Origin of the sequence: Klebsiella sp. K-Nf6, assembly GCF_002806655.1 — a bacterium.
Classification (GTDB): Bacteria; Pseudomonadota; Gammaproteobacteria; order Enterobacterales; family Enterobacteriaceae; genus Klebsiella; species Klebsiella variicola.
Genome location: NZ_PIBN01000001.1, coordinates 341661 through 451638, shown reverse-complemented (window position 1 = coordinate 451638; position 109978 = coordinate 341661). Strand labels below are relative to the sequence as shown.

The following is a 109978-nucleotide window of genomic DNA, read 5'->3' as shown; positions in this document are numbered from 1 at the left end:
ACGAAGCGACATTTTCTACCTTTAGCATGCACGATCTGCGCGTCGGAATGGCCGGGTCGTGGTTACCGGATGCCTTCATCCTTTATCGCACAGTTCGATGAAACAAAAATGTCCCGCGCTCGTCGGGTACCGTGGCTATGCAACATACCCGCTTGCGGCGGCTTTCGCCAGAGGCGTACGAAAGTTCTGTAGCGGCGCAACCGCGACCTTGTCAGGGTCACGCCTCAGGAGGATCAACCTCCCCGGCTTTGACGATCTGCAGGGCGGCGGGGCTCGCCACGGTGCCGCTGGCAGTAATAAACCCCGGATGGACGGCCTCGCCACTGGCGCTGTCCACCAATGCAATATGCGGCGCGCTGTGCAGCACGTGCTGGTGGCCCCATTCCATCAGGGCGAACAGCACCAGCGCCAGGCTACGGCTTTTATCGGTCAGAACATATTCATACCGTTCGCGGGAGCCGGCTTCCCGGTAAGGCACTTTGCTGAGCAATCCCGTTTCGGTCATGGTTTTTAACCGGGTGGTGAGCGTCTGGCGGGTGATATGGGTGTGCGACAGCATCGTTTCAAAGCGCGTCACGCCGTAAAACGCTTCGCGGAGGATCAACAGCACCCAACGGTCGCCGAGGATTTTCGCCCCTTCCGCCAGGCCGCACAGCGCCGGGTCGAGGTAGGGCAGTGATTTATTTTTTGACATCGCGAGAATGACCTTCTACTCTGAGTTTGAATTTTAGACCTAGATGCTAAGGAGAATAGCGTGCCATTTGTTAACGTGCAAACCATTAAAGGGATCATGACCGCGGAACAGAAAAGTGAACTGCTGCGACGGATGACCGATCTGCTGGTGGAGATTGAGGGGCAGGGCGATCCGCAGTTCCGCCAGTCCGTCTGGATCCGCATTGACGAACATGACCCGGAGCAGTGGAGTCTGGGGGGCGTCCAGCCGACGGCCGCGATGATCGCGGCGAAATTTGCCGCCGCGCGGCGCGACGGATCCCCGGAATAAAACGGGCGGCGAAGCCCGGCCCGGCGATCTGACGCAGAAGAGGGGCCAGATCGCCGGGTGATATTGCGATTCGCTATGGTGCAAAAGCGCATTTTGCGGCTAAGGTAACGGTCAGGGAACCCAACAAGCAGGGCGCGATGCCAGACGGCCAGCCTGGCGCCACTCTCAAACCGGTGAAAACAACGGATGTCTACAGAACACATGCTGCCGCTGGCGGTGCAGAACAAAAATATCCTTCGCCTGGCTGCCGCTCAGGCGCTGGCCGGCGCCAACTCGGTGGTCTTCTACGCCACCGGCGCGATTGTGGGTAACGCGATTGCCCCCAGCCCGTCGCTGGCCACGCTGCCGATCACCCTGTTTGTGCTGGGGATGGCGGCCTCCATTCTGCCTTTCGGCGCGCTGGCGCGAACGCGGGGCCGCAAAGCGGCGTTCAGGCTCGGCACTGGCGCCGGGGTGGTGACCGGACTGACGGCCGCGCTGGCGGTAGTGCTGAATTCTTTTCTGCTGTTTTGTCTCGCCGCGATGCTTGGCGGCGCCTATGCCGCCGTGGCGCTCAGTTTTCGTTTTGCCGCCACCGACGGCGTCGCCCCGGCGCGTCGCGCTCGCGCGCTGTCGCTCGTGATGGGCGGCGGCGTGGCCGCCGGGATCATTGGCCCGATGCTGGTCACCGGCACCATGCACCTCTGGCCGGCACATACCTTCGCCGTCACCTTCCTCGCTCAGGCGCTGGTTGCAGTGCTGGCCGCCTTTCTGTTGAGAGGGGTGACGCCGGCGGAGCCCACCGCGGCCAGCGTGCGCGGTGGGCGGCCGCTGCGCGAGATTGTCCGCCAGCCGGGTTTTGCCACTACGGTATTCAGCGGTGCGGTGGCCTATATGGTGATGAATTTTCTGATGACCGCCGCGCCGCTCTCCATGCATATGCACGGCCTTTCCCAGCAGGCCGCTAACCTCGGGATCCAGTGGCATGTGATGGCGATGTACGGCCCGGGATTTTTCACCGGCCGGCTGATCCAGCGCTTCGGCGCAGTGCGAATGGCGGCTGCGGGATTGCTGATCACCGCCGCGTCGGTGGCGGTCGGCCTGAGCGGTCTCGGCGTGTATCATTACTGGCTGTCGCTGATTTTGCTCGGCATCGGCTGGAACTTTGGCTTCACCGGGGCTTCGGCGAAAATCATCGATTTCCACCGCCCGGAAGAGAAGACCCAGGTTCAGTCGCTCAACGATTTTCTGGTCTTCGGCGTAATGATCGTGGGGTCGTTTTCCTCCGGGGTTCTGCTCAACGCCTTCGGCTGGAACGCCGTGCTGTGGGGCTCCCTGGTCCCGGTTGCGGTGGCGTTGTTGACCCTGCTGCTGCTGCGCCCCTTATCCCCACCCCGCGCTTAGCGCCTGGCCTGCCGCTGCGCAGGCCGTCTTTTGCTTTTTTCAGCTATGCATTGCTGAAGTTCATCTAACCCCGTGCACGTAAAAACGTCACAGACGCTACATGCTGTAGTAATCTCTACAACATGACAATGCATCTCTTGATCCTTAACCTGACGACGTCTCAAGCCACGCTGCGCATGCGTGTCTGGCGAACCCTGAAGCAGAGCGGGGCGGCGGTCCTGCGCGATGGGGTCTATCTGCTACCCGACGTGCGCCAGGGCTATGACACTTTCCTCAGCACCTGCCAGGCGATCCGCGCGGAAGGGGGGGCCGGGTATGTTTTCACGATTGAGGCGGCGGAAGAAGAGGCGCTCAGGCCGCTATTCGATCGCCGCGAACAGTACGACGCGCTGTTGCAGGATCTGCAGGCGCTGCAGGGGACGTTATCCAACGACGAACTGGCGGCTCAGCTGAAACAGCTGCGTAAAATTCAGCGTGACTACCGACGGATCGAGGCCATTGATTTCTTTCCGGGGGCCGCCCGGGAGCAAGCCGCTGAGCGACTGGCCACTATCGAGCAGGTCATTAATCAGCGGCTATCGCCGGACGAGCCGCAGTCGGTGGCGGGCGAACTGAGCCTGCTGGACAGAGGCGCCTTTCGCGGCCGGCTGTGGGCCACCCGCCGACGCCCGTGGGTCGATCGTCTGGCCAGCGCCTGGCTTATCCGGCGCTTTATTGACGACGAGGCGCGGTTCCTGTGGCTGGCCGCGCCCGAGACCTGTCCGGCGACGGCGGTCGGTTTTGATTTTGACGGCGCGCCATTCAGCCATGTCGGCACGCTGGTGACCTTTGAAGTACTGGTCCGGCGTTTTGCGCTGGAGGCGGTGATCCCCGACAGTCTGGGGCGGTTGATCCACTTCCTGGACGTCGGTGGGGTACCGACCCCGGAGGCGGCGGGCGTGGAGAGTGTTCTTGCAGGGCTGCGGGAAACCATTACGGACGATGACCAACTGCTGGCGACAGCTTGCTCGCTGTTCGACGGCTTACTGAGGTCCTGTGAAATGAGGTCTGGCAATCATGAGCAAAACGGTCGTTCTTCCGCAGACTGACAGTCCTTCCGTCGTCGCTTCCGTCTCCTTCTGGCAGGCATTTCGCTTTTGGCTCAAGCTTGGCTTCATCAGCTTCGGCGGGCCTGCCGGGCAGATCGCCATGATGCACCAGGAGCTGGTGGATAACCGACGCTGGATATCGGAAGGGCGATTCCTGCATGCGCTCAATTTTTGTATGGTCCTGCCCGGCCCGGAGGCCCAGCAGCTGGCGACCTATATCGGCTGGCTGATGCATAAAACCTGGGGAGGCGTCATCGCCGGGGTGCTGTTTATTTTGCCCTCTCTGCTGTTGCTTATTGTCCTGGCGTGGATCTATCTCGTCTGGGGGGATGTCGCGGTGGTGGCGGGGATTTTTTATGGCATCAAACCCGCCGTGGCGGCGATAGTATTGCAGGCGGCGCACCGCATCGGCTCGCGGGCGCTGAAAAATGGCGCCTACTGGGCCATCGCTGCCGCTGCTTTTGTCGCTATTTTTGCGCTGAACGTTCCTTTTCCGCTGATCGTCCTCGCCGCGGCACTAGTGGGTTTTATCGGCGGACGGCTGGCGCCGGCGATATTCGGCAAAGCGGACGCCCACCGTGCGCAGAGTCACCCTGGCGGAGCCGCCATCATTGATGACACGACGCCGATCCCGGCCCATGCCATTTTCAGCTGGCGGCGTACCTCCCAGGTGCTGATCGCCGGGATGCTGCTGTGGCTGGTGCCGATGGCCGCTCTGACGCTAATGTTGGGCTGGGCGCATCCGCTGACCCAGATGAGCTGGTTCTTTACCAAAGCCGCGCTGATGACCTTTGGCGGGGCATATGCCGTCTTACCTTATGTTTACCAGGGGGCGGTGACCCACTATGGCTGGCTGACGGCAGGGCAGATGATGGACGGCCTCGCCCTTGGGGAATCGACCCCCGGACCGTTGATCATGGTGGTGACCTTTGTCGGGTTTGTCGGCGGCTACACCAAAGCGGTGTTGGGCGTCGATGATGTGCTGCTGGGGGGCATCGCGGCGGCGTGCCTGGTGACATGGTTTACCTTTTTGCCCTCGTTCATCTTTATTCTCGCCGGTGGGCCGTTTATTGAAACGACCCATAATAAGGTGGGATTTACCGCGCCGTTGACCGCCATCACCGCCGCGGTGGTGGGCGTTATCCTGAATCTGGCGCTGTTTTTTATCTGGCATAGCGTCTGGGGACCGTCCGGTTTCGACCCGTGGTCCGCAGCCATTGCCCTGGGCGCCGCCGGGCTGCTGTTTCGCTATAAGTGGAAGCTGACCTGGGTACTGGCCGCCGCCGCCGCAGTAGGGCTTATCGTCCATATGGCGGGACTGTCCGGCGCAGGATAAGGTCGGCGTTGGGCTGAGAGAAACGTGGCCAGATGGGGGATTGGGTAAGAGGCCAGTGCCTGAGCAGGCCCTGGCCGGATGGGTGGCAATTATTTATCTACGGGAGGCTCCTCCGCGAGATGCAGTTGACAATATTGCTCAACGCCCGCCTTCAGCATGTTAATAATCACCAGCAGCGTGGGTAAGTAAGGCACCAGTTTAACTAACAGCGAACTGATGGGTTCATCAATCAGCGCCAGCAGAGTATCCACTTTCTTTTTCCAGGTGGTGTTATATTCCACACAAAAATTTTTAATATCGGCCGGCTGCGCTGTACTGGCAATCTTTTCGAGTTCCTCGATGGCGTTGAGGGCCGCTTTTATTTTCTCAAGTTCAGTTTGTTGAGTCATGTTAGCCTCACGGTAATCGGAAAAATTAGCTCATTATTTAAATGGATTAAATAACAGCCACGGTAAGGTGTCATCGTACAGCGCTTTCACCGGCACCACGGATAAGTGGAAATGTTTATCGTGCGGGCTGACGCCATGGTAATCCCGCCATACCCAAGGCTGGACAGAAGCGCTAATGATCCGTTTGTTCCAGATAATATATTTAATTCGTTTGTCTTTGCTGGCGACCAACGCATCGACAATCACCTGAGCATCACATTTATGTTGAGGATCGTGGGTAATATCGATAGCCGTTACCACACCAATATTTCCATCTATCACCTGCGGATTATGATCCGAGTTGGTGTGGGCATGATGTTCATCACCAATGGTGCCATCGCTGTCCTTGTTGCGATGCGGAGCATATTGATTAATCTGATCTCTGAGTATCAGCAGACTCTTTGCGACACGCCATACCATGTTATTTACCCTCCGGATTGAAACAGGGGTTTGAGCTGACCGGCTCTGCGCCATGAACCACGTCCTGATGAACCGGAGAAGGGGGGGCAGGATCGGCGACTGGATCCGCTACTGGGTCTGCTTTTACGCTGCTGACTTGTTGCTTTTTCAGGTTTTTCACTTGCAACAGATAATTAAGAATGACGTTCCAGAACGCCGATCCGCCGCTTGCCATCAGGCCAATACATAATGTCATCAGGTCCGGATGTTTAATGGCCGAGAAACTGCCGGCGACGAAAGGTTGGGTCAAAAACGCCGTCAGAATACCGGCAACCACCGCTAATATCTGCAGGGCAGATTTGCGTCGTCCTTCGATGACCGGATCCTGATTTTCCAGATTAAGCCAGGGACAATACCCTTTGATTATCTCTACCAGTCTTTCCGAGGCGATACTGATGGCGATCAGCATCGTAATGATGTTTTCAAGTTGCGAAGAAATAGCATCGCTCATATTATCCTCACTATTGCTGTGTTGAATAAAAATAATTTACAACGTTTTTATCATGTGCTTAATTCATAGGGGCAAATTCATGTCGACTCATTTTACGGTCATTTTTTGTCGGACGCGTAATAAACAATCCACCAGAGCGTGTTCGGAATAACTATTTAATCCGGCACGAAAACTGAACCGCGGAATTAACCCGCGATAATAAATTTATCGTCGCTTTTTTGATGAGTATAACGGAGGAAACAGAGACGCCACTCATTCATATGAATGAGTGGCGTAAAAAAACTCGCCGCGCGGGCAGGAGGAAGAGAAGCGGGCCAGCGACCGGTTAGCGCGCCCCGCAATGGGGCGCTCAGGTCGTGGGGGTTTCGCGGGTGGCCAGTGCCAGCGGGTTGCTGTCCAGCTCCAGCTGGTCGCGCAGCGCCCAGCCGCGCAGCTTGCCGGGGTTAAGCAATCCCGCCGGGTCGAGAGACTGTTTCACCGCCACGACGTCGGGGCGAATCACGCCCTGTTTGCCGTCCTCAACCTGCAGTACGTGGGGGTTGTTAATCTTGACGTCGTTGTCGCGAAATATCTGCATGATGGCGTTGAGCCGCGCGGGCGTGGTATAGCGCACCAGTTGCAGACCGCTGGCGGTGACATTGCCCTCGATATCGCGCAGGAATTCAATATGGGAAATCACCTCCCCGGCGAAGTGCTGCTCCATCTGTAAAATTTGCTGCGGATAGCGCAGCGGATCAAACGCCGTCTGCAGATAAGTCAGCGTATTGTCCACCTTGAGCGCATGCAGGGTGGTGTGGTTCCAGCAGTATTCCATTAACGAGGCGTTTTGCGTCCGGGCCTCGTCGCTGGCCTGACGGATGGCGTTGCACCCGCGATGGCGCTGTAACAGGTTGGCGCAGAGTCCTTCGCTCTCCTCGGCGATCAGGCTGATAACCGCATGCTGCCCGGTGCGGTAACGATCGTTGAGGTGGCTAAAGTAGTCGGCGATCGGCGTGGCCAGTAGCGCGACCTGACGTTTCACCAGCCCCGGCGAGCGGACGCAGGCGTTGGCATAGTTCAGCGCATCGGCGAAATCGTCAAACACGTCCAGGCGTTCTATCCACTGGTGCACGGGCGCCAGCGCCAGCTCAACCTCCAGGATAATGCCGTTGGTGCCGTAGGCGTGATGCAGCAGCAGCGCTTCGGGAGCCGGGACGGTCAGTACGCGGGGGACCGGCTCGACGGTCATCACTTTGACGCTGAGCACATTGCCGGGCGCCGCCAGCGGCCCATAGTTGATGGAGCCGATGCCGCCGAACCCGCCGCCGTAGAGGCCGCCCAGGCTCGCCAGGCGGTAGGTCGACGGCATGCAGCGCAGCTCCCATCCCGTTGGGCGGGCGGCGGTTTCGATGTCTGCCAGACGAATGCCGGCCTGGGCGCGTACCGTGCCGTTGCCGAGGGCGACGATCTGGTTGAGTCCGGTCATATCGACCAGCAGCCCGCCTTCGAGGGGGACCAGTTGGCCATAGTTGCCGGTGGCGCTGCCGCGCAGGGTCAGCGGCAGCTGGTGCTGCGCGCAGGCGGCGACCAGCTGGCGCAGCTCCTCTTCGTCGCGTGGGCGAACCACCGCGTCCGCCTGTTTCCCCGCCAGTTGCTCAGTGAGTACCGGACTGAACCAGTGAAAATCGCGGGAAAGCCGTTTGATCTTCGCCGGCTGTAAGGTCCACTCCAGCGTCGGGAGTGCCTGCTGGATCGCCGCGACCGCGTGTTGACGCTGCTCATCAGTCATCATTTTTCTTCCTGTTCGTCAGCAAAACATTAATGAGATTGCACGGCTTCGCTTTCATGCCAGGCGCTGAGCGCCCGGCGCGAAACCCAGGACATCACGCCAAACAGAGCGATCCCGGCGAGAGAGATCAGCAGCAGCGCGGCAAACATCAGCGGAATATCCAGCTGGTAGCCAGCCTGCAGGATCTGATAGGCCAGACCGGTATTGGTCCCGCCGGTCCCGGCGACAAACTCCGCCACCACCGCGCCAATCAGCGACAGCCCACTGGAAATACGCAGCGCGCCGAAGAAATAGGGCAGCGCCGAGGGGATACGCAGCCGCACCAGCGTTTGCCAGCGGCTGGCGTGATTGAGGCGAAAATAGCTCAGCAGGCCGGGGGAGACGCTGCGCAGGCCCTGAGTGGTATTGGAGATGATGGGAAACACCGCCATCAGGGTGGCGCACGCCACCAGCGAGAGCGTGGCATCCTTCACCCAGATGATGATCAGTGGGGCGATGGCGACAATCGGCGTCACCTGCAAAAACACGATGTAGGGAAACAGGGCGGTTTCCACAAAGCGGTTCTGCACCAGGATAAACGCCACCGCGGCGCCAATGACAATCGACAGCAGAAACGAGATCAGGGTGATCTTGAGGGTGAACAGCAGCGCCAGCAGCAGCGGCGTGAGATGTGTCCACAGGCTTTCCAGCATCACCAGCGGCGACGGCACCAGAAAGGCCGGGATGCGAAAATAGCTCACCGCGCCCTGCCACAGGAGCACCACCGCCACCGCGACGAGGGTCGGATAGAGAATTTTGAGAAAACGCGGATGCTGGACCCACGGCGTTGAGGTTGTATTTTTCATATTATGACTCCATGCCGGACTGGCTGGCCTGCAACAGACTGTCCTGCAGCTGACGGGCATACAGGGAAAAGGCCGGACTGACGCGGAACGCCTCGCTGCGCGGGAACGGCTCGCGGATGGCGATATCTTCGACCACCCGTCCGGGACGGGCCGCCATCATGATCACCCGCTGTGAGAGAAACACCGCTTCGTGGATCGAGTGGGTGACGAACACCACCGTCAGGTTCTGCTCCTGCCAGAGACGCAACAGGTCGCTGTCGAGTTTGTTACGCGTAATTTCATCGAGCGCGCCGAAGGGCTCATCCATCAGCAGCAGCTTTGGCCGGGTGACCAGGCCGCGGGCGATGGAGACGCGCATTTGCATGCCGCCGGAGAGTTCGCGCGGCAGGACGTCGGCGAATTTGCCCAGCCCCACCAGCTCAAGGACTTCACTCACCCGGGTATTACCTTCCGCGCGCGGCACGCCGGCCAGATCCAGCGGCAACCTGACGTTATTGCGCACGCTGCTCCACGGCATCAGGGTGGCTTCCTGGAAGACGAACGAGAGCGGATGCTGGGCTTTCTCCCGGCTATCGCGCCGCCACAGCATCAGCTTGCCGTCGCTGGGCTCCACCAGGCCGGCGACCATTTTCAGCAGCGTACTCTTCCCGCAGCCGGACGGGCCGAGCAGGGTAATAAACTCCCCCTGATTGATGGTCAGGTTAACGGGCAGCAGCGCCCGGGTACCGTTGCTGTAGATCTTCTCCGCCGACAGCACCTCGATGGCCGGGGTGGCAGAGGCGGGCGTAAAGCGGGTGTCGCTCATCACGGTCAGTTTCGGGGCGGTATTCATGGCATCACTCCGGCGTCTTTGACCATCTCCAGGGTGTAAGTCTGCTCAAACGGCACCTTGCTGGCGTCGATCAGTTTGTTTTTCACCAGCATGTCCCAGGTTTTCTTCAGCCGCGGCTCGGTGATGATGCCGATGCCGCCGGTCTTGGCATCGCCGCCGGTTACCAGCTGGTACTGCTTCATCTGGGCAATACCAAAGGCGATCTGCTCGGCGCCCATTTGTGGATTTGCTTTACCGATCAGACTGTTGCCGGGGGTGGGATCCTGCAGGTAACTTTTCCAGCCCTCCATGGAGGCTTTGACGAAGGCCGCCACCGCCGCCGGACGTTTGCGGATGGTGTCCGCCATACAGATAATCGAGTTGCCGTAGGGCGGGTAGCCCCAGTCGCTGAGCGGATAGACATAGAACGGCTGCCCGCCTTTGGCGACGGAGAACGGCTCGGAGGTCACGTAGCCCTGCTGCACCAGATTTTTATCGGCGAGGAACGGCTGGACGTTAAAGGTATAGGGGCGCACTTTGCTGCCAGCCAGACCCAGCTCGCTCTTCGCCCACGGCCAGAAAGAGGTATAGGCCTCGGTGGCGAGCAGGAAGGTTTTGTCTTTAAGCTCCGCCGGGTTCTCCACTTTATCATGGGTGATAAACACCGTCGGCGAGTGCTGGAACACGGTGGCGACGGTCACCGCATGTACCCCGGCCTGCCAGGTCTCCAGCGCCTGACCGTTGTCGCCAAGGGTACAATCCGCCTGACCGGCCGCCATCAACTGCATGACGTTGATCTGCGGACCGCCCATTTTAATCTCGACATCGAGACCGGCGTGCTGATACAGCCCGGTGGCCTGGGCCTGGTAAAACCCGCCGTGCTCGGCCTGGGCATACCAGTTGGTGAGAAACGTAAACTTCTCCGCCGCGAAGCCGGAGGCTGAGGTGGCGAGGGCGGCCACGGTCAGCAGGGTAAAAACGGGCGTCGATCTGGTATTCATCAGGGCTCCTTGGATTCAGCAGCGAAAGAGGGGGGGAGGGACTGCACAAAGCCGTGCCAGTGCTGTTTGCCCCAGGTCGGTTCGTGACGTTCGACCCAGGCCATGCGGTGGATCTCGATGATCGCTTGCGCCCAGCTGGCGGCGAGGGAGTCGAGAAGCCCTTCGCCTTGCTCCCGCGTCGCCGGGGTCGGGTCGCCAATCACCCCGCTGGGGCCAAAGTCATAGGACGCCCACGCCGCCGCCGGATGGCCTTTCGACAGGGTTGGGCAGGGGAATTCCGGCGGGAAGTTGGCGACGGCCCGTTCCATATGAACGCACTCCGGGGCCAGCGCCAGCATCAGCGCCGTTTCGCTATGCCCGGCGTGCATCGCCATCCGTTGTTCATGCGGGCTGAGAAACTGTTTTTCGCAGTTGGGCACGTTGAACACGTCGTGGGAGATGGCGATGAAATCCCCGTGGCGCAGGCGCATTTCCCGGCTGGCTATCTGCAGGATCTGCGGCTGGCCGCCGTGGCCGTTGATCATCAGCAGCTTGCGAAAACCGGCCCGATAGAGGGATTCGGCGATCTCCAGCACGGTATGCAGCAGCGTATCGCCGCTGAGGGTCAGGGTGCCGGGAAAATGCAGATGCTCCTCTGACTTACCGTAGGTGATCGGCGGGATGGCGTAGGCCGGGATCGCTGCCGGTAGCCGGGCAAGGGCATGGCCCGCCACGCCGGAAGATATCACGCTGTCCACCGAGCAGGGCAGATGCGGACCGTGCTGTTCGATCGCCCCGGTGGGGAGGACGATAACCGTGTTGCTTTTATCCGGCAGGGCGGCCACGTCCGTCCAGCTCAGAAAAGGGAGAAAGCGCGCTGCAGGAATGTAACCGTTAATCATCGCGGAGCCTCGGAGTTAAATGACGGGGGTAACCAGACGGTTGCTTCAACTTCAATCAATACCGTGGCGTCGGGCAGCATTTCGCTGACCTGGACCACGGTGGAAACAGGCGGCTGGTCGGGATAAAACAGCTTCCTGACCCGGCTGTAATAGGGAAAATGGTCAAGGTTGCGAAAGTACTGCACCAGCTTGATAACGTCGCTCATCTGCCCTCCCGCGGACTCCACGGTGCGGCGGATGCTTTCCAGTACGTACCAGCTCTGGGCGAGGATCGGGCCCTGTTTCGCATCGGTCGAAAATTCGCCGGTCGCCCCCAGCAGCTCTCGCACCGGCTCAGGCACATCCTGAAAGCCGTTGACGATGGTGCCGGTCAGGGGATTGACCGGAATAATGCCGGAGAGAAAAATAAAATCACCGGCTCTGCGCCAGGCGGCATACCGCGCCAGCGGCGCCCCCGCGCCTGTTTCAAGACTCATGTGCCATCTCCTCTTGCCACACGCGCCGGTGGGTTAACCTGCCGTGGTTAACCACCAGACGGGCGGCGCTGTTTAAAGGCCAGGTAAAACGGTCGCTACCCGGGAAAATCACCACGCTGGCCGCCGCGCCGATGGCAAAGGGCGCCGCGTCTGCCGGCGAACCGGTTAACGCCGCGCGATCGCAGATCAGCCGCGATTGCCGATCGAACAGCTCGCTGAGCTGGGTGCTGAACAGGCCGCAGGCCAGGGTGTCCAGCGGGTCATAGCTCCCCGCCGGGCAGAAGGCATCCTGTACGTTGTCGCAGCCGAGCAGGGTGGCCACGCCGGCGGCCTGCGCCTCGTGCAGCAGGGTGATCCCCCGCTGGCGCGGCGTGCGACCGAACGTCGCATCCTGCAGCAGCAGGTTGGTCATCGGCAGAGCGATAAGGGTGACCCCGTGCGCCGCCAGCTGGCGCAGGATCGGCGCCGCCTGTTCGTCGCTGCCGGCGGCCAGCGCGCAGCCGTGGCTGCAGCAGATATGCCCGGGAAAAGGGTGGCGGGAGAGATGGTCCGCCAGCCAGGTCAGCCCCTGAGACACCTCGCTGAGCTCCTCATCAATATGCAAATCCAGATCCAGCTCCCAGCGGGCCGCGCTACGCAGCAGGTTTGCCATGGCGGCGGCGTCCCAGTTGGAGGAGTGGATGAAGCCGCCCAGCAGGCAGCGCTCCCCGCTGGTGGCGACCATTCGGGCAATGGCCCCGGCGTCCGCCGGATCGCGAAACAGGGTCAGCGGGACCAGCGCCACCCGCTCCAGGGTGATGCCGACGGTGTCGAGGCGGGCGATCTCCTGCCAGGCGTCCGGTGCGTCGGTGGTAAACCAGTCGATATGGCTACGCAAATGGGTCACGCCATTTTCTGCCGCCCGGGCCAGCGCGGCGGACGCCCGACGTTGAATATCCGCCCTGGTCCAGTGCTGGCGATCCTCGTGCATGGCGTGGATCGCCGCCAGCAGCCCGGCCTGCGCCGGACGGCAGCGTTCAATGGTAAAGGTCTTGTCCAGATGGGCATGAGGTTCCACCAGGCCGGGGAGCGTCAGGGCCCCCGCCAGGTCCCACAGGCCGGGAGTCGGCTGGTCGGTCGGGGTCAATGCGGCAATCCGGCCGTCGCGAAAGGTCAGGTCCGCCAGCAGCGGTTCACCGTTGGCCTGCGTCGGCCAGCCGTCGGGCAGCGCCCAGGCCGGGAGTCGGGCGCGGCTGATACCGGCGAGCGGCGCGGAAGAGGAGGGGAACGTCATCGTCAGTCTCCTCACAGATCCAAAACCAGAACCGGCGATTTCGCCCGCGAACAGCAGAGCGTGATCTGGTCGTTGCCCGCTTTCTCTTCCGCCGTCAGCACGCTGTCCCGGTGTTCGGGGATCCCGTCGAGGACCCCGGTAATACACGACCCGCACATTCCCTGTTCGCAGGAGAGCATCACCTCCACGCCGGCGTGCTGTAATACCTGAGCAATGGTTTGATCCGCGGCGACCTGCAGGCGCTGCCCGCTGGAGGCCAGCTCAATATAAAACGCATTTTTCGCCGCAGTATTATTTTCCGTCGCGGGAGTAAAACGCTCGAAGACGAATTGCGACGGCGACCAGCGATATTCCTCCATGACCGACTGCAGTCGCTGAATAAAACCCTCCGGGCCGCAGGCGACCACTGTGGTTTCAGGATCGGGCGTGGTTAAGCAGGCGGGGATCCGCTGGCGAAACGACGCGCCTTCCTCGCTACAGTGGATCGCCACCGTGCCGCCCGCAGCCAGCTGGGTCAGGCGCGGGGAGAAGGCCGTCTGGCGCGCGCTGGCGACATAATAATGCAGCTCCAGCGCCCCCTTTCTGGCGGCAATCGCTTCAGCCATCGCCAGCAAAGGCGTGATGCCGATACCGCCGGCAAACAGCAGGTAGCGCCCGGCCTGCGGCAGGGGAAAATGGTTGCGCGGAGGCGAAATGGAGAGCCGATCGCCGGCTTTGAGCTGCTGGTGCATATAGCGTGAGCCGCCGGTGGAGGTGTCAGCCAGCCTGACGCAAACTTCATAGTCTTTGCCGCGGTCAGGCATGCCGCACAGGGAATACTGCCGTGGGCCAACGCCGGGAATAATAATATCGATATGCGCCCCGGCAGAGTAGGCCGGTAATATTTCCCCGGCCGCCGCCTGCAATATTACGGATAGATTTCCCTGTCCGTTGGGGCGTATTTCCCCGACCGAGACCGAAATAAGATCGTGGCTGTGCATTAACGTTTACTCTCCCTCATTCCGCTGTCTGCAGGGCGGCCAGGGTCGGCGAAGAGATAACTCCCCCTTCGCGGTAAACTGTCCGGCGTGCAAGAAAATGGGTGAAACGATCGTTTCTCCGCTATGAATGCTACGGTATTGTGATAAAACTGTTGCGTCCAGAGCTTTGATTCGCACAACCCGTTGCAAAAAAGAGAGCACCCAAACCATGTTTGCCTTCTCCCGATTTCTGCTCTATTTCACCGAAGTGGCCCGTCAGGGATCGTTTCGTAAAGCGTCAGAGGCGTTGCATGTGTCGGCGTCTTCCATCGACCGTCAGATTTTGCGCGTGGAACAGGAGCTGGCGATGCCGCTCTTCGAGCGCCATCCCACCGGGCTGCGGCTGACCGCCGCCGGGGAGCTGCTCCTGCACGCGGCCAATAACTGGAAAAAGGACTTTACCCGGGTCTGCGAGCAGCTGGATGACCTGCGAGGGTTGCGGCGGGGGCATGTGCGTATCGCTACCATCGATGCCATTAACCGGCATTTTTTTTCGACGATGCTCAAAGAGGTGCATAAACATTATCCCAACATCTCTTTTACATTGACCACCATGAACAATATCCACATTCAGCAGGCGCTGATCTCCGGCGAGGCGGATTTCGGCATCATGCTCAATCCCCAGACCTCCCGCGAACTGCAGGTGCGGGCGTTTGCCGAGATGAATATGGGTATCGTAGTGCCGACCGGCCATCCGCTGGCCAGCCGCAGCGCCGTGCGCTTTAGTCAGTGCATCGACTACCCGTTTATCCTGCCGTCCGCCCCATTGATGATCAGCGAGCCGGTGGAGGCGCTGGTGAACATCAGCGGCAACGAGGTGAAGGAGGTGGCGGTGTCGAACAACATTCACATGATCCGCACCCTGATCAAAGAGCAGATGGGCATCGGCATCCTGTGTCGGCTGGATATTCTCGATGAGATCGAGTCCGGCCAGCTGGCGTTTGTACCGCTAACCGATCCGCAGCTTAAGCCTTTCACGCTGGCGCTGTGCGTCTCGCCCGCCCGCCAGCTTTCCCTCGCCGCCTCGATGATGTTGAACCAGCTGGAGATGCTCTTTAGTCAGCTGTGAGAGACCGGGCAGGCACTAAAATCATTCATTAACGCACCATGATGGTGCTTTTTTTGTGTGCATGAATCAAAGGTTGCATGCCCAGGGGCGGCGGCGCAGGCGATTTCTCGCGGCCGCTCGCGGGGCAATCAAATCTGGCATTGTTTTTGTATAACTGAGTGTGAGTAGAAGCGGTCAGTACGGGTTATCCATACGGGACATTGCTCAGTCACCATGTCGCGGTTCAATGTTGACCGGGATGGGAGGCTGAGCCGTGGTTTGCTCGCCCCTCTCCCGGCATGAAGAGGAGAGGGATAATGAAAAGTCGTGCACGCCTTCCCCGGGGCTTTCGCTGGCTGGGCCTGATGGCTCTCGGCGGTGTCTCGCTGGCCGTTCAGGCCGAGGAGAAAATCGTTCTGCTGACCTCCTGGTACGCTCAAGCGGAGCAGGGCGGTTATTATCAGGCTCAGGCCACTGGGCTGTACAAAAAATACGGTCTCGACGTCGAGATCCGCTCCGGCGGACCGCAGGTCAACGGCATGCAGTTGCTGTTGTCGAAGCGGGCCGATGTGATCATCGGCTACGATCTGCAACTGCTGGAAGGCATTCAGCGCGGCTTCCAGGCGAAAGCCATTGCCGCGCCCTTTCAGTACGATCCCCAGGGGCTGCTGACCCATGCCGATGTCACCTCCCTGCAGGGGCTGAAAGACAAAACGCTTCTGGTCTCCAGCTCTGGTCAGGCGACGTGGTGGCCGTGGCTGAAGGCGCAATATCAGCTGAGCGACGCGCAGGTTCGCCCCTATACCTTCAATATTCAACCCTTTGTCGTCGATGACGCTGTCGCCCAGCAGGCCTATGTCAGCTCCGAGGTGTTCCAGGTGCAGAAGGCTGGGGTGAAGGCGAACTTCTTCCTCTTTTCCGAACACGGCTATCCCCCCTACGGCGGCATTCTCATCGCCCGCCCGGATACCATCGCCGAGCGTAAAGCGGCGATGGCGAAGTTCGTCCGCGCCTCGATGGAGGGTTGGGTGAGCTACCTCAACAATCCGGCGCCGGGAAATGCGCTGATTAAGCAGGACAATCCGAAAATGACCGACGATCTGCTCGCCTGGGGCGTGACCCAGATCCGTGAGCATCACCTGATCGACGGCGGGGATGCCGCCAGCCAGGGCTGGGGCACGATGACCGACGCGCGCTGGCAGAAGACCCGCGATTTTATGGTCAGTACTGGTCTGCTGGCGGCGGCCACCGACTGGAAACAGGCCTACACCACCGAATTTGTCCAGGCCATGCAGGTTAAACCCTGAGGAGCAACGTCATGTCATTAATGATTAAAAATGCCCATGCCATCCTCAGCGGCTTGCCCGGAGAGGCGGCGCGGCTGGCCGGGCCGGATATTCGCATCCGCGACGGCAAGATTGCGGCCATCGGCAGCCTGACCCCGCTGCCGGAAGAGCGACTGATTGATGCCCGCGACTGCGTGATCTATCCGGCGTGGGTGAACACGCACCACCATCTTTTTCAGTCGCTGCTGAAGGGCGAGCCGCAGGGGCTGAACCAGAGCCTGACGGCCTGGCTGAGCGCCACGCCGTACCGCTTTCGCGCGGCCTTCGATGAACACACTTTTCGTCTGGCGGTGCGCATTGGTCTGGTGGAGCTTCTGCGCTCGGGCTGCGCCAGCGTGGCGGATCACAACTACCTGTACTGGCCGGATATGCCCTTCGATACCTCGGAGATTGTCTTCAGCGAAGGGGAAGCGCTGGGGATGCGTATCGTCCTGTGCCGGGGTGGGGCGACCCAGGGCCGGGCGGTGGAGCAGGATCTGCCGGTGGCGCTGCGTCCGGAAACCTTCGACGGCTATATGGCGGATGTCGAACGGCTGGTCAGCCGCTATCACGACCCCCGGCCCGATTCTCTGCGCCGGGTGGTGATGGCGCCCACTACCATACTGCACTCCGCGCCGGGCGCCCAGCTGCGGGAGATGGCGAAGCTGGCCCGCCAGCTGGGGATCCGGTTGCACAGCCATTTATCGGAAACCGTCGATTATCTCGACGCCGCGCGGCAGAAATTCGCCATGACGCCGGTGCAGTTCTGCGCGGAGCACGACTGGCTGGGAAATGACGTGTGGTTTGCCCATCTGGTGAAGCTGCTGCCGGAGGAGATTGCCCTGCTGGGCCGCACCGGAACCGGCATTGCTCACTGCCCGCAAAGCAACGGCCGGCTGGGCAGCGGCATCGCCGATCTGCTGGCGCTGGAGCAGGCCGGGGTTCCGGTCTCGCTGGGAGTGGACGGCGCCGCCTCGAATGAAGCGGCGGATATGCAAAGCGAAGCCCATGCCGCATGGCTGCTGCAGCGCGCGCGCAAGGGGATGCTGGCGCAGCCGCGCTACGCCGGGGGCACCTTTGAGGGCGGGGCCGATGCGGCCACGGTGGAGGATGTGGTGCGCTGGGGCAGCGCCGGCGGCGCGCAGATCCTTGGCTTAGCGCAGAGCGGCACCCTGCAGGTCGGCATGCAGGCGGACCTCGCCATTTACCGGCTGGACGATCCGCGCTACTTCGGCCTGCATGATATGGCTATTGGGCCGGTGGCCTGCGGTGGGCGCGCCGCGCTGAAGGCGCTGCTGCTGAATGGCCGGCCCATCGTGGAAGATGACGCCATTCCCGGTCTCGACCTTGACGCGATGCGCCACGACGCGCTGGCGGCCGTCCGTACCCTCCAACAGCGCGCCGCTGTTTAACTGATAACAGGATAATGACGATGACCTCAACCACCCAGAATCAACGCTACGCCTTACAGGAACTGGAAAAAGAGGCGCTGATGGGCGCCCAGGGCGAAGAGACCTTCGCCCGCGAAGTGCGCTGTATCGACCTGTCGAACTTTGCCGAAAGAAAAAATGACATTGCCGAACAACTGTGGGAGGCGGCGGTGGAGATTGGCTTCTTCCAGGTCAGCCACCATGGTATCCCGCTGGCGGATATCCGTCAGGCGTTCAGCATGACCGAGGCGTTTTTCGACCTGCCCGACGAGGTGAAGCGCCAGTATCCGCTGGCCGGCAACGCCGGCTGGGAAAGCAAAGCGCAGGTTCGGCCATCGACCCGCACGCCGGATCAAAAAGAGTCGTATCAGATCACCCGGCCGCTGATGGCCGGGCGCTGGCCCAGCGATCGGGAGTTGCCAGCATTCCAGCAGACGATGCTCGGGTTTGAATCGCAGTGCTGGCAGTTGGGGATGAAGATCCTCTCCTGCTTTGCTTTGAAGCTCGGTTTTCCGGAATCGTTTTTCACCACCGCGCACGATCCGCAGCGAGACACCTACCAGAGCACCTTGCGTATGCTGCATTACTATGCGACCGAGCAGTCGCAGCAGGGGATGTGGCGGGCCGGCGCGCACACCGATTTTGACTGCCTGACGCTGCTGTTCCAGCGCCCCGGTCAGGGCGGCCTGCAGGTTTGTCCCGGTAAAGACCGCGAAAGCCAGCAGTGGACCAGCATTGAACCGCGGGAGGAGGTGATCACCTGCAATATCGGCGATATGCTGATGCGCTGGAGCGACGACCAGCTGCCGTCTAACTTCCACCGGGTGAGAAACCCGCTGCCGCACGAATATCAGGGGCCGCGCTACAGCCTGGCGTTTTTCTGCCAGGCCAATAAAGATGTCGAGATCCTCGGGCCGCAGAGAAAGTACCCGCCCATCAGCGCCGAGGATTATCTGCAGCAGCGGATCCAGGCCAATTTCGCCAAAGGGTAAACTTACCGGCGCGGGTCACTGCTGTTCAGGAGCGGCATGACCACGCGCCACGACCACCTTTTCCCGGCCGAGTACGGTAGCGAGATGGTCGGGCAGGGGCTGGTCAGTAATTAAACGGCTGATGCCCGACCAGCCCGCGTAGTGGTAGGGGTAAGTGAGGTCGAACTTCGAGTGGTCGGCGACGACAATGCTCTTCGCGGCGCGCTGGATCATCGCCCGGTAAACCGTTCCGCTGTCGATTAACGCCTCGCTTGGCCCATCGGCGGCGATACCGCTGGCCCCCAGTAACGTATAGTCCGCCGTGAACTGATTGAGGAACTGAAGCGTCTGCGCACCGGTCATTGCCCCTTCGGTAGCGCAGTACTCCCCGGGAGCGACGATCACCCGGATGGTTGGATTCATCGACAGCACCGTTGCGACGCCGAAGGCGTGGGTGATGACCGTAATATCCCGCAGCTCGCTGGCCATCCGGCGGGCAACATGTACCGTGGTGGCGCCGGAGCCGATCATAAATATTTTGCCCTCGCGCATACAATGGACGGCGTCCCGGGCGATGCGCTCGCGCTCTTCGGTAAACAGCTGGTGGCGCTCCGTGACCGTCGGTTCACTGTTCATGGCCCGCACCGCGCCGCCGTAAGTTCGGTTCAGTACGCCCCGGCGGGTAAGTTCGTCGAGATCGCGACGGATGGTTTCGGTAGAGACACCGTGGGTGCGCGCCATATCCCCAATCCGCAGGGTCGGGGTCTCAGCCAGTTCGCGCAGGATCTGTTGCTGACGGTCTTCTTTTCTCTTCGACATGAACGCTGGTTACTCTCCCTGAAGTCGCTGATGCCGTTAATATACCTGCACGCCGAGGGCAAACAAACTGGATGTTTGCCCTGTCGGTTAGACTATCCGTTCAGGCGGCCCATTACTTTCGCCAGCCGTTCGAGGAAGAAATCTGCATCATCGCGACTGAAGCACAGCGGCGGACGGATCTTCAGGCTGTTGCCAAAGCGACCGGCCGCGCCAATCAGCACGCCCTCAAGCTTCAGGTGATAGATAACGCGACTCGTCAGCTGCGGATCCGGCTCTCCGCTGTCTGGCCGGGCAAACTCGATGGCGTTGAACAGCCCGGCGCCGCGAATGTCGGCGATGGCCGGGAAATCCTGGGCCAGCTGGAGTAGTCCGGCACGCAGATAGTCCCCGTTGCGCTGGGCGTTGGTCATCAGGGCCTCCTGCTCAATCACCTCCAGTACCGCGAGGCCCACGGCGGCAGCCACCGGGTTACCGCCAAAGGTGTTGAAGTACTCGGTCTTTTCGCTGAACGCCTGCAGAATAGCCGGGCGCGTGATGACCGCGGCCATGGGAAAACCGTTCCCCATTGGCTTGCCGAGCGTGACGATATCCGGTTGCACACTGTGACGCTGGAAGCCCCAGAAATGAGAGCCTGTCCGACCAAAGCCCGGCTGGACTTCATCGGCGATAAACAGTCCGCCCCGGGCCTGTACACGGGCTACCGCCTGGGCCAGAAATCCGGGCGGATCGGCGAAAACGCCGTCGCTGGAAAAAATGGTATCCACCAGTAGCGCCGCGCAGCCGTAGCCTCGCTCATCCAGCGCGTCCATGGCGCGCTCAACGTCGGCGGCGAAGAGGTCAGACAGCGTCTGGCCCGCTGACAGCCTGCGCAGGTCAGGGGCGGGAATGGTATGCACCCACGGGGGCAGGAGGGTCTCTTTGTGCCCGGAGGGAGAGACCTCCATCACCGCCGTTGTATTGCCGTGATAGGCACTCTCGGTGACGATGATCCCCTGCCGACCACTGATAAAGCGGGCCATCCGCAGGGCGATGTCGTTGCTCTCGCTGCCGGTGCAGGTAAATATCACATTCGACAGCCCGGCGGGGAACGTCGCCAGCAGGCCGTCCGCGTACTGCTCCAGTACCGGGAACAGATAGCGGGTGTTGGTGTTCAGTAACCCGGCCTGGCGCACCATCGCCTGGGTGATATGCGGATGACAATGCCCCACGCCCGGCACGTTGTTATACATATCCAGATAACGGTTGCCGGCGGAGTCCTCCATCCAGGCTCCGGAGGCCGACGCCATGACGATCGGTTGTGGATAAAACAGCACCGAACCGGTCCCCTGGGTGGCGTGGCGACGGGCAATCTGTCGGCTCAGGTTTTCGTCGGCCACGCCGGTCAGCGCGTCAAAACGGTTCAGTTGAAGAATGGGGGTTTTATTGTTCATCAGCAGGTTCCTTGCAGTTAACGGTAGCGCTAAGCGGTGACGCCTGGAGGAGAAACGCCTGGGCCAGGCGTACGGTGATGGCGCCCCATTGCGGGCTGTAGCGACGGGCGGTGGCTGTCTCACTATGGCTGGCCAGCCAGGCCGTCAGCTGTAAGCGGCGCAGCATCACTAGCACCGGAAGCATCACTTCGTCCTGCTGGCTGAAGGGACGGACGCTACGGTAGCCCGCAAGCCACGCAGCGCGGTAGTCCACAAGGGCCGGGTCGTCTTCAATAAAACTGACGGCGGAGGCAAAATCCCAGCCAAACCAGCAGATGCCGCAGTCGTCAAAATCAATCACCGTCAGCGAATTCTCATTCACCAGCAGGTTGGCCAGCCGCATGTCGCAGTGCACCAGCCCATAGCGGTCGGCGTCCTGTCCGTACGCTTCCAGTCTGGCGACCACTGTGGCCTCCACCGCCTCCAGCAGCGTAATATCGTCGGCGCTCAGTTGCGTCATCTTCCGCCAGTCCCCCCACCAGGCATGACGTCCGATAATCGTCTCGGTGTTCCACACCTTGCGATGAAAACCCTCGGGTTTTACCCAGCCTTCGCTGTGCCTGTGCAGTTCTCCCGCAACCCGTCCCAGGGCATGGTACCAGCCGGTGAGATGGCTACCGGTATCAGGTTCGCTGCCCGCAACAAAGGTGAATCCCACGACGTGGGTGACCGTTTCGCCGTCGATGAGGCTGGCGATACAGGTCCCATCATCCAGTACAAGCGGTACGGCGATGTTGATATCTCCCCGGGCATGCAGGGCGTTTAGCCACATCAGCTCAGAATGGATCTCCACCGCTGAGCTGTAGTTTGGGCGATGCACTCGCAGCACGATCTTTCTCTGCGTCATCTTATCGCTGACCAGAAACGTGGCATTTTCTGAAACCGTCAGCAGGCCAATCTCTGCGCCTTCGCTGAGGCCCCAGCGGGGCAGGAGCGGCCGCAGCTTCAGGGTAAGTGTTGTTAAATACTCGTCGTTAAACATGCTGTCCTCAATTTTAAATGACACACTTGACACATATTTATGTTGTAGTTTCGGGATTTGCAAGATGTGTGAGGGTTTTTTTGTTTCCTGTTGTGCTTCAATCATGCTTTTTGTTTATTTATTGCTTTAATAATAGTAAGTTAGTTTGATTTCGTTGGCTGGGGTCAGCCGGTTGCACCATAACAGAACGTATAATGTGTGTTTTTCTCATTCAGGCGTAATAAAAGCGTGAAATTAATTATTAATTTATTAATATATATTGATAAATTAATCTTCTCCCTGCACCAGTTTTGTGCCCAATCATAGCGCATTATTTTTATGCTGAAATATCACATTAAAATGTTGAATGTTCAACATTTACGTGATTATTCTTTTCCTGCCAGCGACGGAGATCGCTGCACGGCCAGGCCAAACGGATGGGATCGCAGAACTTTCACAGACGGGGATAAATGATGTCAGATTTTATGAACAAACATGTGCTGGTGACCGGCGGGAGTAGTGGGATCGGTCTTGGCATTGCACTCGGCTTTGCCCGCGCCGGGGCGAAGGTGACTATTACCGCCCGCACACCATCGCGTATCGATAGCGCGATCGGCCAGGCGGCGGAGCAGGGACTAACGCTACGCGGCCTGACCTGCAACGTCAGTCATGCCGAAGAGGTAAAAGCCTGTGTGGCAGAAGCCGCACAGCAGTGGGGGGGGCTGGATATTGTCTGCTGCAACGCGGGAATTTTTCCTTCGGCGCCGCTGGCAGACATGAGCGAACAGCAGTGGGATGAGGTGCAGGCGATCAACAGCAAAGGGACTTTTTTAACTGTCCAGGCGGCGCTGCCATGGCTTAAACGGGCAGAGTATGGCCGCATCATCCTCACCTCTTCGATCACCGGCCCCGTAACGGGCTATCCGGGCTGGGCTCACTATGCCGCCAGCAAAGCGGCCCAGCTGGGTTTTATGCGTAGCGCGGCGCTGGAACTGGCCGGCGACAACATTACCGTCAATGCCGTCCTGCCGGGGAATATCGTCACGGAAGGACTGAGGGATATGGGCGAGGACTATATCGCCGGGATGGCCAGCGCCGTGCCGCTCAAACGCCTCGGAACGGTGGAAGATATTGCCGCGGCAGCGCTGTTCTTCGCCTCCCGTCAGGCTGGCTACATCACCGGCCAGTCGCTAATTGTTGACGGTGGGCAGATCCTGCCTGAATCCGCCGCGTGCCTGAACTGAACGGAGCGTTCATCATGAGCAATGAAATTCTTGCCAATCCCGCGCCAGCGGCGGAAAAACATGTTGTGCAGCGGCTGCGGCCAAATGCGGTAGGCCTTGGCGGGGTGCTGTTTATGACTATCGCCACGGCGGCACCGATCACTGCGATGCTGGGCAATGTGCCGATCGCGGTGGGCAGTGGTAATGGTCAGTTTGCGCCCGCGGGGTTTATGGTCGCCACCCTTATCCTTGCCCTGTTTGCCATCGGCTATGCGCAGATGGCCAAGTATATTACCGCTACTGGCGCATTTTATGGCTTCATTTCGCACGGCCTGGGGCGGATCGTTGGCATGGCGTCAGGAGTGACGGTGACCATGACCTACATTGTCTTTGAGGCCGCGCTGGTCGGCATCTTCGCCTTTTTCTGCGAGGATTTAATCAATACGGTCTTCAGCGTACATATCCCCTGGCTCATCTTCGCCTTCGCCATGCTAATGACCACCGGAGTGCTGAGCTATTTCGATATTTCGCTCACTTCCCGGGTGCTCGGCCTGTGCCTGGTACTGGAAATTTTGATCCTCACCGCCGTCGCGATGGCGGTGCTGATCCATGGCGGAGGGCCACAGGGTTTTGTCCCCGAGTCGATCAACCCACTGAACGCCTTTACCCCGGCGAAAGGGGTGGTCGGCGCCAGTGCCGGAATTGGATTATTCTTCGCCTTCTGGTCATGGGTGGGCTTTGAGTCATCGGCAATGTACGGTGAAGAGTCGAAGAACCCGAAAAAAATCATTCCCCTGGCCACCCTGCTGGGCGTGATTGGTATCGGCGTGTTCTACGTGTTCATTTCGTGGATGGCGATTGCCGGAACGGGACCTGAGCGGGCTATTGCCCTTGCGCAGGATCCTAACCGCGCAGGAGAGATTTTCTACGGTCCGGCACGCCAGTATCTGGGGGAGTGGGCGGTCGGGGTGTTTAAGCTGCTGGTGATCACTGGCTCTTTTGCCTGCGGGATGGCGTTTCATAACTGCGCGGCGCGCTATCTCTATGCGCTCGGGCGGGAAAATCTGTTTCCGTTTGCCGGGCGCACGTTGGGTCGTTCACACTCGCGCCACGGCTCACCCCATGTTGCCTCTACGGTGCAGACCGTTATCGCCACGCTGATTGTGTTGCTGTTCTTTATCACCGGTAAAGATCCTTACGCGGATATTTACACCCTGCTGGCGCTGTTGGGTACGATGGGCATTATGATTGTCCAGGCGCTCTGCGCCTTTGCGGTGATCGTTTACTTCCATGGCAATAAAGAAAATATTGGTAAAGGACACTGGTTTAAAACAGGCGTTGCGCCGTTGCTTGGGGGGATGGGGATGATCTATATCGTCTACCTGTTATTCAAAAATATGGCGTTTGCCGCGGGTGCTGCCGCCAGCTCCTCCTTTTATCATGCCATTCCGTGGATCGTGTTGGCCTGCTTCTGCTTTGGCGCCGCCATCGCGGTTTGGTTTTACCTCTTTGATGCGCAAAAGTACCGAGTCATTGGGCGCATTGTACTGACGGATGATTGATGATGCGCACCTGCCGCCGGCTTTCGCTGGCCGCGCGGCAGGATATCCGGCGCTGGGCTTTTCAAGGAGTAGGGGTTGCCGATGCGGGTGACAAAGGTATCTCTGCCGCAGCCATAAAATCGATAAAACAGCGTATTCTCGGTGACAGGTAGCGGCTGGCTGGCCACAGGACGGAGAAATGCCCATCCTTGACGCAACAGCCGGGCAACACCTCCTGCAGTTGTCCCTCATTGATGGCCTCGCGCACGACAAAATCAGGCACATAAGCGATGCCCATTCCCGCCGCGCTTAAGCGAATGGCGGCCTCAATGTTATTGACCGTCATAACGGCAGCTGCCCTGAAATCTCCCGTCAGCCGCATACCGCGCAGTTCCCAGGGCTGGATCAGCCCCGTCGCGGGGAAGCGGAAAAAAATGCACTTGTGCGCCGCCAATTCCGCTGGCGAGCCGGGGACGCCGTATTCCGTCAGATAGGCCGGACTGGCGCAGAGCACAAAACGAAAGCCTCCCAGCTTTCTGGCGATCAAGCGGGAGTCCGCTAATTCACCGCTGCGGATAGCGACATCAAATCCTTCATCGATCAGATTGACCAGCCGGTCACTAAAGTCGAGATCCAGTTCAACCTGCGGATAAAGACGGGTAAAGGCGGTGAGGGCGGGGAGCAGCAGGCGGTAGCCGATGACGGGCAGTGAAATCCTCAGTTTGCCGGTGGGCTGTGAGAGACTGCTCGTCAGCTCTGACTCGGCCTCCTGGATCTGCTCAAGGATACTCTGGCAGCGGGACAGAAACGCGGCCCCCTCCGCCGTCAGGCTGACATTTCTGGTGTTGCGGTTGAACAGCCGGACCCCCAGTTTATGCTCAAGCCGGGCGACATTCTTACCCACCGCCGAGGCTGAAATGCCCAGCAACCTGGCGGCCTGAACAAAGCTTAGCGTTTCGGCGGTGCGGACAAAGGACGTCAGCGAGGTGAGGCTGTCCATCGATTATAAACCTTATGTCTCTTAAGAAGATATTTTCAGTCTATTTATCGGCAATAACATCCGCAATAGGATGGCGGCAGTTTATTTATTCCTTCCTTGTCACCTTATGAGGGCCGCCAGATGTCACGTACCGCCAGAACACCTTCCCGATACGCCAGCGCCCTGGCCGCGCTTTCTGTCTTTATGGCGGCCATGCTGCTGCCGTTAAGTTTTACCGGCGGCGTCATGACCACCCCCGCGATACAGCAGTCGCTGGGCGGCTCTCCCGCTGCGCTGTCGTGGCTGACCAATGGCTTTATGTTGACCTTCGGCAGCTTTTTGCTGGCCGCAGGCGTGACGGCGGATGCCATCGACAGAAAACGCATTTTCATTGCCGGCGCCGCGCTGTTTTGCCTGAGCAGCCTGCTGTTTTGCCTGACACACGATCTCTTGCTGTCAGGCATGCTGAGGTCACTGCAAGGCCTGGCCGCGGCGATGATTTTAGCCAGCGGCAGTGCGGCGCTGGCCCAGCTGTATGACGGCGCTCAGCGGACCCGGGCATTCAGCATCCTGGGCACGGTGTTCGGCGCCGGCCTGGCGTTTGGCCCGCTGCTGATCGGCTTCATGACCGACGCGGTGGGCTGGCGCGGCGTATACGCCCTGTTTGCGCTGCTTTCGGCAGGGGTGCTGCTTATCGGACTGGCGTATCTGCCCGCGGCAGAAAAAAGCGAGCCGCGGACACCCGACAACCTCGGCTTAACCCTGTTTACGCTGGCCCTGATGTTGTTTACCTCATCGCTCATGGTCATTCCTGCCTGTGGTTTTTTATCGCTGCCGACGTTGACCTTGTTCATCGCGTCGGCGGGACTGTTCGTGGCGTTTGTCGTGCGCTGCCAGAGGGTGAACAACCCGGTGCTGGACATCTCCCTGCTACGCCATCCGCGTTTTGTCGGCGTACTGTTGCTGCCTGTCGCCACCTGCTGTTGCTACGTTGTCCTGCTGATTATTGTTCCACTGCATTTTATGGGCGGAGAAGGGATGAGTGAGTCGCAGAGCGCGCTGTATCTGATGGCGTTAACCACGCCGATGCTGGTTTTTCCTTCCGTTGCAGCCCTGCTCACCCGCTGGTTTTCGCCCGGGATGGTGTCCACGGGAGGACTGATGATGGCCTCCGTCGGGTTGCTGTTGCTGGGAGAGGCTTTTCACAGCCAGCACCTCCCGCGGCTGGTGCTGTCGCTGATCCTCTGTGGGACGGGGGCAGCGCTTCCCTGGGGGCTGATGGACGGCCTGGCGATTTCCGCTGTGCCGGTGGCGAAAGCCGGTATGGCGGCAGGCCTGTTCAACACCGTTCGTGTTGCCGGAGAGGGAATCGCCCTGGCGATAGTCTCCGCGGTATTAACGGCAAGCAATACCCTGACGCTGCAGAGTCGCGTTCACGGGTATGCGCCTGAGGTGATTGACCGCGCCGCAGGCTGGCTGGGGGCCGGCAATATGCCGCAGGCGGCTGCGCTTTTGCCTGACTTTTCCCTCCGGGCACTGCGCGAGAGCTATGACTCTGCTTATACGCTACTGTTTAGCGTGCTGGCGGTCGTCACCCTGCTGTGCGCCCTGATGGTCTGGCGGACGCTATGCCGGAACGGGAGCGCTTTCCAAACCCGCAACAGCGAATCCTGAACCCCCTTGATAGCGCATTGGCGTCATGCTTCCCGGTTTGCTTAGCGAACCGGGACTGTCATTGTTTCGCTGGCGGAACTATGCTGATTAGGGCGGCCACATGCGCCGCTCCGGCCGCGGAAACAGTGACTCACAGGTGTCGTTATGGCGATTGATCCGGAACTGATTTACATCGAGATCCTGGAAACGGTGCTGATGGCCACCCTGGATCCTGATTTGTGGAAATCGGCGTTGCAGAAACTGGCGTTACTGACCGGCCATCAGTACGCGGCATTTCTGTTTTACGACAAAGGCAATGCGCATCTGTTGACCGATTCATTCCTGCTTGAGGAGAAGGTCTTTACCGCCTATCGCGATGTATTTCTGGCTATCGATCCCGCCGAAAAAATATTGACCGCGTTACCGGTCGGGCAAATATATCGGGACCGCGAGTATTTGGGCGATAAGTTTATTGCCGGCAGCGTCTATTACAATGAATTTCATCACCCCAACGACCTGAATAATCTCACCAGCGTCAAGCTGTGCACCATCAATGGCTATGCCACCTATCTGTCACTGATGACGGCCAATACGGCGGCTTATCCGCAGCCGGTGCAGTTTGAACTGTTCAGGCGCCTGATCCCGGCGTTAAAAACCGCCTGCCAGCTTCACGCCCGGTTTGAACAGCTGCGGGACACCATAAAATACCAGAGCGCGGTGATGGACAACGGGATCTACCCGGTATGGCTGGTGGATCATGGCGGTAAAATTCTCTACGCCAGCGCGCATGCCGAACGCTACCTGCGCGCCAACGCCCGCCTCTCCTGGTATAGCGGGGGCGATACGCTGTGCCTCAATACCGACAGTAAAAAACTCAAACGCGCCATCGAGCAGGCCACCCGGACGGCAGAGCCGCCGAAGGCAGGGCTGTGCTATACCGCCGGGCGTCAGCCGAAACCGATCCTCGTGATCCCGGCGGCCCGTCTTGCCGGGGTCGCCTGCGTGATTATTCCCGAGCCGTTTCTCACCGGCAGCGCCTTGATGGAGCTGTTTAACGTTAAGCCCGCCGAGAATGCGGTGGCGGAGCTGCTGGTGCGGGGCATGACGCCGGATGAATGCGCCTTACATCTGGGCGTATCCATCGCCACGATCAGAACCCACCTCAGCGCCCTGTACCGGAAAACCCATACTCGTCATCAGGCTGAACTTCTGCTGATCCTCCGCGCGATTCACGGCTGATTTATTTCATCCACTCATTCATATGAATGAGTGAGTCTGTTATTGCCGCCATTATAATCCTCATAAAACGAATGAAGGATTTAATCGCTCCCTGAGCGGTCAGTCCGTATATCTAATTCCTGCTGGATGGGAGTGGTTAATATGTTTTTCTTTCGTGTGATAGCCATCGTGACTTTATTCCCCGCGTTAATATCCTGCACAACGCAAAAAGCACTAAACGAAACCGGAAAGGAGATTGATAAAGGCCATTATGGTGTCGCGACATGGTATGTCGCGACCTTGCCGATTGCCATGCTTTATGACGTATTTACTCTCGGCGGTACCAGCGATCCGCAAACGGGATATAATACGGTCGCCAGCGTCGCGAATAAACAACCGGTGACTCAATTATCCCACAGTTCATCAGGTTCGCGATCTCAAACCACAACTCAAAGCGCGGCTGGCGGTTCAGTCTCGACCGTCGCCACACCCCAAAACGCCGCCCTGAGAACGGCGTCTTCGCAGGGGCAGTCATCGGTTTCTTCGTCAGTTAAATCCTATCCTCCGGCCGATAATTGCCTTACCCGTGACTCGACGTCGAATTCATTGGCTGACTTCTGGATTAATCATTGTGGCTTTGCCGTTACCGTGATGTGGTTTGATGCGAATGATTGCCGTACAGGGTGTATGGATGGCGTAGGGGCGAATTCACGCCAGACAATAACAAAAGGAAGGGCGGGAAGCGCTTATACTTCAGTGGCTTGTCCTAAACCTTCTACACCAAAAGGACCCGATGGCATTCATCAATGGGCCAATGAAGGGTACCATCAATGTACTTCCTGAGCCGTGGATAACGCCAGGCCAGAGGCATCCTGGCCTGGCTATCCAGGTCTGCCGAGCGGGCGCCAACGTTAGCAGGAGCAGCGCCAGCTCACGTCGCTCACTATCAACAGCATGACTCAGCCAGCAGAGCATCGCGCCGTCTGGATCGCCATCAGCGCGGCCACGACCAGCATCCCGGCGCTCAGGCAAAAGGTGCTCTCATAGCCCAGATGATCAAATAAAATACCGCCGACCGTTGAGCCAATGGCAATGGAAAACTGCACTGTCGCGACCATCAGTCCCCCGCCTGATTCGGTATCCGCTTTGGTGGCATGGGCGACCCAACTCCACCAACCCACCGGCGCTGCCGTGGAGAGTACGCCCCACAGGGCCAGCAGAATCGATACCGCGACAATGTTTGTCGCCAGCGGGATCAGCAGCAACGCAATCAGGGCCATCAGTAGCGGAATAATCATTAACGTTTTATAGAGCTGGTTTTTAATCACCAGCCCAATAGCCGTGGTTCCCGCCAGTCCGGAAATACCGATTGCTAATAATATTAGCGAGATGGTCCTGGCATCGACCTGAGCGATCAGTTCGAGGTACGGCCGAATATAGGTGAATAAGGTAAACTGCCCCATGAAAAAAATACCGGCCGCGCCCATGCCGATCGCCACGGAACGATCGCCCAGCAGTCTTCCCAGACCTGAACCGCTGGCGGCCTGATGCGATCCCGCTTTCATTGAGGGAAGGCTTATCCACTGCCAGATAAAGGTCACCACCGCGATGGGCACCAGGCTCAGAAAGGCACCGCGCCAGCTGGTGACTGACGCCAGATAGCTGCCAAGCGGTGCAGCCACGACGGTGGCAAGCGCATTGCCGCCATTAAAAACGGCCAGAGCGCGCGGAACCTGACTAATATGGACCAGCCTGACCGCCGTGGCGACAGACATTGACCAGAAGCCGCCAATGACCACCCCAATCAGTGCGCGCCCCAGCATGTAGATACTAAAATTCGGCGCCATTGCCACGATTAAAGCAGAAATCCCCATCAACGCGGTCAGCAGTAACAGCAGATATTTGCGGTTCATTTTTCCAGCCAGCTTGCGAATAAGCAGGCTGGTTAAGACCGCAAATATTCCCGAGATCGTCATTCCCTGACCCGCGGTGCCTTCGGTGATCCCCAAATCCAGAGCGATGGGGGAGAGCAGACTCACCGGCATAAATTCTGAAGCGATTAGCGTAAATACGCAGAGTGTGATAGCAAATACTCCCGTCCAGTTGGAGGAAGGGCGTTTTTCATCAGCATAAGCTGAATGATTTCTGAGATTCATAATGGGGTTTATTACACCTTAACGTTTACGACAGGCGTCGCTACCTTCTTTATCGGCAGCGAATTCAATACGGGTTGGATTATAAAAACCAAAATTAGGCATATTGACTCCTGTGCGCCGGGTTAGTCCCGGCGCAGAGATTAAAATGGAGGTCAATTTAAAATTATTTCATGCTGGCTTTAAAGAAGCGGTCCAGTTTATCAAACGGAATTTTCCCGCTTTGATTGTCATATAAGTCCACGTGGTTCGCACCCGGAACAATGACCAGCTCTTTGGGTTGAGCCGCTTCCTGGTAGGCGGTTTCCGCAAAGTAACGCGAATGCGCTTTCTCACCGGTAATAATCAGCACTGGCCGTGGCGAGATTTCCTTAATATGATCCAGCTGCGCGAAATTCATAAACGGCATCGGGGTTGTCACTGACCATGCTCCGGCGGAGTTAACCGACCGCGGGTTATACCCACGCTGGGTGCGATAATAATCGAAGAACTCACGAGTAATGGGATCGGCATCTGCTTTCAGCGTTGCTGGCAGGATAGTTTTATCCCGGACTACGTTACCCGCTTTATCAAAGCTGACATTGTGGCTCTCATAAGCAGGCACGCCATTCTCGGCGTCTTTCCAGCGCTGCAGGCTCATGTTTTCCAGTACTTTGCTACGCTGTTCCGGGGTATAGCTATCCTGGAAGCCTTTACCCCACAGGCGCGACATATCATACATCACCGAGGTGGCGACGGCCTTGATACGTTTATCCATGGCTGCCGCGCTGAGGTTCAGCCCGCCGTAGCCGCAGACGCCCAGCAGGCCAATGCGATGCCGATCAACGATATCCAGCAGACCCAGATAGTCGACGGCTGCCATGATATCTTCCGTGTTGATATCGGGAGAGGCGATATTACGCGGCTCGCCGCTGCTCTCGCCGGTATAGGAAGGGTCAAAAGCCAGGGTGACAAAACCACGCTGGGCCATTTCCTGAGCATAGAGACCGGATGACTGCTCCTTAACGGCACCGAATGCCCCACTGACCGCCAGGGCAGGAAGCTTACCGGCCGGGCGCTTTTTCGGCACATAGACGTCGGCGACAAGGGTAATGCCGTAGCGGTTTTTAAACGTGACTTTTTGATGGTCGACGGCGCGGCTCAGCGGGAAGGTTTTATCCCAGGTCTGAATGAGCTTAACATCTGCGTCGCCTTTCATGGGCAGCGTCAGGTCTGCAAAGGCGGCATTTGAGCCAAACAGCATCGCCATCCCAAGGATCAATCCCGTATGTCGCGTTCGATGAGAAAAAGCAGCCATAAATACTCCTGAAGGGTGTGAAGTGCAGACCAGGATGTCCCGCTCTGTGTGAGTGTTGAAGGCGCTTATAGTAGAGAACTAAAGCTGTTCTGATTAGCGGGTAAAACCGCACTTCATTAATGCATCCATGTTATAAATAAAACCATTGAGACCGACCAGACACAGGAGCCAGGGTGGATATTTTTCGTCGTGAGGATCTACACCATCTCTATCTTTTTTATCATGTGGCGAAAGAGGGGGGATTTACCCGCGCCGCGGCCAGACTGGGCCTCGCCCAGTCGAGCATCAGCCGCAGCATTACCATGCTGGAGAAAAGTATTAATCTGCAGTTACTGGTAAGAAGTACCCGCAAGGTCGCGCTCACCCCGGCCGGGGAAAAACTGTTGCGTTCGCTCGATCAGGGTTTCGGTCAGCTGGAGAATGGCTGGATACTACTGAATCAGCTCAGGGAGAAACCTGCCGGAACCGTGCGCATTAACGGTAGCAGGCAGGCTATCGAACAACTGTTGCTACCGCGATTGCAGTCGTTACGCGATGCTTACCCGGATATTGCACTGGAACTCATTGAAAATAATACCTTTGTGGACATTGTGAAGGAGCGATACGATGCCGGGGTCCGCTATGGCAGTATGGTCAACGAGGATATGGTCTCCGTGCGTATTGGCGCCGATGTGCCGATGCGGGTTGTCGGTAGCCCCGATTTCCTCCGCCAGCATGGGACCCCCACGCATCCCCGCGAACTCGAAAAGTATCCCTGCATTGGCTATCGCATGTCGGATGGTTCACCGTGGGGATGGGAGCTGCATGATGGCGATCGGTTGTACCGACATAATCCCGCCGGAGGGTGGGTATTCAGCGATGCCGGCACCGTCATTAAAGCCGCGACGCTGGGCGTGGGGCTGGCCTATGAAGCGGCGGATCTGATGCAGGACGAACTGGCAAGCGGTCGGCTGATACCGGTTCTGGAGAATTACAGTCATACCTTCCCGGGGTTTCATATCTATTATCCGCACCGCAATGTGTCCAGTGCGCTGCGAGTGATTATCGACATCCTGAGGGACTATCCCGGGGCGGACAGCCGCGCTAACGGACCCGGCTGATCCCTCGCTGGCCATTTTCTATCAGGCTCATGGTTACGTTGACGGGCTCATTCCTCTGGGGAGACTGGACGAGCCTGACGCATTACCTCTGCAGCCTTTATCATACCCGGCACGATTCGAATTAGCCGCGGAAGCATCCTCCGGGAGTGATTAGCAAGACGTCATGGCGACGGGCAGGACTGCGTCATTCGCCATGAAGCCGTTCCCCTACGCCACTTGCGCAGAGGGACATCACATGACGAGACTCAGGAATGATGGTCGCGTAGGAAAACCGTCAGCACCTCTTTCGGCGGCACGCCGCCGCATTCGCCAATCATCCAGCCCACCGCCCCGCGGTGATAGGCGCCGTGAAAGAGCATGTGGTTCAGCATCTCCATCGCGGTCATATTGCCGTCACCGCCGTCGACAAATTTGAAGGCGATACGTTCGTGGAAATCAGCGGGGGTCATGGCGCTGACATACTGAATGTATTCGTCCGTACAGGCGGTCATGGCCGTTTCCAGCTCATCAACGGTTGGCGTCTCGGGGGTATTCAGCGCGGTGTAACCGTGCGGCCTGCCGCGCAGGTTCGCCCGGAAAATCATGTCAACGACATGGATATGGTTCATCAGCCTGATGGTCAGGTGACGTTTCTCGCCATATACCGTACCGTCAATCGCGCGGATCGCCTGTAAGGTGGCAAGGTCAATCCAGCGCTTATATTTCAACAGCGTCACTACTGTGTCTTTGTCCATAGTCTGTCCCGGGTTGGTTGAACCGTTATCATACTGGTTATGCCGGTGAGTCGTCACGCTCCAGCGCCAGGCACAAAAAAGCCTCGCCGGGGCGAGGCTTTTCAATAAGCAGGTGATTTAGTCAAACACACCGTTAATCACGGCGGTGACGATGGCGGTGCTCAGGGCGACCAGCACCAGGTCATCGCCGACCGCGCGCCATTCATAGCCAGGATAATAGGGCAGGTCGTTAATCATGGAAGCCGGCAGGGTCTTTTTCGCGATCCCCGGAGGCAGCGGTTTGCCGCGGGCGACGTTTTTGGCGATACCCGGCGGCAGTGCCTGATAGCCGACCAGACCGTAGTTCACGGCAAGGGAGCGCGCTCGTGAAAAGCTGATATCGCTGTCGACATGGTCGGGTTTACCGTAGTTTTTACGGTTGCCATGATCGTCAGTGGACTGACCTTTATTCTGGCCTTTATTACCATGGTCGCCATTATTGCCGTCATTGCCATGGTTACCACTATTCCCGTGATTACCACCGCCGTTGCCGTTACCCGGGTTGGCATAGACTGGCGCGGCCAGCACGGCAAGAGAGATAACCGCCGCCAGTGCTGTTTTGAGAGTGCGACGCTTAAGCATGATGCTGTTTCCTGAATGGGGAGTACACGCTTAAAAAATAAGAGAAAGCTATGCCCCTGGCAATCTCATCATTTCTTATTTTTTGCCGGTTTTTAATCACCGGCGGGAAAGATAAAGGGAAAGGGATAGCGGGACGCGGACAAGCAATTCCATTGCTGCGTTTTGACAGACGGGCGACCGCGCCCCGCTAAATGTGTTGCCGACAGGATCGCTCCCGGGCGTAGAGAAAAAAATGCCCGAAGCCATCGGGCAAAAATGAACAAAAATATTACGCTTCATTCATAACGCGTCTCACAAGACGGGGCGGATAGTAAATCCTGGCGCTGCCGCGCACAATCGGACGGTTGTTTAGAAATAAATAACCCCATCGACTGTGCTCAGGACGCGACCCAATGGCAGGCGACCCGATGACCCGGGGCCACCTCGCGCAGCGCCGGAGCCTCTCTCCGGCAATGTTCGCTGACCTGCGGGCAGCGGGATGAAAAGCGGCAGCCGGCGGGCGGATTGGCCGGATCCGGGATCTCGCCTTGCACCAGCGCCTGCGGTTCGCTGTGCGGATCGAGGGTTGGCACCGCGGCCAGCAGGGCACGGGTATAGGGGTGGAGGGGGCGGCTGAACAGCGCATCGCGGCTGGCGCTTTCCACCAGCTGTCCCAGATACATTACCGCCACATCGTCACATAAATGCTCCACCACCCCGAGGTCGTGGGAGATAAACAAGAACGTGACACCGCGGTCGTCGCGCAGGTCGGAAAACAAATTGATGATCTGCGCCTGAATCGACACATCAAGGGCCGAGATGGGCTCATCGGCGACGATAAAATCCGGGTTGAGGATCAGCGCCCGGGCAATACCGATCCGCTGTCGCTGGCCGCCGGAGAACTGATGCGGAAAGCGGGCATAGTGCTCCGGCGCCAGGCCGCAGATCTTCATCACGGCTATCACCCGGTCATACAGCTCATCGCGGGTGCACAGCTTGTGCTGCAGCATGGCTTCGCCAATCGCGTCGCCAATACGCAACCGCGGGTTCAGCGAGCTGTAGGGGTCCTGAAACACCAGCTGCATTCTGGGCCGGATGGCGCGCAGGGCAGGCGCGGTCAGGTCGGCCAGCTCCTGACCGTGAAATTTTACGCTGCCGGCACTCTTCTCATACAGGCCAAGCAGCGTCCGGCCGACGGTGGTTTTACCACTGCCGGACTCGCCCACCAGGCCAAAAATGGTGCCCGGACGGATGTTAAAGCTGACGCCGTCCACCGCGCGAAGCTCGCCGGTCTGCTGGCCAAACAGGCCGTCGCGCAGCGGAAAATATTTTTTCAATCCATCCACTTCAATAACATAGCGTTCGCTCATGCTGTCGCCTCCGCAAACTCGCTGTAAAAGCAGGCGGCCCGCTGGCGCTCACCGAGCAGCGGCGGAATCGCCTCCCGGCAGCGCGCCGTCGCCCGCTCGCAGCGCCCGGCAAAGGCGCAACCCGCCGGCAGAGCGGCCAGATCCGGCACCTGGCCGGGAATAGAGTACAGCCGCCGACGCCGCTCACCCGGCACCGGGCGGGAGGCGATCAGCCCACGCGTGTAAGGATGTTGCGGATGCCGTAGCACCTCTGCGGTGGCACCTTGTTCCACGATCCGTCCGGCATACATCACCACTACCTGCTCGGCCATCTGCGCGATCACTCCCAGATCGTGGGTAATCAGCATCATCGCCATCTGGCTGGCCCGCGCCCGGTCACGCAGCAGGCGCAGGATTTGCGCCTGCACGGTGACGTCCAGCGCGGTGGTCGGTTCGTCGGCAATCAGCAGTTTGGGCTGACAGCTCAGCGCCATGGCGATCATCACCCGCTGCAGCATGCCGCCGGAAAGCTGGTGAGGATAGCGGGTCATCAGGCTGTCGCCGCGCGCCAGGCCGACCTCGCTTAACAGCTGGATGGCCTGCTGCCAGGCGGCTTTCGGCGTGGCGCCGAGGTGGCGGATCAGCGGTTCGCACAGCTGTTCACCGATGGTCAACACCGGGTTCAGGGCCGACATCGGTTCCTGAAAGATCATGGCCAGCTGGTGGCCGCGCAGGTCGGCCATCTGTCTGGCTTTCAGCCGCAGCAGATCGCGGTCCGCGAAGCGGATCTCGCCGCCATCGATGCGCGCCGCCTGCAGTGGCAGGAGACCCATCAGCGCCATGGCGGTGACGCTTTTGCCGCAGCCGGATTCGCCCACCACGCCAACGGTTTGCCCGGCCTGAATGGTGAAAGAGACCTCCTGCACCGCGCGCACGCGAGTGCGTTCGCCGGCGAAAGAGACGGAGAGATGATGAAAGGCGACTAACGGCGTGGTCATTTCAGCCTCGGTTTCATATTGGGATCCATGGCATCGCGCAGGCCATCGCCCAGCACGTTGATGGCGATCACGGTGATAAAGATGGCGATGCCCGGCGGCATCCATAGCCAGGGGCGGCGCTGGAAATCGATCAGGCTATTGGCAGCATCCATCATATTGCCCCACGACGGCGTCGGCGGTACCACGCCGAGGCCGAGATAGCTCAGCGCGGATTCACTGAGAATGGCGTTGGCGACGGCCATGGTCGCCATCACCACCAGAATCGGAATGGTATTCGGCAGCAGGTGGCCAAACAGCCGGCGACGCGCCGACAGGCCCAGCACCTGGGTGGCCAGCATAAAATCGCGTTCGCGCAGGGAGAGACATTGTCCGCGCACCAGCCGCGCCAGTCGGGGCCACTCCAGCAGGCTGAGCATCACCACCACCATATAAATGCGCGAGTCCGGCGAAAAATCGAGCTCAGAAAGCATCGCCCCGGCGACGATCAACAGCGGTAACCCGGGGATAGTCATCACCAGGTCGGCCACCCGCATGATCAGTTTGTCGGTTAACCCGCCGACATAACCCGAGAGGGCGCCGAGCAGGTAGCCGAGGCACACCGACATCACCATGGTCAGCAGGCCGATAATCAGCGAGATGCGCCCGGCCAGCAGCAGGCGGGTGTAGACATCGCGACCGAGGAAATCGGTCCCCAGCCAGTGTTCCGCCCCGGGCGGTTGGTTGATGCTCAGGGCGTCGGTGGCATCATCTCTCCATGGCGACCAGACGGGCCCCAGCACGCACCACACCGCCATTACCGCCAGCAGGATCAGGCAGAACATGGCCAGCCGGTTACGGCGCAGCTGTCGCCACCCCTGTCGCCAGGGAGAGGGGGTCATGTGCGCCAGCGCCGGGATAGCCGCCTGCCGTTGGCGGCGACGGGAAGCAAAGTAAGACAGGATCATCATGACCTCACCCGAATACGCGGATCGGCCCAGGCGTACAGCACGTCGGCGAGCAAATTACCAACGATCGTCAGCACCGCCAGAAACAGGGTAAATCCCATCAGCACCGGATAGTCGCGGGCGGCCAGCGAGTCGATATGGATGTGGCCTGCCCCCGGCCAGTTGAACACCTTCTCGGTAATGATCGCCCCGGAGAACAACCCCGGCAGCTCGAAGCCCAGCAGGGTGATAATCGGCAGCAGGGCGTTGCGCAGGGCATGTTTGAGGATCACCGTGCGCTCCTGCAATCCCTTGGCGCGGGCGGTACGGATAAAATCCATTTTCACCACGTCGAGCATACTGGCGCGCACATAGCGCGTCAGGCTGCCCGCCTGCAGCATCACCAGCGCCAGCACTGGCAGCGCCAGGTGGGCGGCCACTTGCAGCACATACTGCCAGCCGCTCTCGTCGCTGCCGGTATTGGTCATCCCGCCTACCGGTAGCCAGTGGAGATCGACGGCAAACCATTTAATCAGCAGCAGGCAGAGGAAAAAGGTGGGGAACGACATGGCGGCAAACACCGCGACGCTCACCAGATGATCAAACCAGGAGCCGGGTCGCAGGGCAGAAACCACGCCGACCGCCAGGCCAATGCCCCAGTAAAAGACCAGCGCGACGCTGGCCAGCAGAAAAGAGTTCCAGATGTACTGGTTGAGCAACTGGCTGACCGGGATCTGATACTGCAGTGAAAAGCCTAAATCACCGCGCAGCAGCTGTCCCAGCCAGTGGAGGTAGCGGGTGAACAGCGGCTGGTCGAGGCCGTAGATCGCCTTCAGCTCCGCGGCGCGGGCGGCGGTCAGGGTGATATTGCCATCGATAAAGTCGCCGGGGGTTTTGGCAAACAGCATAAAAATAATGAAGGAGGCCAGCAGCAGCATCGGCAGCGTTTGCAGCAAGCGCCTCAGGATGAAATTTTTCATGACGGTCTCACATCAGCCGCCGGTTAACCCGGCGGCCAGGGGATTTACTTGACGATTTTTACATCCGGCAGGCTGCCGGTCAGGCCGTTGTAGATATCCGGCTTAAAGCCGCTGACGCGGGCGCTGCTGGCGGAAAGGATGTCGCGATAGCCGAGCAGGATCACCGGCGGATCGTCGGCCAGCACTTTATACAGCTGGTGGTAGATCGGCTTGCGTTGTTCAATGTCGAGCACCGCGTTGCCGGCGTTAATCAGCTTATCGACTTCCGCGTTATGGTAGCCGGACTCTTTAGCTTCGCTGCTGTAGAAATCCCATACCCCGTCGTGCGGGTCGTTGAGGGTGCTGGTGCTAAAGGAGGCCAGATCGTAATTTCCGGCTTTGCGCTGCGCCATCAGGGCGTTGAAATCCACCACCTGCGGCTTCAGCAGCACGCCAATCTGCCGCCAGTTCTCCTTGGCGATGGGGATCAAAGCGTCGTTGATCACCTTCTTGCTCACCAGCAGGGTCAGCTCCAGGCGCTCGCCGTCTTTGGCGCGGATACCGTCGGCGCCAGGTTTCCAGCCGGCCTCATCCAGCAGCTTTTTGGCCTGTGCCGGATCGTAAGGGTAAGGGTTGACGCCTTCAGCGTTAAAGGCCCAGGAGATCGGGGCGATCGGCTCGATGGCGACTTTGCCGTACCCCTGATAGACCACGTCGATCAGCTTCTGCCGATCCAGGCCGTAAATCAGCGCCTGGCGCACGCGCTTATCCTGGAGCGCCGGGCGATGCACGTTGAACTCCACCTGGCTGTAGTCGCTGGAGCCGTAAAGATTAATGTTGGCGAAGCCGAGCATTTTCAGCTGCTCAATATCGTCGGGGCGTGAGGTAAAGGCGTCATAGTCGGTCTCTCCGGTCTGGAACAGCTGGAAGTTGGTCGACGGATTGGTCACGCGGTAGATAAAGCGCGGTGTTGGCGGCGTTCCGCGGTAAAAATGGCTATTGGCATGGAAGCGTATTTCCTGACCGGGAATGTATTTGTCGTACACGTAAGGGCCGTTGCCCAGCGGCTTGCCGTGCAGTGAACGCAGATAGTCGAGATTTCCCCGCTGATATCCTTTGCCGTACCAGGCTTTCGACAGCACCGGCCCGCCAATTTTGGCCAGCGTGGTGGCGCCTGGCTGGGTGGTGGTCACCTGCAGGGTGAGTGGGTCGATGACTTTCAGGCCGCTGACGCTGTCAGCTTTGCCGGCTTTGTAGTCCGCGCCGCCGGCGATATTGGCCAGGGTGATGTCGGTATCGCCATCATATTTGGGGTCGAGCAGGACCTTCAGGGTAAAGGCGACATCTTCCGCCGTCAGCGGTGAACCGTCGCTGAAGGTCAGGCCAGGGCGCAATTTGATGGTGTAGACTTTGTTATCCGGGCTGACCGTCCAGCTCTCCGCCAGTCCCGGGACCAGCTTACCCTGACTGTCCCAGTCGATCAGGCGTGAAAAAATCACGTTAGTCACGTTCTCATCCCAGCCGTTGACGAAAAAGTAGGGGTTAAAGATCCCCTGCGGCTCGGAGATCCCGGCCACCACCGTGTCTTTCCGCAGTTTGGCGCTGGCCGGGATCTGGCTGGCGTCGGTGGCCGGGGTGATACCTTCTTTCAGGATCCCTTCCGCATGGGCAACAGAAGAAAATGCTACCACGCCGCCGAGCAGGGCCACTTTTAGCGCCAGGGCGAAGCGGGTTTTTCGGGTTTTTAATCCTTGTTGTAATCTGGACAAAAGTGCTACCTCATCAAATAATTGCGTGGTTATTTACAATTCATGACGAAAGATAAGAGGCGCACTTCGCCCTGTCTAACACTGAAACGCTATGATTTATAACTAATTATCCTTAGCAAAGGATCGGGAATATAATCCCATTCGATGGCTAAGAAGCAGTGGTTTCCGCTGTCTGATGATGGTGGGTCAGAATGCTGTCTGCGACCCAGCCATCCTGCGCCAACGCGCTGGCGGCCAGCGGCCCGCTCAGCCGGACCTGCAGCTGGCCGATCACCCGGCCCTGAATGCGCTCGCAGTTGCTGTACAGCAGTCGGGCGTCGCCTCCCAGCAGGCTGGCGATATGCTGCAGATTGGGTTCACGACCGCTGCTGCCGTCAAAACGTAAGGTCACGATCTGCTCGCCGTCGCGCAGCGCTGGCCCGGCCTCCGGGCGATCGGGGTGCTGCAGGCCGAGCATGGCGCGCGTCACCGGGTGCTGCGGGTTGCCAAACACGCGCCAGACATCGCCCTGTTCGACAATGCGCCCGCCCTCGAGCACGCTGACCCGATCGCAGAGGGTGCGAATGACCTCCATTTCGTGGGTGATCAGCACGATAGTCAGGCCCAGGCGCTGGTTAATCTCCTTGAGCAGGGTTAGCACCGACAGGGTGTTTTCCGGATCCAGCGCCGAGGTTGCCTCATCGCACAGCAGAATTTCCGGCTGAGTGACCAGCGCCCGGGCGATGCCGGTCCGTTGTTTCTGGCCGCCGGAGAGGCGGGCCGGGTAGCTGTCGCGCAGCGCGCTGAGGCCCACCAGCTCAAGCATCTCGCTGACCCGACGCTGGCGTTCGCCGGCCGGGACGCCAGCCATCTTCAGCGGCAAGGCGATGTTCTGCGCCACGGTTTTGGTGGCCATCAGGTTAAAGTGCTGAAAAATCATCGCCACCCGTCGACGCAGGTCGCGCAGCTGGCGCGTGGAGTAGCGCACGGTTGACTCGCCGTGGATGAACATCTCGCCGCTGTCGGCATTTTCCAGGCGATTAAACAGGCGCAGCAGGGTGGATTTTCCGGCTCCGCTGCGGCCGATGATGCCGAAAATTTCGCCCTGACGGATGGTCAGGTCAATGTCCTGTAGCGCCTGCACGCCGTTAGGATAGGCTTTGCTGATACCAGCAAACTCAATATGGGTCGGTGGGGCAGGGATATGCGTCACGATGATGCGCTCCGTTAGCCCGGGCAGCGGCTGACGCCGCTGCCCGCGGTGATTAGAATCCAGGTAAAATTTTGCCCTGATAACGCGTCAGAATGAACTGACGAACCGCGTCCGAATGCAGCGCTTGCGCCAGCTTCTGAATGCCCGGGTCCTGAATGTTGTCCGGGCGCGCCACCAGATATTCGACGTACAGATCGCTGCCTTTTTCCACCAGCAACGCTTTATCGGTGTCGATACCAGCCTCCAGCGCATAGTTGGCAAAGATAAAGGCCAGGTCGACCTGCTTCACCGCGCGCGCCAGCATGGCGCCCTCCAGTTCGCGGATCTTAAAGTGATGCGGGTTGCTGGTAATGTCCTTCGTTGCCGATTGCGGATTGTGCGGATCCTTGAGGGTAATCAGCCCGGCGTTGCTTAACATCACCAGCGCGCGGCCGGTGTTCACCGGATCGTTAGGGATGGCGATCGTGGCGCCGTCAGGCACCGCGGCGAGGGTCTTGTATTTGCTGGAGTAGGCGCCGAAGGGCTCGATATGCACTCCCACCACCGGTACAAGGTTGGTGTGGCGGGTCTGGTTGTAGTTATCGAGGAACGGCCGGTACTGGTAGTAGTTGGCGTCGAGGTGTTTCTCCGCCAGCTGCTGGTTAGGCTGAATAAAATCGTTAAACACTTTGACCTGTAAATCGACGCCCTCCTTCGCCAGCACCGGCTTCACAAATTCAAGGATTTCCGCATGCGGCACCGGCGTGGCGCCGACGATCAGCGTCTCGTTAGCCAGCGCTGCGGTGGAGAAGAGGGCCAGCAGTCCGGCGGCAATAATGGATTTTTTCATGATAAGGGTTTCCTGAGCAGAGAAGGGTAAGTTATTTGCGGCTGACGTAGCGCACCAGGCGGTCGCCGCTCATTTGCAGAAGCTGTACCAGCGCGATCAGCATCAGGACGGTGACCACCATCACGTCAGTCTGAAAGCGCTGATAACCAAAACGAATGGCCAGATCGCCCAGCCCGCCGCCGCCGATCACCCCTGCCATCGAGGTGTAGTCGACCAGCAAAATGGCCGTCACGGTCACGGCGGCGATCAGCCCGGCCCGCGACTCCGGCAGCAGCGTGTGCCAGATAAGCTGCCAGGTGCTGCCGCCCATCGACCAGCTGGCCTCCACCAGGCCGTGCTCCACTTCGCGCAGGGCGGTTTCCACCAGCCGGGCGAAGAACGGGGCGCAGCCGGCGACCAGTGGCGGAATGGTTCCTTCCACCCCCAGCGAGGTGCCGGTCAGCAACGTGGTCACCGGGATCATCACGATGAGTAAAATGATGAACGGCAGGGATCGCAGCACGTTGACGCACAATGACAGCAGGCGGTAAAGGCGCGGGGCGTACAGCAAACGCGGCTCGCCGGTGAGATAGAGCACGATCCCCAGCGGAAGCCCCAGCAGTACTGTCCATCCCAGCGACCAGGCCAGCATGGTAAGGGTATCGAGGGCGGCCTGGGCCACATCGTTCCAGTCGATTTCCGCGAAAAACGCCAGCAGACTCGTCATATCAGTTCCAGTCATGTCGTTGCGGGCGAATGCCGTTCAGCACCCAGTTGCCAAGCAGCTGATACTTCCAGCGAACCGGGTCGTGCAGGGTGTGCACCCGGGCATTGCGCCAGTGGCGGTCGAGGTTGAGCGACTCACCGGTGGCGCGAGTCCCCCCCAGCTCGAACAGGCGGCTGGCGGCCTCCAGCGCCACTTCGGTGGTCCAGATTTTGGCGCGGGCGACAGCCAGCGACGCCTCGGCGACATGCTCTTCGCTGAGGTCATTTTTATAGCGGTCGAGCACCCGTCCCGCCCGCTCCAGCAGCGCGTCGGCTGCGGCAAGGCGGCTGTCCAGTTGACCGATATGGTAGATAGTCAGCGGATCGTCGCTCGCCCGCGCCACACCGGCGTCGATCCACGGCCGGGCGCTGTGGCGCACGAACGCCACGGTATCGTCCAGCGCCGCACGGGCGATACCGGCGTCTATCGCCGCGGTGGTCAGCTGGGCGAAGGGGCCGGCGAGGGTCGGGCTGGCGTAAGACTTCCAGGTTGGAAAAAGGTGGAAAGGATTAACCGGCAGATTGTCGGCCAGCACGGTACCGCTGGCGGTGGTGCGCTGACCGAGGCACGCCCAGTCATTGACCACCGTCAGTCCCGGGCTGTCGTGCGGCACGAAAGCGAGCTGGGCGCGTTCGTCGGCGTCCAGCGCCAGAATGCCAATCCAGTGGGCGTACAGCGAGCCGGTGCAGTAGCCTTTACGGCCATTGATCCGCAGGTCCCCGGCGCCTTCCTCGATACGGGTACGAATATCGAGCACCGTTTTCCCTCCGGTTTCCGACAGGGCATTGGCGAAGCGATAGCCCTGCAATACCTGGGCGAAAAAAAACGCCTGCTGCTCGTCGCTGCCCTGCAGACGAATGTCCTCCAGCAGGCAGTAGTGATTCTGGGGGATCTGGCCTAACGACGGATCGGCCGCGGAGAGAATGGCGATAACCTGCGCCAGAGTCGCGGCCGAAACCTCGGCGCCGCCAAAGCGGCGTGGCACCGTGATGCCCCACAGTCCGCTGTTGGAATAGGTGTTGACGATCTCCGCCGGAACGATACCCGTGCGGTCGCGCTCGGCGGCGCCGGGTTTAAGCACGGCGGCGATCTCATGGGCGATGGCAAGGGCTTCCGCATCGCTGGCAATAATATGCGCCTGCGGCGTGGACTGGGTGTAAGGCAGAGCGGGTGAACTGGCTGACATCATCTTCTCTCTTATTCAGTAGATAGCTTATGCATAAATTAGATAAATAAATAATTCATAATGCCTGGGGGTTATATGCATGAATAAGCAAAACCTGTGCCAGCGAGAGAGGAAGGCGCGATGGCGGTATTTAGCGGGTTGCAGAGGTCTGCTGGTGGTGCGGACTGCTGCAAATGCAGCGTACTTTTGCGCCGGCTGTTGCAAAGGCAACAGGAGGGGGAACGACCGCCGGGCGTGAAGGAAGGAACAAGGCGGTCAGTTCAGAGCGGACGTCAGCGGTGCGTCGTCGCAAGGGCGGTCTGCCGATCAGGCGACGATTTCAATCAGGTTGCCATCGGGATCGGCGATCACTGCCTCATAATAGCCGTCGCCGGTGGTGCGCGGCGGCGAAACCAGTATCCCCGCAGCCTCGGCGCGTTGGGCGAGGGCATCGACCTGTTCCGCCCCGCCCACCGAGAGGGCCAGATGTACCCAGCCGGTATGGTTGTTATCCGCGCTGGCCGGCTGCAGGCCAGGCTTGGTCATCAGCTCGATCACTACCTCATCGTCAATGGTGACAAAATAGGAGGCAAAGCCGGGGTTGGTCTGGCTTAGGTATTTTTCATTGATGCTGGCGGCAAAGAACTCGACCCAGAAGCGGGCCTGGACGTCGAGCTGTTGGGTCCACAGGGCGAAATGGGCAATTTTCATGGTAAACCTCCGGGCAGGAACATTGACAATCAAAGCAGCGCAGACGATCATGCTTGCTGTTGCTCGTTTTTGATAATTTAAGGAGTTATCGTGCTCGATTATGCTGCTTTTCCCCAACAGCGACAAGCGTTGATTTGCCAGATCCTGCAGGAAAACGGCAGAGTGGTGTGCGCGGAGCTGGCGGCGCGGCTTCAGGTGTCGGAGCACACCATCCGCCGCGATCTGCATGAGCTCAGTCGTGAGGGGTTCTGTAAAAAGGTGTATGGCGGGGCGGTGCTGAGCCTGCCGGAGGCCGGGGACTACAGTGAACGGAAAGATAAAAATCGAGCAATAAAGCTCAGGATCGCGCAACAGTGTGCCAGGCTGGTGAAGCCCGGCGGTACCCTTTTCATTGATACCGGGACCACCAATCTGGCGATGGCCGAGGCGCTACCCGCCGAGCTGGCGCTGACGGTGGTAACGAACTCACCGGAGATCGCCGCGGTACTGGTGAAAAAACCGTTGTATGACGTGGTGATCCTCGGGGGGCAGGTGCAGCGGGCGAGCGGCGGCTGCGTCGGCGCCGCGGCGGTGGCTCAGGTGCAGGGCATGTTATTCGACCAGGGGTTTATCGGCGGCTGCGCGATGGCGCCAGAGTCGGGCCTGACCGGTTTTGACTATGCCGACTGCGAGTTCAAGAAAGCGGTGATTAAGCAGTGCAGCGAAATAATCATCGGCCTGACCTCGGATAAAATTCCGGCGGTGGCGCGGTTTGTGGTCGCCGCGAGCAGCGATATCGATGTGCTGGTGGTAGAAGAGAATATCAGTCGCGAATATCGCGTTGCCTTTCAGCAGCACGATATTCGCATCCATACCGTGTAGCCCGTTAGCGGGTGAGGGAGGTGGCGATAAGCCGCAGGCCCAGCGCCCCCAGCACCGTCGCGGTGGCGATGTCGATCCGCCGCTTCAGCCGCAGGTAGACGCGCCGCGGGCGATCGGCAGATAGCACCAGCGCCACCAGCGAATACCAGCTGACGTCAATCAGAAAGCTCATCAGCGGCACGATGTAGTAAAAGGCGGTGGGGATCTGCGCTGGCAGCAGGGCGGTAAAAATTGAGGCGAACACCAGCGCGGTTTTGGGATTGCTCAGCTGGGTATACAGCCCATCGCGGAAGGTCTTCAGCAGCGAATGGTTGCCAGCCATGCCGCTGGCGGAAAAGTCCATCGGCTGCGCCGACCCGCGGAAAATTTTATAACCAAGCCACAGCAGATAGATCCCGCCCGCCACCTTCAGCCCAATAAACAGCTCCGGCACCGCGGTGAGCACCTTCTGCAGGCCCAGCATTGCCATAATGGAAAAAATGGCGGCGCCGGCGCCAGTACCGAGGGCTGTCACCAGACCGTGCACGCGCGAGCGAGCGACGGCATTGCGCGCGACAAAGATAAAGCTTGGGCCGGGACTGATCACGCCCATGATCAGCACCGCGGCAATGGCCATCAGGCTGGATAAGAACATAGCGACTCCTGTGATGTCCGCCGCCGGCAGGCGGTCGGTACCGTGTGGACGGTTGAGCTAAACAGAGTAGCAAACTGGTTCAGGAAAGCACGTCAAAAAGGTGTGGACAAGGCAGGGCGGAGCGGGCGTTGGCGGCGCGCGTTTTCTGCGCAACTGTTTGAATAACGATTCCCATTCTTGTCATCAATGGTAAACTGAATAACTGTGATCTTTGTCATACCGTAATAACTACAGAGAAGAGACACTGCTATGCAACATATCATTGAGGGCTTCCTCAACTTCCAGAAAGAGATCTTCCCCCAGCGTAAAGAGCTCTTCCGTAGCCTGGCCTCCAGCCAGAATCCCAAAGCGCTTTTCATCTCCTGTTCAGACAGCCGTCTGGTGCCTGAACTGGTAACCCAGCAGGAGCCGGGACAGCTCTTTGTCATTCGTAACGCCGGGAATATCGTGCCGTCTTTCGGGCCGGAGCCAGGTGGCGTTTCTGCTACCATCGAATATGCCGTCGTTGCGCTGGGCGTGACGGATATCGTGATCTGCGGCCACTCCAACTGCGGCGCGATGAAAGCGATCGCCACCTGCCAGTGCCTTGAGCCGATGCCGGCGGTGTCCCACTGGCTGCGCTATGCTGATGCCGCGAAAGCGGTGGTGGAAAAGAAAACCTGGGCCAGCGAAACCGATAAGGTCAACGGCATGGTGCAGGAAAACGTCATCGCTCAGTTGAACAACATCAAAACCCATCCGTCGGTGGCGGTCGGTCTGCGCGACCATACCCTGCGCCTGCACGGCTGGTTCTACGACATTGAAAGCGGCGACATTCAGGCGCTGGATAAAAACACGAAATCCTTTGTTTCCCTGTCGGAAAATCCGGACGTCTTTTTCGAATAAAGCCGTTCCCAGGGCACGGAGGCCCTGTTCATCTCCTCACCACTCCACGCAAATTTTGCCGAAATGGGCGCCGCTTTGCAGATAGCGGAAGGCATCCGGTAAGGCTGTAAAATCAAACACTTTATCGATAACCGGCCGCGACGCCTGCAGGTTCAGGGCGTTGACGTAGTCCTGTTGTTGCCGTCTATTACCTACCACCAGCCCCTGCAGTCGGGCCTGTTTACTCATCAGCAGATGGGTGGGGACATGCCCCTCGAAGCCGGTCAGGACGCCGATCAGGGCGATGTGTCCGCCAACACTGACCGCCTCGAACGACTGCCCCAGGGTGCCCGGCCCCCCCAGCTCCAGAATGAGATCGGCCCCGCGATGGCCGGTGATATCCTGCACCGCGGCGCCCCATTCCGGGGTGGTTCGGTAATTGATGAGATGATCGGCCCCCAGCGTGCGAGCACGAGCGAGCTTTTCATTTGACGACGAGGTGACGATCACCTGCGCGCCCATACTTTTCGCCAGCTGCAGGGCGGTTATCGACACGCCGCCGGTGCCGAGCGTCAGTACCGTATCGCCTGCTTTTAACCGTCCTTCGACAACCAGCGCGCGCCAGGCGGTAAGACCGGAAGTGGTTATGGTTGCCGCTTCCCTGAAACTCCACCCCTCAGGTGCATGGGTAAAATGGCTGGCCGGCCTGACGACATACTGGCAGGCGAACCCCTCCGCGCCATCGCCCGGGGTCTGACTGAAGTCGCTCACCTGTGGACCGGGGCGGCCATCCAGCCACTGCGGGAAAAAGCCCGCGACCACCCGGTCACCCGGCTGAAATTCGTTCACCCCGGCGCCAACCGCTTCCACCACGCCGGCGCCATCCGCCATCAGGATCCGCCGATCGGCGGTGGGAATAACGCCCGTTGCGACCAGCAAATCATGGTAGTTCAGCGAGGTGGCGTGCAGCGCCACCCGGATCTCGCCTGCGGCGGGCGCGCCGGGGTCAGCAAGATCGACAAGCTGCAGGTTCTCAAGCGAACCGGGTTTTTTGACTGTCCAGGCTTTCATCATCAGGCTCTCTTTTCTGGAGGATACAGTCAGTATTGGTCGGGAACGGGGAGAGCGCCACAGCCTGTCTGTCGGGACATCACTGAAAGGGAAAAGGGGAAAAAATAAAGCGCCGTTAAAAACGGCGCTTTATTTATTGCTAACGGCTAAAAGGATTATTTGCTCAGCTCAGCCGTCATATGGACACGATTGTTAAACTGGGCGCTGGTGATTTTATAGGATGCACCCTGTTCCGCGGCCTGGGCGGCGATTTTTGCTTCAGCACGGTCCAGTGTGGAAGCGGTAGCGCTGACGCTCTGGGCGAAGCTGACAGAAGAGAACAGAGACAGTGCAGCAACAGCAACGAAAGTTTTGATGGATTTCATGGTCGTATTCCTTAATCTGGTGTCTGATAAAGGGCTTGTTGCCCTGATGTGATAAAGAATACGCTTGACTCTTGCAGGTTAAAATCAAAACAATTTGCGAATCTTGTTCAAATAATATGAATGATTTTCCGCTGCGTGCAACGCGGCCTGTTGCTGCCGGGCAAGTCTTGCCCCTGGCGTATAACTGGCAAGGTCGGATGAGAGCGGGTTAAATGTTGGCCCGGTGGTCATAAAATGGTGAAAATGGGTATGGCTGACCAGATGAAAATTCACCTTAATCCGTTCCAGTCCGTTATAGACTCGCTTGCGATTGATCCCCAGCGTGGTCGCCAGTTGATTCACCGACTGTCCCTTCATGGTGGCGGCGATCATGCGCATTTCCAGGCGGTTGAGGGGGGCTCGTTGACGGGAAGAGGTACTCTGACGCTGATGACGCGGCACCAGAGGCCAGCGACGATCGGCCAGCCTGCGCAAAAGGCGGCCAACCTCCAGAACGCTTTCCCGCTGGCTAACCCACAGGAGGGTATCCGCGAAAAAGGCGCGTCCGCGCCTCACGTTGCCGGCCGAGGTAAAGCCGATCACCAGACTCTGATAACGCAGGGCTAATTCAGCGGCGGCCTGATAATCGTGAAAGTTTTCCAGCGATAAAATAATCACATCCAGCCCAGCCGGATCGGGAAAATGGCTAAGTGGCAGCGAATGAATAATGTTCAGCCCGGGCAGGGTCTCCTGAATATCTCTGAAACACTGGGCGAGGCCGATATTAAAAAAAACATTATTGCTGTGAATTAAAATATTCAACGGATAAACCCTGTTACAAGCGATGTAAACGGCGCGGAGAGGGGATTAGCTGCGTACCAGGAGTTTATTCATATCAGCAGGCGAGGTATTAATGTAATTCATCATGCCCGGTGGTTTGAATGAGTAAATTTCGGCTACGACCGCATTGTTAATATAATACCCGGCGCACTTGACCCGAATAATTAATGCGCTTTCAACGCCAGCCTGGCTAAGACGAGCTTTTAACGTCTGAATAACCTGCCATAATCGCTGCGCAGACGGGCGAAGGTTATTTTTTTCCCAGACGTTAATCATCAACTCTTCATCGCTGACCACCCGTTCTCTGCCATGCGCCAACAGATATTCCAGTAAACAGGCCATGGTACTGCGTAGCTGAACTTGCGTTCGCGTCCCTCGCAGCGCGATAATTTCCCGATGATGCAGGCAGTAGAAAATATTATCTGCTAACTTATAGCCAAGCAGTTTATAGCCCTTAGTCATCTACCACTCCCTGACAAATCCAGTTATTGCCGGTGCAGAGTACCTGCCTGCTGCTGACTGACCAAGTGAATTTTATCTGTTAGAATAATCAAAACAAATAACCATATTCGTATACATAACTAGAATAAAAATCTGAAAAATGATTATTTCTCTGCAGGATTGTATGGTATAGGAAAAGTCTTAAACAAACGTCAGGCACTGGTAAGCGGTTGAATATATAGGTGTCAGGAAAAACTAAATACATTTATATTGATCTAGATCAATTTTGCTCATTTCAGGAGGCTTTCACCATTTACATAGTAAAACAAAGATTGAAATAACTTCCGTTACGCGATGATAAGCTGATTCTGAACTTATGGAACTACCCAGGGAATTGTTCATTACTTTTCAGGAGCGTTTTTATGGTCATTGCAACTCGTAAGCCTCTGTGTACCAAACGCTGGTCGGCCAGCCCGGCCTCCCAGGATCTTCAGTTGACTCAGCTACGCCACCCGTGGGTCGCCACCAAAGCCAGCTGCAAAAGCAAAAAAGCCTGGAAAAGCCGCAGTTAGCGGCCTGCCCAACCCCCTGACATAAAGCCCTGCTTGTTCCTGCGGACAAGCAGGGCTTACCTCTGCGACTTTTACACCGACTGCAACAGATAACCAGAAGGGTTCTCCACTACCCTGGCAAAGCCGGGCAGACCAAGATGCATGCCGGCGATCAGCCATTGTTCGCTGGCGGCCTGGCGCAGCAGGCTTTCCCGGGTTCGCCGGGCCTGTTCAGGATCGACGTCGAAGGCGACCGACACCGATGGCCGGGTGGTCTGAATGGTCGGGAAATGGACAATATCCCCCCAGATGAGCAGCGAGGTATCGCCCGCCGCGAGACGATACCCGGTATGGCCGGGCGTATGGCCGGGCAGAGGGCTCGGGTGGATCCCGGCGATCGTCTCCTCACCATCAACTTCGCGAATTTGCGCTGCGCAGATCGCCAGTACGCGGCGGACGAGCAGCACGTTGCGTCGACCGCGATCGCTGGCGTTGTCGAGCGTGGATGCCGCCAGCCAGTAAGCGCGTTCCCGCGAAGGCAGGAACACCGTGGCGTTGGGATACGCCGGGGCGTCGGTTGCCGTCAGCAACCCGCCGATGTGGTCCGGGTGCGCGTGGGTGAGGAGGATGGTGTCAATCTCCTCAGGGCGTACGCCGAGCAGCGCCAGATTGGCGATAAGCGCACCGCCGACGCCATTGACTCCACCGGTGCCGGTATCCACCAGTACGGTGTGCCCGCGTCCGCGGATAAGATAGGCGCCAATCGCAATGACCTCCGGTGAGGCTAACCCGGCGTTCCGCTGCAGGTGCTCCGCCTCCTCAGGCGTGATACCTGAGAGTAAGGACAGTGGCGCCGACATCTGACCATCACTGACGGCGGTCACCGTCAGGTCGCCTGCGGTCAACGTATAAAAGGGGACTGGTGTCATGGTGACCTCACGCGCGTTGCGCCGGGTTACGTAACCGGGCGGTGATGGGCTGATAGATAAAGACGGCGGCAGCCGTGGCCAGGTGATGCAGGTCGTTATGCGGGACGATGGCGGCATACCGGGTTTGTTGTGTCGCCAGGCCGCCAGGCAGCAGGACGATTGCCGGAGAGATGGGTAGCGTCTGAGGCGTATCGCTCAGCAGTAGCACCTCATCAGACCGGACCTCCCGCACGCCGCTATCTGCAACATAGAGGTGGCGGTGCCAGTCGGTGATCGCCGATTGCCAGCGGGCAAAATGGCCGCCACCGTTGCGGCGGTAGGCGTCGCTGTCGATGACGGTAGCATCGCGGATATCGTGCAGCGCCAGGTAGCGGGGGCAGCCCTCGCTGAGGGCGCGGAAGCGCTGAGAGGCATAAAAACCGGGCACAGAGACCAGCGCCGGCAGTTTTTCCTGATTGTAAAAGGTATTCCACGCCGCTTCGCTTTGGGGATCGGTGTAGGCGCATTCGACGACATAGAGCATAGTGACCTCGAGGGACAGATGATTGAGCGCGCAAAGCGCTTTAGTGAGTTTTCATCATTCTATCGGCTAAAAATGGCGCTGAAAAACGATGTTAATTCAATAGTCAGTGATATTCTGTCACTAACTATCGCTGAGTCCGTTCAAGGAGCATTGGCTATGCGTCGTAAAATCCCCAGCAGCGCTGCGCTACTGGCTTTTGAGGCCGCTGCCCGTCACGGCAACTTTGCCCGCGCGGCGGCGGAGCTCGCGTTAACGGAAGGGGCCATCAGCCGGCAGATTGCCCGTCTGGAAGCGCTCCTCGACAGTAAACTCTTCGACAGGACGGGGAGCCGGGTGCGGCTCAATCCGGCAGGCGCCCGCTATGCCCGCCAGGTTCGCGAGATCCTTGCCCGTCTGGAGCGGGACACCCACGACGTCAGCGGGATGCCCTCCGATGGACATAGCCTGGAGATCGCCGTGCTTCCCACCTTTGCCAGCCGCTGGTTAATCCCCCGGCTTGGACGCTTTGCAGCGCAGCATCCGCATATTGTGGTCAATATTGCCGCCCGCAGCGAGCCTTTCATCCTGCCGGGCAGCGGTTTTGATGCGGCCATCCATTTTGATCACCCGGCGTGGACTGGCATGGATGTGACGTTTTTGTTCGAGGAGTATCTGCTGCCGGTCTGTCATGCGGCGCTGCTGACCAATGACGATCTCCCCGGGCAACTGAACCGATTACCGCGCATTCACCGGCGGCAAAACCCTGACGCCTGGCTGCATTATGCCCGAGAGTGCGGGCTGGCGCTGGATAATCCGGCGCAGGGGCCGCGCTACGATCTGCATGAGATGGCCATCGCCGCAGTACTGAGCCAGCAGGGGGTGGCGCTGGTGCCGAAGATGTATGTGGAAAGCGAGCTGCGCGCCGGGACGCTGGTCGCCCCGTGGCCGGGCTCTCCGACGCTGGCCAAGCGCTTCTGTCTGATCAAACCCGGTGGCGGGGAGGGGGAGCCGGCGCTGCAGGTGTTTGAGCGCTGGCTGCAGACGGAGATTGCAGCCGGTTAAGTCAGGGCGGGCCCGGAGACATTTAGCGTCGCCCGCTGGCGGGCATATTTCCCCGGCGATATCCCGGTATAGCGGGTAAAGGCTACGCTGAACGCGCTGGCCGAGCCATAGCCTATGCGCTCGGCGATATCCGCAATGCTGATGCCCGTCTCGCCCAGCCACTGCATGGCCAGGGTCATTCGCCAGCCTAACAGATAGCCCATCGGGGTCATCCCGGTCAGGTCGGTAAAGCGTTCAAATAACGTCGAGCGAGACAGCGCGCAGTCGGCGGCCAGGGCGTTGACCGTCCAGCGTCTGGCGGGGGCCTGATGCAGCAGGCGGATTGCCTGGGCGACCCGCGGGTCGCCCAGCCCGCGCATCAGACCGGGAGTCGCGAGCGTGCCGGAGGAACGGATAGCCTCGATAAAAAGCAGCTCAACCATCCGCGCCAGAACGAAAGATTTGCCCGCGCGATCCGCCTGCGCTTCCTCTTTCAGCAGCCCGACAAAGGTGGCCAGCCGCGGTTGATTGCGGACCACCACAAAGGCTGGCAACAGCGAGGCCAGCAGGCTGGCGTTCGTCGAACAGGAAGCGCAGTGGCCAATCAGCGCCTGCATCTGCGCAGGCTTGTCGAGGGCTCCCAGCCGAAAGTGTCCCTCCGCCAGTTGCACCGGGATGGTCTCCAGCGTCGGTGAAGGGAGCGGGGTCAGGCTGGTTAGCGCGAAGCGGTACGCCGCCGGGATCAGAATAAAATCCCCGGCGCGCAGGATCTGCGGCTCATGCTGGCCAATTTCCAGCCGACAGCCTCCTTCCAGCACGACGCCATAAAATGACAACCCCTGGTCCGAGCGTATCACTCGCCAGTCTCCCGCCCCCTCAACGGTTTTGGTCAGCACCGCTCTGAGGTTTAGCATGGCAATGACCTCCGCCAGCGGATCGCTCATTTCCGGACTCCTGCTAAAGAATGATGGATTATTGACCCTATATCGTCCGGCATGGTCTGTCTATGATCAAAAGGAAGAAGCCATTCGGAGACAGAGATATGCAAACCATAATGATCACCGGCTGTTCATCGGGTTTTGGCCTGGAGACGGCGCGTTATTTTCTCGAGCAAGGCTGGAAGGTTATCGCCACGATGCGCGCTCCGCAGGAAGGTGTGTTACCCGCCAGCGACCGCCTGCGGCTGGTACGTCTTGACGTCACTTCGGCGCAGAGTATCGCAGAGGCCATTGCCGAAGCCGGAGAGATTGATGTGCTGGTTAACAACGCCGGGGTGGGGATGCTTAATGCCCTGGAGGGCGCGTCACGCGAGGCGATAGCAGACCTGTTTGCCACCAATACCCTGGGAACGATTGCCATGACCCAGGCGGTGATCCCCCGGTTCAGAGCGCGCCGAAGCGGGACGATCGTTAATATTACCTCGGCGGTCACCCTGCAACCGATGCCCCTGCTGGCGGTCTACACCGCGAGTAAGGCGGCGGTGAATGCCTTCACGGAGTCGCTGGCGCTGGAGCTTCGGCCCTTCAGTATCCGTGTCGGGCTGATCCTGCCGGGACGCGCTCCCCAGACCCGCTTCGGGGAAAACGCTCGTCGAACGATGGGCCAGCTCCCGGAGAGCTATACGGCGCTCGGCCAGCAGATCTTCGACAGCATGCAGGATAACGCCAGCGTGACGCAGGCGACCGATGTCGCTCAGGCCGTCTGGCGAATGGTGCACGATCCTGATGCCCCTTCGCGGCTGCCGGCAGGGGAAGATGCCCTGGCGATGGCGATGGCGCAGGCCAGTCTTCGCCGCGGATAAATGGGATTAGATTTGTCGCTTGCTGGGGCTGATGACGGTCAGGCTGAGGCGTAAAAGGAGTGCACTGTTTCAGTCAAAAAAAGCAGGGTAATCATCAAATGGAATTAATGAAGGAAAATTTGAGATTGGTGCGTCTGAATGGACTCGAACCATCGACCCCCACCATGTCAAGGTGGTGCTCTAACCAACTGAGCTACAGACGCATTATGGTGCGTTTAATTGGACTCGAACCAACGACCCCCACCATGTCAAGGTGGTGCTCTAACCAACTGAGCTATAAACGCATTATGGTGCGTTCGATTGGACTCGAACCAACGACCCCCACCATGTCAAGGTGGTGCTCTAACCAACTGAGCTATAAACGCATTATGGTGCGTTCGATTGGACTCGAACCAACGACCCCCACCATGTCAAGGTGGTGCTCTAACCAACTGAGCTACGAACGCAATGTTGTGGTGACAACGGGGACGCATATTAGCGGCAGGGAGAGGATGTGGCAAGAGGTAAACGTCACTTTTCTTGCACATTGCATGCGATTGCGGAACTTTTACCCATTCCGGATATATTTTACTGAACCACAAGGATATTTCTTCGCCAGCGAGCGTCACTGCTCTCTTTTTTTAGCCAGTCTAACCCTGCGCGGGAGGGTTGCCGTTGTGTTAAATTATCGGCCACCAGAAGAGAGGGAGTAATAACGAAGATGAAATCGATTGGTATTTTTTGCGGTTCTTCAGCTGGCGAACATCCGCTGTATCTCGACACCGCCCGTCTGGTCGGACGTACGCTGGCGCAGCAGGGGCTGGCGCTTGTCTATGGCGGCGGCAAAGTCGGTCTGATGGGGACGGTCGCCGATGCGGCGCTGGAGGCCGGTGGCGTGGTGATCGGCGTGATGCCGCGCGGCCTGGTGGAGCGGGAAATTGCCCACCGCGGCTTGACGGAGCTGCATGTGGTCGAGGATATGCACGAGCGGAAAACCAAAATGGCGGCGCTGGCGGATGGCTTTATTGCCCTGCCGGGCGGGGCGGGGACGCTCGAAGAGATTTTCGAACAGTGGACCTGGGCGCAGCTGGGGATACATGAAAAACCGTGCGCGTTCCTGAATATCAAGGGTTATTACGATCCGCTTCAGGCGATGGTCGACAACATGGTGAGGGAAGGGTTTATGCACCCGCGCTACGCGGAGATGCTGCCGTTTGCTACCTCGGCAGACGAGATTATCGCCGGTTTTCGCGACTATACGCCGCCGGCCCGTAAATGGGTTCAGCAGCCCGCTATTTAAACATCAAGCGAAGGGTAAACAGCGCGCAGACGATGAGCAGTAACAACAGCAATTCGAAGCGATAGCGTTGCAGCATGATGTCCTCCTGAAAAAAAACCGGCGCTGTTCAGCGCCGGTTTATCACCTTAACGCTCTGACCATTATGCCGCTGGTTTAACCGCCGGTTTAGCAGCGTGGTGCGCCGCTTTATGGTGTTTCTTCGCAGCCTGCGCTTTCTGCGCGACTGCCGGTTTCGCAGCGGCTTTATGGTGTTTCTTCGCAGCCTGTGCTTTCTGCGCTACTGCCGGTTTCGCAGCGGCTTTGTGGTGTTTCTTCGCCGCCTGGGCTTTTTGCTCAGCAGCCGGTTTTGCAGCGGCTTTATGGTGCTTCTTTGCCGCCTGCGCTTTTTGCTCAGCAGCCGGTTTTGCAGCGGCTTTGTGGTGTTTCTTAGCGGCCTGCGCTTTCTGCTCGGCTGCCGGTTTTGCAGCGGCTTTGTGATGTTTCTTATGGTGTACGGTGGTGTGGCTGGCAGCTGCAGCCGGGGTGGTGCTGGCGGCGTCGGCAGCGAAAGCAACTGATGACAGACCCATAGCAGCGGCAACGACCAGAGCTAATACTTTTTTCATTCTGAAATCCTCGAATTGGTTTCTTGAGTAACCCCACTGCGGGGCTGTTGGCAACACTATATGCGTCTCGGGGAGTGCCATCAGTGAGTCTTTGGTGTCGGGGAGTAACGGAATGTACAACGCGGTCGCAATGCCGGAGAACGAAAAAGCCCGCCGGAGGGGCGGGCTTTGAAGGGATTAGCGCGCGGCGCGCTGTAAGATGATGCTGGAAGACTGGCGCTGGAGAAAACGCATCCGCAGCATCATCATGATGGCGGCGGAGGTCAGGCCGATGATAAATCCACACCAGAAACCGGCGGGCCCCATGCGTGGCACAACCATATCGGTCAACGCCAACAGATAGCCGCTCGGCAAACCCAGCACCCAGTACGCGGTAAAGGTAATAAAAAAGATAGACCGCGTATCTTTATAGCCGCGGAGAATGCCGCTACCGATCACCTGGATGGAGTCGGAGATCTGATAGATAGCCGCCAGCAGCATCAGGTGCGAGGCCAGCAGCACCACCTCGGGATTATCGTTATACAGCAGGGCAATCTGTTCACGCATCAGCACGGTAAAGATAGCGGTAAATACCGCCAGGCAGACGCCTACGCCCACGCCGGTGCGGGCCGAAACCTGGGCATCGATCGTTGAACCTTGTCCGAGACGGAAGCCGACGCGAATGGTGACCGCCGCCGCCAGCGATAGCGGCAGAACGAACATCAATGAGCTGAAGTTAAGCGCGATCTGGTGACCGGCGACGTCAATGATCCCCAGCGGGGAAACCAGCAGCGCGACGACGGCAAACAGCGTGACTTCAAAGAACAGCGCCAGAGCAATGGGCAGCCCCAGCTGCACCAGCCGTAACAGGACGGCGAAATCGGGGCGGCTGAAGCGCTCGGCGCAGCGGATATCCCGCATCGAACGCGCCCGACGCACCCACCACAGCATGCTGGCGAACATCACCCAGTAAACCGAAGCCGTCGCTACGCCGCAGCCGACACCGCCCAGCTCGGGCATGCCGAAATGACCATAGATAAAGATATAGTTCACCGGAATGTTGACCAGTAAGCCGATAAAGCCCATGACCATCCCGGGTTTGGTTTTCGCCAGCCCTTCACACTGATTACGGGCAACCTGGAAGAACAGATAGCCCGGCGCGCCCCACAGCAGCGCGCGCAGATAGCCAACCGCCTTCTCAGCCAACAGCGGGTCGATATTATGCATGGAGCTGATGATATAGCCGGCGTTCCACAGCACGACCATGATCAGCACCGAGACAAAGCCGGCCAGCCAGAAGCCCTGACGTACCTGCTGTGCGATGCGATCCCGCCGTCCGGAGCCGTTAAGCTGCGCCACCACCGGGGTCAGCGCCAGCAGCAGCCCGTGGCCAAAGAGGATCGCCGGCAGCCAGATGGAGGTCCCGATGGCCACGGCGGCCATATCCGTGGCGCTGTAGCCACCCGCCATCACGGTATCGACAAAACCCATCGCCGTCTGCGCCACCTGCGCAAGGATGACGGGTATAGCCAGAGCTAATAACTGACGCGCTTCAACGAAATACTTCTGCACGTGAACACCTTTGTTTTGTTGTTATTTTGAGACTAAAAAAGCCGCCGTAACTGGCAGCAAGGGGATAAAAATGAGGAATTTCCAGTCTATTGTAGCGAGGATTAGCCATTAAGCCAGTGAAAAAAGAGTCGAGGCACGAAGCGCGCTGGCAACCGCTTTGCCCTCCTGTTATTGTTCCCGATAGCGAAAACGGTAATGATACCGTCATGATTTTCAACAGGAGCCTAACATGTTTACTGGTATTGTTCAGGGAACCGCGAAAGTGGTCTCCATTGATGATAAACCCAATTTTCGCACCCACGTGGTGGAACTACCGGCGCATATGCTGGAGGGGCTGGAAACCGGCGCCTCGGTAGCCAATAACGGCTGTTGCCTGACGGTGACCGAAATAAACGGTGCGCACATTAGCTTCGATTTGATGAAAGAGACGTTGCGTATTACCAACCTCGGCGATATTCAGATCGGGGATGAAGTGAACGTCGAGCGGGCGGCGAAATTCAGTGATGAAATCGGCGGGCATCTGATGTCCGGCCATATTATGACCACCGCGGAAATCGTGAAGATCCTCACTTCCGAAAATAACCGTCAGATCTGGTTTAAAGTGCAGGATCCGACGCTGATGAAATATATCCTCTATAAAGGATTCATCGGTATTGATGGTATCAGCCTGACGGTGGGTGAGGTGACGGCAACCCGTTTCTGCGTGCATCTTATCCCGGAAACGCTGCAGCGGACCACGCTGGGCGCGAAAAAGCTGGGCGACCGCGTCAATATTGAGATTGACCCGCAGACTCAGGCGGTTGTCGATACGGTTGAACGCGTGCTGGCCGCGAAAGACGCTGCATCTAAGGTGAATGAAGCCTGAAAAAAATCCCCCGCCGGTGAGCGGGGGAGATTTTGTTAGCGGGCGATGCGCAGTCCATGTTCAATACCGCGCGAGAACACCACCTGCCAGAGCTGAATGTCACGGGCGCGGAAGGCGCCGGCGCAGGCGTTCAGGTAATAGCTGAACATCCGTTTGAAACGTTCAGAATAGTTATCGGCAATTTCTGGCCAGCTGGCGAGAAAACGCTCATGCCAGGCCATCAGGGTGGTGTCATAATCGGCGCCGAAGTTATGCCAGTCTTCCATCACAAAGTGCTTCTCGCTGGCATCGGCGATCTGCCGAACCGACGGCAGACAGCCGTTGGGGAAGATATATTTATTGATCCACGGGTCGACGTTATGGTCGGTGACTTTGGAACCGATGGTGTGCAGTAAGAAACGACCATTAGGTTTCAAATTACGATCCGCGACCTCGAAGTAGGTAGCGTAATTTTTCGGTCCCACGTGCTCGAACATACCGACGGAGACGATGCGGTCAAAGCTGTCGTGCAGATCGCGATAGTCCTGGAGCCGAATCTCCACGTCAAGGTCAGCGCAGCGCGCCTGGGCCATCTTTTGCTGCTCGGCGGAGATGGTCACGCCGACAACGCTGACCTGGTAATGTCGCGCCATATACTCGGCGAGCCCGCCCCATCCGCAGCCGATATCCAGTACCCGCATCCCCGGCTCAAGCTCCAGCTTGCGGCAGATGAGATCCAGTTTATCCTGCTGCGCCGCTTCGAGGGTTTGCGCCTCTTTCCAGTAACCGCAGGAATATTGCATGTAGGGGTCAAGCATCCGACTGAAGAGATCGTTGCCGAGGTCATAATGCTCTTTGCCAACAATCCAGGCGCGTTTTTTACTTTGCAGATTGAACAGGCGAGCACCTGCGATGCGGAGTGTGTCTTTGAAATGGTGAGGGAGCTGTTTTTCCAGCCCGGCGCGAAGCACTTTATGGAAGAAAATATCCAGACGCTCGCAGTCCCACCAGCCGTCCATATAGCTTTCGCCTAACCCCAGCGAACCCTCCTGCAAGACACGTTTAAAGAAAAGAGGATTTTTAATTCGCAGGTCTGACGGCGCGGAACCATTGATGTTAATTCCCGCACGGCCCAATAATTCAGCTGCAATCCGGTACCAGTCATCATTTGGTACACTTACTTCTTCTATACACGATGAACTCATAGCTTCTCCATCACGCCCAAGTGATCAGAACCTTAAAACAGCGTAGACGCTTTTTTGGCTTTGTGAGAAATCTCACGGATAATCCGTGAAGTCGCTATCCGACGTAGAACAGAGGAAGGGAGATAACCCTTGCCGAAAGGCCTTCCATGGTGAAACGGAGGCATCCTGCATCCGTTAATCTGTAACTATTTTCTATTTATGTGAACCCGGATCCAGTATAGGACGCTAAGTACTGGCTTTCAATAAAATTTTCTTAGCATGCTAATGACTGGCCCGGGCTCTGGCGATAAGCGTTACGCGTGGGAAGAGTGGGGAGTCAGCTCAGGCGTTTGCTGCAGGCGATAACCTATTGCGGCTAAGCCAATAGAGACCAGCATCACGCTGGTGGTGGTCAGCAGCGGCGTAGCGATCAGCGCCGATACCAGCAAACTGGTCAGAAAGCACAATCCCAGCTGCAGTGTATTCTGCAGCGCCGCCGCGCGGCCCGTTGCCTGCGGGAAGGGCTTCAGCGCCTGGGCGACCACGATGGGGTAGATCCCGCCGTTGACCACCGCCATCATGCAGAACGGGATCATTAACGCCACCAGTGAGGCATGTGTCTGCAGGCCGACCAGCCAGGTGGCGGCAACGCTGACGGCAAAGACCACCAGCAGCCACGGCAGCATCTGTTGTCCGGACCATTTTTGCAGCAGCGCGCGACAACCATAGCCGCCCACCAGAAAGGCGATAGTCTGCGGGATATAGCTCAGGCCGATAGCGGTTGGGCCATAGCCCATTTCGTGCAGGATAAAAGGTGAACCGGTGAGCCAGGCGAAGAAGCTGGCGGAGCAGGCGGCGTAGATCAGGACGTTACCGCTGTATTCCCGTGAACGCAGCAGCGAGAGAAAGGTGATCTTCTGCTGTGCCACGGCCACCGGCTTCCCGGCTGCCTTCAGGCGCAGGGCAGGCAGCATCAGCAGCAGAGTAATGGCAAACAGGGTGGCGAAGATGGCTTGCCACTCGAAGTGTACCAGCAGCCAACTGCCCAGCAGCGGGGCCAGCGCCGGCGATAATCCCACCAGCGGCATAATGGTGGCGAAGATGCGGTTTGTGCGCTGGGCGGGATAGTAATCGGTGACCATCGCCTGCCAGGTAACGGCCGCGGCACAGACGCCAATCGCCTGCAAAAAGCGCAGCGCCAGCATCAGGGTGGCATTGTGCACCCACAGCATCCCCAGACAGCCGGCCGCGAAAATCGCCAGGCCACTCAACAGCACCGGTTTGCGCCCATAGCGGTCCGACAGCGGCCCCCAGAACAGCTGCCCCAGTGCGAAGCCGGCGAGGAACAGGCTCAGGCTGGCGCTGATGGAGGCGGCGGAGGTGTTAAGATCCTGCTGCATGGCGGCAAACGCCGGCAGGTACATATCGGTGGCCAGAAAGCCCAGCACGCTCAGGCCGGCCAGCCAGACTAAAAATCCTTTCCCAGGTTGTGACATAACGTTCTCATTTTTGGAGTACAGGTACGATGCCGCAGAGTGTAGGGAGTGCATTGTGGCTTGTGAAACGCTAATATTTGTCACATGCATTCAAAAATTTTGCAGGCAGAAAATGTGGTCTGAATACTCTCTGGAAGTGGTTGATGCCGTGGCCCGCAACGGCAGCTTCAGCGCGGCCGCGCAGGAGCTGCACCGGGTGCCCTCCGCCGTCAGCTATACCGTGCGTCAGCTTGAAGAGTGGCTGGCCGTTCCCTTGTTTGAGCGTCGCCATCGTGATGTGGAGCTGACGCCCGCCGGGGTCTGGTTCTTACAGGAAGGGCGCTCTGTTATCAAAAAAATGCAGATCACCCGCCAGCAGTGCCAGCAAATCGCCAACGGCTGGCGCGGGCAGCTGTCGATCGCGGTGGATGATATTGTGAAACCGGCGCGCATGCGCCAGATGATCGTGGATTTCTATCGCCATTTTCCCGACGTCGAGCTCATCGTTTTCCAGGAAGTGTTCAACGGTGTATGGGATGCGCTGGCCGACGGCCGCGTAGAGCTGGCGATTGGCGCAACGCGCTCTATTCCGGTCGGTGGCCGCTATGCGTTCCGCGATATGGGGATGCTGAGTTGGGACTGCGTGGTGGCGAGCGATCACCCGCTGGCGAAGATGGAGGGTCCCCTGAGTGACGATGTCCTGCGTAACTGGCCGTCGCTGGTGCGGGAGGATACGTCGCGTTCACTGCCCAAACGGACAACCTGGCTGCTGGATAACCAGAAGAGGGTGGTGGTCCCAGACTGGGAATCATCGGCCACCTGTCTGTCGGCGGGCCTCTGCGTCGGCATGGTGCCGAGCCATTTTGCCCGGCCATGGCTAGATAGCGGCGAGTGGACCGCGCTGGCGCTGGAGAATCCGTTCCCGGATGCCGCCTGCTGTCTGACGTGGCAGCAGAGTGATGCCTCACCGGCGCTGAACTGGATGCTGGACTATCTGGGGGACAGCGAGACGCTGAATCGGGAATGGCTGCGGGCGCCGGAATAATCTGCGCCCGCAAACGTCTTAGCGGCGATAATCGACAAACGGGCCATCCGCGACGGAGCGGCGTTCGACCAGACGAGGATGCACTTCGATAGACTGCGACTCTTCGCGCTTATTAACGATACGATCCAACAGCATGTTAAATGCGGCTTCACCCAGGGAATCTTTCGGCTGATGAATGGTGGTTAATGCCGGGCTGAAATAGCGGGCGTTGCGCACATTATCATAACCGATCAGCGAAATGTCCTGCGGCACCCGCAGCCCCATTTCATCTGCCGCGCAGATAGCGCCCATCGCCATGATATCGCCGCCGCAGAAGACCGCGGTTGGACGGTGCTGCTGGCTTAAGATCTGCTGCATAGCGCGGTAGCCGGACTCAGGCTCGAAGTCGCCCTGCACAATCCAGTTTTCCGGAATGGCGATATGCGCCTCTTTCATCGCCTGCATAAAGCCGGCCAGGCGGCCTGCGCCGGTGTTACGCTCCAGCGGACCCGGGATCACGCCGATTTCGCGGTGGCCGCGTTCAATCAGGTAGCGTCCGGCGATATAGCCGCCCTGGAAGGCGTTATCGATCACCGCATCGGTAAAGTCGGCTTTTGCTTCGCCCCAGTCCATTACCACCATCGGGATATGGCGATACTCTTCCAGCATGCTCAATACCGAATCCGGATACTCGGAACACATCACCAGCAGTCCATCGACGCGTTTTTGCGCCATCATCGACAGATAGGCGCGCTGTTTTTCCGGATCATTCCATGCGTTGCCGAGGATCAGAGTGTAGCCCTTCTGGAAGCAGCTCTTTTCAACGGACTCAATGATTTCAGCGAAATAGGCGGCTTCGCTACTGGTCGCCAGCAGACCAATCGATTTTGTATGATTGACTTTCAGGCTGCGGGCCACGGCGCTCGGCGAGTAGTGCAGCTCTTTGATCGCCGCCCACACCGCATTGCGCGTCTCTTCGGCAACGAAACGGGTTTTGTTAATTACATGTGATACAGTTGTAGTGGAAACGTTTGCGCGCTTCGCTACATCTTTAATAGTTGCCATTACATCTCACTCCATGCCTTGACCTGATCGCCTGATCATCGATACGTAAACGTTTGCCTACACACACCCTGAATACAATTTTCAACATTGCATCACGTCGGGAAAACGACACAGAACGACAGGAAGGGGTCAATGGCCGATACGCTTTTAAATTAGCGTGGGATTTTGTCCGATCTTGGGGCAAAGTGGAAGAGCAAAAATGTGCATCGCCCTAAATCCCGGAAGATTTTTGCGATTTTTTGTGCAAAAATGAGCAGGCTCACTTTTGGTGTGGGGATAACAAGAGGGAAAAATGATGGATACCAATTTAAAGTTTTCGCTGATCACCACGGTTATTGCCCTCGGCGTGATCGTTACTTTCAGCCTGACCGCCATACTGCACTAATGTTCCAGTGAGGGAGGAGCGCGGCCTCCTCCCCGTATCCCGCCATTATTATCAATTCTGCAAAAATCTTTTGTCATTTCGTTCACTTTTGTTTTTTTGTGATTGATGTCATGCTTTTGGCTTCTGATGTTACGCCGTCATTCCTGACGGTCTGATGGAGTCATTGAATGAAAATCAACTTTCCTTTACTTGCGCTGGCGATCGGCGCCTTTGGCATCGGGACCACGGAGTTTTCCCCGATGGGATTGCTGCCGGTGATTGCGAGAGGTGTGGACGTCTCAATCCCAGTGGCGGGAATGCTGATCAGTGCGTATGCCATCGGCGTCATGGTCGGCGCGCCGTTGATGACCCTGCTGTTGTCACATCGCGCGCGGCGCAATGCGCTGATTTTTCTGATGGGGATCTTCACCGTCGGCAACCTGTTGTCATCCATTGCGCCGGATTACACCACGCTGCTGCTGTCGCGCATTATTACCAGCCTCAACCACGGTGCTTTCTTTGGCCTGGGGTCGGTGGTCGCGGCCAGCGTCGTGCCAAAGCATAAGCAGGCCAGCGCGGTAGCCACGATGTTTATGGGGCTCACCATCGCCAACATCGGCGGTGTACCGGCGGCCACCTGGCTTGGCGAAACCATCGGCTGGCGGATGTCCTTCCTGGCCACCGCGGGGTTAGGCCTGCTGGCGATGGTCAGCCTGTGGTTCTCTCTGCCGAAGGGCAGCGCGGGCGAGCGCCCTGATGTCAAAAAAGAGCTTTCAGTCCTGCTACGCCCGCAGGTACTCTCCGCCTTGCTGACTACCGTGCTGGGTGCTGGGGCAATGTTTACGCTGTATACCTATATTTCGCCAGTGCTCAATACGCTGACCCACGCTTCATCGCTGTTTATTACCGCGATGCTGGTGCTGATTGGCGTTGGCTTTTCGCTGGGCAACTATCTGGGCGGCAAATTCGCAGACCGGTCGGTCTCTGGCACGCTGAAAGGCTTTCTGTTACTGCTGATGGTAATCATGCTGGCGATCCCGCTGCTGGCGCAATCTCAGGCCGGGGCGGCCATCAGCATGATTGTCTGGGGCGCAGCAACCTTTGCGGTGGTTCCGCCGCTGCAGATGCGGGTCATGCGCGTGGCGCATGAAGCGCCGGGGCTCTCTTCTTCGGTGAATATCGGGGCGTTCAACCTGGGCAACGCGCTGGGCGCCGCCGCCGGCGGGGCGGTGATCTCTGGCGGACTGGGCTATGCGTTTGTGCCGGTGATGGGGGCGATTATCGCCGGTCTGGCGCTGCTGCTGGTCTGGTTTAGCGGACGAGCACAGCCGGAAGAGGCCTTTGCCAGCCAGTAACGCGAGTGTAGGGAAGGGCTAAAAAAACCGCAGCCGGGGAGACCCTGCTGCGGTTTATCGTTTATGCCGCCAGGTTAGCCGCAACAAACTTCCAGTTAACCAGCGCCCAGAAGTGGTCCAGATAGCTTGGACGGGCGTTGCGGTAGTCGATGTAGTAGGCATGTTCCCAGACGTCAACGGTCAGCAGCGGCTTCGCGTCGGTGGTCAGCGGGGTGCCGGCGTTGCTGGTGGAGACGATAGCCAGGCTGCCGTCGGCATTTTTGACCAGCCAGGTCCAGCCCGCGCCGAAGTTTTTCGCTGCGGCATCGGTAAATTTGGCTTTAAAATCCGCAAAGCTGCCGAAGGATTTGGCAATCGCGGCCGCTAACTCGCCTTCCGGTTCGCCGCCGGCGTTAGGCGCCAGGCAGTTCCAGTAGAAGGTGTGGTTCCAGACCTGCGCTGCGTTGTTGAATACGCCGCCTTCAGAAGTGCGGACGATCTCTTCGAGGGATTTGCCTTCGAACGCAGTGCCTTTGATCAGGTTGTTGAGGTTAGTGACATACGCCTGGTGGTGTTTACCGTAGTGATATTCCAGGGTTTCTGCGGAAATGTGCGGCGCCAGGGCGTCTTTTGCATATGGTAATGCAGGTAATTCAAACGACATTGCTACTCTCCTTATAACTTTTTGTTTTAGCTCACATTGACAAGATGAGGCTTTCGCCTGAATCGTGTTCTGGCCACCCGACGCTGTCGCGTCACGGGCTGTTATTGTATTGAGAATGTTAACATTTGCCGCAAGCAGTGAAAAGCCTTACAACGATAAAGGCTATTACTGCAGGCGCAACTGATGAAGGCTTAACCGTTTTCTGCGGGACGAGGCGTCAAACCGCTCGCTGATGTTGCAAAAATGTATAAGGAGACGCTGTCCGCGCTTTTCTGAATCTCGCGGGGAAGGTTTAACTGCGTCTGCTTTTCCTCTGACGATCGCTGCCATGCATCCTCGTTGAGGATAAATATTTCATTAAAATCAGATTATTAATAAAAATATGCACCCAGGCAATCGCCGCTATGCCAATAATTCATTGTCTATTTTGCTATTTGTATGACAAATGTGGCCACCGACATGAATTTCCCACAGGATGGTTACGATGGCAAAAACAGGTGAGGTGGTGAGTCCGAAGATGATCCCGGTTGTGCAGGGGATCGTTGACTGGATCGAAGCACATATTTTAGACACCCTGCCGGTAAGTACGATTGCGAAAAAGTCCGGTTATTCGCACTGGTATTTCCAGCGGCAGTTCGCCATGGTGACCGGCTGCACGTTGGCGAGCTACGTCAGTCGGCGAAAAATGACCATTGCGGCAATCTATTTAACGCAGACGCAAGCATCGATGCAGAGTATTTCTCAGTGTCTGGGATACGACGGACAGGCCGCTTTCTGCCGGACCTTTCACCGCCACTTTGGCATGTCGCCCACCCGCTATCGTCGGGAAGCGCCGGGCGAGGAGATGAATATGCAGTATCCCCTGACGGTAGGGGGGAAAGACGCGCAGGTGAGGCGGTCTGCCGCCGTAGCGGCAGACCAGGATCAGCGAATGGTTTTCGGCGTCATGACGCGACGGGCGCCAACATAATGGCGAACCCAGTAATCTTCGCTCAGGGAGGTGATTTGAATATCACGACCTGTGCGCGGTGACTGAATAAATTTCCCGTTGCCGACGTAGACGCCAACGTGGTCGGCGGTGCCGCGTCCACGGGTGCGGAAGAAGACCAAATCGCCGCTCTGCAGTTCATCACGATCCACCGGACGCGCATCGCGCAGGTGGTACATTTCGTTAGCCGTTCGCGGGATGTGGATCTTGACCAAGTCCTTATAGGCGTAATAAACCAGTCCGCTGCAGTCAAAGCCAGTACGCGGCGAGGTGCCGCCCCAGCGATAGGGTTTACCCAACTGGCCCATCAATTTGTTCATGGCGGTACTTTGCGCTTTCTGCACCCGGACTTTATGGGCGTCGGCGATCGTTAAATTGGCATCGCTGGCCTCAGGTTTACAGCGTTTTTTATAGCCCTTGCGCACCACGCATTTGCTTTTGACGCTGTTCAGCGCCAGGGTCGGCTCGGCACTGGCGGCGACCGTTTTCGCGCACTGTTTTTTATAACCTTTACGCAGCACGCATTTTTTCGTCGCGCCGGCGGCCTGACGATGAAGTGCGGTTTGGCTTGCTGCGGTAGTGCGGGAAGGGAGCCGGGTGCTCGAGGACTTTTTACTGGTGGTTTTAGCGGTGGTTTTACTTTTTTGACTGGTTGCTTTTTTCTTGCGCTCTGAGCCACTTTTCGCGGGCAACGCCTTTGGCGAAGCGGAGGCGTGCGTATGCCCTGACGCCTGAGCCAGTGGCGTGAATGAGATAGACGTGAACAGTAATGCACAGAGCGATATCGCGATTTTGTTTAGCCGCGCCACTGAGCAATCCCCTGATTAATTACAGACATGTACAAATGCCTGACGATGAATGACAAACCGGAATGATTCTAAAGCATAAAAACCCGGAAAGTTAATATTCTTTTGTATCAAAAATGTCGATTGGTTAACGATTGCAAGAAAACGCGTCAGACATTGACCGCCTCGCACAGAAAATGCGCAATGAGCGCCCGCCTGCGACGGCAAAATGATATTTTTAAGGCAACTTCGCGCAACAGAAGATAAAATATGAATAGTGAAAAAAATGTTATTATCCGTCCTGCCTACAGGACGCTACAATGACAAGTTACTGCCGTAGAAAGAAGTTTAAGGAAGCACGACAATGAGCTCGACTTTAGAAAAGATCCAACACCAAATCGCTGAAAACCCGATCCTGTTGTACATGAAAGGGTCGCCGAAGCTGCCAAGCTGCGGTTTCTCTGCCCAGGCCGTTCAGGCGCTGTCCGCCTGCGGCGAACGTTTTGCTTACGTTGATATCTTGCAGAACCCGGATATCCGCGCCGAGTTGCCTAAATACGCCAACTGGCCGACTTTCCCGCAGCTGTGGGTAGACGGTGAACTGGTGGGCGGCTGCGATATCGTTATCGAAATGTACCAGCGCGGTGAACTGCAGCAGCTGATCAAAGAGACGGCGGCGAAGTACCACACCGACGAGCCGAAAGCGGAGTAATTCCCGCCATCAGTAAAAAAGCGACTTCCTGGAAGTCGCTTTTTTTTATCACTCCGGTGTGGCCACGGGCAGCGGCCAGCCGCCCAGACGCTTCCAGCGGTTCACAATCTCACAAAACAGCTGCGCCGTCTGCTCGGTATCGTACAGAGCGGAGTGGGCCTGCGCGCCGTCGAACGCCATGCCGGCGGCGATACAGGCTTTGGACAGCACCGTCTGGCCCAGCGCCAGCCCGCTCAGCGCGGCGGTGTCGAAGGTAACAAACGGATGGAACGGGTTGCGTTTTAGCCCCGCGCGTTCGGCGGCGGTCATGGTGAAGCTGTGGTCAAAGGTGGCATTGTGCGCCACCATGATGGCCCGGCTGCAGTCGCTCTCTTTCATCCCTTTGCGTACCATTTTGAAGATGGCATGCAGGGCATCGTATTCGCTGACGGCGCCGCGTTCCGGGTCGTGCGGGTTAATTCCGTTAAAGGCCAGCGCTTCGGGCTGCAGATTGGCGCCCTCGAAAGGTTCAACATGGAAATGCAGCGTTTCATCGGGCATCAGCCAGCCTTGCTCATCCATCTTCAACGTAATGGCAGCGATCTCCAGCAGGGCGTCGGTTTTGGCATTAAATCCTGCGGTTTCAACATCAATCACCACCGGATAAAAACCGCGGAAACGGTCGCACAGACCATTCAGTTGAGCATTCTCAGACATCAGATTCTCTTAGCTGGAAAAAAGTAGCGCGCATTATGGCAAATTTTGCCGCGGCTTGCAGCAGGCAGGGGTGAAAACAACGGGCGCCTCAGCGCCCGGGCGAGCCATGGCATTAAAGATGCCAGGGTCGTGAAGCGTTAGTTGCCCAGACCTTTGCCGGCATCTTTCTCTTCAATCAGCTCGATTTTGTAACCGTCCGGATCTTCCACGAAGGCGATGACGGTGGTGCCGCCTTTTACCGGGCCGGCTTCACGGGTGACGTTGCCCCCGTTCTGGCGGATCCGCTCGCAGGCTTCGGCGGCGTTGTCGACACTCAGCGCGATATGACCGTAGGCCGTACCCAGCTCATAGCTGTCCACGCCCCAGTTGTAGGTCAGTTCGATCACCGCGGTTTCGCTTTCTTCGCCGTAGCCGACAAAGGCGAGGGAGTACTTATACTCCGGGTTTTCGCTGGTGCGCAGCAGCTTCATGCCCAACACGTTGGTATAGAAGTCGATAGAACGTTGCAGGTCGCCAACGCGCAGCATGGTGTGGAGTAAGCGCATAATGTCCCCTATGCAGTTTATTTGATAGATCAGAACCTTGAGTATAGCGGCGATATGTCGCCGCTATCAATGGAGGGATTACAGCGTAGGGTAATCGGTATAACCTTCCGCGCCGCCGCCGTAATAGGTTTCCGGGCGCTGCGGGTTGAGTGCTGCTTTTTTCTGCAGGCGGGCCACCAGATCCGGGTTGGCGATATAATCGCGGCCAAAGGCCACGGCATCAATCAGCCCTTTATTGATAAGATCGTTGGCTTTTTCTACCGTGTAGGCGCCAGCGCCAATGATCACGCCCGGGAAGCGGTCACGAACTTTCTGACGGAAGGCTTCGCTGTACGGCTTGCCGCCCGCCCAGTCCGGCTCGGACATGTGCAGATAGGCGATACCGCGTTTTGCCAGCTCGCTAATCAGATACAGCGCGTCTTCTTCTTCGTTCGGGCCGTTATCCACATTCTGGAAGCTGCCAATCGGCGACACGCGGATGCCGATCCGGTCAGCGCTCCACTCTTTGCTCACGGCATCGACCACTTCCAGTACCAGACGGGCGCGGTTCTCCACGCTGCCGCCGTACTGGTCGGTACGCTGGTTCGCCGACGGCGAGAGGAACTGGTGCAGCAGATAGCCGTGGGCCGAGTGCAGCTCGACCAGATCGAAGCCGGCGTCACGGGCATTGCCGACCGCCTGACGGAAATCGTCGACGATCCCCGGGATCTCTTCGGTTTCCAGGGCACGCGGCATCGAGGTGTCGGCGCGAATAGCGTGGCCGTTTTCATCGCGCAGGGAGGTGCGAGTACCGGCGCTCAGCGCAGACGGTGCTACCGGCGCGGCGCCGCCAGGTTGCAGGCTGCTATGGGAAATACGCCCGGTGTGCCACAGCTGGACGGCGATACGGCCATTTTCCGCATGAACACCGGCGGTGATTTTCTGCCAGGCGGCAATCTGCTCCGGGCTGTGCAGGCCTGGCGCGCCGGCATAGCCTTTGGCCTGGGCGGAAATCTGCGTCGCTTCGGTGATGATCAGGCCTGAGCTGGCGCGCTGGCGGTAGTATTCGCCCATCAGCGGGGTAGGGATATCGCCCGGCTCGATGCTGCGCAGACGCGTCAACGGTGCCATAAAAACGCGATTGGGGACGGTGACCGCACCGACCTTCAACGGACTGAATAATTTTGCTTCCGACATAATGACTCCTGAGTAGACCGGTCGTCTAGGAACTGTTGAAATAAAAACGCCTGTTATACCGCAGGCGCCGCAATAATCTGTTTGGCGTGGGCAAGGGCGCTTTCCAGCGGCCTTGCGCTACGCGTAATTTTGGCCTGCAGGTTGGCCCCGAGCCACAGGGAATACAGCACCTGCGACAGGGTCATGGCCTCGCCGTCAAACGCCAGACTGCCTTCCTGACGTCCTTTCTCCAGCGCGTCGCCCAGCAGGGCGATAATCTGACTGGCACCATGGTCCATGGCGGTACGCATATCTTCCGACAGGTCGCAGACCTCTGCTGACAACTTGACGGTAAGACATCCGCTAATAATCCCCTGCTGGCAGAACTGATTCAGCGTGTGCTGATAATAAGCCAGCAAGCGGTCGCGATAGTTGCCGTCGCCATGATCGAAGTGGTCGACCAGGCGCTGCAGATATCCGGTGTAGTGATGTTCAAGCAGCGCGACGCCGAAGGCTTCTTTAGAGCGGAAGTAATGGTAGAAAGAGCCCTTAGGTACTTCCGCCGTCTTCAGAAGTTCGCTCAAGCCCATTCCGGTAAAACCGCGATGCATGCAGAGCTGCTCGCCGGTGACCAGGATATGTTCTCGGGTATCGCATTCGCTGTGTCTGTTCATGCAGCACACTGTAATAGACCGATTGGTCTATTGCAAGTCTCAGCGGAAAAATGTTAGCTGGCGCAGCACACCGTGAACAATATTTGCGTCCGTGCGGGGAAACGTCTTCAATGAAAGGAGACGAGGGGACAGGAGGCGTGTGGTGGCAGAGCAGTTAGAGTTTTTCCCGGTGCAGAGCCCGTGCCGGGGAATATGTCAGACCGACGAGCGCGGCTATTGTCGCGGCTGTTTCCGCAGCCGTGAGGAACGCTTCGACTGGCAAAAAATGAGCGATGCGCAGAAACAAGAGGTTTTGCGTCTTTGCCGCCAACGCCTGCTGCGCAAATTACGCGCGAACAGGCCAGATCCGGCGGAAGAACCGCAGCAACCCTCACTGTTTTAAACCAAAAAGTACGTATACTCAGTACACTTTTTTATTGAGGAAGCGGTTATGGTTCAGCGTATTGCTATGGCTCCCCAGGGGCCGGAATTTTCGCGTTTTGTGATGGGCTACTGGCGTTTGATGGACTGGAGAATGTCGCCAGGCGAGCTGGTCAGCTTTATTGAACAGCATCTCGATTTAGGCGTAACCACTGTCGACCACGCCGATATCTATGGCGATTATCAGTGTGAGGCTGCCTTTGGCGAAGCGCTGAAGCTGGCGCCACATCTGCGTAGTCGGATGGAAATTGTCAGCAAATGCGGCATCGCCACCCGGGCGCGGGCTGAAAACACCATCGGCCACTATATCACCGACCGCGACCACATCGTGCTGAGCGCTGAGCAATCGCTGCGTAATCTGGCGACGGACCATCTCGATCTGCTGCTGATCCATCGGCCGGATCCGCTAATGAATGCCGATGAAGTGGCTGAGGCGTTCCTCGCGCTGCATCACAGCGGAAAAGTGCGCCACTTTGGCGTATCGAACTTTACCCCAGCCCAGTTCACTCTTCTGCAGTCGCGCCTGCCGTTTACCCTGGCCACCAATCAGGTCGAAATCTCGCCGGTGCATCAGCCGCTGTTGCTCGACGGCACGCTCGATCAGCTGCAGCAGCTGCGTATTCGTCCGATGGCGTGGTCCTGCCTTGGTGGCGGGCGCCTGTTCAATGAAGAGGGCTTCCAGCCGCTGCGCGATGAGCTGGCGCAGGTCGCGCATGAGCTCAATGCCGACAGCATCGAGCAGGTGGTCTATGCCTGGATACTGCGTCTGCCGTCGCAGCCGCTGCCGATTATCGGCTCGGGCAAAATCGAGCGCGTGCGTTCCGCGATTGTGGCCGAAAAACTCAGCATGACTCGTCAGCAGTGGTTCCGTATCCGCAAAGCCGCGCTCGGTTACGACGTGCCGTAACGGGCATTTCGCCTCCGGAAAGGCGTTCCTGGTTTACACTTAACAGGGAGACAGCCATCCGGAGGTGTTATGCAACGATGTATTCTCGCGATCTTATCCCTCGCATTTTGCGCTGGCGCACAGGCCGTCAGTGAAGATGTTCAACTTAATCTCGTGACCGCCCAGGGCGTCGGTCAGTCCATCGGCAGTGTAAAAATCACCGAAACCGATCGCGGCCTCGAGTTCGCCCCCGATCTGCGGGCATTACCGCCGGGTAAGCACGGTTTTCATATCCATGCCGAAGGCAGCTGCCAGCCCGCAATGAAAGAGGGCAAAGCCGTGGCCGCCGGGGCGGCGGGCGGACATTACGATCCGCAACATACCGGCAAACACGAAGGGCCGCTGGGCACCGGGCATCTTGGCGATCTGCCTCTGCTGGTGGTCAACGACGCGGGTGTGGCCAACCAGCCAATTATTGCCCCACGTCTGAAAACGCTGGCGGAGGTGAAGGGGAAAGCGCTGATGGTCCACGTGGGCGGTGATAATATGGCCGACAACCCGCAGCCGCTGGGCGGCGGCGGCGAGCGGTTTGCCTGCGGGGTGATTAAGTAGTCTTTTCGCCAATCGTGCCGGCGATCGGGGCCTGTTCCAGCTGTGACAGGGCGCAATACAGTCGCCAGATTGCGGCGGCCAGCTCCCGGGCCGCCGGCTGATGATGATGGTTCAGGACGTCGCAGATCCGCAGTAGCTCCTGCAGGGTGGAGGCCAGCGGGCGCTGCTGAACGCCGCGTTCGCTCATCACATCGCGCAGCAAATTGATGCACAGGTCACGCACCTGAGCGAGGGGATCGGAGCGGGTTTCCCATTCGCGAAGCTGCCAGACAACGTGCGAGCAGTTGAGCAACACCACCCCCCAACGTAGTAGCCAGCGCCGTGCAAGGGCATCTTTACTCTGACTGAGCTGGCTGACATGGTGGTACACCAGCGATTCAAATTCATGTTCGCTGTGCTGGGGATGACGGCTGAGCTGATCGACAAAGTGACGCCGTAACGCTCTGATATGGCGCCGTCCTTTACGGGCATCCGAGCCCGGACTGAGCACCGCAAAAGCCAGCCAGGCAAAGCCCACGCCGACAATCTTGCTTAAGTTATCGTTGAAAAAGGCCGCATAGTCGTACACCGGCGGATTGGTGACGGAGATAAACGAGCCCATAAACACGATAAGCTGCCCCCACAGGCCGGCATATTTGGGCCACTGTAGTTTCAGCAACTGCATGGTGGTCAGGAGCGGGAACAGAAATAGCAGAAATTGCCACAGGTCAGTTATCTGCACCATCAGGCCAAACTTCACCACAAAGCTGAACAGCGACAGCAGCACCAGGGTCTGCATCAGCAGCGTCAGCGATCGAAACGGCGAAGCCGAGACCGAATAGAGCACGCAGCAGATGGAGGCGAGGGTTAGGGCAGCCGCGCAGCTGGTCCACTGGGTGCTGATCCCCCATGCGCCAATCGCCACCAGCGCGCAAAAGGTACGGATGCCGTTGAGCAGCGCCTCCGTCTGGTCGGTGTGGCGGGCCAGGGCTGGCGCCGAAGGTACGTTGAACTCGGCGATCGCCGACGCATTCTCCACGCGGCGGATCCAGCGACTGCTTTCCAGATAAATGCGACAGAAATAGCGCAGCCGCGCCCAGAAGGCGATATGGCGATAATCGGCATCCGGCGGCGGCGCCAGAGGTGCCAGAATGCGGGCGACGTGATAGCTGTCGGCATGGGGAGTGGCGAGTTCAGCGAGCAACGATTCCAGCACCTGACGAGTGTTTGCTGGCGCGTCCGGCCAGTTCAGCAGCATGCGTCGCAGACTGGAAATGACGCTGGTCATTCGGAGCTGCTGATGCAGCAGGTAATTCAGCAGGGGGTTCTGCCGGCGGAAGCGGTAGTGGCTCCAGAAGGCCTGGATCCGCAGCAGGTTCATGGTGAGGATCTGGCCAATCACACTTTCGTGGGCGGTGCGAATGGCATCCGTCGTCTCCGGCACCCACAGCAGGCTGGCGTGTTCCAGCAACCGGGCGTGCATGGTTTTCAGGGCCGTCAACAGGTTGCTGCCGTCAGAGGTGCTTGGCAGGATCATCATCATCAGCCCGCCGCAGAGGATCCCGACGATGACTTCGCAGACGCGCGACTGGGCGATCACCCAAAGTTCGTAGCTGTCGCTGATGTTAATGACCGGAAACGCGATGATGGCGCAGGTATAGCCCGCAAGCTGAAAGGCGTAGGCCACGTTGTTGGTGAACAGGGCGCAGGCCCAGGTGCACAGCGCCAGCCAGCCGGAGATGCTGAACAGGAACAGCCAGGGATCGTTCAGCGTATGGCCCGCCAGCAGCAGGGCGGCGCAGGCGCCGAGCAGGCTGCCGGCGATGCGGCCAAAGCTTTTACTGATCACGCCGCCGACGGTGGGAAAGCTGACCACTGCCGCGGAGGTCATCGCCCAGTACGGCTCATCGAGATCCAGCGCGTAGGCGATGCTTAACGCGAGACACATAGCGATGCCGTTACGCAACGCGTATCGCCACTGCGGGCGGGTGGCTTTAACCCATGGCAGTGTGCGCCACGACAGGGCTTGCAGATTCATTATTGTCTGCCGACCGAGACAGTGCAGGTGGTGCCGGAGACCAGTGTGACGTCCGCTGGCAGCTCGTCAAAGGCAATCCGCACTGGAACGCGCTGGGCGAGACGTACCCAGGGGATATTCGGTTTGATATTGGCCACCAGTCCATTCCCCTGCTCAACGCTTTGATCGACAATCGCCCGGCCGATGCTGGCGACATGCCCGTGCAGCGTCTGCTGGTTACTATAGAGAATAATCTGCGCCGGATCGCCGATACGGATATGGCGCAGTTTGGTTTCTTCAAAGTAGCCCAGCACGTAAAACGAGTGGCTGTCTACCAGGGCAAAGACCGGATGGCCGGTAGTGGCGTAATCGCCGACGCGAGTGGAGAGGTTGGTCACCCAGCCGTCCACTGGCGCTTTGACCGTCGTTTGGCTTAACTGCCATTGCGCATGTTTCAGCATTGCCTCGGTGACGCCCAGTCCCGCTCTGGCGGCCGCCAGGTTGGTGGTGGCCGTGTTCAGCGCGGTATTAACGTTTTCAAGATCTTCAGCCGAGATCGCATTCTGCGACAGGTTGCGGCGACGGCGCGCATCGCTGGCGGCCTTCGTTTGCTCAGCCTGCGCTTTCGCCACTTCGGCTTGCGCTTTCGCCAGCTGCGCCTGGGCGTTCAGCACGGCGATACGGTAAGGCGTGTCGTCGATAGTGAACAGAACATCTCCGGCGTTGACCCGTTGGTTATCCGTCACGTTCAACTGCAGAATGCTACCGGAGACCTGAGGAGTGATCCCAACCTGTTCTGCACGCACTTTGCCGTCGCGGGTCCAGGGTGACTGGGTGTAGAAATTCCATAACAGCCATGCGGCAATCAGGGCGATGGCCACAACCAATAGCGTCGACAGATATTTTAGTTTTTTCATAGCAGGGAGATCACCAGGCAATCAGTAACACCAGGGCCAGACAGACCGAGAGCGCGAACAGGGAGAGATCCATCAGCAGGGGATGCCAGATGTCGCCGGCATACATCCAGTCACGCAGCTGACGATGTAAAAATAACCAGATAAAAAAACCTAATAAAACGGCTTTGAACAGCGGGGGGAAATAGACAGACGCGCCGAACACCAGGTCCTGCAGCGGCAATCCGGATGTGTTAAGACTCAGTTTCACAAGCAAAAATCCTTTGCCATTACAGGGGTAACCTCAGGGCGTGCTACGCTATAACAGTGTAAATCATTGTTTTGGTTTTTGTTGAATCAAGTAATTCATTTGTTTTGATAATTCAAATGCTGCACACTATTCTAAAATCAGTATAATAACTTAGCAAGCTAATTATAAGGAGATGAAATTGGAATCGCCACTTGGTTCTGATCTGGCACGTTTAGTCCGCGTTTGGCGCGCGCTAATCGACCATCGCCTGAAACCTCTGGAGTTAACGCAGACTCACTGGGTCACGCTGCATAACATCCACCAGCTGCCGCCTGAGCAGTCGCAGATCCAGCTGGCGAAAGCCATCGGTATTGAACAGCCGTCGCTGGTGCGCACGCTCGATCAGCTGGAGGAGAAAGGGCTTATTTCTCGCCAGACCTGTTCAAGCGACCGGCGGGCCAAGCGCATCAAGCTGACTGAAAAAGCTGAACCGCTGATCAATGAGATGGAAGAGGTGATAGGCAAGACCCGCGATGAAATCCTGTCGGGGGTGTCAAAGCAGGAAGTGGAAACGTTGCTCCACTTAATTCGTAAACTTGAACAAAATATCCTCGATCTCCAGGCAAAAGATTAATTTTTTAGCGGCCCGGGTTGCCCCGGGCCGTTTTTTTTAGTCGCCAGGGTGACGCCAGACCACCACCCGATTACGCCCGCTGTTTTTCGCTTCATACATGGCCGCATCCGCACGCTCCACGCAGGCTTCTGCACTCACATTTCCATCGTGCGTCGTATACAACCCCATACTGATGGTCATTCGCTCCGGCAGATGGTGTTGCTCAACGTTGACGGCCAGGCGGATACGCTCGGCGATCGCCAGAGCGTCTTTCTCGGCGGTGTTGACCAGCAGCAGGGCAAACTCCTCACCGCCAATGCGGGCGGCAGCGTCATCCGCGCGCGAATGGTTCTCCAGCACCGAGGCGGCAAACTGGATCACTTTGTCGCCGGCGACGTGACCGTAGTTATCATTGATGCGTTTGAAATGGTCGAGGTCGCTGATGATCACCGACAGCGGATGCTGGGCGCTTACCTTCGCCAGCTGCTGGTTCAGGGTATCGTAGAAGAAGCTGCGGTTGTATAGCCGGGTCAACGGGTCGCGAATCGAGTTCTGGTACGAGTTGACATACTTATGGTTAGACTCACGGTAGAGCATAAAGACGTCGACCAGCAGCACCAGAATCAGGAACAAGGTGCAAAGTGTCTCGAAAAAACGTGCCTCGTACCAGGTCTGATCGAGTTCTCCGACGGTGGAGATCAGCTGGAAGAGGGTGAAGAGATAAGCGCTGCAAAAAAAAGCGCCGCTAAACCAGAAAATATTGCGTAATTTACTCAGGCTAATTAATAAAATAAGCGTGATAAACCAGATAGCCATCAGCAGCCAGCCGATAATACTTTGCCACAGCGGCGTGAAGGTATGGCTAAGATCGTCGATAAAATTGACGCTCAGCCACGGCGAGTGGCTGGAGTACATCCACGATAAAAAAATAATTGTTAATGTAAAAACGATACACGCCGCGAATGTAATTACGTGTGCTTTCAGCGAGTGCATGATGCGCTGGCGGAAGTAATATAAAACAATAGATGACGTGAATAATACAGCCATCATTATATTGCGGAAGAAATAATAGATAACGGCGTCATTTTGATTAATGACCGGGGTCGGATTGCAGGTAAGCCAGTCCGGATAGCTGCTGAGGGTGCCCAGCATCAGCAGCGCTGAACAGGCAAAGCCGAAAGCAACAGGTGTAAGGTACAGGCGGCGCTTACTGCTCCAGTATTTCATGCCCATAAAGCAGGCAATAGTGATATGAAAGACCATCAGAAAACTGGTCAGCAGAGGAAATAATATTGATGAGGTAGTGCTGAAACTGGTGTGAAAGAAACCGGTCAGTCCGGCTATGCCGAATCCGGCCAGCAAGCAAATAAAAATATAAATGATAAGACGTTTAGCAACATGATTGACATGTTTGAGCATAGGCAAGATCCCAGAGAGAAAAGCAACCGCAACCTTCAGTCGACAGAATATTATGACAGTCTGAGAGTAGTGGGGGCGGTAAGATAAGATATTGCGCAGGCGCAATGATTGATGAAGTACTTAAATTAATATATCTGATTGCTAATGCGAATCTATTACGGTGGAATAACCGTGGCTGAAAAATACGATGCGGCGCAACGGGCCGCATCGTAAGGGGGTTATCGAGGAGAGACGGTGACCTGGCTGCCGCTGCCGGCAATGGCGACGCGCTGACCCACAGAGAACGGCGTGCTGCCCTGTTTCTGCACCACCAGAATGGTGTTGCCATCATCCTTACGGATTTCCAGCTCTACGCCCTGGGTTTTATTCATTGCACCCTGAACGCCCTGGCCCGCGACGCCGCCCGCGACAGCGCCAGCCGCGGTGGCAAGAGAGCGTCCGGTACCGCCGCCGATGGTGTTGCCAAGGAACCCGCCGAGCACCGCACCGCCAATGGCGCCGATGGCATTGCTGTCGTCGCCGCTCTGGATCTGCACGGCGCGCGTATGCACAATCGTACCGTAAGTTACGCTCTGCACCTGTTTGGCTTCAGATGCGGAATAAACGTCGCCGGACAGGCCGCTGCTGCTCACGCAGCCTGCGAGCGTAAAACCAATCATCGATACAGCCAAAACACGTAAAATCATTTATGAATCTCCTGTTCACCGAAGGTGTTCAATTGAACGTCCATACGGTTAATTATATGGCATTTAGTCGCCGGCGGGCATAGCTTCCGCCCTGACTATACAAAAAATAATAATTAATGATGCTTCAACCTAAACTAAACGCCGGTTCTTTACGGTGTTCTCTGAAATGTCGCTCTATTGTTAAAAAGTATTATAACAACATAGCATTAGCGGGCGCTTTATGGTGGAGTGAGGCCTATACGAGGGTCATGGAATGAAGGAAAAACGTATGAGATCGGGTCGCTTTATTGGCGTTATGTCCGGTACCAGCCTTGATGGTATCGATGTCGTGTTGGCCGCCATCGACGAAAATATCGTGGCGCAGCAGGCCAGTCTCACCTGGCCCATCCCACACGCAATAAAAGAAGAGATCCTCGCGATTTGTCAGGGCCAGTCGTTGACCCTCTCACAACTGGGGCGTCTGGATACTCGTCTGGGGCGGCTGTTTGCCGATGCCGTACTGGCGCTGATGCGCCAGGAAAATCTCAAGCCCACCGACGTCATCGCTATCGGCTGCCATGGACAGACCGTATGGCATGAACCGCAGGGCGACGCGCCACACACACTGCAAATTGGCGACAACAACCAGATCGCCGCGCATACCGGAGTCACGGTGGTGGGGGATTTTCGCCGGCGTGATATGGCGCTTGGCGGGCAGGGGGCGCCGCTGGTTCCGGCATTTCATCACGCGCTGCTGGCGCACCCCGTTGAGCGGCGGATGGTGCTGAATATCGGCGGGATCGCCAACGTATCGCTGCTGGTGCCAGGGCAGCCGGTGCGCGGTTATGATACCGGGCCGGGAAATATGTTGCTGGATGCCTGGATCTGGCGTCAGCAGGGTAAACCGTATGATAAGGACGCCCAGTGGGCCAGCGAAGGCAGAGTGCTGCTGCCGCTGCTGCAGGATATGCTAAGCGATCCGTGGTTTGCTTTACCGGCGCCGAAAAGCACCGGTCGTGAATATTTCAATTACGGTTGGCTGGAAAAACATCTGGCCCGTTATCCGGGGCTGCGTGGGCAGGATGTGCAGGCCACGCTGGCGGAATTAACCGCGGTGACCATCAGTGAGCAGGTATTGTTAAGCGGCGGCTGCGAGCGTTTGTTAGTGTGCGGCGGCGGCGCGCGTAACCCCTTGTTAATGGCGCGCCTGGCGGCACTGCTGCCGGGAACCGAAGTCTCCACCACCGATGAGGCGGGGATCAGTGGCGATGATATGGAAGCGCTGGCCTTTGCCTGGCTGGCCTGGCGCACGCTCGCGGGCCTGCCGGGTAATCTGCCCTCAGTGACCGGCGCCAGCGAAGCCACGGTGCTGGGCGCCATTTTCCCGGCTAACCCGCCGCAGAATCGGAGTTAACTGAAATCTTAAACACGGCGCGACCGGTAAACTGAATAAGTTAAGCGGAGGGCGGAGTGCCCTCCGTGACCGGGAAAGTCGAAGGCAAACGAATGAAAAAAATTCTTATCGCAGTTGTACCTTTTATGCTGGCGGGCTGTAGCTACTACAACCAGTTTGTCGAGCGGATGCAGACGGACACGCTGGAGTATCAATGCGACCAGAAACCGTTAACGGTCCATCGCAACAACACCCGCCAGCAGGTGAGTTTTATCTATGATAATCAGCAGTTGAACCTGACTGAGGGGCTGTCGGCTTCGGGGGCGCGCTACACCGACGGCGTCTATGTCTTCTGGTCGAAGGGCGATACCGCCACCGTTTATAAACGCGATCGCATCATCCTCGATAACTGTCAGCTGCAGACGGCCAAACGTTGAGATTTCTGTCGGGGGGGCGCACAATAACGCCACCTTATGACTACATCCTCAATGGCCATGTCTGATAACGACGAACTCCAGCAAATCGCGCACTTGCGCCGTGAATACACCCGTGGCGGTTTGCGTCGCCACGATCTTCCTGCTGAACCCCTGCCGCTGTTTGAACGCTGGCTGCGTCAGGCCTGTGACGCGAAACTCGCAGACCCGACGGCGATGGTGGTTGCTACCGTTGATGAGCGCGGCCAACCTTACCAGCGTATTGTGCTGCTGAAGCATTACGATGAAAAAGGGCTGGTGTTTTATACCAATCTTGGCAGCCGCAAAGCCCATCAGATTGAAAAAAATCCCCAGGTGAGCCTGCTGTTTCCGTGGCATATGCTGGAGCGCCAGGTGATGGTGATCGGCAAAGCGGAGCGCCTGTCGACGCTGGAAGTGGTCAAATATTTCCACAGCCGCCCGCGCGATAGCCAAATCGGCGCCTGGGTTTCCCAGCAGTCCAGTCGTATTTCCGCCCGCGGGATTCTGGAGAGCAAATTCCTCGAGCTGAAGCAGAAATTCCAGCAGGGTGAAGTGCCGCTGCCGAGTTTCTGGGGCGGATTCCGCGTCAGCGTCGAGCAGATGGAGTTCTGGCAGGGGGGCGAACATCGGCTGCATGACCGCTTTTTATACCAGCGTGATAATGGCGCCTGGAAAATAGACCGCCTGGCACCGTAAACGCCGAAATTAGTTATCGAAGCGCTGGCGCTGAAAGGGCCGGCGCTTTATTCTATGTACTTTTCGCATCTGGCGAAAAGTCGTGTACCGGCAGAGGTGCAGTCGTTTATACATGGAGAATTTGATGGCAAGCAGTAACTTGATTAAACAATTGCAAGAGCGGGGGCTGGTAGCCCAGGTGACGGACGAGGAAGCGTTAGCAGAGCGACTGGCGCAAGGCCCGATCGCGCTCTATTGCGGCTTCGATCCTACCGCTGACAGCTTGCATTTGGGGCATCTTGTTCCATTGTTATGCCTGAAACGCTTCCAGCAGGCAGGTCATAAACCTGTGGCGCTGGTGGGCGGCGCAACCGGTCTGATTGGCGACCCAAGCTTTAAAGCCGCTGAGCGTAAGCTAAATACCGAGGATACCGTGCAGGAGTGGGTGGATAAAATCCGCAAACAGGTGGCCCCGTTCCTTGATTTTGATTGCGGCGACAATTCGGCGATTGCGGCGAACAACTATGACTGGTTTGGCAGCATGAACGTGCTGACCTTCCTGCGCGATATCGGCAAACACTTCTCTGTTAACCAGATGATTAACAAAGAAGCAGTGAAGCAGCGCCTGAATCGTGACGATCAGGGTATCTCCTTTACCGAGTTCTCCTACAACCTGCTGCAAGGGTACGACTTCGCCTGCCTGAACAAGCTGCACGGCGTGGCGCTGCAGATCGGCGGTTCCGACCAGTGGGGCAACATCACCTCCGGTATCGATTTGACCCGTCGCCTGCACCAGAACCAGGTGTTTGGCCTGACGGTTCCGCTGATCACCAAGGCAGACGGCACCAAATTCGGTAAAACCGAAGGCGGCGCCGTGTGGCTGGATCCGAAGAAAACCAGTCCGTACAAATTCTACCAGTTCTGGATCAACACCGCGGACGCTGATGTCTATCGCTTCCTCAAGTTCTTCACCTTTATGGACTTGGCTGAGATCAATGCCCTGGAAGAAGAAGACAAAAACAGCGGTAAAGCGCCGCGCGCCCAGTACGTGCTGGCAGAGCAGGTGACGCGCCTGGTCCACGGCGAAGAAGGCCTGGAAGCGGCGAAGCGCATTACCGAAAGCCTGTTTAACGGTAATCTGAGCGACCTGAGCGAAGCAGATTTCGAACAGCTGGCGCAGGATGGCGTGCCGATGATCGAAATGGAAAAAGGCGCCGATCTCCTGCAGGCGCTGGTGGATTCCGAGCTGCAGCCGTCCCGCGGTCAGGCGCGTAAAACCGTTGCCTCGAACGCGGTGACCATCAACGGTGAAAAACAGGCCGACCCGGAATATGTATTCAGCGACAGCGACCGTCTGTTCGGCCGCTACACCTTACTGCGTCGCGGTAAAAAGAATTACTGCCTGGTCTGCTGGAAATAAAAAATAAAACCAGGGCGTGGGAAACCACGCCCTTTTTCTTTTTAGGGTTGTGGTAAGAAAATGAAGAACATCCTCGCCATTCAGTCTCACGTTGTGTTTGGCCACGCCGGCAACAGTGCCGCCGAGTTTCCGATGCGCCGTCTGGGCGCCAATGTCTGGCCCCTGAATACCGTTCAGTTCTCCAACCATACGCAGTACGGTAAATGGACAGGTTGCGTGATGCCGCCTTCACACCTGACGGAAATCGTCCAGGGCATCGCCGACATCGATAAGCTGCAGACCTGCGATGCGGTACTGAGCGGCTATCTCGGTTCCGCTGAACAGGGCGAGCATATCCTTGGTATCGTGCGTCAGGTGAAAGCGGCCAATCCGGCGGCGAAGTACTTTTGTGACCCGGTGATGGGCCATCCGGAGAAAGGGTGTATCGTCGCGCCCGGCGTGGCGGAATTCCACGTGCGCTATGCGCTGCCGGCCAGCGATATTATTGCGCCGAATCTGGTTGAACTGGAGATCCTGTGCGGTCATCCGGTCGCCAGCGTCAGCGAGGCGGTAGCTGCCGCGCGGGAGCTGATTGTCCAGGGGCCGGAGGTGGTATTGGTTAAACATCTCTCCCGCGCCGGTCTGAGCATGGATCGTTTTGAGATGCTGCTGGTGACGGCAGATGAAGCCTGGCATATCAGCCGGCCGCTGGTGGATTTTGGCCTGCGTCAGCCGGTCGGCGTCGGTGATGTGACCAGTGGACTGCTGCTGGTGAAACTGCTGCAGGGTGCCAGCCTGCGCGATGCGCTTGAGCACGTCACCGCCGCGGTGTACGAGATCATGCTCACCACTAAAAACATGCAAGAGTATGAACTGCAGGTGGTGGCGGCGCAGGATCGCATTGCCGTACCGGAGCACTGCTTCAGCGCCACCCGGCTGTAACTTCCCGGGCCTGCCCGACGGTCCGCCGGGCAGGTTCAGGCCTTATTTTAAGCCTTCTGCTGCCAGTGCGTCAGCCACCGCTGGACGCGCTGCCACCTGCGCCATCCAGCTGCCGATATGACCATAGGCAGCCATATCCAGTTTTATGCCATAGCCCCAGCGCAGCACGGTGAACAAATAACCGTCGGCGATGGTGAAGCGATGGCCAGTCAGCCACTGTTTATCTTCCAGCGACGCATCAACATACTGCAGTTTCTTCTCGAGCAACGCCCGCGCGACAGGCTTATAGTCCTCCGGGGTATCCGGGCGGAACAGTGGGGTAAAGCCTTTATGCAGCTCGGTGGCCACGTAGTTCAGCCACTCCAGGGTCTGGTAGCGGGCGATGGAGCCCACTGGCGCCAGCAGATGGCGGTCCGGCACCTGATCGGCGATGTACTGCATAATAGCCACGCCCTCAGTCAGCAGGATGTCATCATCCAGCAGTAACGCCGGCACCTGACCTTTCGGGTTGATCAGCAGATAGTCATCCCCGTTTTCCAGCCGTTTTTTGGCCAGGTCCACGCTCTGCAAAGTGAAATCCAGGCCGCTTTCGCGCAGGGCGATGTGCGAGGCAAGGGAACAGGCGCCGGGTTTGTAGAACAGTTTCATGCGTAACTCCTCGTGGCTGCAGTTTTCTGTATGTTAGTCCCGCCAGGGGTAAAAAAAAAGCCGCTAACCTAACGTTAGCGGCTTAAAAATAATTGGTTTTCCCTGCGGCGTCAGGCTGCCGCGGTTTCGCGTGCTTTCAGGTCCGCGCTGTCGTCCTGAGTCATACGATTCAGCTTCGGCGCGGTCAGCAGCATCAGGGCGGCGATAACCGCGGTGACGATACCAATCTGCAGGAACACGTGGCCGTAGACTTCCAGCGACACCAGCGGGTCAGTCACGTTTTCCGGCACCGCCATCAGGTTGGCGATTTTCCCGGCGATGATCGCTGCGCCGGCGGTGGTGAGGAACCAGCTGCCCATAATGAAGCCCATCAGACGCTGAGGAACCAGCTGAGCGACCATCGCCAGACCGAGGCCGGAAATCATCAGCTCACCGATAGACTGCAGCGCATAGCTCAGGATGAGCCAGTTAACCGAGACAATGCCTGCGTCGCTGGCGAACTTCGCCCCTAAAGGCAGGACGAGGAACGCGCCAGAGCACAGCACCATACCGAAAGCGAATTTATGCGGCATCGGCATGCGGTCGCCCATCTTGTTATAAATGGCTGCCAGAATAGGGCTACCAATCATGATCCAGAACGGGTTCAACGCCTGATACTGTTCCGGTTCGAAGGCGATACCGAGGATCGAGTGCTCAACGTTACGGATAGCGAAGAAGTTCAGGGAGGTCGGCATCTGGCTGTAGAGTACGAAGAAGACAATTGCTTCTACCATCAGCAGGAAGGCGACGATCATTTTACGACGTGCGGCACCTTTCAGACCCATGGTTTCTTTGGCGAAAATCACGACGATACCCAGAGCGACGACGCCCAGCACCATACGTGCGATACCCTGGTTGTGCAGCAGCCAGGTGGCGATGGCGACCAGCACCACCACGCCAGCGATGGTCGCCAGCAGTTTACCCATGTGTACCGGGGCAAAGTCCGGTTTGGAGCCGTACTGTTTAACCCATTTCTGGCAGAAGGCAAAGTTAATAATCGTGATCACCATCCCCACCACGCTGAGGGCAAACGCCACGCTCCAGCCGAAGCGAGCGGCCAGCCACGGGGTTGCCAGCATAGAGAAGAACGAACCGATGTTGATGGACATGTAGTACATGGTAAATGCACCGTCCAGACGTGGGTCGTTTTTGTCATAGCAGGTCGAAAGCAGGGAAGACGGGTTGGCTTTAAACAGGCCGTTACCGACGGCGATGGTCGCCATACCCATATAGACGATGGCAGCATCATGGCCGGACCAGGCCACCAGTGCATAGCCGATGGCCAGCACGACAGCGCCCAGCATGATGACACGTTTGGTGCCGAGCACTTTGTCGCCCAGCCAGCCGCCAATGGCAACCAGGCCATAGACCAGCGCGCTAAAGGAGGAGAACAGAGTAATGGAATCCGCTTCCGACATACCCAGCTGTTTTACCAGGTAAACGGCCATGATCCCTTGCAGGCCGTAATAACCAAAACGCTCCCATAACTCGATCGAGAAAATGAGATAGAACGCGCGTGGTTGTTTGAAAGCGTTCAGACTCACACTTTCTGCTGGTTTATTGTTTGCAGTAGACACATATACCTCTTTTTTTACATCCCATATTTACTGGGGGGTGTTCGGGGCGCAATCTCGTTGGACCGCCGCCTTTATAGTTATTTTGGGAGGGAAAACGGCAGGTAATGTTCACTATCCTGGCGCATCAGGCAAGGCCTTTGTAATAATCTGTTACACATAATATGCGTGGCATAATGCTCCGGACATATGAATGTTATCCAGAGTTAAATTTCACCGTTTCGTTATCGTTGCTATTTTTATCTTTTTAATCAGCCGGATTTTGCCAAACAGGCGATATATTCTGCTGAATGACCTTATTGGCAGTGATATGGTCCATTATCCTAAAAATTAATGGGCTATTATCCTGGCAATCTTTGCTCAATCGTTGTAATGCCTGACATTTATTTTCATTTTCACAACATGTAATCAACATAAAGTTGCGAGCATGATCTTGATCACAAATGTATAGAAATTTTGCGGCGAGAAAAAATGAATGAACTGACTGTTCGTTATATGACCGGATTATTACCCACCATAAAGCACATTTTCTGGTGTTAACGACGGGTTAAATGCATAAATTCGAGCCATAACTGAAGGTGAGGTTATGGCTCAGGCGAAGGTCTCAGGCGTAGACTTTCTCTTTGAATTCGCAGAGGTCTTCAATCAGGCAGGAGCCGCAGCGCGGCTTGCGGGCAATGCAGGTATAACGTCCATGCAGGATCAACCAGTGATGACAGTCGACCTTAAACTCGGCGGGGACCACCTTCAGAAGCTTCTCTTCCACCTGTTCAACATTCTTGCCCGGGGCGAACTGCGTCCGATTACAAACGCGGAAGATGTGCGTGTCCACGGCGATGGTTGGCCAGCCAAAGGCGGTATTCAGCACCACGTTGGCGGTTTTACGGCCCACGCCGGGCAGTGCTTCCAGCGCTGCTCTGTCTTCCGGCACCTCGCCGTTGTGCTGCTCCAGCAGGATGCGGCAGGTCTTGATGACATTTTCCGCTTTGCTGTTAAACAGGCCGATAGTCTTGATATACGATTTCACCCCATCCACCCCCAGCGCCAGCATCGCTGCGGGCGTATTGGCCACCGGATAGAGTTTGGCTGTCGCTTTGTTGACGCTGACGTCGGTGGCCTGCGCCGAAAGCAGAACGGCAATCAGCAGCTCGAACGGCGAACTGAAATGCAGTTCGGTAGTGGGGTGGGGATCGTTTTCCCGCAGCCTGGTGAGGATCGCCAGGCGTTTGGCTTTGTTCATATTACGCTTTCCCTGTCACGTCAGACGGGGCGACAGAAACGGCCCGGGCCGCTTGTGCCTTCCGCTGCTTGCTACGTTCATCGATGAGGTATTTTACCGCCAGCATCATGCCGAGGCCAATAAAGGCGCCTGGCGGCAGCATAGCCAGCAGGAAGGGGGTATCCGTATGGAAAACCTCGATGCGCAGCACCTTCGCCCAGCTGCCAAGCAGACTATCGGCGCCGTCAAATAGCGTGCCGTTGCCAAGGATCTCGCGCAGGGAGCCCAGCACAAACATCGCGCAGGTGGCGCCCATGCCGATAGAAAAGCCATCCAGCGCCGACAGCGCCGGCCCTTTTTTGGCGGCAAAGGCTTCGGCGCGGCCCACCACGATGCAGTTGGTCACGATAAGCGGGATGAAAATCCCCAGCGACTGGTACAGGCCGAAGGCATAGGCATTGATCAGCATCTGTACGACGCTCACCACCGAGGCGATGATCATCACGTAAATGGGAATACGGATCTCCGCCGGCGTCCAGCGGCGCAGGCTGGAGATGGTCAGGTTGGTTAAGGTCAGCACCAGGGTGGTCGCCAGGCCCAGCCCAAGGGCGTTGGTGGCGGTCGAGGTGACCGCCAGCAGAGGGCACATACCTAGCAGCTGTACCAGGGCGGAGTTATTTTTCCACAGGCCCTGGACGATGACGTCTTTAACTTCGCTCATGGTTATTCTCCACAGGCGGTGAATTCAGGAAGTTGCGCAGGCAGTGTTTGTGCATACAGGCCTGCGCGCTTAACGGCATTGACCACCGCCCGGGGGGTGATGGTGGCGCCGGTGAACTGGTCAAAATCGCCGCCATCTTTTTTGACCGCCCAGTGGCTGTCGCCCTGGCCGTGGATGACTTTCCCGGCAAAATGGGTGATCCAGTCCGACAGACGACGCTCAATTTTATCGCCCAGACCCGGCGTTTCATGGTGCTCGGTCACACGGGTGCCGAGGACGGTGCCGCTAAAATCGGCGGCAACCAGCAACTGTATTGCCCCGGAGTAGCCATCCGGCGCGGTGGCTTCCATGACCGCGCCGATCGGCTGGTCGTTATTCTTGGCGATCCATACTTTATGCTGGCCTTTGCCCAGCGCCGGGGCGCTGACCAGATAGCAGCTCTTGAGCAGATCGTTATTATAGCGGTCAGCAGGTAAGACCTGATCAAATAACGCTTTCTGCTGCAGGGCCGCCTGCTGATCAATAGTGCTTTTCGTCAGTTCATTGATCGCCGCCGTCAGCCCGGTGGATCCGGCGGCAAACAGCGCCAGCGTGACGCCGTGTTTTCGCATCGTTTTTAACATCATCGCTCTCTCAACGGTGGCCATACACGCGCGGACGCGTGTAGTAATCGATCAGCGGCACGGTAATATTCGCCAGCAGAACGGCAAATGCCACGCCATCCGGGTAACCGCCGAAGCTGCGAATAAGCCACACCAGCAGGCCGGCGAGGGCGCCAAAGATCAGACGGCCGCGGTTGGTTGTTGAAGCCGTCACCGGGTCGGTCAGAATAAAGAAAGCGCCGAGCATGGTGGCGCCAGAGAACAAATGCATCTGCGGCGACGCCAGGCTCTGCGGCGAGAATAACCAGCCGAGGGTGGCACACAGGCCAAGGCTGACGAGAAAGCTGACCGGAATATGCCAGCGGATCGCTTTCTGCCACAGCAGGAACAGACCGCCCGCCAGCCAGGCGATATTCACCCACTGCCAGCCAAGGCCCGCCAGTACGCCACCGTAAACCGGCAATTGCAGCACCTGCTGGACGCTATGCCCGGCATGCAGAGAGGTTTTAAAGGTATCCAGCGGCGTTGCCTGGCTGATGCCATCGATACCCAGTCGCAGGCTGGCCATGTCGCCCCCGGCGGCGGTATGCCCGGTGAAGATCATCTGCAGCACATCGCTGAACGCCGGAATCTGGGCGGCAATTTCATATGAAGGCAACCAGGAGGTCATCTGTACCGGGAACGAAATCAGCAGCACGACGTAGCCGATCATCGCCGGATTGAACGGGTTATGGCCTAATCCACCGTACAGCTGCTTGGCGATCACCACGGCAAAGGCAGTGCCGAGCACCACCATCCACCAGGGGGCCAGCGGCGGAATACTCACCGCCAGAAGCAGGCCAGTGAGCAGGGCGGAATTGTCCTTCAGGGTCGCCACAATATGCTGTTTACGCAGTTTGAGAATAGCGGCTTCCGTTGCCCAGGCCGTCAATGCGGCGAGGACAATCTGCAGTACGGTACCCCAGCCGAAAAACCAGGTCTGGACCACAATGCCAGGCACGGCGGCGAGCAGCACCAGCAGCATAATGCGCGAGGTCTGCCGCTGGTTATGGGTATAGGGGGAGCTTGCGATTCTGAAAACCATTTATTCCTCGTTAACTGCCTGCTGTGTTGCTTTACGCGCCTGAACGCGAGCGATCGCCGCGGCGACGGCCGCTTTGCGTGGGTCGTCATTGGCTGCGGTTGACGCGATATCCGGTTGTGCGGCCTGCTGTTCGGCTTTACACGCTTTGGCGCGGGCGATGGCGGCTTCCACCGCGGCTTTACGCGGGTCGACTGGCTCGGCTACCGGGGCTTCCACCGGCGCGGCCTGCTGTTCGGCTTTACGCGCCTTGGCGCGGGCGATAGCGGCTTCCACCGCGGCCTTGCGTGGGTCGGCAGCGTCAGTTGCCGGGGTTTCCACCGGCGCGGCCTGCTGTTCGGCTTTGCGCGCTTTGGCGCGGGCGATAGCGGCGTCCACCGCGGCCTTGCGTGGGTCGACAGCGTCCGTTGCCGGGGTTTCCATCGGCGTGGCCTGCTGTTCGGCTTTGCGCGCTTTGGCGCTGGCGATGGCGGCTTCCACCGCGGCCTTACGCGGATCGACAGCGTCGGTTGCCGGCGTGTCCACCGGCGTAGCCTGCTGCTGTGCTTTGCGTGCCCGGGCTTCGGCCTTCCGCGCTTCGCGTGCGGCAATTGCCTCGCTGTTATCCGGTTTGGCGCCAGACTGAATCACGATCGGTTGCGCCGCATCACGCTGTTTGTCGCGTACCCGAGCCAGGGCGGCGTTAATCGCATCCTGATCTTTGGCGGCAGGCTGAACGGCAGCTTTTTTATGCCGTTCGGCGCGGGCGGCTTTTTCACGCTCCAGGCGCGCCTGTCGGGCTTCGAATCGCGCTTTAGCTTCTGCGGCGCGCTGCTCTTCCTGGCGAATCGCGCTGATCTCCGCTTTCTCCTGACGGAAGTACTGCACCAGCGGAATATTGCTTGGGCAAACCCACGCGCAGGCGCCGCATTCGATGCAGTCCGCCAGATTGTGCGCGGTAGCTTTATCGTGCTGCTGGCCTTTGCTGAACCAGTACAGCTGCTGCGGTAGCAGATCGGCCGGACAAGCGTCAGCGCAGGCGCTGCAGCGAATGCAGCCTTTTTCTTCCTGCGGCTCGCCCATCTCGCTGGCGGAAGGCGCCAGCAGACAGTTGGTGATCTTCACCACCGGGACGTCCAGACCCGGCAGGGTAAAGCCCATCAGCGGGCCGCCCATGATCACCATCGGCTCGGCGCTGGCACAGAAGCCGGCGTCGTTTAGCAGATGGCGTACCGGGGTACCAAGGCGCGCCCAGACGTTGCCTGGCCGCGAGACCGCCTCGCCGGTCAGGGTGACCACGCGCTCCGTTAACGGCTCGCCGTCAATCACCGCGCGTTTTATCGCATAGGCCGTCCCCACGTTCTGCATCAGCACGCCAATATCCGACGAACGACCGCCATGGGGCACCTGCTTGCCGGTGAGAATTTGGGTAAGCTGCTTGGCCCCGCCGGAGGGGTATTTAGTGGGGATCACGCGCAGCGAGATGCCATGGGCGTCGCAGAGCACCGCCCGCAGCATCGAAATGGCCTGCGGTTTATTGTCTTCAATGCCGATCAGCACTTCGTCAGGCTGCAGAATATGCGCGAGGATGCGGATCCCGTCGACAATCTGCGCCGCGCAGTCCTGCATCAGGCGGTCGTCCGCCGTGATATAGGGTTCGCATTCGGCGGCGTTAATAATCAGCGTCTTAATTTTATCGCCGCCGCCGCGCAGTTTGCTGCCGGTGGGGAAACCGGCCCCGCCGAGGCCCGCGACGCCAAACTGATGAATGCGTTCGATAAGCGCTTCGCGCGTGCGGACCTGATAATCATTCCAGCCATCGCGCTCAATCCAGCGGTCTTCGCCGTCGGCGTCAATGACCACGCTCATCTCCGCCAGCGCCGACGGATGAGCGGTGGTGTGCGGGGCGATGGCGGCAACGGTACCGGAGGTCGGGGCGTGAACGGGCAGCATTCTTCCCCATCCGCGGGTCAGCGGCTGGCCGCGCAGCACCCGATCGCCCACCTTGACGCACAGTTCGCCTTCGGCGCCAATATGCTGCTTCAGCGGAATGATAAGGCGCTGCGGCAGGGAAACCTGGCGCAGTGGGGTACCGTTAGACTGGGTTTTCATTTCGGGCGGATGAATACCGCCGTTAAAATCCCAGACTTTATCTTTTCGGAAAGCGGAAAATAACTTAAACATGTTGTTCCACAGGAATATTGCGCACCGGGATCGTATGGAGATCCCATTTCCAGGTTTCCGGGGTGGTCGCCACCGGAACGAGCGAAATGCACTGGGTCGGGCAGGGGGCTACGCACAGATTACAACCGGTGCACAGGTCGTTCATCACGGTATGCATGGCGCGGGTTGCCCCGACAATTGCATCTACCGGACACGCCTGGATGCATTTGGTGCAGCCAATGCAGTTCGGCTCGTCGATTACCGCGAGCATGCGAACTGGCTCCGCCTCCTGTTCATCGCCATCGACCGGCTGCGGGTCGACGTTCAGTAAGGCAGCGATTTTTAACATCACGGCTTCGCCACCCGGCGCGCAGCGGTTAATTTTTTCACCCTGGGCACCGACAGCTTCCGCATAGGGGCGGCAGCCGGGGTAGCCGCACTGCCCGCACTGGCTCTGCGGTAACAGTTCATCAATTTTTTCCACCACCGGGTCGTCCTGCACCGCGAAACGGCGGGAGGCATACCCCAGTATTAAGCCGAAAATCAACCCTAACAGGCTGATGGCGATGACGGCTATCCAGACTGCGCTCATTACAACTTCACCAAACCACTAAAGCCCATAAAGGCCAGAGACATTAAACCGGCGGTAATCAATGCGATGGCATTACCACGAAACGGCGCGGGCACATCGGCCACTACCAGGCGCTCGCGGATCGCCGCGAACAGCACCATCACCAGCGAGAAACCGACGGCGGCGGCAAAGCCGTACAGCGCGGACTGCAGGAAATTGTGTCCCAGATTGATATTCAGCAGCGCCACCCCGAGAACCGCACAGTTGGTGGTGATCAGCGGCAGAAAGATCCCCAACAGGCGATAGAGCGCCGGGCTGGTTTTACGCACCACCATTTCAGTGAACTGGACCACCACGGCGATGACCAGAATAAAGGCCAGCGTGCGTAAATAAACCAGATTTAACGGGATAAGGATCCAGGTATCAATCAGCCAGGCACAAATAGAGGCCAGCGTCATCACGAAGGTGGTGGCAAGCCCCATCCCCATTGCGGTTTCCAGCTTTTTGGAAACCCCCATAAACGGGCACAGGCCAAGAAACTTCACCAGAACGAAGTTATTGACAAGGACAGTACCAATAAAGAGCAGTAAATAATCAGCCATCATGCGACCTGAAACGAAAAAAAGCCGCTTATTATCGAATAAAACGATACCGGCGACAACAGGTTAAATGTGGGGTTATTACGGATGAACAAAGGTCCGTTTTACCCGCTGTGAACGGCGAAAATAGGGCGCCAGGAGCGCGGCAGCCAACAATGGAAACAGCAGCTGACGCAAAGCAAGAACATCCGAGACGGGAGAGAAGGCAAAAGCCTTTATCGCCAGCAGCAGAGTGATGAGCAACCAGATAATATAGTGCTTAGGGACCAGCGAGCGCCGCTTGAAGAACGCGATAGTCAGCCAAAGCGTGTAATACCACATGGCGACAGCAAACAGCAGTGAAGCGAGCCACAGTACCATATGTCCGGTGCTCATAGCGCGCAGCAGGGCATACGTCTGCGTCGACATGAGGGCATTGGCAAAAAACAGCAGCGATAAGGAGGCGCTCAGCAGCGCCACCAGCAACCAGGCCAGCGGTGCCAGCAGCCATCCGCCGATGCGTTCTGCAGATTGAGACGTCATGTTACTCCCCTATTCAACGCCAGTAATGAAAATCAGGCCGGGAAGTATAAGCAACTGGCGTGAAGGATGACAGCCTTACTGCACGAATCGCCAAACGGATTTAGGCACCTGGCCCACATCGAACAATTTACCGCCGGAGACCAGCTCTGCCCGGCGGTGGTCGGCCGCACGATACATATTCACGATCTCTTCGGTGTCGGTCAGGGAGTAGTTAAGGTGATCAAATAGTTTTTCAAGACTTTCGAGCGAACTGATTTTGCGGAATTTTAATAAATAGTCCAGAACGGTCATTTTCGTATCCATTTTATAATCGGAATAATTATGTTGAATATTATCAGCATTCACTAAACCTACTCTCAACCAACGGCGCCTTCTGAATGGGGCCGGGTGGAATGATTCAGGTTATATAAACCCATGACAAGGGGCGAGAGCCGACCTTGAAGAGCAGGGAGAAGTTTAAGAATATTCTAAAACCAGACCGGGCGCCGAATGGCGCCCGCAAGTGAAGATTAACGCTGTTCGCCGTGACTGGCAATAACAGATTTGTACCAATAAAAACTCTTCTTTCGTTTGCGAGCCAGATTTTGCTGGTGATCGACATAGACAAAGCCGTACTGCTTTTGATACCCGTTAAGCCAGCTCAGCAGATCGATAAACGACCAGGGATAATAGCCGCGCACATCCGCCCCTAGCGCCAGCGCCTTTTCCACGGCGCCAATATGGCTGCTCAGGTAGTCGATTCGCGGGTCGTCGACCACTTCACCGGCAATAATCGGGTCTTTCGCCCCCAGGCCATTTTCGGTGATATAGATCGGGATATCGCCATAGCGTTCCTTGATCATCATAATGCCGTCCGTCAGCCCCTGCGGCCAGATTTCCCATCCCCATTCGGTATAGGTGCTCTGCGGATTACGCGCGAAATAGAACAACCCCTCCACGCCAGATTCGCCACCGGTGGGGATGTCGGGCGGCTGGGCGGACACCGTTTCCCGGCGATAGTAATTCAGCCCAATAAAGTCACAGCGGTTCTCGCGCAGCAGTGCGTCATCGTCCGGGGAAAAGCGCGGTACCCCCCACAGAGCCTGGGTCTGCGCCAGCAGAGCAGCTGGATAGGTGCCTTTCAGTACCGGGTCGTAAAGCCAGTGAGTATGGATGGCGTCAGCCAGTTCGGTGGCCTTTTTGTCTGCCTCACTGTCGGTGAGCGGAGTATGCGGCTGTAGCACATTGACGAAGCCAATCTCGCCCGCCACGCCACTCTCGCGGAGCGCCTTCACCGCCAGCGCATGGGCGATAAACACGTGGTGGCAGGCCTGAATGGCACGCGCTGGATCGCGGACCGCCGGGGGATGCAGACCGTTGATGTAGCCGTGGCCAATGAACACGATGGTTTCGTTAAAGGTCGCCCACAGCTTCACCCGTGAACCAAAGCGCGCATAGCACAGGCGGGCGTACTCGGCGAAGGCCTCGGCGGTACTACGTGCTTCCCAGCCGCCCTCATCCTGCAGGGCCTGCGGCAGGTCCCAGTGATAGAGGGTGATCATCGGCTCAATATTGTGCGCCAGCAGTTCGTCGATCAGATCGCTGTAAAACTGTACTCCCGCTTCATTCACTTCACCGCGCCCGTTGGGCATCAGTCGGGGCCAGGAGATAGAGAATCGATAACTTTGCAGGCCCATTTCGGCCATTAACGCGACGTCTTCGCGAAAACGGTGATAGTGGTCGACCGCGACATCGCCGGTGGTGCCTTCAAAGGTGGTACCCGGCAAGTGAGAGTAGATATCCCAGATTGACGGTCCTTTGCCGTCTGCGTCGTGCCCACCTTCAACCTGATACGCTGCGGTAGCGGCACCCCATAAAAAATTGTGCGGAAAAGCGGCCATGAATAAGCTCCCTGTCTGATGATAAAGGGAGTGTAATAAAAGCGATGATAACTGTGCAACCGGTTTCTGAAACCGGTTGCACAGTTGCGAGGCGGGTCACTGTTTTACGGCGGCGCTACTTTGTCTGCACCACATCCGCTGGCGGTGGGGCCTGATAGTTATCAATATGGTGCGCGATAACCAAAAGCAGTGCGGAAATACCAAAAACAATCCAGCCAATAAGTTCTACAATACGGGTAAAAACAGTCGTCATAACACATCAATATCCTTTGAACACAGCGTAAAATGTTACTCCATGGTCAGCAGATCACAAGGGGTATCTGTCTGATTTTGCACATGTGCGGGAAAAAATCAGGGTGTTAAATGATAAAATTTGCTCACTATTTGTAAGATTATTCTCATCAACATGATATTGACATCAGCTGAATAAGTGAGGCGGTAACATGAGTGACGCGATCCGGGTAGGGCTATTAGGTTACGGTTACGCCAGCAAAACGTTTCACGCGCCGCTGATCGGCGGCACGCCGGGCATGGCGTTGACGATGGTCTCCAGCAGCGAGGCCGGCAAAGTCCATGCCGACTGGCCAGGGGTCAGGGTGGTGAGTGCGGCAAAGGACTTGCTCAACGATCCTGATATTGATCTGGTGGTCATCGCCACCCCGAACGATACCCACTTTCCGCTGGCGAAAGCGGCGCTGGAAGCGGGCAAGCATGTGGTAGTGGATAAACCTTTTACCGTGACACTGTCACAAGCACGCGAGCTGGAGGGGCTGGCGAAGCATTGTGGCCGGGTGCTGTCGGTGTTTCATAACCGCCGCTGGGACAGTGATTTCTTAACCGTCAGGGCACTGATTAACGAAGGTCAACTGGGGGAAGTGTGTTACTTCGAGTCGCATTTCGATCGCTTCCGCCCCCAGGTGCGCCAGCGCTGGCGGGAACAGGGAGGCCCCGGAAGTGGGATTTGGTATGATCTGGGGCCGCATCTGCTCGATCAGGCGGTGGTGCTCTTTGGCCTGCCGGTGAGTATCACGGTCGATCTCGCTCAACTTCGCCCCGGCGCGCAATCCACCGACTATTTTCACGCCGTGCTGGCCTATCCCCAGAGGCGGGTGGTGCTGCATGGCACATTGCTCGCTGCGGCGGAGAGCGCGCGCTTTATCGTCCACGGCTCGCGGGCCAGCTATATTAAGTATGGCCTTGATCCCCAGGAGGAACGGCTAAAAAACGGTGAACGACTGCCGCAGGAGGACTGGGGGTATGATATGCGCGACGGTACTCTGACCCGCGCCGAGGGCGACGAACGAAGCGAGGAGACATGGCTGACGCTGCCGGGCAATTATCCCGCCTATTATGCCGCCATTCGCGATGCGCTTAACGGGGTGGGAGAAAACCCGCTCCCGGCCAGCGAGGCGATTCAGATCATGACGTTGATTGAGCTGGGTATCGAGTCGGCCAGACATCGCGCCACGCTCAGCCTGGTGTGAGGGGAAGCCCGGCAGCGCGGCCGCCGGGCCGATGATCAACCTTTCGCCACCCGCTGAATAAGAGCGGCTTTTTCCTGTTCGCTCAGAAACGCCTGGGTCAGACCGTTGATCTGCGCCTGACGGATCTGCTCCCGGCTCAGGCCCGCCGCCGGCGCCGCCACGGTGTACTCGTGAATAATATCGACGCCCTGCACCGCCGGATCGTCAGTGTTGAGGCTCGCCAGCACGCCGTGCTCAAGGAACTGCTTCAGCGGATGTTGGGCCAGCGAAGCCACGGTGCTGGTTTGCACATTCGAGGTCAGGCACGATTCAATGCCGATCTGATGTTCGGCCAGGTAGTCCATCAGGGCCGGATCCTCTACCGCTTTGACCCCATGACCGATACGCTCCGCGCCCAGCTCGCGGATGGCCTGCCAGATACTTTCCGGTCCGGCCGCTTCGCCAGCGTGGACGGTAATATGCCAGCCAGCGTCGCGGGCCTGATTAAAATGGTTGAGGAACAGCGCGCCCGGGAAGCCCAGCTCATCACCGGCCAGATCCAGCGCGGTGATGCCCTCGCGGTGGGCGAGCAGCGCCGCCAGCTCTTCCTGACAGGCCGCTTCACCGAAGGTGCGGCTCAGAATGCCGATCAGGCGGGCGTCGACCTGAAAATCGCGGCTGCCTTCACGCACGCCCGCGATCACTGCCTCTACCACGCCGTCGACGGGAAGCTGGTGGGTCATCGCCATATAGCGGGGAGAGAAGCGCAGCTCAACGTAGTGCAGACCATTGCGCGCGGCGTCTTCGACGTTCTCGTATGCCACGCGACGGCAGGCTTCCAGTGAAGCAAGGACTTTAACCCCCCAGTCGAGCTTGGCGAGAAAACTGACCAGATCGGGCTCGAGGCTGGTGACCTGGACGTGGGGACGCAGCGTGTCGAGGGTGGAAGCGGGAAGGGCGATATTAAACTCGCGGCCAAGATCGAGGATGGTTTGGGCCCGGATGTTACCGTCAAGGTGGCGGTGAATGTCGGTTAATGGCAATGAAGAATCAATCATGGTCGCACTCTTTTTTTAGTTAAAGTGCACGTCATTATACAACATGTACATAACTGTTTAAAAGCATTGAAAAAATCCATTCGATACAAACAGCTGGGGGCACTCAGGTCATTTTTCCGCTCTTTTCGCTGCGCCATTTAAAACAGCGAACGACGTTCATGATTGACGCGATCCTGACCAGACCAGAAAAGCGCACGCGCTGACCGCGGCGCCGGCAAGGCAGACCGCCTGCCATCCCCAATGGGAATAAAGTTGCGTGGCGACGATAGCGCCTGCCGCACTGCCCAGCGAATAAAAACACATATAAGCCCCAACAAGGCGGCTTGCCGCTGCAGGCCTGGCGGCAATAATCAGGCTCTGGTTGGTGACATGCACGGCCTGCACCGCAAAGTCCAGTGCGATAACACCCACTATTAGCCATAGCAGAGAGGTTTCGGCAAAGGCGATAGGCAGCCATGAGAGCGCCAGCAGCGCCAGCGCCAGGCCGGTCGAGCGCTGCGCCCATCCCTGGTCAGCCCACTTGCCCGCCCTTGAGGCGGCCAGCACGCCAGCGATGCCGGCCAGGCCAAACATCCCTGTCTGGGTGTGCGACAGGGAAAGGGCGGTGAGCGGCATGACCATGGTTGTCCACAGCATACTGAAAGCGGCGAAGATCAGTAGCGCCAGGATCCCGCGCTTTCTCAATTGCGGTTCAGTGGTATACAGCTGAAAAACTGACTTCAGTAAGGAAAGGTAAGTGGGCTTTTGCGACTGCGGCGTGGGCGAAGGCATGACTTTCCAGATGACGCCGGCAATCAACAACATCAGACAGGCAGCCGTGAGATAAACGGCTCGCCAGCCGGCGATATCAGCGATCGCGCCTGATATAAAACGAGACAACAGAATGCCTGAAACAATTCCGCTGGTCAGGGTACCCACCGCCTGGCCCCGTTTCTGCGGCGTCGCCAGTATCGCCACCCATGCCACCATCAGCTGCACCACCACCGCCATCAGGCCGACGATCAGCATGGCACCCAGCAGGATCGCGATATTAGGGGATAACCCTGCCACGACTAACGCCGCCACCGACAGCAACAGCTGAGTCATCATCACGTGTTTACGGTTCAAACCGTCCCCGAGCGGAACCAGGAACAGCAAGCCGATGGCATAGCCCACCTGTGTCGCGGTGATGACGCTGCCCATCATGCCGGGCGACACCTTCAGGCTGACCGCCATCGAGTCGAGTAACGGCTGAGCTGAATAAACGTTGGCTACCGCCAGCGCGCAGGTCAGTGAAAACAGCGCCGTTATCCCCGCGGTCAGCATCGTGGCAGGGGCGGAGGCGGTCGGGATCTCGTGCTCGGTACACAAACTTGCCTTGCATTTCATAAGAGGCCTGCACTCTGGTTGCTTTTTAAAACTAGTGTGCCTATAAAATTAGCCATAGTGGTTTTCTTTTGCAACTGCTACGTGTGAAGATTAAGCTGGCATCAGTAGACTGATTGACGGAGAGCATGCAGATGGCGAAACAGGAATCACTCAGAACCAGTGAATGTCCGGTGGCAAGGACGCTGGAATCAATTGGTGAGCGCTGGTGCCTGATGATTATTCGCGAGGCATTTGATGATGTGCGGCGATTCAGCGAGTTTCAAAAGAATCTAGGGCTGGCCAAAAATATCCTTGCCTCGCGGCTGAAGCACCTGGTTGATATCGGTATTTTCGCGATTTTACCGGCATCGGATGGCAGCGCCTACAAGGAATACGTCCTGACTGAAAAGGGGCGATCTGTGTTTCCCATTGTTGTGGCGATGCGGCAATGGGGAGAGCGTTATATGTTTGATTACGGGGAAACCTATTCTGTCCTGCTGGATAACGAACACGGTCAGCCGCTTCAGTATCTGGATGTGCGTTCCGCTCAGGGGGAGAAACTGCAACCTGGCGACTGCCATCGCCGGCGCGTTGTGTCGGATATCAGCGGTGAATGAAGGCCTGAAGAGGGGCGCGGTGCGGTGGGAATCGGTTCGATGACATCGCGCCCCGGCCGTACAGCGAAAAGCGGACATACTAGCGTTCGGCAACCTTCGTTTCAGGTAAATCTATGATAACCAGTGTGCCAAAGCTGCCTGTTTCCACAATATGAGGAATACCTGCTTTGGCGACATAAAGCTGGCCAGGCGTGACAGAGATTTTTTCTCCTTTCACATTCAGCTCCAGACGTCCGTCAATGACCAGTAATCCCTCGTCATACTCATGTACTTCTTCGCTTAATGAGCGTTCATCCATTCGTAAAACTTTGAGATTCGCTGTGCCAATGCGGCCTAATACCTGTGAGTGCCAGGCTTCCGGTAACACCTGTGCTTCGGCGCTAAGGTCATAAAGCGACATAACGTCATTCCCTTTGATGTTCGTTTTAGGCACTTATGTCATAGAAATGCTCTGCAGTCCTATAACAAATATGGAAAAACAAGTCGAAGAAGCGGCTAACCCTTTCTCCTCAGCCCCTTGCCCTCCAGGATTTTGTCGTATCTTTTTCCTGGAAGTTTCTGATGACAACCCTCTGCGCGTTGCGACAGGCGACTCACCGCCAGCAGAATAATCATTTGCATTTATATTTTATTTGAATGTATTCATGTTACATATTAAATTCTGCTTACTTTATCGACGATGAGGCAAGGATGCGGATGTGGAGAGCGTAATCCATAACAATATTGAGGGTTTTCTGCTGCTGCTATTAAGCATGTGGCCGATTCTGATTGTGGTCTTTATTGGCGTCGCGATTTCTTTCTATACCATGCTGTTACGCAAAACGGCGCTGGCCTGCCTGCTGTTCGCCGTCGCCATCGGCGCCGCAGGCTGGAGCTTCGCTTAGCATCCGTTCTCAGGGTTTATCCAGCAGGCTCATGCTGGAAGTGGCGGCGCCATCATTGAGATTGGACGGTGCATGCCAGTCACGGCCAGCCAGTGCGCTATCGCCCTGGCCGCTGCTGGCGACGGTATCCTCCTGCGTCGACATCGTCGAGCCCGCCAGTGCTTCATCTGCCCCCGACTGATCGGGCAGGGAGCTGGTATACCCGCCATTGTCCGAGTAAGTATCCATACCATTCACTTCATTCGGTACCGTGTCGGTGGTGGTGCCATCATCGTTTATGCAAAATGATCCGCCAATGCCGTTAGGCTGGCAGTCTGCGGCAAAAGCCGGGCCGGCCAGCGAGGCCAGCAACAATAGCGGTAAGCCGATTTTCTTCATTCTCATCTCCATGCGCAACGTGGCTCGACAGATGCTCTCTACTATAGAGAAGGACAGGGCGGCGGAAGGTGACAAAACTGTTTAATTTTGTAATAGCGGACTGACGTCCGGTTGCCCGTTCGCTTCAGCAGGTCGAGGCAGGCTGTGCCTTCCCGGAGCGGTGCACTGCGCTAATCAATTGTTAATTCAACGTAAAGATTAATGAAAATTTAAGAGAACGCCGCTATGTTGGCGACATCACTCTTTCCATGAAGGAAATTCCATGCGCGATAAATATTCGGGCCTGCAGATCGGTATTCACTGGCTGGTCTTTTTGCTGGTGGTGGTGGCTTATGCGGCAATGGAGCTACGTGGATTTTTCCCCCGTAGCGACCGGCCGCTGATTAATATGATTCATGTCTCCTGCGGGATCACCATCTGCGTGCTGATGGTGACGCGTCTGCTGGTGCGGCTGAAGTCGCCAGCGCCGCCGATCGTGCCGAAACCGTCGCCGATGATGACCGGTTTTGCTCATCTTGGCCATCTGGTTATCTATCTGCTGTTTATTGCCCTACCGCTGATTGGCATGGTGATGATGTACTGGCGCGGAAATCCCTGGTACGCCTTTGGCCTGACCATGCCGTATGCCCCGCAGAGCGATTTTGAGCGGGTGGACACCCTGAAGGCGATCCATGAATGGTTAGCCAACGCGGGCTACTTAGTGATTGGCTTGCATGCCCTTGCCGCGCTGGTCCATCATTACTGGTGGAAAGATAATACCCTGCTGCGGATGATGCCCCGTAAGCGCTAAATAGTCGTTACCGTTTTGCCTGACCCCGTCCCGCGACGGGGTTTTTTTTGCCTTTATGGACAATAAAATATAGTATACCCCCCTATATGATACGGAGGCGTAATCGTGCCACATTCACCTGAAGATAAAAAACGGGCGCTCAGTCGCGTACGACGCATCCGCGGCCAGGTCGAAGCCCTCGAGCGCGCGCTGGAGTCCGGCGAACCCTGCATGACAATCCTGCAGCAGATTGCCTCGATTCGCGGTGCGGCAAATGGCCTGATGGGCGAAATGGTGGAGATCCACCTGCAGGACGAGCTGGTTAGCGGCGAGACCACCCCGGACCAGCGGGCCGCGAGAATGGCAGAGGTCGGTCATCTGCTACGATCCTATTTAAAATAACATCACGACGAGGAAGAGACAGTTATGAAATCACGCGCAGCAGTTGCCTTTGGCCCTGGCCAGCCGTTAAAAATTGTTGAGATTGACGTCGCGCCGCCGAAGAAAGGCGAAGTTCTGGTGAAAATCACCCACACTGGCGTGTGCCACACCGATGCCTTCACCCTCTCCGGCGACGATCCGGAAGGTGTTTTCCCGGCGGTACTGGGCCATGAAGGCGGCGGGATTGTCGTGGAAGTGGGCGAGGGTGTCACCAGCCTTAAGCCGGGCGATCACGTGATCCCGCTGTATACCGCGGAATGCGGCGAGTGCAAGTTTTGTAAGTCGGGTAAAACCAATCTCTGTCAGGCGGTGCGTGCCACCCAGGGTAAAGGGCTGATGCCGGACGGCACCACCCGTTTCTCCTATAACGGCGAACCGATTTATCACTATATGGGCACCAGCACCTTCAGCGAATATACGGTTTGCGCCGAGATCTCGCTGGCGAAAGTCAATCCGCAGGCGCCGCTGGATAAAGTGTGTCTGCTGGGCTGCGGCGTCACCACCGGTATCGGCGCAGTGCACAATACCGCGAAGGTCAAGCCCGGGGATAGCGTCGCGATCTTTGGTCTGGGCGGCATTGGTCTCGCGGTGATCCAGGGCGCGGTGCAGGCGCAGGCCGGACGCATTCTGGCGGTCGATACCAACCCGGATAAGTTCACCCTGGCAAAAGAGATGGGCGCAACCGACTTTATCAACCCGAACGACTACGATAAGCCGATTCAGGATGTGATTGTCGAACTGACCGACGGCGGGGTGGATTTCAGCTTCGAGTGCATCGGCAATGTCAACGTGATGCGTGCCGCGCTGGAGTGCTGCCATAAAGGCTGGGGTGAGAGCGTGATCATCGGTGTAGCCGGTGCTGGCCAGGAGATCAAGACCCGTCCGTTCCAGCTGGTGACCGGCCGCGTGTGGCGCGGTTCCGCCTTCGGCGGCGTGAAAGGGCGCAGTCAGCTGCCGGGAATGGTGGAAGACGCCATGGCCGGTAAAATTCGCCTCGACCCGTTTATTACCCATCGCCTGCCGCTGGAGCAGATTAACGAGGCCTTTGATCTGATGCATGAAGGCAAATCGATTCGCACCGTGATCCACTTTGGCGACCAGTAATCCATAACGCTGATGGCGTATCGTCACCCATAAAAAAAGGGCCCGGATGGGCCCTTTTGCTTAGGTCGTTCAGTGATGATCCGGGAGCGCGTAGGCAATGATGTAATCGCCGCGATCCGGTGACTGACGGGCGCCGCCAGCATTGATAATAATGTACTGCTTACCGGTTTTCGGTGAGACGTAGGTCATCGGGCCGGACTGGCTACCGACCGGCAGACGCGATTTCCAGATCTCTTTCCCGTTCGCGGTATCAAAGGCGCGCAGGTAAAAATCCTGGGTACCGGCGAAGAACAGCAGTCCGGACTGCGTGGACAGCGACGCGCCAAGGGTCGGCATGCCGATCGGAATGGGCATGTGCATCCGGATCCCCAGCGGCCCGGTATCTTCTACGGTGCCAACCGGTACCTGCCACACCAGTTTGCCGGTTTTCAGATCCACCGCGGACATGGTGCCGAACGGCGGTTTCTGGCATGGAATGCCCAGCGGCGACAGGAAACGTTCGCGCATGGCGCCAAACGGCGTACCTTCCATCGGCACGATGCCCATCTCGATCCCGCTGGCGTCTTTCGCCACCTTCGCGCGCGGCACCATATAGTTTGCGAGACCCAGACGCATATCGTTGACGAACATCAGGCTGTTGTTCGGATCCACCGAAACGCTGCCCCAGTTCATGCCGCCGAGCGAGCCCGGGAACTGCAGGGAACGGTCTTCACCTGGCGGGGTAAAGACGCCCTGATGGCGCATCTCTTTGAACTGAATACGGCACAGCAGCAGGTCGATCGGTGTCGCCCCCCACATATCGGATTCGGTCAACGTCTGGTTGCCGATCATCGGCATCCCTACCGAGTAAGGTTGCGTCGGAGAGTAGCGTTCACCTTTGACGTTGCCCGCCGGTACCGGACGCTCTTCCACTTTGGCCACCGGCTTGCCGGTCTCGCGGTTGAGCATAAAGATCATGCCCTGCTTGCTGGTTTGCACCAGCACCGGGGTGGTACCGCCCTTGCCGTCAGGCAGATCGTACAGCAGCGGCTGAGACGGCAGGTCAAAGTCCCACAGATCGTGGTGCGTGGTCTGGAAGTGCCAGCGCACCTGGCCGGTGGTGGCATCCACAGCCACGATAGAGGAGCTGTATTTATCGTCCAGCGCGGTACGTTCGCCGCCAAAGAAATCTGGCGTGGCGTTGCCGGTTGGCAGATAGATCAGTTTCAGCTTCGCGTCGTAGGACATCGCCGACCAGACGTTTGGCGTACCGCGCGTATAGGTCTGGCCTTCCGGCGGAACACCGGTTAGCGCTGGATTGCCGGGATCCCACGCCCACGCCAGTTTGCCGGTGTGGACGTCAAACGCGCGGACCACGCCCGGCGGTTCGCCGGTGGAGTAGTTATCCGCGACGCGGCCGCCCACCACTACCACATTGCCCGCTACCAGCGGGGTGGAGGTCTGCTGATAGTAGCCCGCTTTCACTTCACCCATGCCGACGCTGAGGTCGACAATACCGCCATCGCCGAAGCTTTCGCACAGTTTGCCGGTATCGGCATCAATGGCGATCAGGCGGGCGTCGATCGTCGGCAGGAACAGACGACGGGAACAGGCGGCAGGCTGCGTGCCTGACGCTGGCGCGGTTTGCGCCTGGCTATCTTCGTAATAGCCTAAGCCGCGGCAGCGCTGCCAGTTGGGCGAAGAGGATTTGGAGTCATAGCGCCATTTCTCTTTTCCGCTGTCCACATCCAGCGCCAGCACTTTGCTGTAAGGGGTGCAGACGTAGAGAGTATCGCCAATCTGCAGCGGGGTGTTTTGATCTTCCGCCCCGGAGCCATTGCTCTGCGGGATATCGCCAGTATGCGCCACCCAGGCCACCTGCAGCTGGTTGACGTTCTGTTTGTTGATTTGGTCCAGCGCGGCGAAACGGTCGCCGTGGGTGGTATTACCCCAGTGCGCCCAGTTTTTCTGCTGTTCGCCCGGCGCGACGGGCTTCACTGGCACCGCTTCAGTGGCGCTAACCAGTGGTTCGGATTTGAACATCCAGCCAAAGCTCACCGCCAGCGCCACGGCGAGAACGGCGGCGACGCCATACGCCGGGCCTTTTTTTGCCGGTGGGGTGGCGAGGAAAGGCCAGACCAGGGCGGCAAGGAAGGCCAGGACGCCGAGCGCAAACAGGCGCGAGAAGAGCGGCCAGTAGCTCCAGCCAGCGTCACTAATCGCCCAGATCACCGAGGCGATAAACGCCACGGCGTACAACAGAATGCCACCGCGGCGGTGACGGAAAATCAGCACCGCCGCGATGACCATCACCACGCCCATCAGGGCGAAGTACAGTGTACCGCCGACGAGGGCCAGTTTTGCCCCAAGAATACCGATAGCCAGACCGATAATGAGCATCAGTCCGGCGAGAAGCCACTGCAGGATCCGGGGGAATCCGCGCGGCGCGTTGCCAGTTGCCATGTAATCTCCTTAACCACTTCCGCCACTTCATCATGAACCAAATGAAACAGGTGTTTTCTGTTTTATTTTTGAATGAAGAGGTTTGTACCTTCATAAACGCAGGTTTATTGCTTGATGTGATTTCAAATGAACCATTTGGTGAAATCGCGATATGATAGATCTGTTAAAGAAATTTACGCAATTGTTAATGAATGATTTCGCACTAAATGATTATTTTGCTAAATGTGTTGCGCCGTCCGTCGCACCACATCGACGTACGTAGGCTCCCCGGCAGGGCTACCGGGGAGAAAGCGGGGTCAGGCAGGCATTGACTTGCGGATGGCGCTGAGCAAGGTTTGCGTACCTGGCGTGAGCGTCGCATCGACGCGGGTTAGAATGCCGATGGGCTCTCCGGCGCCCTGGGTGGCAATCGGCAGGGCGCTCAGCACACCCCGGCGAAGATCGTCTTTCACCGCCCCGGATGGCACGAACCACACATAGTCGAAATCGACCGTCAGCTGGCGTGACAGCGAAGCCGAGAGGGTCTCGATACAGCCGGCGGGCATTTTACAGCCCTGGCTCTGGAGCAACGTTTCGGCGTTTTGCCGCGGTACGGTGCCCTTCGGCGAAACGACGACGGGCCACTCCATTACCCGGCTCAGGGTCACGGTCTCCTGAAGCAGGGGGTGTCCCGGACGAACCACCAGTTTCAGGGATTCGAGGAACAGTAGCTCATAGTTGAGTCCACTCATCAGATCCGGGTCGGACATGCGTCCGATACCGATATCGATCTCCCCGGATTTTAACCCCGCCAGCAGCATGGTGTTGTTCATGGTGGCGACCTGCAGCGTGATGTCTTTTTGCTGCTTATGGAACTGGCCGATCACCGTTGGCAGGATCCCCAGCGCGGCGGTAGGCAGCGCGCCGATACGCACAATGTCGTTATTCAGCCCCTCTTTACGGTTCAGCGCCTGACCCGCTGAGTTAAGGGCATCAAGTACCTTAACGGCATGAGTCAGAAACTGTTCGCCGACCAGGGTGAGTTGCGCCCCCAGGCGGCCCCGCTCGAACAGCCGGGTACCGGTTAGCTGTTCAAGCTCGTTAAGCGTTTTCGAGAGTGCAGGCTGGCTCAGATTTAAAGTTTCAGCCGCGCGCCCCAGCGTTCCCTGTTGAGCGACGGCCACGAAGGTGTGTAGATGGCGCAAGCGAATGCGCTGACTGAAGAGACCATTTTTTTCCATAGTAGATGATGTTAAAAACACAGCGGTGAAAGAGACAAGCGGCCTTGTTTAAATTTGATAACCAGATAGCAAAATATTATTAACATTTGACCTGATTACATTACAAGATCTTTCCCCACGGTTTAAAACGCCTTCCCCCCGCAGGACGAGGGGAAGGCGTTTATCGGCGTGGCCGCTAGATATCGAAAAAGACGGTTTCGTTTTCGCCCTGCAGATAAATATCGAAGCGATAGACCACTTCCGAACCGCGAACCTCGCGTTCGGCGATTAAGGTTTTGCGTCTCACTTCCCACTCGATCAGATTCAGCACCGGGTCGCTGGCGTTGGCCTCATGTTCATCGGCGAAATATATCCGCGTGTTCAGGCCGATGTTGATCCCCCGCGCGACCACCCACAGGTTGACGTGCGGCGCCATCAGGCGGCCATCGCGGCCGACAACCGGGCCCGGCTTAATGGTGTCAAAGCGCCAGACGCCGGAGGTGAAATCAGAGCAGGTACGCCCCCAGCCGCGGAAGCCCGGGTCGACGGCTTTCTGCTGCTGACGGTCGTCAGGATGGTTATAGCGTCCCGCGGCGTTGGCCTGCCAGATCTCCAGCAACACATCACGGACCGGTGTTCCGGAGCCGTCGATAACCCGGCCTTCAATGGTGATCCGCTCCCCGGTGGTATCCGCGGTGGTGAGGACCGGGCCAAAGTTTTTCTCAAAAATATGAAAGCCCGCGGCGTCAGGCGCCAGACCGATATGAACATAGGGTCCCGCCGTCTGCGAGGCGGTTTCAGGCAGATACTGTTTCATCGGGCGGCCCCCTGAGTGCGATTTTCAAACAGCGTGGCGCGATGGCCGCGCAGAACAAGGTCGAAGCGGTAGGCCAGGCAATCCAGCGGTACGGCGGCGTGCATGTCCAGCTCGGCGATCAGCGTGCGTACGGCGTCGTCATTATTAATGGTCCGGACGATCGGGCACTGTTTGATCAGCGGGTCGCCTTCGAAATACATTTGGGTGATCAGGCGCTGCGCCCAGGCGTCACCCGAGAGCGAGAAATGAATATGCGCCGGACGCCAGTCGCTGGCCTGGTTACGCCATGGGTAGGGGCCGGGCTTGATAGTGCGAAAACAGTAATAACCGTTTTCATCGGTCAGAACCCGGCCGCAGCCGCCGAAGTTCGGGTCAATCGGGGCCAGATACTGATCTTTTTTATGTCGGTAGCGGCCGCCGGCATTGGCCTGCCAGACTTCCACCAGGGTGTTTTTCATCGGTCGGCCAAAACCATCGCGCACATAGCCGTGGACAATGATCCGCTCGCCAATCGGCAGGCCTTCTTTGGCATAGTTAAGGATAAGGTCATTATCCAGTGGGCCTAGATCGTCGCGGCTAAAGACCGGCCCGGTGATCTCTGACAGCGAGTTCTGCAGGGAGATCAGGGCATTCTTCGGTGAGCGCAGGACGCTGGTTTTATAGCCCGGCGCGTAAGCGGGCGGGTGACTACTGTAATCGCGATGGATAACCTCGCGCGGGGACCATTTGTCGTTCATCGGGTACTCCGTGTAGACGGTAGAGGGGCATATTGTTGTAATGTCGCCAGAAACAGTGTGTGTAAATGTATTGTTAATTTAAAGTGAAATTACCGGGTGTTTTTCATAACCATGGGTTATGTTTTGTGCAATGACTGCTAGCGGAAGCAGGTTATCGCCATCACAGTTTGTAAATTCTTCCCCCCGTCGTGAGGCAGCTTTCCTACACTCCAGGAAGTATTCACTGGAGGTAACACATCATGGCGAACACCATCACGGCTGATGAGATTCGGGAGCACTTTTCGCAGGCCATGTCGGCCA

Annotated in this window: 117 protein-coding genes, 4 tRNA genes and 2 pseudogenes (2 of these 123 only partly in view); 43 read left to right on the top strand and 80 right to left on the bottom strand. The window is 57.9% G+C overall.

Annotated features, from left to right (window positions below):
* Together CWM61_RS02245 and CWM61_RS02240 are read right to left on the bottom strand one after the other, a co-directional pair.
* Positions 1–12, bottom strand: partial view of an MFS transporter gene (locus CWM61_RS02245; protein ID WP_074385622.1) — the beginning only. 1206 nt of this gene lie to the left of the window's left edge; the window shows 12 of its 1218 coding nt (coding positions 1–12); it begins with the start codon at positions 10–12; its stop codon lies off the left edge, out of view.
* Positions 13–217: 205 nt separating this feature from the next.
* Entirely contained in the window at positions 218–694 is a 477-nt protein-coding gene (locus CWM61_RS02240; protein WP_061154321.1) for a winged helix-turn-helix transcriptional regulator, read from the bottom strand.
* Positions 695–754: 60 nt separating this feature from the next.
* Between CWM61_RS02240 and CWM61_RS02235 the strand changes: the two genes are divergently transcribed.
* The 4 genes from CWM61_RS02235 to chrA all read left to right on the top strand — a co-directional run bounded on the left by CWM61_RS02235 (position 755) and on the right by chrA (position 4810).
* Complete coding sequence (locus CWM61_RS02235) at positions 755–1003, top strand: tautomerase family protein (protein ID WP_004175772.1); 249 nt, start codon at positions 755–757, stop codon at positions 1001–1003.
* Positions 1004–1189: 186 nt separating this feature from the next.
* Positions 1190–2386: an MFS transporter gene (locus tag CWM61_RS02230; protein ID WP_227520631.1), complete on the top strand. Its 1197-nt coding sequence runs from the start codon at positions 1190–1192 to the stop codon at positions 2384–2386.
* A 128-nt stretch (positions 2387–2514) separates the two neighbouring features.
* A complete protein-coding gene (locus CWM61_RS02225) occupies positions 2515–3474 on the top strand; it encodes a chromate resistance protein ChrB domain-containing protein (protein ID WP_100630619.1) in 960 nt (319 codons plus the stop codon).
* The gene (gene chrA / locus CWM61_RS02220) at positions 3443–4810 is read left to right on the top strand and encodes a chromate efflux transporter (protein WP_100630618.1); all 1368 of its coding nucleotides are present in this window, start codon (positions 3443–3445) and stop codon (positions 4808–4810) included. Before CWM61_RS02225 ends, chrA begins: the two co-directional genes overlap by 32 nt.
* Before the next feature lie 89 nt (positions 4811–4899).
* Here chrA and CWM61_RS02215 read toward each other — a convergent pair whose 3' ends face one another.
* From CWM61_RS02215 to CWM61_RS02165, 11 genes are all read right to left on the bottom strand, one after another.
* Entirely contained in the window at positions 4900–5199 is a 300-nt protein-coding gene (locus CWM61_RS02215; RefSeq protein WP_100630617.1) for a hypothetical protein, read from the bottom strand.
* Positions 5200–5232: 33 nt separating this feature from the next.
* Positions 5233–5658, bottom strand: a complete 426-nt coding sequence (locus tag CWM61_RS02210) for a hypothetical protein (protein ID WP_100630616.1) — start codon at positions 5656–5658, stop codon at positions 5233–5235.
* A gap of 1 nt (position 5659) precedes the next feature.
* Positions 5660–6148: a hypothetical protein gene (locus tag CWM61_RS02205; protein ID WP_100630615.1), complete on the bottom strand. Its 489-nt coding sequence runs from the start codon at positions 6146–6148 to the stop codon at positions 5660–5662.
* A 349-nt stretch (positions 6149–6497) separates the two neighbouring features.
* Positions 6498–7919 (bottom strand): FAD-binding oxidoreductase, encoded by a 1422-nt coding sequence (locus CWM61_RS02200; RefSeq protein WP_165784115.1) that lies wholly within the window; start codon positions 7917–7919, stop codon positions 6498–6500.
* 26 nt (positions 7920–7945) lie between these two features.
* Positions 7946–8761 carry an ABC transporter permease gene (locus CWM61_RS02195; protein ID WP_100630614.1) on the bottom strand — a complete coding sequence of 272 codons (816 nt, stop codon included), beginning with the start codon at positions 8759–8761 and terminating at the stop codon, positions 7946–7948.
* Position 8762: 1 nt separating this feature from the next.
* On the bottom strand, positions 8763–9593 hold the full coding sequence (locus tag CWM61_RS02190; protein ID WP_004175785.1) for an ABC transporter ATP-binding protein: 831 nt from the start codon (positions 9591–9593) through the stop codon (positions 8763–8765).
* Positions 9590–10573 carry an ABC transporter substrate-binding protein gene (locus CWM61_RS02185; RefSeq protein ID WP_061154331.1) on the bottom strand — a complete coding sequence of 328 codons (984 nt, stop codon included), beginning with the start codon at positions 10571–10573 and terminating at the stop codon, positions 9590–9592. The genes CWM61_RS02190 and CWM61_RS02185 overlap by 4 nt, the downstream gene beginning before the upstream one ends.
* Positions 10573–11454 (bottom strand): creatininase family protein, encoded by an 882-nt coding sequence (locus CWM61_RS02180; protein ID WP_100630613.1) that lies wholly within the window; start codon positions 11452–11454, stop codon positions 10573–10575. The genes CWM61_RS02185 and CWM61_RS02180 overlap by 1 nt, the downstream gene beginning before the upstream one ends.
* The gene (locus tag CWM61_RS02175) at positions 11451–11930 is read right to left on the bottom strand and encodes a RidA family protein (RefSeq protein ID WP_100630612.1); all 480 of its coding nucleotides are present in this window, start codon (positions 11928–11930) and stop codon (positions 11451–11453) included. Before CWM61_RS02175 ends, CWM61_RS02180 begins: the two co-directional genes overlap by 4 nt.
* Positions 11920–13203 carry an amidohydrolase family protein gene (locus CWM61_RS02170; RefSeq protein ID WP_100630611.1) on the bottom strand — a complete coding sequence of 428 codons (1284 nt, stop codon included), beginning with the start codon at positions 13201–13203 and terminating at the stop codon, positions 11920–11922. Before CWM61_RS02170 ends, CWM61_RS02175 begins: the two co-directional genes overlap by 11 nt.
* 11 nt (positions 13204–13214) lie before the next feature.
* Entirely contained in the window at positions 13215–14183 is a 969-nt protein-coding gene (locus CWM61_RS02165; RefSeq protein ID WP_074385634.1) for a PDR/VanB family oxidoreductase, read from the bottom strand.
* 208 nt (positions 14184–14391) lie between these two features.
* Here CWM61_RS02165 and CWM61_RS02155 point away from each other — a divergent pair, with 208 nt between their 5' ends.
* The 4 genes from CWM61_RS02155 (at position 14392) to CWM61_RS02140 (ending at position 19017) form a co-directional block, all read left to right on the top strand.
* The gene (locus tag CWM61_RS02155) at positions 14392–15291 is read left to right on the top strand and encodes a LysR family transcriptional regulator (RefSeq protein WP_061154336.1); all 900 of its coding nucleotides are present in this window, start codon (positions 14392–14394) and stop codon (positions 15289–15291) included.
* 296 nt (positions 15292–15587) lie between these two features.
* Positions 15588–16577, top strand: coding sequence for an ABC transporter substrate-binding protein (locus CWM61_RS02150; protein WP_100630610.1), 990 nt, complete (start codon positions 15588–15590; stop codon positions 16575–16577).
* An 11-nt stretch (positions 16578–16588) separates the two neighbouring features.
* Positions 16589–18007: an amidohydrolase family protein gene (locus tag CWM61_RS02145; RefSeq protein WP_100630609.1), complete on the top strand. Its 1419-nt coding sequence runs from the start codon at positions 16589–16591 to the stop codon at positions 18005–18007.
* Between the two features lie 20 nt (positions 18008–18027).
* Positions 18028–19017 carry an isopenicillin N synthase family dioxygenase gene (locus tag CWM61_RS02140; RefSeq protein ID WP_061154339.1) on the top strand — a complete coding sequence of 330 codons (990 nt, stop codon included), beginning with the start codon at positions 18028–18030 and terminating at the stop codon, positions 19015–19017.
* A gap of 15 nt (positions 19018–19032) precedes the next feature.
* On the opposite strand, the gene CWM61_RS02135 is transcribed toward CWM61_RS02140, so the two are convergent.
* From CWM61_RS02135 to CWM61_RS02125, 3 genes are all read right to left on the bottom strand, one after another.
* On the bottom strand, positions 19033–19815 hold the full coding sequence (locus CWM61_RS02135) for a DeoR/GlpR family DNA-binding transcription regulator (RefSeq protein WP_008804576.1): 783 nt from the start codon (positions 19813–19815) through the stop codon (positions 19033–19035).
* 92 nt (positions 19816–19907) lie between these two features.
* A complete protein-coding gene (locus tag CWM61_RS02130; RefSeq protein WP_100630608.1) occupies positions 19908–21245 on the bottom strand; it encodes an aspartate aminotransferase family protein in 1338 nt (445 codons plus the stop codon).
* Positions 21235–22266, bottom strand: coding sequence for a phosphotransferase enzyme family protein (locus tag CWM61_RS02125; protein WP_100630607.1), 1032 nt, complete (start codon positions 22264–22266; stop codon positions 21235–21237). Before CWM61_RS02125 ends, CWM61_RS02130 begins: the two co-directional genes overlap by 11 nt.
* Positions 22267–22718: 452 nt before the next feature.
* On the opposite strand from CWM61_RS02125, the gene CWM61_RS02120 reads away from it, so the two are divergent.
* Both CWM61_RS02120 and CWM61_RS02115 read left to right on the top strand, forming a co-directional pair.
* Positions 22719–23489, top strand: coding sequence for an SDR family oxidoreductase (locus tag CWM61_RS02120; RefSeq protein ID WP_004898667.1), 771 nt, complete (start codon positions 22719–22721; stop codon positions 23487–23489).
* Positions 23490–23503: 14 nt separating this feature from the next.
* On the top strand, positions 23504–25030 hold the full coding sequence (locus CWM61_RS02115; RefSeq protein WP_100630606.1) for an APC family permease: 1527 nt from the start codon (positions 23504–23506) through the stop codon (positions 25028–25030).
* A gap of 61 nt (positions 25031–25091) precedes the next feature.
* Here the strand turns inward: CWM61_RS02115 and CWM61_RS02110 are convergent, their stop codons facing one another.
* A complete protein-coding gene (locus tag CWM61_RS02110; protein WP_100630605.1) occupies positions 25092–26009 on the bottom strand; it encodes a LysR family transcriptional regulator in 918 nt (305 codons plus the stop codon).
* A 120-nt stretch (positions 26010–26129) separates the two neighbouring features.
* Here CWM61_RS02110 and CWM61_RS02105 point away from each other — a divergent pair, with 120 nt between their 5' ends.
* From CWM61_RS02105 to CWM61_RS28740, 4 genes and pseudogenes are all read left to right on the top strand, one after another.
* A complete protein-coding gene (locus CWM61_RS02105) occupies positions 26130–27662 on the top strand; it encodes an MFS transporter (RefSeq protein ID WP_100630604.1) in 1533 nt (510 codons plus the stop codon).
* Between the two features lie 144 nt (positions 27663–27806).
* Positions 27807–27920, top strand: a pseudogene (locus CWM61_RS29770) (LuxR family transcriptional regulator); the annotation flags it as partial.
* 681 nt (positions 27921–28601) lie between these two features.
* Positions 28602–28857 (top strand): annotated as a pseudogene (locus CWM61_RS29765) (transcriptional regulator).
* Between the two features lie 164 nt (positions 28858–29021).
* Positions 29022–29702, top strand: coding sequence for a hypothetical protein (locus tag CWM61_RS28740; protein WP_133122263.1), 681 nt, complete (start codon positions 29022–29024; stop codon positions 29700–29702).
* Positions 29703–29818: 116 nt separating this feature from the next.
* Here the strand turns inward: CWM61_RS28740 and CWM61_RS02095 are convergent, their stop codons facing one another.
* Positions 29819–31015 carry an MFS transporter gene (locus CWM61_RS02095; RefSeq protein WP_100630603.1) on the bottom strand — a complete coding sequence of 399 codons (1197 nt, stop codon included), beginning with the start codon at positions 31013–31015 and terminating at the stop codon, positions 29819–29821.
* 163 nt (positions 31016–31178) lie between these two features.
* Positions 31179–32210 carry an alpha/beta hydrolase gene (locus CWM61_RS02090; protein ID WP_407028634.1) on the bottom strand — a complete coding sequence of 344 codons (1032 nt, stop codon included), beginning with the start codon at positions 32208–32210 and terminating at the stop codon, positions 31179–31181.
* 272 nt (positions 32211–32482) lie between these two features.
* Between CWM61_RS02090 and CWM61_RS02085 the strand changes: the two genes are divergently transcribed.
* Positions 32483–33409 carry a LysR family transcriptional regulator gene (locus tag CWM61_RS02085; protein ID WP_100630602.1) on the top strand — a complete coding sequence of 309 codons (927 nt, stop codon included), beginning with the start codon at positions 32483–32485 and terminating at the stop codon, positions 33407–33409.
* Between the two features lie 245 nt (positions 33410–33654).
* Here the strand turns inward: CWM61_RS02085 and CWM61_RS02080 are convergent, their stop codons facing one another.
* The 12 genes from CWM61_RS02080 to CWM61_RS02025 all read right to left on the bottom strand — a co-directional run bounded on the left by CWM61_RS02080 (position 33655) and on the right by CWM61_RS02025 (position 45383).
* A complete protein-coding gene (locus CWM61_RS02080; protein ID WP_040152537.1) occupies positions 33655–34143 on the bottom strand; it encodes a DinB family protein in 489 nt (162 codons plus the stop codon).
* A gap of 117 nt (positions 34144–34260) precedes the next feature.
* Complete coding sequence (locus CWM61_RS02075; protein ID WP_100630601.1) at positions 34261–34764, bottom strand: anti-virulence regulator CigR family protein; 504 nt, start codon at positions 34762–34764, stop codon at positions 34261–34263.
* Positions 34765–35141: 377 nt separating this feature from the next.
* Entirely contained in the window at positions 35142–36113 is a 972-nt protein-coding gene (locus CWM61_RS02070; RefSeq protein WP_100630600.1) for an ABC transporter ATP-binding protein, read from the bottom strand.
* Positions 36110–37090 (bottom strand): ABC transporter ATP-binding protein, encoded by a 981-nt coding sequence (locus CWM61_RS02065; protein WP_100630599.1) that lies wholly within the window; start codon positions 37088–37090, stop codon positions 36110–36112. Before CWM61_RS02065 ends, CWM61_RS02070 begins: the two co-directional genes overlap by 4 nt.
* On the bottom strand, positions 37087–38037 hold the full coding sequence (gene opp4C, locus CWM61_RS02060) for an oligopeptide ABC transporter permease (RefSeq protein ID WP_100630598.1): 951 nt from the start codon (positions 38035–38037) through the stop codon (positions 37087–37089). The genes CWM61_RS02065 and opp4C overlap by 4 nt, the downstream gene beginning before the upstream one ends.
* Complete coding sequence (locus CWM61_RS02055) at positions 38034–38993, bottom strand: ABC transporter permease (protein ID WP_008804589.1); 960 nt, start codon at positions 38991–38993, stop codon at positions 38034–38036. The genes opp4C and CWM61_RS02055 overlap by 4 nt, the downstream gene beginning before the upstream one ends.
* A gap of 44 nt (positions 38994–39037) precedes the next feature.
* Positions 39038–40741, bottom strand: a complete 1704-nt coding sequence (locus CWM61_RS02050) for an ABC transporter substrate-binding protein (RefSeq protein ID WP_100630597.1) — start codon at positions 40739–40741, stop codon at positions 39038–39040.
* A 148-nt stretch (positions 40742–40889) separates the two neighbouring features.
* Positions 40890–41933 (bottom strand): methionine ABC transporter ATP-binding protein, encoded by a 1044-nt coding sequence (locus CWM61_RS02045; protein WP_032733145.1) that lies wholly within the window; start codon positions 41931–41933, stop codon positions 40890–40892.
* 52 nt (positions 41934–41985) lie between these two features.
* Positions 41986–42762: a MetQ/NlpA family ABC transporter substrate-binding protein gene (locus tag CWM61_RS02040; RefSeq protein WP_074385651.1), complete on the bottom strand. Its 777-nt coding sequence runs from the start codon at positions 42760–42762 to the stop codon at positions 41986–41988.
* A gap of 31 nt (positions 42763–42793) precedes the next feature.
* The gene (locus CWM61_RS02035; RefSeq protein WP_008804593.1) at positions 42794–43468 is read right to left on the bottom strand and encodes a methionine ABC transporter permease; all 675 of its coding nucleotides are present in this window, start codon (positions 43466–43468) and stop codon (positions 42794–42796) included.
* 1 nt (position 43469) lies between these two features.
* Entirely contained in the window at positions 43470–44696 is a 1227-nt protein-coding gene (locus CWM61_RS02030; protein WP_100630596.1) for an SfnB family sulfur acquisition oxidoreductase, read from the bottom strand.
* 303 nt (positions 44697–44999) lie between these two features.
* Positions 45000–45383 carry a VOC family protein gene (locus CWM61_RS02025; protein WP_074385652.1) on the bottom strand — a complete coding sequence of 128 codons (384 nt, stop codon included), beginning with the start codon at positions 45381–45383 and terminating at the stop codon, positions 45000–45002.
* A gap of 90 nt (positions 45384–45473) precedes the next feature.
* On the opposite strand from CWM61_RS02025, the gene CWM61_RS02020 reads away from it, so the two are divergent.
* Complete coding sequence (locus tag CWM61_RS02020) at positions 45474–46244, top strand: DeoR/GlpR family DNA-binding transcription regulator (RefSeq protein WP_100630595.1); 771 nt, start codon at positions 45474–45476, stop codon at positions 46242–46244.
* Positions 46245–46248: 4 nt separating this feature from the next.
* Here the strand turns inward: CWM61_RS02020 and CWM61_RS02015 are convergent, their stop codons facing one another.
* Entirely contained in the window at positions 46249–46878 is a 630-nt protein-coding gene (locus tag CWM61_RS02015) for a LysE family translocator (protein ID WP_023322746.1), read from the bottom strand.
* A gap of 249 nt (positions 46879–47127) precedes the next feature.
* Here CWM61_RS02015 and CWM61_RS02010 point away from each other — a divergent pair, with 249 nt between their 5' ends.
* Positions 47128–47763 (top strand): carbonic anhydrase, encoded by a 636-nt coding sequence (locus tag CWM61_RS02010; RefSeq protein ID WP_008804599.1) that lies wholly within the window; start codon positions 47128–47130, stop codon positions 47761–47763.
* 36 nt (positions 47764–47799) lie between these two features.
* On the opposite strand, the gene CWM61_RS02005 is transcribed toward CWM61_RS02010, so the two are convergent.
* The 4 genes from CWM61_RS02005 to CWM61_RS01990 form a co-directional block, all read right to left on the bottom strand.
* Positions 47800–48816, bottom strand: coding sequence for a zinc-dependent alcohol dehydrogenase family protein (locus CWM61_RS02005; protein ID WP_206052719.1), 1017 nt, complete (start codon positions 48814–48816; stop codon positions 47800–47802).
* 152 nt (positions 48817–48968) lie between these two features.
* Positions 48969–49178 (bottom strand): YdgH/BhsA/McbA-like domain containing protein, encoded by a 210-nt coding sequence (locus tag CWM61_RS02000; RefSeq protein WP_004202908.1) that lies wholly within the window; start codon positions 49176–49178, stop codon positions 48969–48971.
* Between the two features lie 84 nt (positions 49179–49262).
* Positions 49263–49979 carry a hypothetical protein gene (locus CWM61_RS01995; protein WP_100630594.1) on the bottom strand — a complete coding sequence of 239 codons (717 nt, stop codon included), beginning with the start codon at positions 49977–49979 and terminating at the stop codon, positions 49263–49265.
* A gap of 45 nt (positions 49980–50024) precedes the next feature.
* Positions 50025–50459, bottom strand: coding sequence for a winged helix-turn-helix domain-containing protein (locus CWM61_RS01990; protein WP_074385653.1), 435 nt, complete (start codon positions 50457–50459; stop codon positions 50025–50027).
* Positions 50460–50860: 401 nt separating this feature from the next.
* On the opposite strand from CWM61_RS01990, the gene CWM61_RS28970 reads away from it, so the two are divergent.
* Positions 50861–51010 carry a hypothetical protein gene (locus CWM61_RS28970; RefSeq protein ID WP_165454478.1) on the top strand — a complete coding sequence of 50 codons (150 nt, stop codon included), beginning with the start codon at positions 50861–50863 and terminating at the stop codon, positions 51008–51010.
* 71 nt (positions 51011–51081) lie between these two features.
* Here the strand turns inward: CWM61_RS28970 and CWM61_RS01985 are convergent, their stop codons facing one another.
* Both CWM61_RS01985 and CWM61_RS01980 read right to left on the bottom strand, forming a co-directional pair.
* Positions 51082–51918 carry an MBL fold metallo-hydrolase gene (locus CWM61_RS01985; protein WP_100630593.1) on the bottom strand — a complete coding sequence of 279 codons (837 nt, stop codon included), beginning with the start codon at positions 51916–51918 and terminating at the stop codon, positions 51082–51084.
* Positions 51919–51925: 7 nt separating this feature from the next.
* Entirely contained in the window at positions 51926–52441 is a 516-nt protein-coding gene (locus tag CWM61_RS01980) for a DUF4286 family protein (RefSeq protein ID WP_100630592.1), read from the bottom strand.
* A gap of 156 nt (positions 52442–52597) precedes the next feature.
* Here CWM61_RS01980 and CWM61_RS01975 point away from each other — a divergent pair, with 156 nt between their 5' ends.
* Positions 52598–53482 carry a LysR substrate-binding domain-containing protein gene (locus tag CWM61_RS01975; protein ID WP_100630591.1) on the top strand — a complete coding sequence of 295 codons (885 nt, stop codon included), beginning with the start codon at positions 52598–52600 and terminating at the stop codon, positions 53480–53482.
* On the opposite strand, the gene CWM61_RS01970 is transcribed toward CWM61_RS01975, so the two are convergent.
* Positions 53479–54405: an AraC family transcriptional regulator gene (locus CWM61_RS01970; RefSeq protein ID WP_100630590.1), complete on the bottom strand. Its 927-nt coding sequence runs from the start codon at positions 54403–54405 to the stop codon at positions 53479–53481. The two genes, CWM61_RS01975 and CWM61_RS01970, sit on opposite strands and share 4 nt — an antisense overlap.
* Positions 54406–54503: 98 nt before the next feature.
* Here CWM61_RS01970 and CWM61_RS01965 point away from each other — a divergent pair, with 98 nt between their 5' ends.
* Positions 54504–55262, top strand: coding sequence for an SDR family oxidoreductase (locus CWM61_RS01965; protein ID WP_100630589.1), 759 nt, complete (start codon positions 54504–54506; stop codon positions 55260–55262).
* Between the two features lie 126 nt (positions 55263–55388).
* Here the strand turns inward: CWM61_RS01965 and CWM61_RS01960 are convergent.
* The 4 genes from CWM61_RS01960 to CWM61_RS01945 all read right to left on the bottom strand — a co-directional run bounded on the left by CWM61_RS01960 (position 55389) and on the right by CWM61_RS01945 (position 55708).
* Positions 55389–55465 (bottom strand) — tRNA-Val (locus CWM61_RS01960).
* Between the two features lie 4 nt (positions 55466–55469).
* A tRNA-Val gene (locus tag CWM61_RS01955) sits at positions 55470–55546 on the bottom strand.
* A gap of 4 nt (positions 55547–55550) precedes the next feature.
* Positions 55551–55627 (bottom strand) — tRNA-Val (locus CWM61_RS01950).
* Between the two features lie 4 nt (positions 55628–55631).
* Positions 55632–55708, bottom strand: a tRNA-Val gene (locus CWM61_RS01945).
* A 254-nt stretch (positions 55709–55962) separates the two neighbouring features.
* On the opposite strand from CWM61_RS01945, the gene CWM61_RS01940 reads away from it, so the two are divergent.
* On the top strand, positions 55963–56541 hold the full coding sequence (locus tag CWM61_RS01940) for a TIGR00730 family Rossman fold protein (RefSeq protein WP_074385659.1): 579 nt from the start codon (positions 55963–55965) through the stop codon (positions 56539–56541).
* Between the two features lie 140 nt (positions 56542–56681).
* Here the strand turns inward: CWM61_RS01940 and asr are convergent, their stop codons facing one another.
* Both asr and mdtK read right to left on the bottom strand, forming a co-directional pair.
* Positions 56682–57146 (bottom strand): acid resistance repetitive basic protein Asr, encoded by a 465-nt coding sequence (gene asr / locus CWM61_RS01935; RefSeq protein ID WP_077268383.1) that lies wholly within the window; start codon positions 57144–57146, stop codon positions 56682–56684.
* 177 nt (positions 57147–57323) lie between these two features.
* Complete coding sequence (gene mdtK, locus CWM61_RS01930) at positions 57324–58697, bottom strand: MdtK family multidrug efflux MATE transporter (protein WP_100630588.1); 1374 nt, start codon at positions 58695–58697, stop codon at positions 57324–57326.
* A gap of 229 nt (positions 58698–58926) precedes the next feature.
* Here mdtK and CWM61_RS01925 point away from each other — a divergent pair, with 229 nt between their 5' ends.
* A complete protein-coding gene (locus tag CWM61_RS01925) occupies positions 58927–59562 on the top strand; it encodes a riboflavin synthase (RefSeq protein WP_008804615.1) in 636 nt (211 codons plus the stop codon).
* Positions 59563–59597: 35 nt separating this feature from the next.
* Here CWM61_RS01925 and cfa read toward each other — a convergent pair whose 3' ends face one another.
* Positions 59598–60746: a cyclopropane fatty acyl phospholipid synthase gene (cfa, locus tag CWM61_RS01920; protein WP_100630587.1), complete on the bottom strand. Its 1149-nt coding sequence runs from the start codon at positions 60744–60746 to the stop codon at positions 59598–59600.
* A gap of 293 nt (positions 60747–61039) precedes the next feature.
* Entirely contained in the window at positions 61040–62221 is a 1182-nt protein-coding gene (gene punC / locus CWM61_RS01915; protein WP_061154368.1) for a purine nucleoside transporter PunC, read from the bottom strand.
* Between the two features lie 112 nt (positions 62222–62333).
* Here punC and punR point away from each other — a divergent pair, with 112 nt between their 5' ends.
* Positions 62334–63245 carry a DNA-binding transcriptional activator PunR gene (gene punR, locus CWM61_RS01910; RefSeq protein WP_074385663.1) on the top strand — a complete coding sequence of 304 codons (912 nt, stop codon included), beginning with the start codon at positions 62334–62336 and terminating at the stop codon, positions 63243–63245.
* Between the two features lie 18 nt (positions 63246–63263).
* On the opposite strand, the gene purR is transcribed toward punR, so the two are convergent.
* Positions 63264–64289: an HTH-type transcriptional repressor PurR gene (purR, locus tag CWM61_RS01905; protein WP_061154370.1), complete on the bottom strand. Its 1026-nt coding sequence runs from the start codon at positions 64287–64289 to the stop codon at positions 63264–63266.
* Between the two features lie 292 nt (positions 64290–64581).
* On the opposite strand from purR, the gene CWM61_RS01900 reads away from it, so the two are divergent.
* A complete protein-coding gene (locus tag CWM61_RS01900; protein WP_197667062.1) occupies positions 64582–64674 on the top strand; it encodes a YnhF family membrane protein in 93 nt (30 codons plus the stop codon).
* Positions 64675–64841: 167 nt separating this feature from the next.
* The gene (locus CWM61_RS01895; RefSeq protein ID WP_074385664.1) at positions 64842–66008 is read left to right on the top strand and encodes an MFS transporter; all 1167 of its coding nucleotides are present in this window, start codon (positions 64842–64844) and stop codon (positions 66006–66008) included.
* Between the two features lie 61 nt (positions 66009–66069).
* Here the strand turns inward: CWM61_RS01895 and sodB are convergent, their stop codons facing one another.
* Positions 66070–66651, bottom strand: coding sequence for a superoxide dismutase [Fe] (sodB, locus tag CWM61_RS01890; RefSeq protein ID WP_002907771.1), 582 nt, complete (start codon positions 66649–66651; stop codon positions 66070–66072).
* 484 nt (positions 66652–67135) lie between these two features.
* Between sodB and CWM61_RS01885 the strand changes: the two genes are divergently transcribed.
* Positions 67136–67621, top strand: coding sequence for a helix-turn-helix domain-containing protein (locus CWM61_RS01885; protein ID WP_061154372.1), 486 nt, complete (start codon positions 67136–67138; stop codon positions 67619–67621).
* On the opposite strand, the gene CWM61_RS01880 is transcribed toward CWM61_RS01885, so the two are convergent.
* Complete coding sequence (locus tag CWM61_RS01880; RefSeq protein WP_012968037.1) at positions 67576–68448, bottom strand: C40 family peptidase; 873 nt, start codon at positions 68446–68448, stop codon at positions 67576–67578. The two genes, CWM61_RS01885 and CWM61_RS01880, sit on opposite strands and share 46 nt — an antisense overlap.
* A gap of 340 nt (positions 68449–68788) precedes the next feature.
* On the opposite strand from CWM61_RS01880, the gene CWM61_RS01875 reads away from it, so the two are divergent.
* On the top strand, positions 68789–69136 hold the full coding sequence (locus CWM61_RS01875; protein WP_061154373.1) for a Grx4 family monothiol glutaredoxin: 348 nt from the start codon (positions 68789–68791) through the stop codon (positions 69134–69136).
* 48 nt (positions 69137–69184) lie between these two features.
* On the opposite strand, the gene rnt is transcribed toward CWM61_RS01875, so the two are convergent.
* The 4 genes from rnt to CWM61_RS01855 form a co-directional block, all read right to left on the bottom strand.
* Positions 69185–69832 (bottom strand): ribonuclease T, encoded by a 648-nt coding sequence (rnt, locus tag CWM61_RS01870; protein ID WP_008804623.1) that lies wholly within the window; start codon positions 69830–69832, stop codon positions 69185–69187.
* A 137-nt stretch (positions 69833–69969) separates the two neighbouring features.
* Positions 69970–70377, bottom strand: coding sequence for a lactoylglutathione lyase (gene gloA, locus CWM61_RS01865; protein ID WP_002907764.1), 408 nt, complete (start codon positions 70375–70377; stop codon positions 69970–69972).
* A gap of 78 nt (positions 70378–70455) precedes the next feature.
* Entirely contained in the window at positions 70456–71553 is a 1098-nt protein-coding gene (locus CWM61_RS01860; protein ID WP_061154374.1) for an alkene reductase, read from the bottom strand.
* 53 nt (positions 71554–71606) lie between these two features.
* Positions 71607–72206: a TetR/AcrR family transcriptional regulator gene (locus CWM61_RS01855; protein WP_008804625.1), complete on the bottom strand. Its 600-nt coding sequence runs from the start codon at positions 72204–72206 to the stop codon at positions 71607–71609.
* Positions 72207–72345: 139 nt separating this feature from the next.
* Here CWM61_RS01855 and CWM61_RS01850 point away from each other — a divergent pair, with 139 nt between their 5' ends.
* From CWM61_RS01850 to sodC, 3 genes are all read left to right on the top strand, one after another.
* Entirely contained in the window at positions 72346–72588 is a 243-nt protein-coding gene (locus CWM61_RS01850; protein WP_162677415.1) for a DUF1289 domain-containing protein, read from the top strand.
* Between the two features lie 48 nt (positions 72589–72636).
* On the top strand, positions 72637–73533 hold the full coding sequence (locus tag CWM61_RS01845) for an aldo/keto reductase (protein WP_061154376.1): 897 nt from the start codon (positions 72637–72639) through the stop codon (positions 73531–73533).
* 69 nt (positions 73534–73602) lie between these two features.
* Positions 73603–74124 (top strand): superoxide dismutase [Cu-Zn] SodC, encoded by a 522-nt coding sequence (sodC, locus tag CWM61_RS01840; RefSeq protein WP_061154377.1) that lies wholly within the window; start codon positions 73603–73605, stop codon positions 74122–74124.
* On the opposite strand, the gene CWM61_RS01835 is transcribed toward sodC, so the two are convergent.
* From CWM61_RS01835 to CWM61_RS01825, 3 genes are read right to left on the bottom strand one after another with little or no spacing between them, the layout of a single operon-like run.
* Entirely contained in the window at positions 74117–76141 is a 2025-nt protein-coding gene (locus CWM61_RS01835; RefSeq protein ID WP_100630585.1) for an FUSC family protein, read from the bottom strand. The genes sodC and CWM61_RS01835 overlap by 8 nt on opposite strands.
* Complete coding sequence (locus CWM61_RS01830; RefSeq protein WP_100630584.1) at positions 76141–77037, bottom strand: HlyD family secretion protein; 897 nt, start codon at positions 77035–77037, stop codon at positions 76141–76143. Before CWM61_RS01830 ends, CWM61_RS01835 begins: the two co-directional genes overlap by 1 nt.
* Positions 77038–77047: 10 nt before the next feature.
* Complete coding sequence (locus CWM61_RS01825) at positions 77048–77284, bottom strand: DUF1656 domain-containing protein (protein ID WP_004143834.1); 237 nt, start codon at positions 77282–77284, stop codon at positions 77048–77050.
* A 172-nt stretch (positions 77285–77456) separates the two neighbouring features.
* On the opposite strand from CWM61_RS01825, the gene slyA reads away from it, so the two are divergent.
* Positions 77457–77897, top strand: a complete 441-nt coding sequence (gene slyA, locus CWM61_RS01820; protein ID WP_008804631.1) for a transcriptional regulator SlyA — start codon at positions 77457–77459, stop codon at positions 77895–77897.
* A 36-nt stretch (positions 77898–77933) separates the two neighbouring features.
* On the opposite strand, the gene CWM61_RS01815 is transcribed toward slyA, so the two are convergent.
* Together CWM61_RS01815 and slyB are read right to left on the bottom strand one after the other, a co-directional pair.
* Positions 77934–79295, bottom strand: a complete 1362-nt coding sequence (locus tag CWM61_RS01815; protein WP_100630583.1) for a GGDEF domain-containing protein — start codon at positions 79293–79295, stop codon at positions 77934–77936.
* Positions 79296–79513: 218 nt separating this feature from the next.
* Positions 79514–79981 (bottom strand): outer membrane lipoprotein SlyB, encoded by a 468-nt coding sequence (gene slyB / locus CWM61_RS01810; protein WP_008804633.1) that lies wholly within the window; start codon positions 79979–79981, stop codon positions 79514–79516.
* Positions 79982–80249: 268 nt separating this feature from the next.
* On the opposite strand from slyB, the gene anmK reads away from it, so the two are divergent.
* The 5 genes from anmK to pdxY all read left to right on the top strand — a co-directional run bounded on the left by anmK (position 80250) and on the right by pdxY (position 84824).
* Positions 80250–81374 carry an anhydro-N-acetylmuramic acid kinase gene (gene anmK, locus CWM61_RS01805; protein WP_061154381.1) on the top strand — a complete coding sequence of 375 codons (1125 nt, stop codon included), beginning with the start codon at positions 80250–80252 and terminating at the stop codon, positions 81372–81374.
* Positions 81375–81466: 92 nt separating this feature from the next.
* Positions 81467–81790: a C-type lysozyme inhibitor gene (gene mliC, locus CWM61_RS01800; RefSeq protein ID WP_061154382.1), complete on the top strand. Its 324-nt coding sequence runs from the start codon at positions 81467–81469 to the stop codon at positions 81788–81790.
* A 57-nt stretch (positions 81791–81847) separates the two neighbouring features.
* A complete protein-coding gene (gene pdxH, locus CWM61_RS01795; protein WP_032731006.1) occupies positions 81848–82504 on the top strand; it encodes a pyridoxamine 5'-phosphate oxidase in 657 nt (218 codons plus the stop codon).
* A gap of 124 nt (positions 82505–82628) precedes the next feature.
* Positions 82629–83903: a tyrosine--tRNA ligase gene (tyrS, locus tag CWM61_RS01790; RefSeq protein ID WP_100630582.1), complete on the top strand. Its 1275-nt coding sequence runs from the start codon at positions 82629–82631 to the stop codon at positions 83901–83903.
* A 60-nt stretch (positions 83904–83963) separates the two neighbouring features.
* Entirely contained in the window at positions 83964–84824 is an 861-nt protein-coding gene (gene pdxY, locus CWM61_RS01785; protein ID WP_074385669.1) for a pyridoxal kinase PdxY, read from the top strand.
* 42 nt (positions 84825–84866) lie between these two features.
* Here the strand turns inward: pdxY and gstA are convergent, their stop codons facing one another.
* The 13 genes from gstA to blr all read right to left on the bottom strand — a co-directional run bounded on the left by gstA (position 84867) and on the right by blr (position 96675).
* Complete coding sequence (gstA, locus tag CWM61_RS01780; protein WP_074385670.1) at positions 84867–85472, bottom strand: glutathione transferase GstA; 606 nt, start codon at positions 85470–85472, stop codon at positions 84867–84869.
* Between the two features lie 110 nt (positions 85473–85582).
* Positions 85583–87088 carry a dipeptide/tripeptide permease DtpA gene (gene dtpA, locus CWM61_RS01775; protein ID WP_061154385.1) on the bottom strand — a complete coding sequence of 502 codons (1506 nt, stop codon included), beginning with the start codon at positions 87086–87088 and terminating at the stop codon, positions 85583–85585.
* 601 nt (positions 87089–87689) lie between these two features.
* Positions 87690–88325: an endonuclease III gene (gene nth, locus CWM61_RS01770; protein WP_008804641.1), complete on the bottom strand. Its 636-nt coding sequence runs from the start codon at positions 88323–88325 to the stop codon at positions 87690–87692.
* Position 88326: 1 nt separating this feature from the next.
* A complete protein-coding gene (locus CWM61_RS01765) occupies positions 88327–89025 on the bottom strand; it encodes an electron transport complex subunit E (protein ID WP_008804642.1) in 699 nt (232 codons plus the stop codon).
* 2 nt (positions 89026–89027) lie between these two features.
* Positions 89028–89648: an electron transport complex subunit RsxG gene (gene rsxG, locus CWM61_RS01760; protein ID WP_074386179.1), complete on the bottom strand. Its 621-nt coding sequence runs from the start codon at positions 89646–89648 to the stop codon at positions 89028–89030.
* A 10-nt stretch (positions 89649–89658) separates the two neighbouring features.
* Complete coding sequence (gene rsxD / locus CWM61_RS01755; RefSeq protein ID WP_061154386.1) at positions 89659–90711, bottom strand: electron transport complex subunit RsxD; 1053 nt, start codon at positions 90709–90711, stop codon at positions 89659–89661.
* Positions 90712–92871, bottom strand: a complete 2160-nt coding sequence (gene rsxC, locus CWM61_RS01750) for an electron transport complex subunit RsxC (protein ID WP_100630581.1) — start codon at positions 92869–92871, stop codon at positions 90712–90714.
* Positions 92864–93442, bottom strand: coding sequence for an electron transport complex subunit RsxB (gene rsxB / locus CWM61_RS01745; RefSeq protein WP_074385673.1), 579 nt, complete (start codon positions 93440–93442; stop codon positions 92864–92866). The genes rsxC and rsxB overlap by 8 nt, the downstream gene beginning before the upstream one ends.
* Positions 93442–94023, bottom strand: coding sequence for an electron transport complex subunit RsxA (gene rsxA, locus CWM61_RS01740; protein WP_002907658.1), 582 nt, complete (start codon positions 94021–94023; stop codon positions 93442–93444). Before rsxA ends, rsxB begins: the two co-directional genes overlap by 1 nt.
* 78 nt (positions 94024–94101) lie before the next feature.
* Positions 94102–94542 (bottom strand): DUF2569 domain-containing protein, encoded by a 441-nt coding sequence (locus tag CWM61_RS01735; protein WP_074385674.1) that lies wholly within the window; start codon positions 94540–94542, stop codon positions 94102–94104.
* A 75-nt stretch (positions 94543–94617) separates the two neighbouring features.
* Positions 94618–94833, bottom strand: coding sequence for a transcription modulator YdgT (gene ydgT, locus CWM61_RS01730; RefSeq protein WP_004202843.1), 216 nt, complete (start codon positions 94831–94833; stop codon positions 94618–94620).
* A 218-nt stretch (positions 94834–95051) separates the two neighbouring features.
* Positions 95052–96422, bottom strand: a complete 1371-nt coding sequence (locus CWM61_RS01725) for a GH1 family beta-glucosidase (protein ID WP_100630580.1) — start codon at positions 96420–96422, stop codon at positions 95052–95054.
* Between the two features lie 115 nt (positions 96423–96537).
* The gene (gene blr / locus CWM61_RS01720; protein WP_061154391.1) at positions 96538–96675 is read right to left on the bottom strand and encodes a division septum protein Blr; all 138 of its coding nucleotides are present in this window, start codon (positions 96673–96675) and stop codon (positions 96538–96540) included.
* A gap of 190 nt (positions 96676–96865) precedes the next feature.
* Here blr and CWM61_RS01715 point away from each other — a divergent pair, with 190 nt between their 5' ends.
* Positions 96866–97906, top strand: a complete 1041-nt coding sequence (locus CWM61_RS01715; protein ID WP_100630579.1) for an oxidoreductase — start codon at positions 96866–96868, stop codon at positions 97904–97906.
* Positions 97907–97941: 35 nt separating this feature from the next.
* Here the strand turns inward: CWM61_RS01715 and add are convergent, their stop codons facing one another.
* Both add and CWM61_RS01705 read right to left on the bottom strand, forming a co-directional pair.
* Complete coding sequence (add, locus tag CWM61_RS01710; protein ID WP_012541536.1) at positions 97942–98943, bottom strand: adenosine deaminase; 1002 nt, start codon at positions 98941–98943, stop codon at positions 97942–97944.
* A gap of 156 nt (positions 98944–99099) precedes the next feature.
* On the bottom strand, positions 99100–100248 hold the full coding sequence (locus tag CWM61_RS01705) for an MFS transporter (protein WP_100630743.1): 1149 nt from the start codon (positions 100246–100248) through the stop codon (positions 99100–99102).
* A gap of 194 nt (positions 100249–100442) precedes the next feature.
* Between CWM61_RS01705 and CWM61_RS01700 the strand changes: the two genes are divergently transcribed.
* The gene (locus CWM61_RS01700) at positions 100443–100907 is read left to right on the top strand and encodes a winged helix-turn-helix transcriptional regulator (RefSeq protein ID WP_074386180.1); all 465 of its coding nucleotides are present in this window, start codon (positions 100443–100445) and stop codon (positions 100905–100907) included.
* Between the two features lie 79 nt (positions 100908–100986).
* On the opposite strand, the gene CWM61_RS01695 is transcribed toward CWM61_RS01700, so the two are convergent.
* Positions 100987–101307 carry a cupin domain-containing protein gene (locus CWM61_RS01695; protein ID WP_061154396.1) on the bottom strand — a complete coding sequence of 107 codons (321 nt, stop codon included), beginning with the start codon at positions 101305–101307 and terminating at the stop codon, positions 100987–100989.
* 298 nt (positions 101308–101605) lie between these two features.
* Here CWM61_RS01695 and CWM61_RS01690 point away from each other — a divergent pair, with 298 nt between their 5' ends.
* Positions 101606–101791 carry a hypothetical protein gene (locus CWM61_RS01690; protein ID WP_061154397.1) on the top strand — a complete coding sequence of 62 codons (186 nt, stop codon included), beginning with the start codon at positions 101606–101608 and terminating at the stop codon, positions 101789–101791.
* Between the two features lie 9 nt (positions 101792–101800).
* Here CWM61_RS01690 and CWM61_RS01685 read toward each other — a convergent pair whose 3' ends face one another.
* A complete protein-coding gene (locus tag CWM61_RS01685) occupies positions 101801–102169 on the bottom strand; it encodes a hypothetical protein (RefSeq protein WP_061154398.1) in 369 nt (122 codons plus the stop codon).
* Between the two features lie 262 nt (positions 102170–102431).
* Between CWM61_RS01685 and cybB the strand changes: the two genes are divergently transcribed.
* From cybB to CWM61_RS01670, 3 genes are all read left to right on the top strand, one after another.
* A complete protein-coding gene (gene cybB, locus CWM61_RS01680) occupies positions 102432–102959 on the top strand; it encodes a cytochrome b561 (RefSeq protein WP_100630578.1) in 528 nt (175 codons plus the stop codon).
* Positions 102960–103064: 105 nt separating this feature from the next.
* A complete protein-coding gene (locus CWM61_RS01675) occupies positions 103065–103340 on the top strand; it encodes a metal/formaldehyde-sensitive transcriptional repressor (RefSeq protein ID WP_004101746.1) in 276 nt (91 codons plus the stop codon).
* Between the two features lie 24 nt (positions 103341–103364).
* Positions 103365–104483: an S-(hydroxymethyl)glutathione dehydrogenase/class III alcohol dehydrogenase gene (locus tag CWM61_RS01670; protein WP_100630577.1), complete on the top strand. Its 1119-nt coding sequence runs from the start codon at positions 103365–103367 to the stop codon at positions 104481–104483.
* A 69-nt stretch (positions 104484–104552) separates the two neighbouring features.
* Here the strand turns inward: CWM61_RS01670 and CWM61_RS01665 are convergent, their stop codons facing one another.
* The 4 genes from CWM61_RS01665 to pcaH form a co-directional block, all read right to left on the bottom strand.
* Positions 104553–106925, bottom strand: a complete 2373-nt coding sequence (locus CWM61_RS01665; protein ID WP_100630576.1) for a membrane-bound PQQ-dependent dehydrogenase, glucose/quinate/shikimate family — start codon at positions 106923–106925, stop codon at positions 104553–104555.
* A gap of 296 nt (positions 106926–107221) precedes the next feature.
* Positions 107222–108145: a LysR substrate-binding domain-containing protein gene (locus tag CWM61_RS01660; protein ID WP_012541541.1), complete on the bottom strand. Its 924-nt coding sequence runs from the start codon at positions 108143–108145 to the stop codon at positions 107222–107224.
* Positions 108146–108320: 175 nt separating this feature from the next.
* Positions 108321–108941, bottom strand: coding sequence for a protocatechuate 3,4-dioxygenase subunit alpha (gene pcaG, locus CWM61_RS01655; RefSeq protein WP_074385679.1), 621 nt, complete (start codon positions 108939–108941; stop codon positions 108321–108323).
* Positions 108938–109678 carry a protocatechuate 3,4-dioxygenase subunit beta gene (pcaH, locus tag CWM61_RS01650; RefSeq protein WP_004202816.1) on the bottom strand — a complete coding sequence of 247 codons (741 nt, stop codon included), beginning with the start codon at positions 109676–109678 and terminating at the stop codon, positions 108938–108940. Before pcaH ends, pcaG begins: the two co-directional genes overlap by 4 nt.
* Before the next feature lie 239 nt (positions 109679–109917).
* Here pcaH and CWM61_RS01645 point away from each other — a divergent pair, with 239 nt between their 5' ends.
* Positions 109918–109978, top strand: partial view of a VOC family protein gene (locus CWM61_RS01645; RefSeq protein ID WP_074385680.1) — the beginning only. It continues 1283 nt past the right edge of the window; the window shows 61 of its 1344 coding nt (coding positions 1–61); the start codon lies at positions 109918–109920; its stop codon lies beyond the right edge, outside the window.

Bases quoted from the DNA above. Each gene is read 5' to 3' on its own strand.
- CWM61_RS02240 (WP_061154321.1), bottom strand. From the start codon at position 694: ATGTCAAAAAATAAATCACTGCCCTACCTCGACCCGGCGCTGTGCGGC.
- CWM61_RS02230 (WP_227520631.1), top strand. From the start codon at position 1,190: ATGTCTACAGAACACATGCTGCCGCTGGCGGTGCAGAACAAAAATATC.
- CWM61_RS02225 (WP_100630619.1), top strand. From the start codon at position 2,515: ATGCATCTCTTGATCCTTAACCTGACGACGTCTCAAGCCACGCTGCGC.
- chrA (WP_100630618.1), top strand. From the start codon at position 3,443: ATGAGCAAAACGGTCGTTCTTCCGCAGACTGACAGTCCTTCCGTCGTC.
- CWM61_RS02215 (WP_100630617.1), bottom strand. From the start codon at position 5,199: ATGACTCAACAAACTGAACTTGAGAAAATAAAAGCGGCCCTCAACGCC.
- CWM61_RS02210 (WP_100630616.1), bottom strand. From the start codon at position 5,658: ATGGTATGGCGTGTCGCAAAGAGTCTGCTGATACTCAGAGATCAGATT.
- CWM61_RS02205 (WP_100630615.1), bottom strand. From the start codon at position 6,148: ATGAGCGATGCTATTTCTTCGCAACTTGAAAACATCATTACGATGCTG.
- CWM61_RS02200 (WP_165784115.1), bottom strand. From the start codon at position 7,919: ATGATGACTGATGAGCAGCGTCAACACGCGGTCGCGGCGATCCAGCAG.
- CWM61_RS02195 (WP_100630614.1), bottom strand. From the start codon at position 8,761: ATGAAAAATACAACCTCAACGCCGTGGGTCCAGCATCCGCGTTTTCTC.
- CWM61_RS02190 (WP_004175785.1), bottom strand. From the start codon at position 9,593: ATGAATACCGCCCCGAAACTGACCGTGATGAGCGACACCCGCTTTACG.
- CWM61_RS02185 (WP_061154331.1), bottom strand. From the start codon at position 10,573: ATGAATACCAGATCGACGCCCGTTTTTACCCTGCTGACCGTGGCCGCC.
- CWM61_RS02180 (WP_100630613.1), bottom strand. From the start codon at position 11,454: ATGATTAACGGTTACATTCCTGCAGCGCGCTTTCTCCCTTTTCTGAGC.
- CWM61_RS02175 (WP_100630612.1), bottom strand. From the start codon at position 11,930: ATGAGTCTTGAAACAGGCGCGGGGGCGCCGCTGGCGCGGTATGCCGCC.
- CWM61_RS02170 (WP_100630611.1), bottom strand. From the start codon at position 13,203: ATGACGTTCCCCTCCTCTTCCGCGCCGCTCGCCGGTATCAGCCGCGCC.
- CWM61_RS02165 (WP_074385634.1), bottom strand. From the start codon at position 14,183: ATGCACAGCCACGATCTTATTTCGGTCTCGGTCGGGGAAATACGCCCC.
- CWM61_RS02155 (WP_061154336.1), top strand. From the start codon at position 14,392: ATGTTTGCCTTCTCCCGATTTCTGCTCTATTTCACCGAAGTGGCCCGT.
- CWM61_RS02150 (WP_100630610.1), top strand. From the start codon at position 15,588: ATGAAAAGTCGTGCACGCCTTCCCCGGGGCTTTCGCTGGCTGGGCCTG.
- CWM61_RS02145 (WP_100630609.1), top strand. From the start codon at position 16,589: ATGTCATTAATGATTAAAAATGCCCATGCCATCCTCAGCGGCTTGCCC.
- CWM61_RS02140 (WP_061154339.1), top strand. From the start codon at position 18,028: ATGACCTCAACCACCCAGAATCAACGCTACGCCTTACAGGAACTGGAA.
- CWM61_RS02135 (WP_008804576.1), bottom strand. From the start codon at position 19,815: ATGTCGAAGAGAAAAGAAGACCGTCAGCAACAGATCCTGCGCGAACTG.
- CWM61_RS02130 (WP_100630608.1), bottom strand. From the start codon at position 21,245: ATGAACAATAAAACCCCCATTCTTCAACTGAACCGTTTTGACGCGCTG.
- CWM61_RS02125 (WP_100630607.1), bottom strand. From the start codon at position 22,266: ATGTTTAACGACGAGTATTTAACAACACTTACCCTGAAGCTGCGGCCG.
- CWM61_RS02120 (WP_004898667.1), top strand. From the start codon at position 22,719: ATGTCAGATTTTATGAACAAACATGTGCTGGTGACCGGCGGGAGTAGT.
- CWM61_RS02115 (WP_100630606.1), top strand. From the start codon at position 23,504: ATGAGCAATGAAATTCTTGCCAATCCCGCGCCAGCGGCGGAAAAACAT.
- CWM61_RS02110 (WP_100630605.1), bottom strand. From the start codon at position 26,009: ATGGACAGCCTCACCTCGCTGACGTCCTTTGTCCGCACCGCCGAAACG.
- CWM61_RS02105 (WP_100630604.1), top strand. From the start codon at position 26,130: ATGTCACGTACCGCCAGAACACCTTCCCGATACGCCAGCGCCCTGGCC.
- CWM61_RS28740 (WP_133122263.1), top strand. From the start codon at position 29,022: ATGTTTTTCTTTCGTGTGATAGCCATCGTGACTTTATTCCCCGCGTTA.
- CWM61_RS02095 (WP_100630603.1), bottom strand. From the start codon at position 31,015: ATGAATCTCAGAAATCATTCAGCTTATGCTGATGAAAAACGCCCTTCC.
- CWM61_RS02090 (WP_407028634.1), bottom strand. From the start codon at position 32,210: ATGAAAGGCGACGCAGATGTTAAGCTCATTCAGACCTGGGATAAAACC.
- CWM61_RS02080 (WP_040152537.1), bottom strand. From the start codon at position 34,143: ATGGACAAAGACACAGTAGTGACGCTGTTGAAATATAAGCGCTGGATT.
- CWM61_RS02075 (WP_100630601.1), bottom strand. From the start codon at position 34,764: ATGCTTAAGCGTCGCACTCTCAAAACAGCACTGGCGGCGGTTATCTCT.
- CWM61_RS02070 (WP_100630600.1), bottom strand. From the start codon at position 36,113: ATGAGCGAACGCTATGTTATTGAAGTGGATGGATTGAAAAAATATTTT.
- CWM61_RS02065 (WP_100630599.1), bottom strand. From the start codon at position 37,090: ATGACCACGCCGTTAGTCGCCTTTCATCATCTCTCCGTCTCTTTCGCC.
- opp4C (WP_100630598.1), bottom strand. From the start codon at position 38,037: ATGATGATCCTGTCTTACTTTGCTTCCCGTCGCCGCCAACGGCAGGCG.
- CWM61_RS02055 (WP_008804589.1), bottom strand. From the start codon at position 38,993: ATGAAAAATTTCATCCTGAGGCGCTTGCTGCAAACGCTGCCGATGCTG.
- CWM61_RS02040 (WP_074385651.1), bottom strand. From the start codon at position 42,762: ATGAAAAAATCCATTATTGCCGCCGGACTGCTGGCCCTCTTCTCCACC.
- CWM61_RS02035 (WP_008804593.1), bottom strand. From the start codon at position 43,468: ATGACGAGTCTGCTGGCGTTTTTCGCGGAAATCGACTGGAACGATGTG.
- CWM61_RS02030 (WP_100630596.1), bottom strand. From the start codon at position 44,696: ATGATGTCAGCCAGTTCACCCGCTCTGCCTTACACCCAGTCCACGCCG.
- CWM61_RS02025 (WP_074385652.1), bottom strand. From the start codon at position 45,383: ATGAAAATTGCCCATTTCGCCCTGTGGACCCAACAGCTCGACGTCCAG.
- CWM61_RS02015 (WP_023322746.1), bottom strand. From the start codon at position 46,878: ATGTTCTTATCCAGCCTGATGGCCATTGCCGCGGTGCTGATCATGGGC.
- CWM61_RS02010 (WP_008804599.1), top strand. From the start codon at position 47,128: ATGCAACATATCATTGAGGGCTTCCTCAACTTCCAGAAAGAGATCTTC.
- CWM61_RS02005 (WP_206052719.1), bottom strand. From the start codon at position 48,816: ATGATGAAAGCCTGGACAGTCAAAAAACCCGGTTCGCTTGAGAACCTG.
- CWM61_RS02000 (WP_004202908.1), bottom strand. From the start codon at position 49,178: ATGAAATCCATCAAAACTTTCGTTGCTGTTGCTGCACTGTCTCTGTTC.
- CWM61_RS01990 (WP_074385653.1), bottom strand. From the start codon at position 50,459: ATGACTAAGGGCTATAAACTGCTTGGCTATAAGTTAGCAGATAATATT.
- CWM61_RS28970 (WP_165454478.1), top strand. From the start codon at position 50,861: ATGGTCATTGCAACTCGTAAGCCTCTGTGTACCAAACGCTGGTCGGCC.
- CWM61_RS01985 (WP_100630593.1), bottom strand. From the start codon at position 51,918: ATGACACCAGTCCCCTTTTATACGTTGACCGCAGGCGACCTGACGGTG.
- CWM61_RS01980 (WP_100630592.1), bottom strand. From the start codon at position 52,441: ATGCTCTATGTCGTCGAATGCGCCTACACCGATCCCCAAAGCGAAGCG.
- CWM61_RS01975 (WP_100630591.1), top strand. From the start codon at position 52,598: ATGCGTCGTAAAATCCCCAGCAGCGCTGCGCTACTGGCTTTTGAGGCC.
- CWM61_RS01970 (WP_100630590.1), bottom strand. From the start codon at position 54,405: ATGAGCGATCCGCTGGCGGAGGTCATTGCCATGCTAAACCTCAGAGCG.
- CWM61_RS01965 (WP_100630589.1), top strand. From the start codon at position 54,504: ATGCAAACCATAATGATCACCGGCTGTTCATCGGGTTTTGGCCTGGAG.
- CWM61_RS01940 (WP_074385659.1), top strand. From the start codon at position 55,963: ATGAAATCGATTGGTATTTTTTGCGGTTCTTCAGCTGGCGAACATCCG.
- asr (WP_077268383.1), bottom strand. From the start codon at position 57,146: ATGAAAAAAGTATTAGCTCTGGTCGTTGCCGCTGCTATGGGTCTGTCA.
- CWM61_RS01925 (WP_008804615.1), top strand. From the start codon at position 58,927: ATGTTTACTGGTATTGTTCAGGGAACCGCGAAAGTGGTCTCCATTGAT.
- cfa (WP_100630587.1), bottom strand. From the start codon at position 60,746: ATGAGTTCATCGTGTATAGAAGAAGTAAGTGTACCAAATGATGACTGG.
- punC (WP_061154368.1), bottom strand. From the start codon at position 62,221: ATGTCACAACCTGGGAAAGGATTTTTAGTCTGGCTGGCCGGCCTGAGC.
- punR (WP_074385663.1), top strand. From the start codon at position 62,334: ATGTGGTCTGAATACTCTCTGGAAGTGGTTGATGCCGTGGCCCGCAAC.
- purR (WP_061154370.1), bottom strand. From the start codon at position 64,289: ATGGCAACTATTAAAGATGTAGCGAAGCGCGCAAACGTTTCCACTACA.
- CWM61_RS01900 (WP_197667062.1), top strand. From the start codon at position 64,582: ATGATGGATACCAATTTAAAGTTTTCGCTGATCACCACGGTTATTGCC.
- CWM61_RS01895 (WP_074385664.1), top strand. From the start codon at position 64,842: ATGAAAATCAACTTTCCTTTACTTGCGCTGGCGATCGGCGCCTTTGGC.
- sodB (WP_002907771.1), bottom strand. From the start codon at position 66,651: ATGTCGTTTGAATTACCTGCATTACCATATGCAAAAGACGCCCTGGCG.
- CWM61_RS01885 (WP_061154372.1), top strand. From the start codon at position 67,136: ATGGCAAAAACAGGTGAGGTGGTGAGTCCGAAGATGATCCCGGTTGTG.
- CWM61_RS01875 (WP_061154373.1), top strand. From the start codon at position 68,789: ATGAGCTCGACTTTAGAAAAGATCCAACACCAAATCGCTGAAAACCCG.
- rnt (WP_008804623.1), bottom strand. From the start codon at position 69,832: ATGTCTGAGAATGCTCAACTGAATGGTCTGTGCGACCGTTTCCGCGGT.
- gloA (WP_002907764.1), bottom strand. From the start codon at position 70,377: ATGCGCTTACTCCACACCATGCTGCGCGTTGGCGACCTGCAACGTTCT.
- CWM61_RS01860 (WP_061154374.1), bottom strand. From the start codon at position 71,553: ATGTCGGAAGCAAAATTATTCAGTCCGTTGAAGGTCGGTGCGGTCACC.
- CWM61_RS01855 (WP_008804625.1), bottom strand. From the start codon at position 72,206: ATGAACAGACACAGCGAATGCGATACCCGAGAACATATCCTGGTCACC.
- CWM61_RS01845 (WP_061154376.1), top strand. From the start codon at position 72,637: ATGGTTCAGCGTATTGCTATGGCTCCCCAGGGGCCGGAATTTTCGCGT.
- sodC (WP_061154377.1), top strand. From the start codon at position 73,603: ATGCAACGATGTATTCTCGCGATCTTATCCCTCGCATTTTGCGCTGGC.
- CWM61_RS01835 (WP_100630585.1), bottom strand. From the start codon at position 76,141: ATGAATCTGCAAGCCCTGTCGTGGCGCACACTGCCATGGGTTAAAGCC.
- CWM61_RS01830 (WP_100630584.1), bottom strand. From the start codon at position 77,037: ATGAAAAAACTAAAATATCTGTCGACGCTATTGGTTGTGGCCATCGCC.
- slyA (WP_008804631.1), top strand. From the start codon at position 77,457: ATGAAATTGGAATCGCCACTTGGTTCTGATCTGGCACGTTTAGTCCGC.
- CWM61_RS01815 (WP_100630583.1), bottom strand. From the start codon at position 79,295: ATGCTCAAACATGTCAATCATGTTGCTAAACGTCTTATCATTTATATT.
- slyB (WP_008804633.1), bottom strand. From the start codon at position 79,981: ATGATTTTACGTGTTTTGGCTGTATCGATGATTGGTTTTACGCTCGCA.
- anmK (WP_061154381.1), top strand. From the start codon at position 80,250: ATGAGATCGGGTCGCTTTATTGGCGTTATGTCCGGTACCAGCCTTGAT.
- mliC (WP_061154382.1), top strand. From the start codon at position 81,467: ATGAAAAAAATTCTTATCGCAGTTGTACCTTTTATGCTGGCGGGCTGT.
- pdxH (WP_032731006.1), top strand. From the start codon at position 81,848: ATGTCTGATAACGACGAACTCCAGCAAATCGCGCACTTGCGCCGTGAA.
- tyrS (WP_100630582.1), top strand. From the start codon at position 82,629: ATGGCAAGCAGTAACTTGATTAAACAATTGCAAGAGCGGGGGCTGGTA.
- pdxY (WP_074385669.1), top strand. From the start codon at position 83,964: ATGAAGAACATCCTCGCCATTCAGTCTCACGTTGTGTTTGGCCACGCC.
- gstA (WP_074385670.1), bottom strand. From the start codon at position 85,472: ATGAAACTGTTCTACAAACCCGGCGCCTGTTCCCTTGCCTCGCACATC.
- nth (WP_008804641.1), bottom strand. From the start codon at position 88,325: ATGAACAAAGCCAAACGCCTGGCGATCCTCACCAGGCTGCGGGAAAAC.
- CWM61_RS01765 (WP_008804642.1), bottom strand. From the start codon at position 89,025: ATGAGCGAAGTTAAAGACGTCATCGTCCAGGGCCTGTGGAAAAATAAC.
- rsxG (WP_074386179.1), bottom strand. From the start codon at position 89,648: ATGTTAAAAACGATGCGAAAACACGGCGTCACGCTGGCGCTGTTTGCC.
- rsxD (WP_061154386.1), bottom strand. From the start codon at position 90,711: ATGGTTTTCAGAATCGCAAGCTCCCCCTATACCCATAACCAGCGGCAG.
- rsxC (WP_100630581.1), bottom strand. From the start codon at position 92,871: ATGTTTAAGTTATTTTCCGCTTTCCGAAAAGATAAAGTCTGGGATTTT.
- rsxB (WP_074385673.1), bottom strand. From the start codon at position 93,442: ATGAGCGCAGTCTGGATAGCCGTCATCGCCATCAGCCTGTTAGGGTTG.
- rsxA (WP_002907658.1), bottom strand. From the start codon at position 94,023: ATGGCTGATTATTTACTGCTCTTTATTGGTACTGTCCTTGTCAATAAC.
- CWM61_RS01735 (WP_074385674.1), bottom strand. From the start codon at position 94,542: ATGACGTCTCAATCTGCAGAACGCATCGGCGGATGGCTGCTGGCACCG.
- ydgT (WP_004202843.1), bottom strand. From the start codon at position 94,833: ATGACCGTTCTGGACTATTTATTAAAATTCCGCAAAATCAGTTCGCTC.
- CWM61_RS01725 (WP_100630580.1), bottom strand. From the start codon at position 96,422: ATGGCCGCTTTTCCGCACAATTTTTTATGGGGTGCCGCTACCGCAGCG.
- blr (WP_061154391.1), bottom strand. From the start codon at position 96,675: ATGACGACTGTTTTTACCCGTATTGTAGAACTTATTGGCTGGATTGTT.
- CWM61_RS01715 (WP_100630579.1), top strand. From the start codon at position 96,866: ATGAGTGACGCGATCCGGGTAGGGCTATTAGGTTACGGTTACGCCAGC.
- add (WP_012541536.1), bottom strand. From the start codon at position 98,943: ATGATTGATTCTTCATTGCCATTAACCGACATTCACCGCCACCTTGAC.
- CWM61_RS01705 (WP_100630743.1), bottom strand. From the start codon at position 100,248: ATGCTGACCGCGGGGATAACGGCGCTGTTTTCACTGACCTGCGCGCTG.
- CWM61_RS01700 (WP_074386180.1), top strand. From the start codon at position 100,443: ATGGCGAAACAGGAATCACTCAGAACCAGTGAATGTCCGGTGGCAAGG.
- CWM61_RS01695 (WP_061154396.1), bottom strand. From the start codon at position 101,307: ATGTCGCTTTATGACCTTAGCGCCGAAGCACAGGTGTTACCGGAAGCC.
- CWM61_RS01685 (WP_061154398.1), bottom strand. From the start codon at position 102,169: ATGAAGAAAATCGGCTTACCGCTATTGTTGCTGGCCTCGCTGGCCGGC.
- cybB (WP_100630578.1), top strand. From the start codon at position 102,432: ATGCGCGATAAATATTCGGGCCTGCAGATCGGTATTCACTGGCTGGTC.
- CWM61_RS01670 (WP_100630577.1), top strand. From the start codon at position 103,365: ATGAAATCACGCGCAGCAGTTGCCTTTGGCCCTGGCCAGCCGTTAAAA.
- CWM61_RS01665 (WP_100630576.1), bottom strand. From the start codon at position 106,925: ATGGCAACTGGCAACGCGCCGCGCGGATTCCCCCGGATCCTGCAGTGG.
- CWM61_RS01660 (WP_012541541.1), bottom strand. From the start codon at position 108,145: ATGGAAAAAAATGGTCTCTTCAGTCAGCGCATTCGCTTGCGCCATCTA.
- pcaG (WP_074385679.1), bottom strand. From the start codon at position 108,941: ATGAAACAGTATCTGCCTGAAACCGCCTCGCAGACGGCGGGACCCTAT.
- pcaH (WP_004202816.1), bottom strand. From the start codon at position 109,678: ATGAACGACAAATGGTCCCCGCGCGAGGTTATCCATCGCGATTACAGT.